98 protein-coding genes and 1 pseudogene (1 of these 99 running past the window's edge) are annotated in these 114,362 nt (G+C 72.7%); 50 read left to right on the top strand and 49 right to left on the bottom strand.

Features of this window, described 5'->3' with window-relative positions:
* From JK359_RS34235 to JK359_RS34220, 4 genes are all read left to right on the top strand, one after another.
* Positions 1-620, top strand: the end of a protein-coding gene (locus JK359_RS34235; protein WP_201843515.1) for an alpha/beta hydrolase. 1,039 nt of this gene lie to the left of the window's left edge; the window shows 620 of its 1,659 coding nt (coding positions 1,040-1,659); the start codon falls outside the window, past its left edge; the stop codon is at positions 618-620.
* A 156-nt stretch (positions 621-776) separates the two neighbouring features.
* A complete protein-coding gene (locus JK359_RS34230) occupies positions 777-1,355 on the top strand; it encodes a TetR/AcrR family transcriptional regulator (RefSeq protein ID WP_307788411.1) in 579 nt (192 codons plus the stop codon).
* Positions 1,356-1,617: 262 nt separating this feature from the next.
* Entirely contained in the window at positions 1,618-2,499 is an 882-nt protein-coding gene (locus tag JK359_RS34225; RefSeq protein WP_201843513.1) for an SDR family NAD(P)-dependent oxidoreductase, read from the top strand.
* 200 nt (positions 2,500-2,699) lie between these two features.
* Entirely contained in the window at positions 2,700-3,596 is an 897-nt protein-coding gene (locus tag JK359_RS34220; RefSeq protein ID WP_201843512.1) for a DUF6424 family protein, read from the top strand.
* A gap of 25 nt (positions 3,597-3,621) precedes the next feature.
* On the opposite strand, the gene JK359_RS34215 is transcribed toward JK359_RS34220, so the two are convergent.
* A complete protein-coding gene (locus JK359_RS34215) occupies positions 3,622-4,845 on the bottom strand; it encodes an alginate lyase family protein (RefSeq protein WP_201843511.1) in 1,224 nt (407 codons plus the stop codon).
* 222 nt (positions 4,846-5,067) lie between these two features.
* Between JK359_RS34215 and JK359_RS34210 the strand changes: the two genes are divergently transcribed.
* Positions 5,068-7,014 carry a cellulase family glycosylhydrolase gene (locus tag JK359_RS34210; protein WP_201843510.1) on the top strand — a complete coding sequence of 649 codons (1,947 nt, stop codon included), beginning with the start codon at positions 5,068-5,070 and terminating at the stop codon, positions 7,012-7,014.
* Between the two features lie 187 nt (positions 7,015-7,201).
* Here JK359_RS34210 and JK359_RS34205 read toward each other — a convergent pair whose 3' ends face one another.
* From JK359_RS34205 to JK359_RS34165, 8 genes are all read right to left on the bottom strand, one after another.
* Positions 7,202-8,440 (bottom strand): MFS transporter, encoded by a 1,239-nt coding sequence (locus JK359_RS34205; RefSeq protein ID WP_201843509.1) that lies wholly within the window; start codon positions 8,438-8,440, stop codon positions 7,202-7,204.
* A 96-nt stretch (positions 8,441-8,536) separates the two neighbouring features.
* Positions 8,537-9,301, bottom strand: a complete 765-nt coding sequence (locus JK359_RS34200; protein ID WP_201843508.1) for a GntR family transcriptional regulator — start codon at positions 9,299-9,301, stop codon at positions 8,537-8,539.
* A 550-nt stretch (positions 9,302-9,851) separates the two neighbouring features.
* A complete protein-coding gene (locus JK359_RS34195) occupies positions 9,852-10,109 on the bottom strand; it encodes a hypothetical protein (RefSeq protein WP_201843507.1) in 258 nt (85 codons plus the stop codon).
* Positions 10,096-10,356: a DUF6400 family protein gene (locus JK359_RS34190; RefSeq protein ID WP_201843506.1), complete on the bottom strand. Its 261-nt coding sequence runs from the start codon at positions 10,354-10,356 to the stop codon at positions 10,096-10,098. Before JK359_RS34190 ends, JK359_RS34195 begins: the two co-directional genes overlap by 14 nt.
* Before the next feature lie 127 nt (positions 10,357-10,483).
* Positions 10,484-11,977 (bottom strand): MFS transporter, encoded by a 1,494-nt coding sequence (locus JK359_RS34185; RefSeq protein ID WP_201843505.1) that lies wholly within the window; start codon positions 11,975-11,977, stop codon positions 10,484-10,486.
* Positions 11,978-12,098: 121 nt separating this feature from the next.
* The gene (locus JK359_RS34180) at positions 12,099-12,824 is read right to left on the bottom strand and encodes an FAD binding domain-containing protein (protein WP_201843504.1); all 726 of its coding nucleotides are present in this window, start codon (positions 12,822-12,824) and stop codon (positions 12,099-12,101) included.
* Positions 12,825-13,262: 438 nt separating this feature from the next.
* Positions 13,263-15,455, bottom strand: coding sequence for an MMPL family transporter (locus JK359_RS34170; RefSeq protein WP_201843503.1), 2,193 nt, complete (start codon positions 15,453-15,455; stop codon positions 13,263-13,265).
* A 330-nt stretch (positions 15,456-15,785) separates the two neighbouring features.
* Positions 15,786-16,634, bottom strand: a complete 849-nt coding sequence (locus JK359_RS34165) for an RNA polymerase sigma factor SigF (protein WP_201843502.1) — start codon at positions 16,632-16,634, stop codon at positions 15,786-15,788.
* Positions 16,635-16,822: 188 nt separating this feature from the next.
* Here JK359_RS34165 and JK359_RS34160 point away from each other — a divergent pair, with 188 nt between their 5' ends.
* Positions 16,823-17,668 (top strand): DUF1206 domain-containing protein, encoded by an 846-nt coding sequence (locus JK359_RS34160; RefSeq protein ID WP_201843501.1) that lies wholly within the window; start codon positions 16,823-16,825, stop codon positions 17,666-17,668.
* A 56-nt stretch (positions 17,669-17,724) separates the two neighbouring features.
* Here JK359_RS34160 and JK359_RS34155 read toward each other — a convergent pair whose 3' ends face one another.
* Together JK359_RS34155 and JK359_RS34150 are read right to left on the bottom strand one after the other, a co-directional pair.
* Positions 17,725-19,449: an LCP family protein gene (locus JK359_RS34155; RefSeq protein WP_236678874.1), complete on the bottom strand. Its 1,725-nt coding sequence runs from the start codon at positions 19,447-19,449 to the stop codon at positions 17,725-17,727.
* Between the two features lie 325 nt (positions 19,450-19,774).
* Positions 19,775-20,794: an urea transporter gene (locus tag JK359_RS34150; RefSeq protein WP_307788410.1), complete on the bottom strand. Its 1,020-nt coding sequence runs from the start codon at positions 20,792-20,794 to the stop codon at positions 19,775-19,777.
* A 463-nt stretch (positions 20,795-21,257) separates the two neighbouring features.
* On the opposite strand from JK359_RS34150, the gene JK359_RS34145 reads away from it, so the two are divergent.
* Complete coding sequence (locus JK359_RS34145; protein ID WP_201843500.1) at positions 21,258-21,611, top strand: VOC family protein; 354 nt, start codon at positions 21,258-21,260, stop codon at positions 21,609-21,611.
* Positions 21,612-21,648: 37 nt separating this feature from the next.
* Here JK359_RS34145 and JK359_RS34140 read toward each other — a convergent pair whose 3' ends face one another.
* The gene (locus tag JK359_RS34140) at positions 21,649-22,971 is read right to left on the bottom strand and encodes a hypothetical protein (protein ID WP_201843499.1); all 1,323 of its coding nucleotides are present in this window, start codon (positions 22,969-22,971) and stop codon (positions 21,649-21,651) included.
* A gap of 219 nt (positions 22,972-23,190) precedes the next feature.
* Here JK359_RS34140 and JK359_RS34135 point away from each other — a divergent pair, with 219 nt between their 5' ends.
* Positions 23,191-23,562, top strand: a complete 372-nt coding sequence (locus JK359_RS34135) for an STAS domain-containing protein (RefSeq protein WP_307788409.1) — start codon at positions 23,191-23,193, stop codon at positions 23,560-23,562.
* A gap of 93 nt (positions 23,563-23,655) precedes the next feature.
* Here the strand turns inward: JK359_RS34135 and JK359_RS40570 are convergent, their stop codons facing one another.
* Complete coding sequence (locus JK359_RS40570; protein ID WP_467258484.1) at positions 23,656-23,733, bottom strand: 50S ribosomal protein bL37; 78 nt, start codon at positions 23,731-23,733, stop codon at positions 23,656-23,658.
* Positions 23,734-23,938: 205 nt separating this feature from the next.
* Here JK359_RS40570 and JK359_RS34130 point away from each other — a divergent pair, with 205 nt between their 5' ends.
* Complete coding sequence (locus JK359_RS34130; RefSeq protein ID WP_201843498.1) at positions 23,939-24,412, top strand: GreA/GreB family elongation factor; 474 nt, start codon at positions 23,939-23,941, stop codon at positions 24,410-24,412.
* A 108-nt stretch (positions 24,413-24,520) separates the two neighbouring features.
* On the opposite strand, the gene JK359_RS34125 is transcribed toward JK359_RS34130, so the two are convergent.
* The 4 genes from JK359_RS34125 to JK359_RS34110 all read right to left on the bottom strand — a co-directional run bounded on the left by JK359_RS34125 (position 24,521) and on the right by JK359_RS34110 (position 30,773).
* A complete protein-coding gene (locus JK359_RS34125; RefSeq protein WP_201843497.1) occupies positions 24,521-27,058 on the bottom strand; it encodes an ATP-dependent Clp protease ATP-binding subunit in 2,538 nt (845 codons plus the stop codon).
* A 46-nt stretch (positions 27,059-27,104) separates the two neighbouring features.
* Entirely contained in the window at positions 27,105-28,067 is a 963-nt protein-coding gene (locus JK359_RS34120; protein ID WP_201843496.1) for a Dyp-type peroxidase, read from the bottom strand.
* Between the two features lie 193 nt (positions 28,068-28,260).
* Complete coding sequence (locus JK359_RS34115; protein ID WP_201843495.1) at positions 28,261-29,142, bottom strand: YegS/Rv2252/BmrU family lipid kinase; 882 nt, start codon at positions 29,140-29,142, stop codon at positions 28,261-28,263.
* A gap of 38 nt (positions 29,143-29,180) precedes the next feature.
* Complete coding sequence (locus JK359_RS34110) at positions 29,181-30,773, bottom strand: FAD-binding oxidoreductase (RefSeq protein ID WP_201843494.1); 1,593 nt, start codon at positions 30,771-30,773, stop codon at positions 29,181-29,183.
* 107 nt (positions 30,774-30,880) lie between these two features.
* On the opposite strand from JK359_RS34110, the gene JK359_RS34105 reads away from it, so the two are divergent.
* The gene (locus JK359_RS34105) at positions 30,881-31,480 is read left to right on the top strand and encodes a TetR/AcrR family transcriptional regulator (protein ID WP_201843493.1); all 600 of its coding nucleotides are present in this window, start codon (positions 30,881-30,883) and stop codon (positions 31,478-31,480) included.
* Entirely contained in the window at positions 31,477-33,060 is a 1,584-nt protein-coding gene (locus tag JK359_RS34100) for a glycerol-3-phosphate dehydrogenase/oxidase (protein ID WP_201843492.1), read from the top strand. The genes JK359_RS34105 and JK359_RS34100 overlap by 4 nt, the downstream gene beginning before the upstream one ends.
* 272 nt (positions 33,061-33,332) lie before the next feature.
* Here JK359_RS34100 and JK359_RS34095 read toward each other — a convergent pair whose 3' ends face one another.
* Entirely contained in the window at positions 33,333-34,784 is a 1,452-nt protein-coding gene (locus JK359_RS34095) for a WGR domain-containing protein (protein WP_201843491.1), read from the bottom strand.
* A 193-nt stretch (positions 34,785-34,977) separates the two neighbouring features.
* Positions 34,978-35,628, bottom strand: a complete 651-nt coding sequence (locus JK359_RS34090; protein ID WP_307788407.1) for a TetR family transcriptional regulator — start codon at positions 35,626-35,628, stop codon at positions 34,978-34,980.
* Between the two features lie 163 nt (positions 35,629-35,791).
* Between JK359_RS34090 and JK359_RS34085 the strand changes: the two genes are divergently transcribed.
* On the top strand, positions 35,792-36,577 hold the full coding sequence (locus JK359_RS34085) for an SDR family NAD(P)-dependent oxidoreductase (RefSeq protein WP_201843489.1): 786 nt from the start codon (positions 35,792-35,794) through the stop codon (positions 36,575-36,577).
* 158 nt (positions 36,578-36,735) lie between these two features.
* On the opposite strand, the gene JK359_RS34080 is transcribed toward JK359_RS34085, so the two are convergent.
* From JK359_RS34080 to JK359_RS34070, 3 genes are all read right to left on the bottom strand, one after another.
* On the bottom strand, positions 36,736-38,340 hold the full coding sequence (locus tag JK359_RS34080; RefSeq protein WP_201843488.1) for an ABC-F family ATP-binding cassette domain-containing protein: 1,605 nt from the start codon (positions 38,338-38,340) through the stop codon (positions 36,736-36,738).
* 206 nt (positions 38,341-38,546) lie between these two features.
* The gene (locus JK359_RS34075; RefSeq protein WP_201843487.1) at positions 38,547-40,043 is read right to left on the bottom strand and encodes a carboxylesterase/lipase family protein; all 1,497 of its coding nucleotides are present in this window, start codon (positions 40,041-40,043) and stop codon (positions 38,547-38,549) included.
* A gap of 88 nt (positions 40,044-40,131) precedes the next feature.
* Entirely contained in the window at positions 40,132-40,779 is a 648-nt protein-coding gene (locus tag JK359_RS34070) for a TetR/AcrR family transcriptional regulator (RefSeq protein WP_201843486.1), read from the bottom strand.
* Between the two features lie 280 nt (positions 40,780-41,059).
* Between JK359_RS34070 and JK359_RS34065 the strand changes: the two genes are divergently transcribed.
* The gene (locus JK359_RS34065; protein WP_201843485.1) at positions 41,060-42,070 is read left to right on the top strand and encodes an extracellular catalytic domain type 2 short-chain-length polyhydroxyalkanoate depolymerase; all 1,011 of its coding nucleotides are present in this window, start codon (positions 41,060-41,062) and stop codon (positions 42,068-42,070) included.
* 138 nt (positions 42,071-42,208) lie between these two features.
* Here JK359_RS34065 and JK359_RS34060 read toward each other — a convergent pair whose 3' ends face one another.
* Positions 42,209-42,913 (bottom strand): SDR family oxidoreductase, encoded by a 705-nt coding sequence (locus tag JK359_RS34060; protein ID WP_201843484.1) that lies wholly within the window; start codon positions 42,911-42,913, stop codon positions 42,209-42,211.
* Positions 42,914-43,833: 920 nt separating this feature from the next.
* Between JK359_RS34060 and JK359_RS34055 the strand changes: the two genes are divergently transcribed.
* The 4 genes from JK359_RS34055 (at position 43,834) to JK359_RS34040 (ending at position 49,080) form a co-directional block, all read left to right on the top strand.
* Entirely contained in the window at positions 43,834-44,631 is a 798-nt protein-coding gene (locus tag JK359_RS34055) for an SAM-dependent methyltransferase (RefSeq protein ID WP_201843483.1), read from the top strand.
* Between the two features lie 288 nt (positions 44,632-44,919).
* Positions 44,920-46,602, top strand: coding sequence for a uracil-xanthine permease family protein (locus tag JK359_RS34050; RefSeq protein ID WP_307788406.1), 1,683 nt, complete (start codon positions 44,920-44,922; stop codon positions 46,600-46,602).
* 169 nt (positions 46,603-46,771) lie between these two features.
* Positions 46,772-48,373 (top strand): amidohydrolase family protein, encoded by a 1,602-nt coding sequence (locus JK359_RS34045; protein ID WP_201843482.1) that lies wholly within the window; start codon positions 46,772-46,774, stop codon positions 48,371-48,373.
* Positions 48,370-49,080: a sulfite exporter TauE/SafE family protein gene (locus JK359_RS34040; protein WP_201843481.1), complete on the top strand. Its 711-nt coding sequence runs from the start codon at positions 48,370-48,372 to the stop codon at positions 49,078-49,080. The genes JK359_RS34045 and JK359_RS34040 overlap by 4 nt, the downstream gene beginning before the upstream one ends.
* Positions 49,081-49,226: 146 nt before the next feature.
* On the opposite strand, the gene JK359_RS34035 is transcribed toward JK359_RS34040, so the two are convergent.
* Positions 49,227-50,402: a LacI family DNA-binding transcriptional regulator gene (locus JK359_RS34035; RefSeq protein WP_236678873.1), complete on the bottom strand. Its 1,176-nt coding sequence runs from the start codon at positions 50,400-50,402 to the stop codon at positions 49,227-49,229.
* 135 nt (positions 50,403-50,537) lie between these two features.
* On the opposite strand from JK359_RS34035, the gene JK359_RS34030 reads away from it, so the two are divergent.
* Entirely contained in the window at positions 50,538-52,016 is a 1,479-nt protein-coding gene (locus tag JK359_RS34030) for a glutamate-cysteine ligase family protein (protein ID WP_201843480.1), read from the top strand.
* A gap of 6 nt (positions 52,017-52,022) precedes the next feature.
* On the opposite strand, the gene JK359_RS34025 is transcribed toward JK359_RS34030, so the two are convergent.
* Together JK359_RS34025 and JK359_RS34020 are read right to left on the bottom strand one after the other, a co-directional pair.
* A complete protein-coding gene (locus tag JK359_RS34025) occupies positions 52,023-53,396 on the bottom strand; it encodes a S41 family peptidase (RefSeq protein ID WP_201843479.1) in 1,374 nt (457 codons plus the stop codon).
* 133 nt (positions 53,397-53,529) lie between these two features.
* Positions 53,530-53,910, bottom strand: a complete 381-nt coding sequence (locus tag JK359_RS34020) for a winged helix-turn-helix transcriptional regulator (protein WP_201843478.1) — start codon at positions 53,908-53,910, stop codon at positions 53,530-53,532.
* A gap of 125 nt (positions 53,911-54,035) precedes the next feature.
* On the opposite strand from JK359_RS34020, the gene JK359_RS34015 reads away from it, so the two are divergent.
* Together JK359_RS34015 and JK359_RS34010 are read left to right on the top strand one after the other, a co-directional pair.
* Complete coding sequence (locus tag JK359_RS34015; protein ID WP_201843477.1) at positions 54,036-54,686, top strand: FMN-dependent NADH-azoreductase; 651 nt, start codon at positions 54,036-54,038, stop codon at positions 54,684-54,686.
* Between the two features lie 78 nt (positions 54,687-54,764).
* Positions 54,765-55,373 (top strand): flavin reductase family protein, encoded by a 609-nt coding sequence (locus JK359_RS34010; RefSeq protein WP_201843476.1) that lies wholly within the window; start codon positions 54,765-54,767, stop codon positions 55,371-55,373.
* Between the two features lie 61 nt (positions 55,374-55,434).
* Here JK359_RS34010 and JK359_RS34005 read toward each other — a convergent pair whose 3' ends face one another.
* Both JK359_RS34005 and JK359_RS34000 read right to left on the bottom strand, forming a co-directional pair.
* Positions 55,435-56,196, bottom strand: a complete 762-nt coding sequence (locus JK359_RS34005) for a cache domain-containing protein (RefSeq protein ID WP_201843475.1) — start codon at positions 56,194-56,196, stop codon at positions 55,435-55,437.
* Between the two features lie 37 nt (positions 56,197-56,233).
* Positions 56,234-56,974, bottom strand: a complete 741-nt coding sequence (locus JK359_RS34000; RefSeq protein ID WP_201843474.1) for a FadR/GntR family transcriptional regulator — start codon at positions 56,972-56,974, stop codon at positions 56,234-56,236.
* 110 nt (positions 56,975-57,084) lie between these two features.
* On the opposite strand from JK359_RS34000, the gene JK359_RS33995 reads away from it, so the two are divergent.
* From JK359_RS33995 to JK359_RS33955, 9 genes are all read left to right on the top strand, one after another.
* Positions 57,085-58,116 carry an ABC transporter ATP-binding protein gene (locus JK359_RS33995; protein ID WP_201843473.1) on the top strand — a complete coding sequence of 344 codons (1,032 nt, stop codon included), beginning with the start codon at positions 57,085-57,087 and terminating at the stop codon, positions 58,114-58,116.
* A 51-nt stretch (positions 58,117-58,167) separates the two neighbouring features.
* On the top strand, positions 58,168-59,364 hold the full coding sequence (locus JK359_RS33990) for an ABC transporter substrate-binding protein (RefSeq protein WP_201843472.1): 1,197 nt from the start codon (positions 58,168-58,170) through the stop codon (positions 59,362-59,364).
* A gap of 2 nt (positions 59,365-59,366) precedes the next feature.
* Positions 59,367-60,263, top strand: coding sequence for an ABC transporter permease (locus JK359_RS33985; protein WP_201843471.1), 897 nt, complete (start codon positions 59,367-59,369; stop codon positions 60,261-60,263).
* 96 nt (positions 60,264-60,359) lie between these two features.
* A complete protein-coding gene (locus JK359_RS33980; protein ID WP_201843470.1) occupies positions 60,360-61,175 on the top strand; it encodes an ABC transporter permease in 816 nt (271 codons plus the stop codon).
* Positions 61,176-61,391: 216 nt separating this feature from the next.
* Positions 61,392-61,673 (top strand): hypothetical protein, encoded by a 282-nt coding sequence (locus tag JK359_RS33975; RefSeq protein WP_201843469.1) that lies wholly within the window; start codon positions 61,392-61,394, stop codon positions 61,671-61,673.
* Between the two features lie 65 nt (positions 61,674-61,738).
* Positions 61,739-62,521, top strand: a complete 783-nt coding sequence (locus JK359_RS33970; RefSeq protein ID WP_307788403.1) for a YqjF family protein — start codon at positions 61,739-61,741, stop codon at positions 62,519-62,521.
* Positions 62,518-63,060 carry a hypothetical protein gene (locus tag JK359_RS33965; RefSeq protein WP_201843468.1) on the top strand — a complete coding sequence of 181 codons (543 nt, stop codon included), beginning with the start codon at positions 62,518-62,520 and terminating at the stop codon, positions 63,058-63,060. The genes JK359_RS33970 and JK359_RS33965 overlap by 4 nt, the downstream gene beginning before the upstream one ends.
* Before the next feature lie 126 nt (positions 63,061-63,186).
* On the top strand, positions 63,187-64,095 hold the full coding sequence (locus JK359_RS33960; protein WP_201843467.1) for a DMT family transporter: 909 nt from the start codon (positions 63,187-63,189) through the stop codon (positions 64,093-64,095).
* A 364-nt stretch (positions 64,096-64,459) separates the two neighbouring features.
* Entirely contained in the window at positions 64,460-65,440 is a 981-nt protein-coding gene (locus tag JK359_RS33955) for a pirin family protein (protein WP_201843466.1), read from the top strand.
* 158 nt (positions 65,441-65,598) lie between these two features.
* Here JK359_RS33955 and JK359_RS33950 read toward each other — a convergent pair.
* The 3 genes and pseudogenes from JK359_RS33950 to JK359_RS33940 all read right to left on the bottom strand — a co-directional run.
* A pseudogene (locus JK359_RS33950) lies at positions 65,599-65,985 on the bottom strand (alpha/beta fold hydrolase); the annotation flags it as partial.
* A gap of 252 nt (positions 65,986-66,237) precedes the next feature.
* Positions 66,238-67,857 (bottom strand): PP2C family protein-serine/threonine phosphatase, encoded by a 1,620-nt coding sequence (locus JK359_RS33945; RefSeq protein ID WP_201843465.1) that lies wholly within the window; start codon positions 67,855-67,857, stop codon positions 66,238-66,240.
* Between the two features lies 1 nt (position 67,858).
* Positions 67,859-68,422 (bottom strand): methanogen output domain 1-containing protein, encoded by a 564-nt coding sequence (locus JK359_RS33940; protein WP_201843464.1) that lies wholly within the window; start codon positions 68,420-68,422, stop codon positions 67,859-67,861.
* A 380-nt stretch (positions 68,423-68,802) separates the two neighbouring features.
* Between JK359_RS33940 and JK359_RS33935 the strand changes: the two genes are divergently transcribed.
* Entirely contained in the window at positions 68,803-68,958 is a 156-nt protein-coding gene (locus JK359_RS33935; protein WP_201843463.1) for a DUF6131 family protein, read from the top strand.
* A gap of 240 nt (positions 68,959-69,198) precedes the next feature.
* On the opposite strand, the gene JK359_RS33930 is transcribed toward JK359_RS33935, so the two are convergent.
* Positions 69,199-72,036, bottom strand: a complete 2,838-nt coding sequence (locus tag JK359_RS33930; protein ID WP_307788401.1) for a M4 family metallopeptidase — start codon at positions 72,034-72,036, stop codon at positions 69,199-69,201.
* Between the two features lie 291 nt (positions 72,037-72,327).
* On the opposite strand from JK359_RS33930, the gene JK359_RS33925 reads away from it, so the two are divergent.
* Positions 72,328-73,101 (top strand): polysaccharide deacetylase family protein, encoded by a 774-nt coding sequence (locus JK359_RS33925; protein WP_201843462.1) that lies wholly within the window; start codon positions 72,328-72,330, stop codon positions 73,099-73,101.
* Between the two features lie 231 nt (positions 73,102-73,332).
* On the opposite strand, the gene JK359_RS33920 is transcribed toward JK359_RS33925, so the two are convergent.
* Positions 73,333-73,515, bottom strand: a complete 183-nt coding sequence (locus JK359_RS33920; RefSeq protein WP_201843461.1) for a hypothetical protein — start codon at positions 73,513-73,515, stop codon at positions 73,333-73,335.
* Between the two features lie 255 nt (positions 73,516-73,770).
* Between JK359_RS33920 and JK359_RS33915 the strand changes: the two genes are divergently transcribed.
* The gene (locus JK359_RS33915; RefSeq protein ID WP_201843460.1) at positions 73,771-74,499 is read left to right on the top strand and encodes a hypothetical protein; all 729 of its coding nucleotides are present in this window, start codon (positions 73,771-73,773) and stop codon (positions 74,497-74,499) included.
* 137 nt (positions 74,500-74,636) lie between these two features.
* Positions 74,637-75,026, top strand: coding sequence for a VOC family protein (locus JK359_RS33910; RefSeq protein WP_201843459.1), 390 nt, complete (start codon positions 74,637-74,639; stop codon positions 75,024-75,026).
* Positions 75,027-75,121: 95 nt separating this feature from the next.
* On the opposite strand, the gene bla is transcribed toward JK359_RS33910, so the two are convergent.
* The gene (gene bla / locus JK359_RS33905) at positions 75,122-76,051 is read right to left on the bottom strand and encodes a class A beta-lactamase (RefSeq protein WP_201843458.1); all 930 of its coding nucleotides are present in this window, start codon (positions 76,049-76,051) and stop codon (positions 75,122-75,124) included.
* A 129-nt stretch (positions 76,052-76,180) separates the two neighbouring features.
* Here bla and JK359_RS33900 point away from each other — a divergent pair, with 129 nt between their 5' ends.
* Entirely contained in the window at positions 76,181-77,158 is a 978-nt protein-coding gene (locus JK359_RS33900) for a LysR family transcriptional regulator (protein WP_201843457.1), read from the top strand.
* Between the two features lie 11 nt (positions 77,159-77,169).
* Positions 77,170-78,090 (top strand): serine hydrolase, encoded by a 921-nt coding sequence (locus JK359_RS33895; protein WP_307788398.1) that lies wholly within the window; start codon positions 77,170-77,172, stop codon positions 78,088-78,090.
* A 51-nt stretch (positions 78,091-78,141) separates the two neighbouring features.
* Here the strand turns inward: JK359_RS33895 and JK359_RS33890 are convergent, their stop codons facing one another.
* Both JK359_RS33890 and JK359_RS33885 read right to left on the bottom strand, forming a co-directional pair.
* Complete coding sequence (locus JK359_RS33890) at positions 78,142-78,798, bottom strand: response regulator (RefSeq protein WP_201843456.1); 657 nt, start codon at positions 78,796-78,798, stop codon at positions 78,142-78,144.
* A complete protein-coding gene (locus tag JK359_RS33885; RefSeq protein WP_201843455.1) occupies positions 78,795-79,979 on the bottom strand; it encodes a sensor histidine kinase in 1,185 nt (394 codons plus the stop codon). The genes JK359_RS33890 and JK359_RS33885 overlap by 4 nt, the downstream gene beginning before the upstream one ends.
* Positions 79,980-80,178: 199 nt before the next feature.
* Between JK359_RS33885 and JK359_RS33880 the strand changes: the two genes are divergently transcribed.
* Positions 80,179-80,745, top strand: coding sequence for a GlcG/HbpS family heme-binding protein (locus tag JK359_RS33880; RefSeq protein ID WP_201843454.1), 567 nt, complete (start codon positions 80,179-80,181; stop codon positions 80,743-80,745).
* A 92-nt stretch (positions 80,746-80,837) separates the two neighbouring features.
* On the opposite strand, the gene katG is transcribed toward JK359_RS33880, so the two are convergent.
* The 3 genes from katG to JK359_RS33865 form a co-directional block, all read right to left on the bottom strand.
* On the bottom strand, positions 80,838-83,054 hold the full coding sequence (katG, locus tag JK359_RS33875; RefSeq protein WP_201843453.1) for a catalase/peroxidase HPI: 2,217 nt from the start codon (positions 83,052-83,054) through the stop codon (positions 80,838-80,840).
* Between the two features lie 33 nt (positions 83,055-83,087).
* Entirely contained in the window at positions 83,088-83,534 is a 447-nt protein-coding gene (locus tag JK359_RS33870; protein ID WP_201843452.1) for a Fur family transcriptional regulator, read from the bottom strand.
* Positions 83,535-83,827: 293 nt separating this feature from the next.
* The gene (locus tag JK359_RS33865) at positions 83,828-84,961 is read right to left on the bottom strand and encodes a glycoside hydrolase family 113 protein (protein WP_201843451.1); all 1,134 of its coding nucleotides are present in this window, start codon (positions 84,959-84,961) and stop codon (positions 83,828-83,830) included.
* Between the two features lie 322 nt (positions 84,962-85,283).
* On the opposite strand from JK359_RS33865, the gene JK359_RS33860 reads away from it, so the two are divergent.
* The 3 genes from JK359_RS33860 to JK359_RS33850 all read left to right on the top strand — a co-directional run bounded on the left by JK359_RS33860 (position 85,284) and on the right by JK359_RS33850 (position 87,749).
* Positions 85,284-86,429, top strand: a complete 1,146-nt coding sequence (locus JK359_RS33860; protein ID WP_201843450.1) for a hypothetical protein — start codon at positions 85,284-85,286, stop codon at positions 86,427-86,429.
* Positions 86,430-86,610: 181 nt separating this feature from the next.
* Positions 86,611-87,069 (top strand): Crp/Fnr family transcriptional regulator, encoded by a 459-nt coding sequence (locus tag JK359_RS33855; protein WP_201843449.1) that lies wholly within the window; start codon positions 86,611-86,613, stop codon positions 87,067-87,069.
* 59 nt (positions 87,070-87,128) lie between these two features.
* Entirely contained in the window at positions 87,129-87,749 is a 621-nt protein-coding gene (locus JK359_RS33850; RefSeq protein ID WP_201843538.1) for a CBS domain-containing protein, read from the top strand.
* 163 nt (positions 87,750-87,912) lie between these two features.
* On the opposite strand, the gene JK359_RS33845 is transcribed toward JK359_RS33850, so the two are convergent.
* Positions 87,913-89,631 (bottom strand): sensor histidine kinase, encoded by a 1,719-nt coding sequence (locus JK359_RS33845; RefSeq protein WP_201843448.1) that lies wholly within the window; start codon positions 89,629-89,631, stop codon positions 87,913-87,915.
* 304 nt (positions 89,632-89,935) lie between these two features.
* Here JK359_RS33845 and JK359_RS33840 point away from each other — a divergent pair, with 304 nt between their 5' ends.
* Positions 89,936-90,403: a pyridoxamine 5'-phosphate oxidase family protein gene (locus JK359_RS33840; protein ID WP_201843447.1), complete on the top strand. Its 468-nt coding sequence runs from the start codon at positions 89,936-89,938 to the stop codon at positions 90,401-90,403.
* 88 nt (positions 90,404-90,491) lie between these two features.
* Here JK359_RS33840 and JK359_RS33835 read toward each other — a convergent pair whose 3' ends face one another.
* Positions 90,492-91,562 (bottom strand): zinc-dependent alcohol dehydrogenase family protein, encoded by a 1,071-nt coding sequence (locus JK359_RS33835; RefSeq protein ID WP_201843446.1) that lies wholly within the window; start codon positions 91,560-91,562, stop codon positions 90,492-90,494.
* Between the two features lie 269 nt (positions 91,563-91,831).
* Between JK359_RS33835 and JK359_RS33830 the strand changes: the two genes are divergently transcribed.
* Positions 91,832-92,221, top strand: coding sequence for an STAS domain-containing protein (locus tag JK359_RS33830; RefSeq protein WP_201843445.1), 390 nt, complete (start codon positions 91,832-91,834; stop codon positions 92,219-92,221).
* Between the two features lie 125 nt (positions 92,222-92,346).
* Here JK359_RS33830 and JK359_RS33825 read toward each other — a convergent pair whose 3' ends face one another.
* The 3 genes from JK359_RS33825 to JK359_RS33815 all read right to left on the bottom strand — a co-directional run bounded on the left by JK359_RS33825 (position 92,347) and on the right by JK359_RS33815 (position 96,173).
* Positions 92,347-94,728 carry a phosphoketolase family protein gene (locus JK359_RS33825; protein ID WP_201843537.1) on the bottom strand — a complete coding sequence of 794 codons (2,382 nt, stop codon included), beginning with the start codon at positions 94,726-94,728 and terminating at the stop codon, positions 92,347-92,349.
* Between the two features lie 47 nt (positions 94,729-94,775).
* Positions 94,776-95,081, bottom strand: a complete 306-nt coding sequence (locus JK359_RS40470) for a universal stress protein (protein WP_372445513.1) — start codon at positions 95,079-95,081, stop codon at positions 94,776-94,778.
* Between the two features lie 183 nt (positions 95,082-95,264).
* Positions 95,265-96,173 (bottom strand): universal stress protein, encoded by a 909-nt coding sequence (locus tag JK359_RS33815; protein WP_201843443.1) that lies wholly within the window; start codon positions 96,171-96,173, stop codon positions 95,265-95,267.
* A 375-nt stretch (positions 96,174-96,548) separates the two neighbouring features.
* Here JK359_RS33815 and JK359_RS33810 point away from each other — a divergent pair, with 375 nt between their 5' ends.
* The 7 genes from JK359_RS33810 (at position 96,549) to JK359_RS33780 (ending at position 103,692) form a co-directional block, all read left to right on the top strand.
* Positions 96,549-97,226, top strand: coding sequence for a response regulator (locus tag JK359_RS33810; protein WP_201843442.1), 678 nt, complete (start codon positions 96,549-96,551; stop codon positions 97,224-97,226).
* Positions 97,227-97,603: 377 nt separating this feature from the next.
* Positions 97,604-98,800: an acyltransferase family protein gene (locus tag JK359_RS33805; RefSeq protein WP_201843441.1), complete on the top strand. Its 1,197-nt coding sequence runs from the start codon at positions 97,604-97,606 to the stop codon at positions 98,798-98,800.
* A 472-nt stretch (positions 98,801-99,272) separates the two neighbouring features.
* Positions 99,273-100,160 carry an STAS domain-containing protein gene (locus JK359_RS33800; protein WP_201843440.1) on the top strand — a complete coding sequence of 296 codons (888 nt, stop codon included), beginning with the start codon at positions 99,273-99,275 and terminating at the stop codon, positions 100,158-100,160.
* A complete protein-coding gene (locus tag JK359_RS33795; protein WP_201843439.1) occupies positions 100,157-100,537 on the top strand; it encodes an STAS domain-containing protein in 381 nt (126 codons plus the stop codon). The genes JK359_RS33800 and JK359_RS33795 overlap by 4 nt, the downstream gene beginning before the upstream one ends.
* On the top strand, positions 100,537-100,983 hold the full coding sequence (locus tag JK359_RS33790) for an anti-sigma regulatory factor (RefSeq protein ID WP_201843438.1): 447 nt from the start codon (positions 100,537-100,539) through the stop codon (positions 100,981-100,983). The genes JK359_RS33795 and JK359_RS33790 overlap by 1 nt, the downstream gene beginning before the upstream one ends.
* On the top strand, positions 100,980-102,041 hold the full coding sequence (locus JK359_RS33785) for an ATP-binding SpoIIE family protein phosphatase (protein ID WP_201843437.1): 1,062 nt from the start codon (positions 100,980-100,982) through the stop codon (positions 102,039-102,041). The genes JK359_RS33790 and JK359_RS33785 overlap by 4 nt, the downstream gene beginning before the upstream one ends.
* Positions 102,025-103,692, top strand: coding sequence for a PP2C family protein-serine/threonine phosphatase (locus JK359_RS33780; RefSeq protein ID WP_201843436.1), 1,668 nt, complete (start codon positions 102,025-102,027; stop codon positions 103,690-103,692). Before JK359_RS33785 ends, JK359_RS33780 begins: the two co-directional genes overlap by 17 nt.
* 328 nt (positions 103,693-104,020) lie before the next feature.
* Here JK359_RS33780 and JK359_RS33775 read toward each other — a convergent pair whose 3' ends face one another.
* Both JK359_RS33775 and JK359_RS33770 read right to left on the bottom strand, forming a co-directional pair.
* A complete protein-coding gene (locus tag JK359_RS33775; RefSeq protein ID WP_201843435.1) occupies positions 104,021-106,300 on the bottom strand; it encodes a catalase in 2,280 nt (759 codons plus the stop codon).
* Between the two features lie 446 nt (positions 106,301-106,746).
* Complete coding sequence (locus tag JK359_RS33770) at positions 106,747-108,210, bottom strand: aminotransferase class I/II-fold pyridoxal phosphate-dependent enzyme (protein ID WP_201843434.1); 1,464 nt, start codon at positions 108,208-108,210, stop codon at positions 106,747-106,749.
* Between the two features lie 129 nt (positions 108,211-108,339).
* Between JK359_RS33770 and JK359_RS33765 the strand changes: the two genes are divergently transcribed.
* The gene (locus JK359_RS33765; RefSeq protein ID WP_372445514.1) at positions 108,340-109,521 is read left to right on the top strand and encodes an amidohydrolase; all 1,182 of its coding nucleotides are present in this window, start codon (positions 108,340-108,342) and stop codon (positions 109,519-109,521) included.
* A 69-nt stretch (positions 109,522-109,590) separates the two neighbouring features.
* Here the strand turns inward: JK359_RS33765 and JK359_RS33760 are convergent, their stop codons facing one another.
* Positions 109,591-109,941, bottom strand: coding sequence for an ANTAR domain-containing protein (locus JK359_RS33760; RefSeq protein WP_201843433.1), 351 nt, complete (start codon positions 109,939-109,941; stop codon positions 109,591-109,593).
* Positions 109,942-110,072: 131 nt separating this feature from the next.
* On the opposite strand from JK359_RS33760, the gene JK359_RS33755 reads away from it, so the two are divergent.
* On the top strand, positions 110,073-111,026 hold the full coding sequence (locus tag JK359_RS33755) for a helix-turn-helix transcriptional regulator (RefSeq protein WP_201843432.1): 954 nt from the start codon (positions 110,073-110,075) through the stop codon (positions 111,024-111,026).
* Positions 111,027-111,076: 50 nt separating this feature from the next.
* On the opposite strand, the gene JK359_RS33750 is transcribed toward JK359_RS33755, so the two are convergent.
* Positions 111,077-113,305 carry a discoidin domain-containing protein gene (locus JK359_RS33750; RefSeq protein ID WP_201843431.1) on the bottom strand — a complete coding sequence of 743 codons (2,229 nt, stop codon included), beginning with the start codon at positions 113,303-113,305 and terminating at the stop codon, positions 111,077-111,079.
* Positions 113,306-113,548: 243 nt separating this feature from the next.
* Positions 113,549-114,362 (bottom strand): RICIN domain-containing protein (locus JK359_RS33745; RefSeq protein ID WP_201843430.1); only part of this gene is annotated, 814 nt, incomplete at its 5' end.

Raw genomic sequence — 114,362 nt, 5'->3', positions numbered from 1 at the left:
GTGAACATCCGCTGCCCACCTCCGACGGCCGCCAGATCACGCGCGATCTGGCGGAGACGGGCATCATGGCGGCGATGTACTCCGAGGAGTACTGGCCCTACCTGACGCGTGCCCTCCAGGAGGTTCAGCAGAACAACACGGCGGACACGCTGCTGCGGATCGCCGACTCGTACGTCGGCCGCGACCCCAACGGCCACTACACCAACACCGGCGACGCCTTCAGGGCCATCCACTGCGCCGACAGCTCCGAGCGCTACACGGAGGCCGACGTGGAGGCGATGCTGCCCGAGTTCCGTGCCGCCTCCCCCGTCTTCGGTGAGGACATGGCCGTGGGCCTGATGTCCTGTACCGACTGGCCGGTCGACGGCGAGTCCAGGACTCCGGACGTCTCCGCCGAGGGAGCAGGTCCGATCCTCCTCGTGGGCAACACCGGAGACCCCGCCACCCCGTACGCCGGGACCGAGCGGATGGCCGAGGAACTGGGCGAAGGCGTGGCCGTCGAGCTCACCAACAAGGGTGAGGGCCACGGAGCGTACGGCACCGACGACTGTGTGACGAAGACCGTGAACGCCTATCTGCTCGAGGGTGAGGTGCCGGAGGACGGCACCGTCTGCGAGTAGCGTCACGAGCCGGGGCAGTGCGGGCGGCGCCGCTCGCCGGGCCCCGGCGGACACCTCGGCCGCATGGTGCCCCGGCATCTCGCGCATGGTTGCCCCGGCGTCGGTGCCCGGCTCCTCGGCACGTTGCCGCGGCCTGCGGACCCTTATGCTGGGCCCGTGACACCGAGGAACGGGCAAGGAGCGGCACTGCGGGCGGACGCCGCGCGCAACCGCGCCCGGGTGTTGCAGGTCGCCCGCGAACAACTGGCCGCCGGTGACGACTCGCTCCAGCTGAACACCATCGCCCGGCTGGCCGGCGTGGGCGTGGGCACCGTGTACCGGCACTTTCCCAGCCGGCACGCGCTGCGGGAGGCGCTCTCCGCCGAGCGGTTCCAGGAGCTGGTCGACGAGGCACAGGCCGCCGCCGGCGAAGAGGACGCACTCGCGGGGCTGCACCGCCTGCTGCGCTTCACACTCACCCATGCGCTGGACGACACCGGGTTCGCGGCCGTGCTCGAGTCGCCGAGCGACACCGACGCACGGACTGCGGAGCTGAAGGCCGAGCTGGACGGGAACGTGGCGCACCTGCTCGATCGCGCCCGGCGGACCGGCGTGATCCGGCACGATGTCGAGGCCGACGATCTGCGCCGCCTGGTCTGCGGCATCGAGCACGCCGTCCGTTCCGGCGGCGACGACCCGACGCGCACCGAGATCTACCTCGGCATCCTCCTCGAGGGCCTGCGACCCGCGCACTGACGCCGGCCAACCCTCCGAGCCCCCACCCTCCGAGCCCCCACCCTCTGAGCCGGTTCACCCAACAGGCCCTGCCGCCTCGCCGGCTCACCTCCGAGTCCCTTCCTCCCTCACGGGTCCCGCAGCCGCCCCTCGGCCCCTCCGCCTCACCCCTCCGCACACCGAACCGGACAACTAACCGGATGCCTATCCGCTTGTGTTAGCGTATCCACATCGAAGCGGATATCTATCCGCTTATTCGCTGGCTGGCGGAGGGACAGAGGGCATGGAACAGCGGGCAGTGGTGACAGCGGGGACCGGGGGAATCGGGCTGGAGACGGCACTGGGACTGGCGGCGCGCGGGTTCGCCGTCACCGTCGTCGGCCGCGACGCCGACCGCGGCGCCCGCGCGGTCGAGCGGATCACCGAGGTCTCGACCGGAGGCGCACCGCGGTTCCTGGCCGCCGACCTCGCATCGCTCGGCGAGGTGCGCACGCTCGCCGCCCGGCTGGCGGCCGAGGGACCACTGAACGTCCTGGTCAACAACGTCGGCGCCATGTTCCCCGACCGGCGCCGGACCGTCGACGGGATCGAGGCGAGCTTCGCCGTCAACCACCTCTCGCCGTACCTGCTCACCGAGCTGCTCATCGACCAGCTCCAGGACGGTGGTGCGAGCCGGATCGTCAACGTCACCTCCGGTGCGATCCAGACCGCCAAGCGCACCTTCGACGCCGTCGAACCTCCGGGCGGTTACTACGGCTTCCACTGGTACGGCAGGGCCAAGCTAGCCAACCTCGCCTACACCCTGGACCTGGCCGAGCGCCTCCGGGGCCGTGGAATCTCCGTCTTCGCGGCCGACCCCGGGGGCGCCGCGACCGACATGACCAACGGCACCATGCGCTCGCCGAAGATCGTCTCCCCGGCCCTGCGGCTGCTGTGGCCACTGGTGCGGCGGACCTTCGAGCGCTCCACCGCAGGGCCCGCGTCCGTCGCCGCCCGGTCGTCCGTCGTGGCCGCCACAGACGCCTCGCTGGACGGGCGGACCGGCCTCCTCATCGGCCCGGAGGCCCGGCCCGTGCCCGCCTACCGCGGAAGCACCGACGCCCGGACCGTCGCCGACGTGCTCCGCCTCAGCCGCGAGCTGGCACCCCTCGGCGACGGACGCTGATCGTCTCTCCTCGTGGAGCAGCACTGGGCAAAGGCGGAAGTCCGGTGCCGGCGGGGCAGGTTGCGTACGGCGAGGAAGTGGTACGGCGGCGCAGCCGGGCACCGGTAGCACCACCTGTCCCGCAGGTGCACGATAAACACAGGGGACACTCTCGGCACCGCGAGTCCCGCTCGGGCCGCGGGCGGCACGAGGAGGTCATCATGGCTCGCGCCGGAACCGTCGCCGCAACCCGGATGCCCGACACGGTCAGGCCGGGCGGCACCGAATCGGAGACCCATCCCTGGAAGATCCGCCTGGTCGAGCATCCGAAGCGCTTCGACTCGCCGTCCTTCAAGGCCGCGAAACGGACGGCACACAAGATCCTCGACGCGCTGGACGACGGGGACCTGCCGTACGGGCCCCGGCCCGGTGGCTCCGAGCACTGGGAGATGCACCACGGCGGCAGCCTCTGGGTCATGACCGAGCGGGGCTGGCGGATGTACCGGGCGCGTGTCGGCATCGAGTGGAGCATGCAGTTCTGCGCCGCGCCGCCGCGGATCGACCGGCTGCGACAGGACGCGGCCACTCTCGTGGCGGCCTTCCCGCTGACGCTGCCCGCCCTGGCGGAACTCGGTTACGAGGAGGCCGAGGAACTGCTGCGCACGCCGATCAGGGACGCCGACGGCGTCGAGGCCTGGACCGACTCGCTGTTCAACGCGTGCGTGCCGATGAGCCGCGGCCACCACCAGGGGATCCTGCCGAAGGTGCCGGGTGAGCACCACTACCCCTGGCCCGTGAAGGGCGCGGACTTCTTCCGGTTCGACGACTTCGAGCTGTGGGTGACGCTGCCCGACGGCACACACGGTGCCGTGACGCCGGTGGACCGGCGGGGGTCCGGGGACGGGCACGTACGTCTGGTGCACGCCGCGGAGGGCAGCCGGGCCGCGGACGCGCTGGCGGAGGCGCAGGATCGCGGGCTGATGGCGGTCATGCCGCCGAACAGCTCGGCCGCGCTGCAGGCGTTCGCCGGGCAGATCGAGCCCGGCCGGCGCACCGCGGCCGGGGCCCTGGTCACCCGCGGTGCACGGGCGAACGGCGCTCGGCCCCGGGCCCGTTGAGGGCGCCCGCGGAGCCGGTGCGCCGTCAGTTCGGGTTGTTTCCGTGGGTGAGGGTCTCCCAGGCGACGAAGAGGTTGTTGCTGCCCGCCGGACGGTTCCGTTCGGTCAGCGCCTGGGTGTTGGTCATGGCGATGCCAAGGCGGTTGTGCAGGGCGTTGTAGCCGACCTCGGTGGTCGGGCCGAGACCCCGCTTGACCGTCCCTCCGCACAGCCAGCTCGGGACCGCGGCACCCAGTTCGTACTTCGACTGGAAGCCGAGGGCCTGCCGCAGTCGCTCGCCGACGTCGGTGCCGTACAGGTCCTGCCCCTGGATCCGGCTGGTCTCGGCCACGTGCGAGATGGCGGAGATGCCGTACCCGGTGTGGGTGAAGTCGCGGCAGGTCTCCTGGGTGAGTCCGGTGACGAAGGTGGACTGGCCCTGCCAGTACGAGACGATCTTGTCGCGGGTGTCCAGGTGCTGGCTCGGTACGGTCTTCGGCAGGTCGCCGTCCGAGGCCAGGTAGACGTAGGCGGCCGTGCGGGTGCGGAACTTCGCCATCGCCTTGTCGTACGACGCCTTGTCCTCGAGGAAGACCGAGATGCCGACGGCCGCCTCCGTCATCGACAGCTCCCAATTGCCGTTGGAGTTGGAGCCGTTGATGATCTCGGGCAGGTAGACGTTGCGGAGCATGGTCGCGAAGCGGCCGGAGCCGGCCCAGGTGCCGGTGTACGTGTACTTGATGATCTCGGCGGCCTTCGGCCAGGAGGAGCCGGCCCAGCCCGTCTGTAGCGGCGCGTTGCTGTTGGTGTGGTCCCGGAGCACGGCGGACCAGGCGTCCATCAGCTCGATCGCCTTCTTGGCGTAGCGCTCGTCCCGGGTGATGTACCAGGCGAGCGCGTCGGTGTAGGCCGCGATCGCGTCCTCACGTTCGTCCGTGCAGCCGTAGTCGGGGTTGGAGTAGGAACCGCACTCCACGACGGCACGGGGCTTGGGGGTACGGCCGAGACTCGCGTACCTGCTCGCCATCATCTGGTCGTAGGCGCCCTTCCAGGGCTGGGCGCCGGCGAGGACCTTGTCGCGGGTGAAGTCGAGTTGGGCGCGTGAGACGCTCACGCCGGGGTGGGCGAAGGCGTCCGGAGCGGCCTGCGCCCGCTGGGTGCCGGGCCAGGCGAGCAGCCCGGTGGTCAGCAGGGCGGCCGCCGCCGTGAGGGCGAGAGCGGAACACGGAGTCTTACGGCGGCGCCGGGCGGGTACGTCCTTGTCCTGCATCTAGTCCGTCCTCATATGTGAACACTATGCGGCTTCCTGAACGTTCGAGTTGACGGAGACCATAGGTACGGACCACATGGCCGTCAAGTACTCGGGTTCCGGCGCCTGTTCCCTCCTTCCGCTCTTCCCCCTGGGTGCCCGGTGGTGGAGACTCCGCCCTGCCGGGCAGTGCCGTCGACCGGCCGCCCCGCTCCCCCGCCTCCGACCCTCAAGGGCTGCCCCATGCCGATGCCACCAGCCGCGCTGCGGCTTGCCGCCACCGCCGCGGGACTCCTGCTCACGGCCACCATGCCGGCCACGGCCTCCGCGGCGTCCGCGGTCTCCGCCGCCGCACCGCCGCGTTCCGCTGCCGCCGCCCCCGCCACACTCGCCGCCGGCACGACGGACCCGGCCGGCTGGTCCGCGCCGCTGTCGACGCAGGGCCGCTACATCGTGGACGCGCAGGGCGACAGGTTCCGCCTCAAGGGCGCCAACTGGGACGGCGCGCAGGGCTCGTGGACCGGCAGCGGCAGCGCCGCGGACCCCGCCAACCACCACGCGGGGCAGGATTCCCACGGCATCCCCCTCGGCCTGGACCGCGCACCGCTCGATCAACTCCTCTCCGACTTCCGTCAGCTGGGGGTCAACACCATCCGGCTGCCGTTCTCCAACGAGATGATCCACAGCACCACCCCGGTGCCGGACGGCGCCGTAGCGGCCAACCCACAGCTCCGCGGCAAGACGCCCCTGCAGATCTACGACGCCGTGGTCGACGCGCTCAGCCGGAGCGGTTTCGCCGTCATCCTCAACAACCACACCAACACGTCCCGGTGGTGCTGCGGTGTCGACGGCAACGAACGGTGGAACAGCGGTCAGTCCACCGCCCGGTGGGCGGACGACTGGGTGTTCATGGCCCGGCGCTACGCCTCCGTCCCGCGCGTGGTCGGCGCAGACCTGTACAACGAGGTTCGGCGTGACGTCATGGACGACCCCAACTGGGGCCTGGGAGACGGTCACGACTGGTACGGAGCGGCCCAGCTGGCCGCGGACCGCATCCTCTCCGAAGGCAACCCGGGGCTCCTGATCGTGATCGAGGGCATCAACTGGACCGGAATACCGGTGGACGGACTCCCCCACGGACGGCCGGTGCTCACACCCGCCCGCACCCTCTCGCACACCCTCGTGGACGCCCACAAGCTGGTCTACTCCGCCCACTTCTACGGCTACACCGGCCCCCGCCACAGTGGTGCCACGGGCATCGGTGAAACCCACGACGCCCGCTACCAGGACCTGTCCCGCACGGAGTTGGCGGCGGCCCTCGACGACGAGGCGTTCTTCGTGGAGGAGAGCGGCCGGCACTACACCGCGCCCGTCTGGGTCAGCGAGTTCGGCATCGGGTCGAGCGAGACGAACGCGGCGGCCCGCACCTGGTTCGGCAACGCCACCGACTACTTCGCCGACCATGACGCCGACTTCGCGTTCTGGCCGCTGGTCGGTTTCGAGGGCCACGACGACTGGGCACTGCTGCGCTACGACGGCGCGGGGCACCGCTCCGGCATCCTCGACGCCGGTGACTGGCGCGGCACGGCCTGGCAGCATCTGATGACGGCGCCGGGCAAGACCGGCCCCGTGGCCTCCGTGCCCGTCTGGCGCATGCTCAGCACCGACCACGGGGACGCGGTGGCGTCACTGCGGGTGCGGGCCGCGGGAGACTGGGACTCGGGGGCGTACAAGGCCGCCTGTCCCGACGGTTCGAGACTGGCCGGGCTGAGCCACACCGGCGGGCGCGGTCTGTGCACCGACACCGGTGCCGGGGATCTGCGCGCCGCCGGCACCCGTCAGACGGTCGTCACCGACGAGCGCCATGTGCCGGCCGGTGGCGACTGGGCGTCCGGCTACACCAAGTACCAGTGTCCCGCAGGGGAGTTCCTCATCGGCTACAGCCTGCGCGGCGCGCGCGTGTCGGCCGCGCTCTGCGTCCCCGCGCGTGGCGCGCTGGCCGGCGGCGGGCGCACGGTGTGGTTCGACCGGTCCGACAACCGGCCCGCCGGCGCGGCGGGCGGGGACTTCGCGTACGGCAACTACAAGGGCCAGTGCGCGGCGACCGAGTACGCAGCCGGGATCGCCTTCACCACCCGTGTGGGCAGCCGCCCGGGCCCCGCCGCCCTGCTGTGCCGCACCCTGCCCTGACGAACCCCGCACGGAACACGGCACCCTGCCCTGACGAACCCCGCACGGAACACGGCTTTCCCGGCCGGTCACGCACAGGCGGCGTGACGCCTCGCCGCTGTCGTCCGCTGCACAGCGGCGACGGTGTGCCGGGAGTGAAGGTGTCGGTGAACTCGGCGCCAGAGGTGGCCGGGGAGGTGACCGGCCGTCATCTGCTGTCGCGTGAGTGCCCTGTCCGAAGAGGTGACAGGACGTTGGGCAGGGCACTCAGGGTCATGCCGGCCGCACCGATCCACAGGGTGCCGGCCGCTCCGCACGCAGAGCCCGCCGCTCCGCCCAGGAACCCGCCGACGGGGATGCCGCCCCAGGACACGAATCGGGCCGTCGCGCTCATGCGGCCCAGGAGCCGGTCGGGTGTCAGGGCCTGCTGGAGGCTCGACTGGGCCACCACGCGGACGACACCGCCCAGCGAAAGGGATGCGAGGCCGACGGCGGCCGCGTACAGACTCCAACCGGGTCGGGCCAAGGGCATCAAGACGGTCCAGGGACAGGTGACCAGTGAGGCGAGCCAGATGACCCGGCCCTGCCCGACGCGCTTCGCGAACGTGGTGGCCAGCAACGCGCCCAGCAAGGCACCACAGCCCATTCCCGACAGGACGAGGCCGACACCGACGGGCCCGATTCCCAGTTCACGCTGGAGAAACACCAGCAACATCGTCTGATACATGACCAGGAACAGATTGAATATCGCGTCCCCCGCCGTGATCGCACGCAGGGCGGGGTGCGTGAGGACGAACTTCAGACCCTCCTTGATCTCGCGGCCCAGTTGGGGGTGTGCGCTCGGCTCCGGTTCTTCCTCGCGTTTCCCGATGGTGCTCGCGAGCAGCCCCGACACGGCCATCCCGGCCGAACTCACCAGGAGCGTCGCGGGTGCTCCCACGAGGCCGATCAGCGGCCCTGCGAGCGTCGGCCCGCTGATGCTGGTGACCGAGCGTATCGCCGACAGTTTCGAGTTGCCTTCCACCAGATTGCCGCGGCCCACCACATGCGGGAGATAGCTGACGTACGCGACATCGAAGAAGACCGTCAGCACTCCGTGGACCAAGGCGACCGTGTACAGCCACCCGATGGTGAGAAGGTGCGCCCACCAGGCGGCCGGTATCGTCAACAGGGTCAGCGCTCGGAGGAGATCCGCACCGATCATCACCGACCGTTTGCGCATCCGGTCGACCCAGGCGCCTGCCGGCAGCCCGACCAGCAGTGAGCCTGCCGTAGTCATCGAGGCCAGCAGGCCGACCTGGAACTCGTCGGCGTGCAGAGCCGCTATCGCCACCAGGGGCAGGGCGAGAAAGATGATGCGGTCGCCCAGCTGACCGAGTGCCGTCGCGGCGAACAGCCGCCCGAAGTCGGGATCGCGTAACAGGCCGAGCGGAGGGGATATGGACATGGGAGTTTCCTACTGTCAGCAGCGAGATTCCGTGCAGAAAGTCGCACGGAAGGTATGCGGAATGCCGTACGGAATTCCGTGTGCGGTGTTCGACGGCTACGGGCGGTCGATCCCGAACTCGTAGACGATTTCCCGGCGCGCGTCCGGAATGACCATGTCGGCCGTTTCCACCGGGCGTCCGTCCGTGTCGTAGATGGTCCGCTCGATCTGCAGCACGAGGTCCCCCACGGCGATCCCGAGGAGGTTCGCCTGCGCCTGGGTGGCACGGGCCGGGCGCGGCACCTCGGCCACGGTCGAGACGATCACGCCGATGGAGCGCATGCGCGCGACCACGCCCTTTCCGGCCAGGGGACCCTTCTCGGGCAGCACGACGGGCGTTCCGCCGGTGATCGCCATCGGCTCCCAGGACCGGGAGAGCTGGACGGGCTGTCCGTCGGCGAGGAATTCGTAGTGCGTGGTGACGCAGAGGTCTCCGGGGCGGATGGCGAGCCGCTCGGCGATCGCCTCGGGGGCGGGGACGCGCACCTGGCTGTGTGCGTCCCAGGCGCTGGCCCTGCCCTTCTCGGGCACACCGGCCACATCGGCGCCGGAGGCAGACCCCTGGCGGGCGCGGTGCCGGGAGCGGATGAGCCGGAGGCGCTCGCGCGGGGGCCGGACGTAGGTGCCGGACCCGGCGCGTCCTTCGAGGAGTCCATCGATGATCAAACGGTCCATCGCCCGTTGCACGACGTTGCGGCCGACCCCGTACTCCTCGGCGAGCCGGGCCCGCGACGGCAGACGCTGCCCGATGCCCCACTCGCCCGTGCGTATCCGTGCGCGCAGCACGTCGGCCACTGCGAGGTACCGCGCCTCTCGGGGCATGCGGGGTCCTCCGTTTGCTGTCGTTCCGACGACTGTTTTCCAGGCGGCGTCCGTTTCTCGGGCGGCGTGGGAAAACTACTGCATCCGGAAAAAGCTGCTGGAGTAGAAATACGCTCGGCGCGCGTGCCCCGAGGCGGCGGTTCAGGGGCCGCCCGTTCCTCCACCGGTCTGCGCACCCGTTCCTCCACCGGTCCGCGGCATTCGGTGGGCGGACGCTTCCGCGCGGTCGGCGCGGGCCAGTCGAAGAAGACGCCGGCTGCGAGCCCGGCGCCGAGACCCCGGCTCACCGGCCCGCGCTGCCACATCCAGCCGGGAAGCTGCCACATCCAGCCGGGAAGGAGAATCACCCGATCACGGTGGCCAGTGGCCGGCACGGGCGCAATCACCCCGTCGGCAGGTCGAGCCGAGCGCACGCCTACGGCCCACCCCGGCCCGCTGACGCGGTGGAGGGCGGCGCGTACGGCCCCGTCACCCGGCGTGGACGTCCCGCGTCCGCCGCATCAGCGGGGGCAGGCCTCTGCACCGGTCGGCAGGGCGGGCAGGGGGGCGGTCAGCGGTCTTCCGGGCCGCTGACCGGGCGGCTCCACCGGGTTCGGGTGGCGCCGAAGCCGGTCTCGTGGTCCCAGATGTGGGTGCAGGAGGGGCACTGCAGGTGGAGGAGGCTGCCGGTGTTGGAGAGCAGGTAGCGCCAGTGGTCGCGGCATCTGCGGCCCTGGCCGCAGGTGACACAGTCCAGGTGGTCCGCACAGTTCGGGCAGGTCACCCATGCCCGGCGCCCGATGTCCGCCTGGGGATCAAGCGGAAGCACTGTCGCCGCCGCGCTGCGGGAGGACACCGGCCGAGACGAGCATGTCGTACACCCGCTGCTGCTCCTCGTCGAGGCCGGAGTACAGCATGTCGTACGCCTCCTCCTCGCCACGCATCATCGCGACGGGGTCCCAGTCCGCGCCGAGCGCGTCCATGACGTGGGCCCGCCGGGTCATCTCATGGGCGGTGAGGTCGACGGTGAAGTCGACCGGCTGGGCGGGAACGGCGGCGGCATCATGGGCGGACATATCACCGAACTTAGGTACACCTTTCGGCCACGACAAGAGCACGTGGGGCACATCACAGCAGGTCGGGCGGTATCGGACGGCATCGAAACCGTCCGGCCGCCGGTCCCGCCGCCTGCCGCGCACCGCGTCATCCCGGCCTGTGCGGCCCGCCGGCAGTGGCACCGTCGGAGCCGGCCGAGGTGCCGAGCGCCGCCCGCGCCGTGGTGGGCGCCCCGGAAGTCCGCCGGCCAGACGATGACTTCGGTCGCGAGGCGTGGGCGACGAGCAGGACGACCAGCCCACAGGCGGCCACGAGGAACCAGCCCGGCCTGGAGGCACGGGCGAGTGCGGCCGGGCCGCTCCCGGCGACCAGCCCGCCGGCGACGGCGATGCCGAGGGCGGAGCCGACCTGTCGTGCGGTGGACGTGATCGCGCCCGCCACACCGGCCCGGGCGGGCGGCAGACCGCTGACGGCGGTGTTGGTGATCGGTGCGTTGGCGAAGCCGAAGCCGATGCCGATGAGCAGGTAGGCGGTCAGCAGGAGGTGGATGCCGGTGTGCCGGTCCAGGCCGACCAGGCACAGTCCCCCGGCGGTGAGGAAGGCGCCCGCCACGTAGAGCGGCAGCCGCGGGCCGACACGGCCGACCAGGCGGCCCGACCAGGGCGCGCAGACCGTGGCGCCGAGCGCCATCGGAAGGGTCGCCGTACCTGCGGCCAGCGCTGTGAACCCGCGGGTGTGCTGCAGGTAGAGGGTGTTGAGGAGCAGCGTGGCGTTGAGGGCGACGAACACCGCGACGGCGCCGAGGACCGCTCCGCTGACGGCCGGGCTGCGGAAGAGCCGCGGATCCATCAGTGGCTCCTCCCGGCGGAACTCCACCCGCACGAAGCCGGCTGTGGCCGCGGCGGCGACCCCGTATCCGGCCAGGGCGGCCGGTGACGTCCAGCCGATGCGGGGTCCTTCGATGAGGACGGCGACCCACACGCCGATCGTCAGGGACAGCAGGATCTGACCTGGGACGTCGGGCCGGCGTGCCTTCGGTGCCCGGGACTCGGGCACGAACACGGTACTGAGCAGCAGCGCGGCCACGACGACCGGGGCGTTGATCCAGAACAGCGACCGCCAGCCGAGTCCCGCGACGAGAGCGCCGCCGGTGACCGGCCCCGCCGCCATGCTGAGCCCGAACACCGATGCCCAGATGCCGATCGCCTGGGCCCGTTCCTTCGGGTCGGGCATCGCGTTCACGACGATCGCGAGGGCCACGGGGCTGAGCATGGAGGCGCCGATGCCCTGCACCGCGCGGGCCGCGACCAGGGCGCCGACGGACGGGGCCAGCGCGCAGGCCAGCGAGGCCACGCCGAAGACCGTCAGCCCCCACTGGAAGACACGCCGGCGCCCGAACCGGTCGGCGAGCGCGCCGGAGGAGATCAGCAGGCCGGCCAGGACGACGGTGTAGGCGTCGACGGTCCACTCGAGGCTGCGTGTGCCCACGTCCAGGCCGTGTCCGATGGCGGGCAGGCCCACGTTGACGATGGTGGTGTCCAGGCCGACGAGGAACATGCTCAGACAGCAGACGGCCAGCACCGTCCAGCGTCTGCGCCTGCTGAGCACAGGGGGTTGCGCAGGGGTGATCGTCGCGGTCATGGTCCGCCTTCCGGGTACAGGGAGTCGTACCCGGTCAGGCTCGGTCAGGACGACGCCGACCGCCCAACACCTTTGCGGAGACGGCAAAAACGGTGTGCGCCCGGGGTCGATGGCTGCCCGCTCAGTGGTTGCCGTGGCCCGTCAGTAGGCCGGTGACCTGCGGGCCGACGACGTCCCACGCGGCGGCCGGGAGATCGCGGAGGGCCGTGGCGCGCAGTGCGCCGAGGGTCTCCTCGGCGTCGGTTCCGCAGGCGGTGTCGGCTCCGAGGACGTCGTAACCGTCGCGTACGGCGATGCGCAGGCGGGCGGGCTCGTCCGGTTCGCCTGCGTGCAGCGCCGAGGCCACGACGAGGGGCGGTGGCCCGCCGGCCTCGCCGGGCAGCTTGCGGTAGGCGGAGGCTATCGGCTCGCGCCAGCGCAGGCTGAGCAGGAGGGGCCGCTTGGCGACCAGTTCGGTCAGGTCCGTCTCCTGGAGGCCGTCGGGCTCCAGGACGGTCGCACGGGCGTCCAGGACGAGGGCCGCGGGCAGCAGACAGCGCAGTGTGCTGCCGACGATGTTGCCTCCGACCGTCGCGGTCCGGCGTACGGCGCCGGTGCCTATCGTGGCCGCGGCCAGCCGGAGGACGTCCGGCACCCGCTCGTCGATGCGGTGCAGCACCACGGCAGCACCGACGGTCTGGCGCCCCAGGACGTTGGCCTCCGGCAACTGCCGCAGTGAAACCGCTAGTTCGGGGAATCCGTCCCGTTGCCATGCAGCCCAGACGAGGGTGGCCCCGCCGACGGGCACGGCCCCCTCGGCCAAGCACTCCTGGGCTTCCGTCACGGACGTGGGCAGACGCAACAGCACCGGCCGACCTGCCTTCCTGGGGCTCGGAGGAGGGGCGGTCGGCATTCGGCCAACTGCCCGCCGACAGCGCAGTCTCGCCCCTCGGGCGGGGGCGCGTGCAGGGCTCACACGAGCATGCGGTGCACGCTCCCTGCCACGACGCCGACAGCCCGTAGGAACGGGACGACCTCCGCGCCCGGCCTCGATCAGAGCCGCCCGCACCGACCGGACGACCCGCGCGCCCGGCCTCGATCAGAGCCGCCCGCACCGACCGGACCATCTCCCTCGAGTGCCGTGACGCGTGAGCTGCTGGGACGGGAGCCGGACCAGCCCGGTCTCCTCGCGGACCTGGAAGAGGGGCACTACTTCCACGGCTTGGCCGCCACCGGCTGACCAGCGCCCGACGCGGAAGAGTCCTGCCGGGCCGTGCGGCCCGGCAGGACTCCATGGAACCCGGTGCTAGTTGCGGCGCCCGGCGGGGTCGTGTGCGCTGCTGTCCCGGTCCCCGGCGGCGGCCGGCCCGGAGCCGCCGGTGCCCACGGCGGCCCCGGCGCGCGGCGGCTCCACCCGGTCGCCGTGGCCCGGCCACCAGGCCGCATGGCCGATGAGAGCCGTGAGGCTCGGGGTGAAGAACATCGCCATGACGAACGCGGCCACCGCGATGCCGAAGGAGACCGCGAATCCCATCTCCATGAGCAGGGAGTTGCCCGCCAGCATCATCGTGGCGAAGGTCGCCGCCAGGATGAAGCCGGCCGCGGCCACGGTCGGTCCGGCGTGCCGCAGCGCCATGCCGGCCGCTTCGCGGGGGTCGCGGCCCTCGCGGGCCTCTTCGCGCAGCCGGGCGATCATCAGGATGTTGTAGTCGGTGCCGATGGCGACCACGAAGAGATACATGATCACCGGGAGCATGAACATCAGGCCCGAGTGTCCCTGCCCGTTCTGGAAGATCCAGACCGTGGCACCGAGGGTGGCGCCGAAGCCGAGTCCCACGGAGGCCATCAGGTACAAGGGCGCGACCACACTGCGCAGCAGCAGGCCGAGGATGACCATGATCAGAACGGCGGCGACGGGGAACACCGTCCGGTAGTCGTGCATGACCGCCGCGTCGATGTCCTTGTAGATCGACGACATGCCGCCGACGACCGCCTCGGTGCCGCCGGGCGCCGCGGAGTGCGCGACGTCGCGGACCCGGCCCACGGCGTCGATCGCCTTGTCCGTCGACGCCTCGTACTTGAGCGTGACGGTGAAGTCAGCGGTGGTGCCCTCCTTGTTCACCTGGGACATACGAGCGCCGGCGACCCCCTCCACGGCGCCGAGCTTGCGCACGTACGCGTCGAAGGCCGACTTGTCCAACGGCCTGCCGTCGGTGGAGGAGAGGTAGACGTCGGTCGGTGCCGCGGCGCCCGCCGAGTACGCCTTCTGCATCTCGTCCTGGACGACCATCGACTCCTTGGTCTTGGGCATGGAGCCCGAGGCCAGGTCGAAGGTGGCGTTGAAGCCGAACGTGCCCAGTGACAGCGCGAGCAGGATGAGTCCCGACACCGCGGTGGTGAGCGCCGGGCGGCGTTGCACACCGCGTCCGAGTGCGGCGAAGCGGGCGTTCTCCGGCTCCTTCTGCCAGGACTTGGAGGGCCAGAACACCTTCGGCCCGATGAGCGAGACCACGGCCGGGATCAGGGTCAGACCCGCCACCAGGGTGGCCCCGACGGCGATGGCGAGCGCCGGGCCCATCTGCTTGAGGAAGCCCAGGGTGGAGAGCACGAGGGCGAGGAAGGCGATGATGACCGCGCCTGCCGCCGAGGCGATGGCCTCGCCGACCCGGCCGACCGCGTTCACCATCGCCTCCTTCGGCTCGTCGCCGGCGCGCAGGCTCTCGCGGTACCTGAAGATCAGGAACAGGAAGTAGTCCGTGCCGACGCCGAAGAGCACGACGATCAGGATGGACGAGATCGAGCTGTTGGCCTGGAGGTCGAACAGCTTGGTGGCGTAGGCGATCAGTCCGTTGGCGACGGCGGACACCAGGCCGATCAGCACCAGGGGCAGCACGGCGAGGATCGGTGCCCGGAAGATGATCAGCAGGGTAACCAGGATGATCACGAAGGTGCCGATACCGATCAATGCCTGACCGCGTTTGGACGAATCCTGTTGGTCGAGCGCCTGCGCGGCGGAACCGCCGAGCTTGGCGTCGAGGTGCGTGCCCTTGGCCAGTTTCTTGACCTCGTCACGCAGCACTTCGGCCGCGTCGGCCTGTTTCGGCTGACCGGCGTTCTTGCTGTCCATCTGCACCAGGGTCAGGGCGTACCTGCCGTCCTTCGACGGCTGGCCAGGGACGACCTTCTGCACCTGGTCGATGTGCTTCTTGCCCAGCTCCGAGGTGATCCGGGCGACGTCTTTCTGGTCGGCGGCGGTCAGCTTGCCGCCGTCGGTGCGCTGGTACAGCGCGATGGCGGACGGGGTGAAGGCGCTGGGGAACGCCCTCTCCTGAAGGTCCGCCGCTTTGATCGACTCGTAACTCTTGGGCAGGAAACTGCTCTCGTCGCTGTTGGAGGGCAGACTCGGCGCGGTGGCGACAATCGCCACCGCGGCGATCAGCCACGCCACGATCGTCCACACGGGATGACGGACGACGGCGTTGCCTATTCGTCGGAACATGCGGAGGGTCCTCCTGGGAAGGAAGATCACCGCAGCCCGGGGAGCGGTCCCTGGCATCGGCGACCCCGACCGGCCCGTGTCCGACGGGCCGGTCGCATGGTTGTCTTGGGGTCACATCCTAGTGACCGGGCACACGTTTCTTCACGCAGAAAACGCCCGGCCCGGCCGACGGCCGGGCCGGGTCCGCGATGTCTGAGCAGCCGTCAACTCTGCGTGCCACGACCCCTCTTGCCCTGCTGTGCGGTGTCCCCGGGAGTCGTCCCGGGGACACCGCGGGCTTCGCCCGGCCGCGTCGGCGGTCGGTCAGGGGCCTTCGCCGAGCCCGGCGCGTCAGCGGTTGGTCAGCATGCCTTCCCTGAGCCGCTTCAGCGTTCGGGAGAGCAGGCGTGAGACGTGCATCTGGGAGACGCCGAGGCGGTCGCCGATCTGCGACTGGGTCAGTTCCTCCACGAACCGCAGGTGCAGGATCAGCCGGTCCCGCTCGTCCAGTTCGGCGATCATCGGCGCCAGCGCGTGGAAGTCCTCGACCAGTTCCAGCGCGGCGTCCTGCTTGCCGATGAAGTCCTGCAGCGCTGTCTCGCCGTCCTCGCCGTTGCCGATCGCGGCGTCCAGGGAGGCCGAGTTGTAGCCGTTGGCCGCCAGCCGGGCCTCGATGACCTCCTCCTCGGAGAGGCACATCAGCTCCGACAGCTCCTTGACGGTGGGGGTGCGGCCCAGCCGGCTGCGCAATTCCTCGGTGGCCCGTGCCAGCTGGACGCGGGCCTCCTGCAGCCGTCGCGGCACGTGCACGGCCCAGGAGGTGTCGCGGAAGAACCGCTTGATCTCGCCGACGATGTAGGGCACCGCGAACGAGGTGAACTCCACCTCGCGCGACAGCTCGAACCGGTCGATCGCCTTGATCAGCCCGATCATGCCGACCTGGACGATGTCCTCCATCTCCTCCGGGCCCCGGCTGCGGAACCGGGCCGCCGCGAAGCGGACCAGGGACATGTTCATCTCGATCAGCGTGTTCCGGGCGTACTGGAACTCCGGCGTGCCCTCCTCCAGGACCGCCAGCTGGTCGAAGAACACCTTGGACAGCTCACGGGCGTCCTTGGGTGCCACGTCCCGCGGGGCTGCGACTGAGGGCAGTCCGGTTGTCGTCGGCGTGTCCTGGGCGACCGCGGTCGGCGCTGTCATGGTGTTCCCCTCCCGATTGGGTCCGTGGGTGCGGCATCGGTTGATGGAGGGCCGGTTACCCGGACTTCCGCCCGGCATGCCTGCCTGTTCTGCCTGCGTCCGGCATGCCTGCCCGTTCGGCCTGCGCCGGGCAGGTGACGCAGCGGCGCACAGGTGTCGCATCGGTGGTCCGGGGGCACCGGCCCTGTATGGATGCACGCTCATGGACGCTGCGGGGCCGGGGCCGGGCGCGCCGGGTGGCCGACAGCACGGCGATGGCCGCGGCGGCCCGGGCCGGATTCGCGGCCCGTGGGGTGATCTACGTACTCGTGGGTGTCATCGCGCTGCAGATCGCCTTCGGCGGCGACGGCGGCGGGCACCAGGCCGACCGCGGCGGCGCCCTGGACGAGCTGGCCGGCCGGCCCTTCGGATCGGCGCTGCTGTGGGCCGTGGGGCTCGCGCTCGCCGGAATGGCACTGTGGCAGCTGTCGGAGGCGGTGTTCGGCGGATCGGGCCCGGGCGGCTCGAAACTGCACGAGCGGGCGGCGGCCTCCTTCCGTTGCGTCTTCTACGGCTTCGTGTCGTACTCGGTGCTCTCCTACGCGGCCGGCGACAAGGGCAGCGGCAGCGGCGCCTCCGACCGGCAGACCGACGACGTCACCGCCCGGGTGCTCGAATGGCCCGCCGGCCAGTTGCTCGTCGGGGCCGCGGGTCTCGCCGTGGTGATCGCCGGACTGTGGATCTGTGTACGAGCGGTGCGGCGGAAGTTCCGCCAGGACCTGCGCACCGGGGCGATGTCCTCGGGAACGCGCAAGGCCGTCGAGTTCCTCGGGGTGGCCGGCGGCGTGGCCCGGGGCGTGGTCTTCGCGGTCGCCGGGGTGTTCGCGCTGGCCGCGGCGGTGCGGCACCAGCCGGGGAAGGCACGTGGCATGGACGACACCCTGCGTGCCTTCCGGGACCTGCCGGCCGGGCCGTGGCTGCTGGCCGCCGTCGCGGCCGGTCTGGCGGCGTTCGGGCTCTTCTCCTGGTGCGACGCCCGCTGGCGCAAAGTCTGAGCCGGCGGCTCACGGAAGCGGGCCGGCCCCCGGCCGGGCCGTGGGCGCCGCCGGGCTCAGGCGTCGGAGTCGGGCTTGCCGCGGGCCGCCGCGTACGCCTGGGACGGGGTCATGGGGACGCCGCCCAGACTCACCGTCTTGAAGGTGCTGACCTTGGCGCAGGTCCTGGCCTGGCCGGCGGTGGAGGCGTGCGCGTTGGAGACGGCGGCCTTGGTGTCGGCGGGCGCGGGAGCGGAGGAACCGCCGTGATACTTGCTGCCACTGGGCCAGTCGCTGCCGACCACCAGGGTCAGCCCGGTGCCGGTGCCCTGCTTCAGCCGGGCGGCGGGCAGCCCGAGCGCCTTGGCGGCCGTGCGGGCCGCGGCCTTCTGCCCGGCGCCGTAGGTGAGGGTGGTGGTGGCCGCGGGGCTCGGGGCGTTCGCCGTGGTCGTGGCGGAGCTGAAGCCCTTGTCGACGAGGGCGGTCGCCACGGCGGAGGCGCGGCCGGTGATGCCGGTGCCGTTCTCCACGGTCACGGCGATCTCCGACGCGGGTACGGCCGGGGCGGTGGCCGTGGCCTTCGCGGTCGCCGAGGCCGCCGTGGACTTCTTTCCGGATCCGGTGGTCAGGGACTGGTCGTCGGCGATGGTGGAGAACAGGGCCTTGGCGCCCGGGCCCACGACCACGCGGTCGTCGTCGGCGGGATCGGGGGCCGTCTGCATCGTCGTGAAGGTGATCCGCTCGGCGGGCACCTTGTTCACGTCGTCCGCGAGCCCGATCAGCTTCTTCACGGTGCCCAGGCCGTCGTCCACGGTCAGTGCCTTGGTGGCGGCGTCCGCGAGGCCGTAGACCTTGGTGGGGTCGGTGAGCGTGCCCGCGCTCTTGAACTGGCGGATCATCGCGCTGAGGAAGATGTGCTGCGAGATCGTGCGGCCGAGGTCGCTGCCGTCGCCGAAGCCGTGCCGGGAGCGGACGAACTCCAGGGCCGCGACGCCCTTGAGGGTGTGGGTGCCCTTGGACAGCTTCAGGTGCGAGTAGGTGTCGTAGACGTCGTCGCTGACGCACACGGAGACACCGCCGACCGCGTCGGACATCTTGACCACACCGGAGAAGTCGAGCTTGACGAAGTGGTCGATGGGTATGCCGGTGAGCTTGTGCACGGTGGCCACCTGGCAGGCCGGCCCGTACTGGAGCGCGCTGTTGATCTGGCCGTAGTAGCCGGACGTGGACTGGCCGGTGGCGCTGTCCTTGCAGGCCGGGACCTTGGTCATGGTGTCGCGGGGGATGCTCATGACGGTGGCGTTGGAGCGGTCGGCGGATATGTGCAGCACCATCTGCACGTCCGCGTTGCTGCCGGTCTGCACCCCGGTGGCGGAGCAGCCGCCGCCGAGTTTGCAGTCCGACTTGCTGGTACGGCCGTCGGAGCCCATGACCAGGATGTTGATCGGGGTGCGGCCGAAGGCGTCGGCCTTCTCGGTGCCGCCCTTGCCGTCCAGCGACACACTGTGGATGTTGCCGTTCAGGTGCTGGTAGAACCACCAGCCCGCGCCTGCGGTGACCATGACGAGGAGGGACAGGCAGATCCCGGCGATCTTCAGCACGCGTCTGCCGCGTCCCGCCGGGCGGGACCGCTTGCCGCTTCGCATACGGGCGGCCACTCGGGCGGCGGCCCGGCCGCCCGGCGGACGCCCCTCGTCCGGCTCGGCCGCGCGCTGTCCGGGGACCCGGTCGCCGTGGCCGGGGACCTGGTCGCCGAGGCTGCGTGTGGCCTGGCCGACCGGCCCGTCCCACGGGTCGCTCATCTCCCACTCCCATGAACGGTCGGGCCTGCCAGGCCGGGCCGTAGGACTCCCGGCCGGGCGTGCGCGGCGGCATACGGGCAGGCGAGACCCTGCGCCGCATCGGTTGCGTAGTTGCGCAATCTAACAAACCCCTGCCCCGAACAGCACAGATCCGTACGCAATTCACAGTGAGGCATGTCATGACGGCGCGGACGCCGGTTGCAGCCGCCGGTCCCGGGCAGGCGTGGGCCGGCGCCGGCCGAGGCGAGCCGCGGACGGCTGCCCTGCGGCCCACGTGGTGGGTGGCTGCCTGCGGCCTACGCGGGGCGGGCGGCCACCCTGCGGCCTACGCGGCGGGCGCCGGGGCGCCGGCCGGCTGCCGGGACGTGCCGTCCGCGCCGGGAGCCCGGCCGGTCAGCCGGGGGAATGACCGGGCGGCGGTCAGGAAGGCGAGGGTCGTCAGCACGAACGGCCAGGTGAACGCGTGACCGCCGGAGGGGGCGAGCAGATGCGCGACGGCCGGGGTCACAGCGGTGGCGGTCGCCGCGCCGAGCAGGGCGTACAGCAGTGTGGCCGGGGCCGCCGTCAGGAAGACCCCGCACAAGGCGAGGGCGACGAGCACCGCGTTGTAGCCGAGGGTGCCGTCGGCGATGCGGGCCGCCGGAGCCCCGAGTGCCCAGGCGGTCAGGATGCCCGTCGCGCTGCCGGCGCAGGCCACCAGTGCGGCGGTACGGCTCGCCAGGAGGAGGCCGGCGAGCAGCAGCAAGCCCACGTACCACTCGTCGAGGAAGAAGATCTGGGACAGGTTGCGGAAGAACGCCCGCCCCAGCTCGCCCGGGGGCAGCGCGGTGGCGCCGGAGGCGGCGCCCGGCAGCGCGGCGAGGCTGCCGCCGTGCGGCCAGATCCGGCCGAAGGCGGGCGCCGCGATCGTGACCGCGCTCGCCAGCAGGCAGTACGGCAGGGTCAGCGACGGCAGGTTCCACACCCGCAGCAGCCGGACCACGGCCGCCGTGACGACGGTGACGACGGCGCAGCCCGCGGTGGCGAGCAGGACCGTGGAGGGCCGGCCCGCGTCCAGGAAGACCGCGAAACACAGAGCCAGGAGGCAGGAGTTGAAGCCCTCCAGCCCTGTTTCCACCCGGGCGCGGGCGACGTGCAGCAGCCGTGCCGTGCTGCTGCCCAGTACGGCACCGCCCAGGGCGTAGGCGCCGTAACGCCAGTCGGCGGCGCCGAGGGCGAGACAGAAGGCGGCGCCCGCCCGTGCGTCGGCCAGGAACATCACCTGGGCCGGGCCGCGCAGCAGCCGCAGCGCGTAGCCCGCGCCGCGTCCCCGGCGCCGCCACCGGCCATGAACCGACCGTCGCACGTCCCGCCCCCTCACCCGGCACCCCGTTGCCGTTTTCCGTACTCCGGCATTTATTTTCCGGCATACGATACTGCCTGTCGAGTACGCCTGCGCGCCTCGAGTGGATGGAGCCGCTGCCGCCGGGGGAAGGGCGAACCGCTGCCGCCGCCGGGGCCGAGTCGCCGCTGTCGGGACGGAGCCGTAAAGACCGGCACGGCGGGAGGGTGATGACGAGCGCCCTTCGCGATGCCCGGTGACAGACGATTGCTCAGTGACAGACGATCAGTGACAGACAGGGCGGGCCGAGCGGCCGGGGACTGCTGGGCCCGCCGGGCGTGGCGGGGTGCGCCGGGCCCGCCGGGCGTGGCAGGGTGCGTCGGGCCCGGCGAGGCGTGGCGGGGTGCGCCGGGCCCGGCGAGGCGGCCGGGCGGGGGCGACTGCGCGGCTGGGGTTCGTGCGGTCGCCCCGCTGGCAAGATGGCGGCATGGAACATGTGCTTGGAATCGGCGGATACTTCATGCGCGCCGCCGACCCCGCCGCCCTGAACGCCTGGTACCGCGACTGCCTCGGCCTGGACACCGACGAGCACGGCCTGTGGCGTCAGGCGGCCGGACCGACGGTGTTCGCCCCGTTCGAGTCGGAGACCGACTACTTCGGCTCCCGCTCCCAGCAGACCATGCTCAACTTCCGGGTCCGTGACCTCGACGCGATGCTCGCGCAGTTGCGCGCCAGGGGAGCGGACGTCGCCGAAGAGACCCAGGACATGGAGGGTGTCGGCCGATTCGGCTGGGTGACCGATCCCGAGGGCAATCGGATCGAGCTGTGGCAGCCCGCCTGACCGCACCCGCCCCGCGGTCGCTGCCCGCCGGGCCCGGTCACTTCACGGTGCCCCGGCGGCGCACGGCCACCAGTACCAGGCCGCCGAGCACCGTCGCACCCACGGCGGCGGCGGTCAGGACCGGCGTGCCGTCGCTGCCGGTGCCGGCCAGGGTGCCGCCGGTCGCGGAGCCCGAGGCGGTGGCCGTGGTCGCCGAGCCCGAGGTGCCGGAAGCGGCCGTCCCGGACGCGCCCGTCGTGCCGGACGTGCCCGTGTCACCGGACGTGCCCGTGTCACCGGACGTGCCGGTGGCGCCGGAGCCGCCCGTGGACTGGTCGTGCGGGTCGTTGCCCCGGCCGTCCGTGGTGGAGCCGCCGCTGCCGGTGTCACCGCCGGCCGAGGCACCGCCGGAGGAGGTCGAAGTGCCGCCGGCCGTGGTGCCGCCGGAGGTGCTCGTGCCCGGGTCGTCGCCGCTCACGTCGACGGTGAGGTAGGCGGTGTCGTTCGCCCGGTTCTCGTCGAACTCCGGGTGGATGCCGTACACGGAGCCGGCCGTCACCTTGCCCTTGGTGCTGCGGGCCGTCTTGCCGATCTCGAGGACGAAGGTGTAGTCGAGCGACTGGTCGAGGTCGATGGCGTGGCCGGCGGGCCAGCACACGTACCGCGGACGGCCCGGCTGCGACGGTCCGGTCGGCCCGTCCGTCCCGAACGGCCGGCAGTCCTCGGGCACCTCCCTGGCGACGGTCCCCGGCGGGATCTGCACGATCAGGGCCGGCTGGTCGTCGCTCTCCTGGTTCTGGATCCAGCCGGGACCGTCGTTGCGCAGGGTGGCGGTGACGGAGACCCTGCTGCCGGGAGCACCCTCCGTCAGGTCTCCCTCGGCGCGCAGGTCGGCTGTGCTGTCCGCGGTCAGGGTCAGCCGCCGGTAGCTGTCGTCGAACCCTTCCCCGGGGGCCTCGCCGGTGCTGCTCGTGCCGTACTCGACGGCTTCCATCAGCGCCTGGGGCAGGGCCTTGAACCGTACGGGCGTGGTGACGGAGGCATGCGGCTGGACGACCGTGTCCAGCTCGCACAGGGCCTGCCGGACGTGGTCGGCGACGGTCGAGTAGGTGCAGCCCTCGACCGGCTGGGGGAAGTCGAGCCCGCGGGTCAGCCGGATCCGGAAGGTGACGCCGTCCGCGGGTGCCGTGCCCTCGTTGGTGAGGGTGACCGACCGGTCGTAGACCTCACCGGGCTTGGGCGAGGCGGTCGGCAGGGTCGAGATCACGAGGTCGGGAGCGAGGTCCTCGGCGTGTGCCACGGGGACGGCGAGGGCGGGAACGCCGATGCCGATCGCTGCGGCGACCACGGCTGCCGCCGTGGGACGGAGGGCTGTACGCAACGGGAATCTCCTCGTCAGGGCGCGGAAAGGGCGGTGCCCGGGCCTCGAGGAGCCGGGCGTCATGTACTGGACACACGAGGGGCTCCAGAGGTTGTGGTGAAGACTCCATACGCATGACGGAGTGTCTGCGGTTCGCACGGCATCCTCCGCGCGATCCTGGGCAGCTTCACGAGAAGGCAAGCTCTGGGCAAGGATCGGCGAGCGGTGGACGAGGCGCGCGTGACAGGAACGGCAGACACGAACAAGCAGGCGGAACCGGACCGGTTGTCCGTCACCCGGGCGAGCGTCGACGGCGTCACCGTCGTCACGGTGAGCGGCGAGGCCGACCACCACACGTCCACACTGCTGCGCCAGGCCCTCATCCCCGGGGACCCGGCCGCCGGCGAACGGACCGTCGCGGACTTCAGCGGCGTGGCGTTCATGGACTCCAGCGGCATCAACGTGCTCATCGCCGCACATCAGGCCCATGGCCCGGCGGGCTGGCTGCGCCTCGCGGGCGTGCGCAGGCCCGTCCTGCGCACCCTGGAGATCGTCGGCCTGACCACTCTCATCGACTGCTATCCCAGCGTCCACGAGGCCATGGAGGGCTGAGCAGGACGACCGCCGTCGGCATGTGCCGAGACCGGCGGTCGTGGTCGAAGTCCGCGCAACCGTGGCGGACTTGGTGTGCCGTCCGGGAAGGCGTCAGGACTGGGGCCGACGCCCGTGGTTGGCCGCGTGCTTGCGCCGGGACTTCTTCTTCCGGCGTCGCTTCGAGGACATGGCACCTCCAGGCAGCCACGGGGAGTGGCGCACATGCCACTCCGGGGATAGGGACATAAGCACGATATCCCTGCAATCTCCCTCGCTCCACCGGAGGCAAGGAGAGGCATGGATCCGCTTATCATGCGAAATACCGGACTGCGCAGTGCTGTCCGGCTGCGTACCCAGTCCGGCTGCACGTGCCCAGCTGAGCGGAGGAGCAGTGATGACCGGTGAACCGGAGCCGATCAGCGCCCAGGCCCGTCGGGCACTGGAGCAGGAGCTGGCGGATCTGCGGGAGGAGCGCCGGCTGGTCGCCGGAACCCTCCGGGACACCACTTCCGTCGGCGACCAGGCGGACCAGGCCGACGAGTTGCAGCGCGCCGACCAGCTGCAACGCCTGGACCGTCGTATCGAGGACATCGGCGAGCGGCTCGACCGGGCGGACCTGGCCGGTCCGGCCCCCACCGACGTGGTCGGCGTGGGCAGCACGGTCGGCGTCCGCTTCCCCGACGGCTCCACGGAGTCCCTGCAGATCGGCGAGGTCGCCGAGGCGCTGGACCAGCCGCTGGTCACCGCCGACAGCCCGCTCGGCCGCGCCCTGCTCGGACGCCGGCCCGGGGACACCGTTCACTACGACACCCCGGACGGCCCGGCGACGGCGGTCGTGGTGTCGATCGGGACGGACGGGCCGTCATGACCGGCTGACGGCAGCGGAACGCGGCTGACGGCAGCGGAGCGCGGCGGCGGCGCCGGAAAGACGGCCGCGGCTGCGCGGCCCGGTCCGCTGCCGCACCGACCGCAACCGCTACCGCTGCCCCGTCGGCTGCGCGTCGCCGGAGCCTGCGAGTGTTCCCGGGTCGCTCTTGCGCACCGAGAAGTGCAGGGAGTCCTTCACCACGTCGACCACGATGGTGTCCCCGGGCCCCGCCTCGCCGCCGAGCAGCAGGTCGGCGACGCGGTTGTCGAGTTCGGCCTGGATCGTCCGGCGCAGCGGCCGGGCACCGAACTCCGGCTGGTGGCCGTGGGCGATGAGCAGCTTCTTGGCGGCGTCCGTGACCTCCAGACCCATGCCCTGCGCGTGCACCCGGTGCCTGCTGCGGTCCAGCAGGTGGTCCACGATCTCCCCCAGGTCGTCCTCGGTGAGGCCGTGGAAGATGATGATGTCGTCGATGCGGTTGAGGAACTCCGGCAGGAACCGGCCCCGCAGGTCCTCCATCAGCTCGTCCTTGAGTTCCGAGACGTCGCCCTTGTGGTCCAGGATGCGGTGCGCGCCGATGTTCGACGTCATGATGACGACGCAGTGCCGGAAGTCGACCGTACGGCCCTGGGCATCGGTCAGCCGGCCGTCGTCCAGGATCTGCAGCAGCGTGTTGAAGACGTCGGGGTGGGCCTTCTCCACCTCGTCGAACAGCACCACGCTGTAGGGCCGGCGGCGGACCTTCTCGGTGAGCTGGCCCGCTTCCTCGTAGCCGACGTAGCCGGGAGGGGCGCCGACCAGCCGGGCGACGGTGTGCTTCTCCTGGAACTCGCTCATGTCGAAGCGGATCATGCGGTCCTCTTCGCCGAACAGCAGAGCGGCGAGCGTCTTGGCGAGTTCGGTCTTTCCGACGCCGGTGGGGCCGAGGAAGAGGAAGGATCCCACGGGACGGTTGGGGTCGCCCATGCCGGCGCGGTTGCGGCGTACGGCCCGGGAGACCGCGGTGACCGCCTCGTCCTGGCCGACGATCCGGGCGTGCATGTCCTCCTCGAGCCGCAGCAGCTTCTCCTTCTCGCTGGCGGTGAGCTGCGAGACCGGGATGCCGGTACGCCGGGAGACGACATCGGCGATGTCGGACGCCGTGACCGAGACGATGCCCTCACGGCGCTCCTCGATGCCGGCGAGTTCGCCCTCTGCCTCGGCGACCTCCCGCTTCAGCTCCGAGGCCTTCTCGAAGTCCTCGGCGGAGACGGCCTGTTCGAGTTCCCGGCGCAGCTTGGCGATGCGGTCCTCGCGGCTGACGACCTCGGTGGAGCGGCCCGCGCTGCGCAGCCGTACCCGGGCACCGGCGTGGTCCATCACGTCGATCGCCTTGTCGGGCAGGTACCGGTCGGTGATGTAGCGGTCGGAGAGTTCGGCGGCGGCGGCCAGCGCCTCGTCGTCGAAGCGGACCTGGTGGTGGGCCTCGTAGGAGTCGCGCAGCCCTTCGAGGATCTGCACCGTCTCCTCGACAGTGGGTTCCGGGACCATCACGGGCTGGAACCGGCGCTCCAGGGCGGCGTCCTTCTCCACGTACTTGCGGTACTCGTCGATGGTCGTGGCGCCCACGACGTGGAGTTCGCCGCGTGCGAGCGCGGGCTTGAGCATGTTGCCCGCGTCCATGGAGCCCTCGCCGGTCGCGCCGGCGCCGACGACCGTGTGCAGCTCGTCGATGAACAGGATGATGTCGCCGCCGGCTGCCTGGACGTCCTCGATGACCTTCTTCAGCCGCTCCTCGAACTGTCCCCGGTACTGCGCGCCCGCCACCATGCCGGACAGGTCCAGCGCGACGACCCGCTTGTCCTTCAGGGTGTCGGGGACCTCGCCGGCCACGATGCGCTGGGCGAGGCCCTCCACGATGGCGGTCTTGCCGACGCCTGGTTCACCGATCAGCACGGGGTTGTTCTTGGAACGCCGCGAGAGGATCTCGACGGTCTGCTCGATCTCCTCGGCCCGCCCCACCACCGGGTCGAGCTTTCCGGCCTTCGCCTCCTCGGTCAGGTCGCGGCCGAATTCGTCGAGGGTCGTGGCGGGCTGCTTGCTGCGCTCGGCGGGGGCGCCGTCGGGGCGTGGAGCCGCCTGTTCGGTGAGGCCCGTGACGCGCTGGGTGTCCAGCCCCTCGGCCCGCAGCACCCGTGCGGCACCCGAGTCGGTGTCGCCGATCAAGGCGGTCAGGATGTGCTCGGGGCCGATGTAGGACACACCGGCCGCCTGCGACCGGGCGTAGGCGGCGCGGAGTGTGCGCTTGGCCGCCGGCGTGAGACCCGGTTGGGCGGAGGGCTCGCCGGACTCGCGGGGCAGGATCTTGGCCAGCTCGGCCGCGAGCATGTCGGGGTTCATGCCGACCTGCGCGAGGAGCCGGCGGGAGGGGTCTACCTGCGTGGCCGCCCAGAGCAGGTGCTCGGTGTCGAGGTCGGAGGTGCCGTCCTCGGCGGCCCGCTGCGCGGCCAGGTTCAGCAGCTGCCGCGACGATTCCGTCAGCAGCCGTCCGATGGGAACACGCTGCACCGCGGGTGGTGACGACGCCGGCGACATTCCGAAGAAATGATTGAGCAGCTCACTGAACGGATCCGACGAACCGAACGGTGCACCGAACGACATCGACATGACAGCTCCTGGCGCGCGAGGGATCAGCAGTCGGCGGGGCCAGTAATCACTGAACCTCCGCCCGCACGGCACCGCAAGCGGACGGAGCGGGCGGGAGATCCTCGAGAAAGGACAGGGTGGGCACGTGGAAAAGGCAGCCCGTGACCGGGACCGAGAAGTCGAGAATCCGGTCGTGCTGTCCGGGGCGCCGACCGAGGAACATGTTCCTGAGCATTTCCTCGGTCACGTCGGGAGTGCGGGCGTAACCGATGAAGTACGTACCGAATTCGCCTGCGCCGACCCTCCCGAACGGCATGTTCTCCCGTACTATCTTGCGCTCGTCGCCGTTCTCGTCCGTGATGACGTTGAGCGCGACATGGGAATCCTCGGGCTTGGCGTCGTCGGGCAGCTCGACATTGCTCAGCTTGGAGCGCCCGATGACCTTTTCCTGCTCCTGGGGTGTCAGTGCGTTCCAGGCGGTCATGTCGTGCAGGTACTTCTGCACGATCACGTAGCTTCCCCCGGCGAATTGGGGGTCCTCGTCCCCTATGAACACCGCGTCGGCCGCCAACTGTCCTTCCGGGTTTTCGCTGCCGTCCACGAAGCCGAGCAGATCGCGTTCGTCGAAGAATTTGAAACCATGTACTTCGTCGACGACGGTGGCCGCTCCGGCGAGCCGTTCTCCCAGCAATCGGGCCAGTTCGAAGCAGAGATCCATGCGATGGGCGCGGATGTGGAAGAGGAGGTCGCCGGGGGTGCCCGGGGCCCGGTGGCGGGGACCGGCAAGTTCCACGAAGGGGTGCAGGTCGCGTGGTCTGGGCCCGCTGAACAGCCGGTCCCAGGCCGCCGATCCGATGCCGACGACGCAGCTCAGCTCCTCTGCGGGGTCCCGGAAGCCGACCGAGCGGCGCAGTCCGGAGACGTCCTCCAGCAGGTCCCGCACCGTGTCCTCGCCGCCGGGTGCGAGCGTGGCGACCAGGAAGACGGCGGCCCTGGCCGGCGGGACGACGACGGGCTGCGGCTCGGACACGGCGTCTGCCTCCTGGGGGTCTCTCGCACCAGCATGGCGCGCACCGGCCGATTCGGCAGGTCGTACGACCGGTGCGGCCGGTCACCCGACCGGTGTGCCCGCGAGCCGGACCGCGCCGACCGCGCCTGCGCCGTGTCTCGCCGTGTCTGGCCGTGTCTGGCCGAGCATTCGGCCCCCGGGGCAGTGCCGGCGGTCAGTACAGCACCGGCAGGTCCCCCGGGCGTACCCGCAGGGTGACCGGCAGGGTGGCCTCCACCTCGCCGTCGGCGCCGTAGGGCACGGGCCGGTCGGCCTCGATGCGGAGTTCCTTGCCGCGCAGGACGCGCACTTCGGGCCGCCGGACGTGGGCGCCGGTCCTGAGTTCGTTCATGAGGGCGAAGAAGAGGTGACGCGGGGCCTCGCGGATCATCACGACGTCCAGCAGTCCGTCGTCGACCTGCGCGCCGGGCGCGATGAGGCGACCGGAGCCGTAGTACGGGGAGTTGGCGGCGACGACCGTGTACCCGCGGTGGGCGTGCTCCTCACCGTCGACGGTGACGCGGTAGTCGGCCGCCCGCCACGTGGTGACCGCGCGCAGGCCGCCGGCGTAGTAGGAGGCGGCGCCGCGCAGCAACCGGGCGTTGTTGGCGTGCTTGTTGGCCACGGCGTCGACCCCGGCGTACACGCTGCCCAGCACCACGGTCCGCGGGTGGACGGCCGACTCCACCTCGATGGTGTCCACCGGCCGGGGCTCGGCGTGCAGCAGGATGTCCGCGAGGGCCTCCGGGTCGGCGGGCAGGTGCAGCGCGCGGGCGAAGTCGTTGCCGCGTCCGGCGGGTACGAGGCCGAGGACGGTTCCGGTGCCGCTGAGCGCGCCGCCGATCCCGCCGGCGATGCCGTCGCCGCCCACGGCCAGGACGATCCGGCCGCGCTCGCCGGCGCTGCGGGCGATGTCCTGGGCGTGGACGAGGCTGTGGCTGTACTCGGTCTCCAGCTCGGCGCCGGCTGCGCGCAGCAGCCGGGCCAGGTGGAGCAGGGTCGCCGCCCCGGTGGAGCCGCCCGCGGTGGGGTTGACGACGGCGGTGAACTGGCGCATCGGTGTGCCTCCGAGGCAGGCGGTCGGTTCGGTCGGGGTCAGTCGGTGGGCAGCAGGACGCCGGGGTTGAGGAGCCCCTGCGGGTCCAGGCGGCGCTTGACGGCGCGCAGGGCGGAGATGCCGAGCGGGCCGGCTTCGCGGACGTACCAGTCGCGGTGGTCGGTGCCGACCCCGTGGTGGTGGGAGATGGTGCCGCCGGCGGCCAGCACGGCTTCGTTGGCGGCGTGCTTGGCCGGCGTCCAGTGGGCCACCGGGTCGTCGCCCTGGGCGCTGACGACGGTGAAGTACAGCGAGGCGCCGTTCTCGTACACGTGGGAGATGTGGCACATCACCAGGGGCGGGGTGCCGGCCTCGGTGAGGGTGTCGGTGAGGGCGGTGCGCACGGCCGTGTAGAGGTCGGGGATGCGGGACCAGAAGGCCGCGGTCTCCAGCGTCTCGGCGAAGGCGCCCACGTCGAGCAGGGCGTCGCGCAGGTACGGCGCGGAGTAGCGGCCGTGGGCCCAGCGTTCACCGGGTTCGGCGCCGACGAGGGTGCCGCCGCAGGCCGTGAGGACGCTCGCCGCCTGCTCGCGGCGGTGCGCGGTGTCCTCGGGCGTCCCCTCGTAGCCGGTGATCGCCAGGCATCCCGCGCCGCCCTGGGCCGGGTCGGCGCCGATCGCGTCGGGCTGGGCGAGGCCGATGAGCGTCTCGGTCTCGTCGGACAGGCGCAGTACGGTCGGCCTGGGGCCGTCCTGGGCGAGCCGGCGCAGGGCGGCGGCACCCTGTTCGAAGGAGTCGAACCGCCAGCCCTCGTACACCCGGACCTCGGGCAGGGGGCGGATCCGTACGGTGACGGAGGTGATGACGCCGAAGGCGCCCTCGGAGCCGAGGACGAGCTGGCGCAGGTCGGGTCCGGCGGCGGAGCGCGGGGCGCGGCCGGTCTCGAGGGTGCCCTCGGGGGTGGCGACGGTCAGCCCGAGCACCATCTCGTCGAAGCGGCCGTAGCCGGCGGAGGCCTGGCCGCTGGAGCGGGCGGCGGCGAAGCCGCCGATGGTGGCCCACTCGAAGGACTGCGGGAAGTGCCCGAGTGTGAAGCCCCGGTCGGCGAGGAGGGCTTCGGCCTCGGGGGCCCGCAGGCCGGGCTGGAGGACCGCGGTGCGGGAGACGGGGTCCAGCTCCAGCAGGCCGTTCATGCGGCGCAGGTCAAGGGCTATGAAGGCGGTGCGCTGCGGGGCGAGCCCGCCGACCACCGAGGTGCCGCCGCCGAAGGGCACGACGGCCAGGCTGTGCACGGCGCAGGCACGCAGGACGGCGAGGACCTCGTCGTGGCCGGCGGGCAGGACGACGGCCTGTGGGACGTCGGCGAAGTCGCCGGTGCGGATGCGCAGCAGGTCGGGCGTGGACTTGCCGCGGGTGTGGCGGATGCGGCTCTCGGCGTCCGTACGGACGTGCTCGTCGCCGCCGACGGCCTCGGCGAGGGCCTTCAGGGCGGCGGAGCCGGCCGTGGGGGCGGGCAGGCGGACGTCCTCGAGGGCGAGCGCAGGCGTGGTGCGCGGCTTGACGCCGAGCAGGTCGCGCAGCAGGCCGGTCACCGTGTCGGGCAGCGGTGCCGCCTTGGCCGGGTCGCCCCAGCCGTTCCACAGCATGTCCATTGAACGGTCGTCCTCACAGGTCGGTGTGCTCGGTTCACGCGGCTCGGCTGCCGTCTTCCGGGACCAGGATCCTTCCGTCCGGGCCTCGGGGCGTTACACTGTGACACATGACGCCTATTCGTCACAACGGTTCGGACAACGATCACGTGCTCGACGCGGTGCGCGACTGCGTACTGGCCGTCGGCGTGCGCCGCACCACCCTGGCCGACGTGGCCCGCCGCGCCGGCGTCTCCCGGATGACGCTGTACCGGCGCTGGCCGGACCTGCGCACCCTGGTGGGCGACCTGATGACCCGGGAGTGGATCGCCCTGGCCACCCGGGCCATACCGGAGCCCACCGCCGGCATCAGCACACGTACCCGGATCGTGGACGGAATGGTGGCCGGCGTCGAGGCCTTCCGGGCCCACCCCCTCTTTCACAAGATCGTCGACGTCGATCCGGAACTGCTCCTCCCGTACGTGCTCGACCGGCGCGGCGCGAGCCAGGAGGCACTGCTGGCGCTGCTGGCCGGTGCCCTGCGCGAGGGCCACGCGGACGGCTCCGTACGCCCCGGCCACACCGAACGGCAGGCCCGCGCCCTGCTGTTGACCGTGCAGTCCTTCACGCTGTCCCTGCGCACCATGACCGACGAGGACGATCCGGAGCTGGACTCCGCCGCGTTCCTCGGTGAACTGCGCACCCTTCTGGAGAGGACCCTGACGCCATGAGCCACACCGAGGCCGCCCCCGGCTCGTCCCTCAGCGCACACCGGCGGAGCCGGGAACTGGCCGAGGCCGCGGACGGCCGGGTGGCCGACGTCCTGGTCGTCGGGCTCGGCGCCACGGGTGCCGGGGCCGCACTGGACGCGGCGGCCCGCGGACTGGACGTCGTCGCGGTCGACGCCCACGACCTGGCCTTCGGCACCTCCCGCTGGAGTTCGAAGCTCATCCACGGAGGCTTGCGCTACCTGGCGTCCGCGCAGTTCGACGTCGCCCACGAGAGCGCGGTCGAACGCGGCGTCCTGATGACCCGTACGGCCCCGCACCTGGTCGCGGCCCAGCCGTTCGTGCTGCCGCTGACCCCGCTGGTGTCCAGGGCCCAGGCCTCGCTGGCGTGGGCGGGCTTCCGGGCCGGGGACGTGTTGCGGCTGGCCGCCCGGACACCGCGGCAGGTGCTGCCGGCCCCGCGCCGGCTGTCCGGGACCGAGGCCCGGCACCTGGCGCCCGCGGTCCGCACGGCCGGACTGCGCGGCGGGCTGCTGTCCTGGGACGGCAAGGTGACCGACGACGCCCGCCTGGTGACCGCCCTGGCCCGGACGGCCGCCGGGCACGGCGCCCGGGTACTGACCCGGGTGCGGGTGCTGGAACTCACCGGCACGGGCGCCCGGATCCGGGACGAACTCACCGGCGAGGAGGGGGAGATCAGGGCCCGTGCCGTGATCAACGCCACCGGTGTGTGGGCGGGCACCCTCGCCGACGGCATCCGGATCCGTCCGTCCCGCGGCACCCACCTGGTGCTGCGCTCGGAGCGGCTCGGCACCCTGCCGGCCGGACTGCACATCCCCATCCCCGGCGAGACCAACCGGTTCGTGCTGGTCCTGCCCCAGGGCGACGGCCGGGTCTACGTCGGTCTCACCGACGAGCCGGTCGACGGCGGGATCCCGGACGTGCCGGAGGTCCCCGAGACCGACATCGGCTTCCTCCTGGACGTGCTCGGTTCGGTCCTGGACACGCCCGTGGCCCGGGACGAAGTCGTCGGCGCCTTCGCGGGGCTGCGCCCCCTGCTGGACACGTCCGGGCACGACGGCACCGACGGCGAACCGGCCCGCACCTCCGACATCTCACGCCGGCACGCGGTGCTGACCTCGCCCGACGGTGTCACCACCGTGGTCGGCGGCAAGCTCACCACCTACCGGCGGATGGCCCAGGACGCCGTGGACGCGGCGGCAGCCGCCCGGGGCCTGCGCGTGGGCCCCTCCCCCACCGCCGCGCTGCCGCTGGTGGGCGCCGCCGCCCCCGAACGCCTCCGCGCGCTGCCCGCGCCCCGCCGCCTGGTCCGCCGCTACGGCACCGAGGCCGCGGCTGTCCACGCCCTCGCCGCCCAGGACCCGGCCCTGGCGCAGCCGGTGCTGCCCGGCCACCCGGTCACCCGGGCCGAACTCCTCTGGGCGGTCCGGCACGAGGGCGCCCTGGACGAGTCGGACCTCCTGGACCGTCGCACCCGCATCGGCCTGGTGCCGAAGGACCGCGCCGAGGTCCTCCCCACCGCCCGCGAAATCCTCCCGCACCCGACAACCACGACTTCCTGACGCCGCGGAGGGGCGGGGCGCCGTGCAGGACGTGGTGTACGCCGGTGGCGGCAGCACCTCGCATCTGACGGCCGTGCGGCGTGTGCACGGCGTCGGGTCGTGCGGGAGGCGTACCACCGCGGGATGCTGCGGTGCGCAATCGGCGCAGGTTGCACATCGCTGGGCGGACGCCTCGCAAGCCCGGCTGTACCGGGTGGAGCCGGACCGGCAGGGGGGTGTCGGGGAGTGGGCGGTTGGTTGTCGTGTGGTCGGTTTCTGCGGGTGAGGTGGTGTCAGAGCAGGCGGCGGATGTCGCCCCGGACCCGGTAGAAGCCGCCCGCCGCCGGGTGCAGGGCGTCCACGACGTACCGGGCGCCCGCCTCCCGTATCGCGCGGGGGAACTGGACGTTCCAGGAGGCGTCGTAGCCCTCGGAGAGCACGTGCACCCGTAGCCGGCCGGCCTCCTGGACGCACTCGACCACCACCGCGCCGGTCGGCGCCCTGTCGACCGTGGCCACCGCGGCGACGGCTGTCGCGGGGGCGTAGGTCGGCAGGGCGGCGGCAAGCTTCACGTCCCGCACCACGGGCACCGTGCCCTGCTGGGCCGCGGAGATGGCCGCTTCGCTCGCGTCCACGCACACCAGTGAGCCGTCGGTGGTGACCAGGTACAGCCGCTCGTCGCGGTACTGCATCGACAGCGCCGAACCGCTGCCGGTGCCGAGCTTCCACAGGCGCGTGCCGTTCTGGTCGAAACAGTAGACGGACGAGGCCGCGTCGCCGGCGAACACGAACCGGCCGCCGGGAGAGGTGGCGCACGAGTACACGCTGCTGTCGCACGCGTACGTCGCCTCTATCGCGCCGGTGGCCTTCGACAGCCGCTGCACCACGCGGTGCGCGGTGCCCGCGTAGACGGCGTGCTGCTCCTGCCAGCCGAACAGCACGCCGCCCCGGGTGCGGGTGTGCCACAGCTCGCCTCCCCCGTCGGGTGCGTAGGCGGTGACACCCTGGTGATGGCCGTGGTAGACGGCCCGGTCGTCGGCCCGGACCATCCACGCGTGCTCGCCCTGGCTGCGCCGGGACCACTGGTGTTCGTCCTCGTGGTCGATGACGGTGAGCCGGCCGTCACGGTCCGAGACGTCCAGGATGCCCTCGTGGATGTCCAGCCAGAAGATGTCGACGTCGGCCGCGATGTCGTAGGCGGCGAAAGGCAGTTTCGAGGAGAGGTCGTACACCTTCCCGTCGTCGCAGCCGGCGTAGATCCAGAAGTCGTCGGCGACCAGGCACTTCACCCCGTCCGGGAGGCTGAACCGGGCCAGCACACCGCCCTCGTGGTCCAGGGTGTAGACGTCGCCCGCCTGGTTGCCCACCCAGCAGCGCTCGTCGTCGACATGGATGCCGAACGCCGCCGAGCCGGTGCGAAACCGCCACAGCACGGGTGCGACGGCCCGCGCCGTGGAGGGGGCCGAGCTGACCTGACGCCGGGTCACCGCACGGGGGGCACGCTGCCCGGGGACGGCGGGGGCGTATCCCTTGCGGACCTTCTCCCCCACCTTCTTCGCGGCGGCGGCCCGTGCCTTCTCCACGGTCGGGAACGCCGAGGTCTGAGTCTGCCCGACGGCACCGATCCGGCCGTAGCGCACCGTCACCACCACGCCGTCGACGGTCACTTCGTAGAACTTGTGGGCGCCGTCGCCCTCCTGCGACAGCTCCAGATACGTCGTCGACACCGCGGACGCCGTGGACATGGCACACCCCTCCCCAGGACGGACCCGCAGTCGTTCCCGCCGGTCCTCAACTGCTCCTCACCGTAAGGGGACCCACTGACAATCGGCCGCGGGCAGGCCGGACGCCGGCGCCGGACAGGCGGTCCAGGTGACGGCCGCCGCCGGCGCCCTCGCCCTTGTCACCGGCGCTCATGCCCACGGCCGCCGCCGGAGGCTAGGACTCGCCGTCTCCCGCCGGCCTCGACGCAAGCACCCCGCCCAGCAGTTGGCGCAGGCACCGGAGCGCGAGTGCGGCCGGGGAGGACTCCCCCGTGACGCCGGCCTCGGTGCCGGCCCACGTCTCCAGCGCAATGCGGATCGCGTCGGTGGCCGCCGCCGCGACCAGGCGCACCTGCAGGGCCCCGAGTCTCCCGTCGGCGAGCCGGGCGACGACCGGGACGAGCCGCTCCTCGGACTCCTGGTTCACGCGGTACCAGACCGCACGCAGCGCGGGGTCTCCGGCCGCCGCCCGCAGCAGCCCGCGCGTGCGCAGCAGGGCCCGGGCGGCTTCCTCGTCCGGTGCCGCCAGGGACCGCTCCACCGCCGACTCCAGTGCCGGAAGCAGTCCGGCGCCCGGCTGCGCGGCCTCCAGGAGCGCCCGCCAGCGGTCGGCGCCGGCTGCCAGCAGCGGACTGACCGCGTCCTGCTTCGAGCGGAAGTAGCGGTAGAAGGTCCGCAGTGCCACGCCCGCGTGCCGGGCGATCTCCTCGGCCGTCGTGGCGTCCGGCCCCTGCGCGGCGAACAGATCGGCCGCCGCGTGGGCGATCTCGAGCTGGGTGGCGGCCTTGCGGCGCTCGGTCAAGGAGGAGGGCAGCTTGGTGCTCACCCAAGAAAGGGTACGGCTCGAGGACCGGCCATGACATGGAATGCCGTAATGGCAAAACGTGCCATCACGGCGTACCGTGATGGCCATCGGGACGCCGGCCGGCAAGAGGACCGGCGTCGCACAGGCCCCGCCGACTCGCCGGCCGGGCCGGGCAGGAGAACACATGAACCGCTACGAAGGCCGCCGCGTGCTGATCACCGGGGGCGGCTCCGGCATCGGCCAGGCCACCGTGCTGCGCATCCTCGCCGAGGGCGGCAGCGTCGTGGCCGCGGACGTGAGCGACCGGGGTCTGCAGGACACCGTGCGGAAGGCGGGCGCGTACGAGGGCCGCCTGACCACGGTCGTCATGGACGTCGCCGACGAGTCCTCGGTACGTGCCGGGGTGACCACGGCGACCGCCTCGCTCGGCGGCCTGGACGTGCTGGTCAACGCGGCCGGGATCCTGCGCTCCTCGCACACCCATCTGACGAGCCTCGACGAGTTCACGCGCATCCTGCAGGTCAACCTCGTCGGCACCTTCCTGGTGATCCGCGAGGCGATACCGGCCCTGCTGGCAGGCCGTGACGCGGCGGTCGTCAACTTCAGCTCGACGTCCGCCGCGTTCGCGCACCCCTACATGGCGGCGTACGCGGCGAGCAAGGGCGGCATCCAGTCGATGACCCACGCCCTCGCCTCCGAGTACGCCAAGCGGGGCATCCGGTTCACCGCCGTCCAGCCCGGCTCCATATCCAGCGGCATGACCGAGGGCAGCGGCGCCAGCCGGCAGAGCACCGGGCCGGGGCTGCCCGACGATGCCGACATGACACTGTTCGCGAAGCTCTCCCCGGCGGTCGGCCAGGGTTTCGCCGGGCCCGAGACCGTGGCGTCCGTGGTCGCGATGCTCGGTTCCGAGGACGGCAAGTTCGTCACCGGCACCGAGATCCGCGTCGACGGCGGCACCCACTTCTGACCACGGCCACGACACCGGGCGCCCCGGCCCAGCACGCCCCGGCCGGGACCCCCCGGCCGGGGGCAGGCCGGTCAGGGGCAGGCCGATCGGGGGCAGGCCGGTCAGGGGCAGGCCGGTCGGGGGCAGGCGAGAGCGACCACGTCCCGGGCAGGCCCGCGTCAGGCGAGGGTCACCAGGTCGCGGTAGTCCTCGTTCCACAGGTCCTCGGCGGCGTCCGGCAGGAGCAGGGCCCGGTCGGGGCGCAGGGCGTCGATGGCGCCCTGGTCGTGCGTGACCATCACGATCGCTCCGGGATAGGAGCCGACCGCGGCCAGCACCTCGTCCCGGCTGGCCGGGTCGAGGTTGTTGGTCGGTTCGTCGAGCAGCAGTACGTTCGCCCCGGAGTGGACCAGTCCGGCCAGCGCCAGCCGGGTCTTCTCCCCGCCGGACAGCACGGCGGCCGGCTTGTCGGCGTCGTCACCGGTGAACAGGAACGCGCCGAGGACGTGCCGCGCCTCGCCCGGGCTCAGGTGCGGTGCGGCCAGGCCGAGGTTCTGCAGCACCGTACGCCCGGTGTCGAGCGTGTCGTGCTCCTGCGCGAAGTAGCCCAGACGCAGCCCGTGCCCGCGCACCACCCGTCCGCCGTCCGGCTGTTCGGCGCCGGCGAGGACGCGCAGCAGGGTGGTCTTGCCGGAGCCGTTGAGGCCGAGCACGACCGTCCTGCTGCCCCGGTCGACGGCCAGGTCCACGCCGTCGAGGACACGGTGACCGCCGTAGGCCTTGGCGAGACCGACGGCGCCGAGTGGCGTCCGCCCGCACGGGGCGGGCTCGGGCAGCCGGATGCGCGCCGTCTTCTCGGTGCGCCGGTGCGGCTCCAGGCCGGCCAGCATCCGGTCGGCACGCCGAGCCATGCTCCTGGCCATGGTGGCGGTGGCGGAACGGGCCTTCATCCGGTCCGCCTGCGCGTGCAGGGCCGCCGCCTTGCGTTCGGCGCTCGCCCGCTCACGGGTGCGGCGCCGCTGCTCCTCGTCGCGCCGGCCCAGGTAGGTCGTCCAGCCGGTGTTGTGGATGTCGATCGCCGCCCGGGTGGCGTCCAGGTGGAAGACACGGTTGACGAGGTCGGCGAGCAGGCCGGTGTCGTGGCTGATCACCACCAGTCCGCCGCGGTGGGCCTGGAGGAAGGTGCGCAGCCAGGTCAGGGAGTCGGCGTCGAGGTGGTTGGTCGGTTCGTCCAGCAGCAGGGTCCGGTCTGTTCCGGCGAACAGGATGCGGGCGAGTTCGACCCGGCGCTTCTGTCCGCCGGAGAGAGCGCCGACGGGTTCGCCCATCACCCGTTCGGGCAGGCCGAGTCCGGCCGCGACGCGGGCCGCCTCGGCTTCGGCGGCGTATCCGCCGCCGGCCTGGAAGGCGGCTTCCGCGCGGGCGTAGGCCTGCATCGCCCGCTCCAGCGCCGACGTGCCGGCGGCGTCGGTCAGGGCGGCCTCGGCCTTGCGCAGAGCGCGCAGTGCGCGGTCGAGTCCGCGGGCGGAGAGGATGCGGTCGGTGACGGTCACGGCGGGGTCGGCGGCGCGGGAGTCCTGCGCCAGGAAGCCGACCGGCCCGGTGCGGGTGATGGCGCCGGCGGCCGGGCGGGACTGTCCGGCGAGGGCTGTCATCAGGGTGGTCTTGCCGGCGCCGTTGCGGCCGACGAGGCCGATCCGGTCCCCCGGCGAGACGGTGAAGGAGATGCCGGACAGCAGGAGACGGGCGCCGGCGCGCAGCTCGGCATCACGAACGGTGATCATTGGATAACGCTCCGAAAAAGCAAGAGGACACACTTCTGGCGTGGAAGCGGGTCATCAGCTAGGAAATCCGGGGCGTGGACATGCCGTCACGGTAACTCGGGCGCCCGGAGCACCGCACGCCGTTTTTCCGGGCCACCCTGTTCGCGGGCCACCCTGTTCCCGGGCCACCCTGCGCTCCGGCACCACCGCATGCTCCCCGCCGGGCGTCAGCGCAGACCGTCCCACAGGGTCCGCAGGCCGGTGCGCGGGTCGGGAGCGGTGATCGGAACGTCGGCGAAGTACCGGACGGCCCGCCCCGGGGCACGGTACGCGGGCCAGCCGGGGTCGCCGGTGGTGGCGAACGACACCCAGGCGGCGTGCATCGTCTCCGCGAGCGCCGGGGGCGGGGCGTCACCCAGGAGGGGCGCGAAGGCCGGGTCGGCCAGGTTGCCGAAGACGAAGGGCACGTCGAGCGCGTGACATGCGCCCAGCGCACCGTCGAAGGCGGGCGAAGGCCAGGCGAACTCGTAGACGAAGGTGCGGGCACCATGGGCCGCCTGCGCTTCTGCCAGGCGGAGCGCGGGGACGCGGTAGAACCAGTCGGTGGCGAGTTGCGCGAACAGTTCGCCCCGGCTCGCTCCCGGGAACGCGGCGCGGTAGGCGGCCACGCCCCGGCCCGGGGGGAGGCCGTAGCCGGTGGCGGTACGTTCCAGGAGGTCGCCGGTCACCAGGCCGTCGAGTCCTGACGGCGCCGTGAACAGCCGGAACTCGTCGCTGGTCCAGCCGGCCAGGACGTCCACACCCGCCGCGCCGCCCTCGGCGATGGCGTCCATCGGCGCGCGCGGGAGGGTGTCGTGGTCGACGACGGGTTCGAAGGGCATGAGGTTGAAGGCGGCCTCACCCCACAGGGCCGGGTCGGGGCGGGCGGCGATCTCGCCGCGCAGCCGGGACTGGGCGGCCAGCAGGCGCTCGACGGGTACGGCGGCGAGGTCCGGCCGGGTGGGCGGCACCCCGAGGATGGCGGCGAGGCGGGCGGCGACCAGGACGGCACTCGCGGCCGACAGCGTGTGGTGGGCCGCGCCGCTCTGCAGGGCGGCGCGGCGAAAGAGGCCCTTGGCCGCGGGCATGGCCAGTAGGGCACCGATGCTCATGGCCCCGGCCGACTGACCGGCCACGGTGACGCGATCGGGGTCGCCGCCGAAGGAGGTGATGTTGTCGCGGACCCACTCGAGCGCGGCGATCTGGTCCAGCAGGCCGAGGTTGGCCCGTACGGTGTCGCCGGGCCCGAGGTGCAGGAAGCCCTCAGCGCCCAGCCGGTAGTTGAGGGTCACCAGGACGACGCCGTCGCGGGCGAACGCGGTGCCGTCGTAGCCGGTGAGGGATCCACTGCCGTTGGTGAAGGCGCCGCCGTGGAGCCAGACCAGCACGGGAAGACGGCCGGCCGGGTCCGGGGTCCAGACGTTGAGGTTGAGGAAGTCCTCGCCCGGGATGAGCGTTTCGGGGAGCAGGCGGTCCATGGGCGGGGCGTACGGCGCCTGGGGGGCGGTGGGCCCGTAGGCGCCGGCGTCACGGATGCCGTCCCACGGGACCGGCGGGTGCGGGGGCGCGAAGCGCAGGGGCCCGGTGGGAGCGGCGGCGTAGGGAATGTTCTTGAAACTGGCGGTCCCGGACGGGTCGGCGGTACCACGGACCAGGCCGTGGGCGGTCGCGAGGACCGGTCGCATGGTCACTCCTTCGCACAGAGCGGGGGCATTGCGCGCGGGCAGGTACGGGCGAGGGCCCGTGGCCGGGACGGGCCCGGGATCGGGGGGCTCAGTGGCCCGCGTTCACGATGCGCAGCGCGAACCGCGCGTACTGGTCGGCGACCTGCTCGCGGGTCCGTCCGAGGGCGGGGCCGAACCACTGCGCGACCTGCACACCGAGGCCCCCGATCGCGGTGACCGCGAGCAGCGGGTCGTCCACCTCGAACTCGCCGCTCTTGATGCCGCGTTCGAGTACGTCGGCGAGCAGGCGGCGGCACTCGTCGCGCAACTGACGTGAGGGTGCGGCCAGTTCGGGTGAGAGGGCGTGCAGTTCACTGTTGGTGACCACGGCGAGCAGCGGATAGTCGGTGTGGAGCAGGACGTGGGCGCGGACCAGGGCGGCCAGTTGCCGGACGGCGCCCTCGTCGGCGGTGCCGGCGGCGGCCTCGGTCAGTCTGGTCCGCATCTCCTCGTGGCCGATGCGCACCAGCTCGGCCAGGACGTGCCCCTTCGACGGGTAATGCGCGTACAGCGTCGCGGAGTTGATGCCGACCATGCCCGCGATCTGCCGGATGGAGGCGCCGGCGAAGCCGGACTCGGCGAACAGTTCCAGGCCCGCCTCGAGGATCTTGCCCCGGGTGCCGGGCGGGGTGACGCCCTCGGGGAGGACCGCGGCCATCGCGACGACCCGGCGGGGCTCCCAGGCGGGAAGTTCCACGGCTGCTCCTGCGGACTCGGCGAGACTTCGGGTCGACCGACTTCCAACCGATCGATTGGTTGACACCGTAACGCAGAAGCCGGATGGTGTCTCGCAACAGCCTCGAAACAACCAATCGATCGGTTGGAAACGCAAGCCCGGTAACCGCCCGGCAGCCGGCCGCGGCTCGCACCACGGGCACCCGGATCCCGTGGTTCCCGCCGCTGTGTACGCCGCCGTCCGCTCGGGCGGCACTCGTCTCCCCACCCCTCGGAACCCCACAGGTATCGGAGTGTGCCCCATGAGATACCGCTCCAGAGCGGTCCAGGCCCTGGCCGCCCTCGGCGCCGCCTTCACCCTCGCGGCCGGCGGGCCGGCCACGCCCGCGCAGGCCGCCGCCCCTGCCCTGCCGGACCTGAACATCACCGGCACCTACGTCACCGGTGTCTCCTCCGGCGGCTTCATGGCCACCCAGCTCCAGGTCGCCTACTCCGGCACCTTCGACGGTGCCGGTATCGTCGCCGCCGGACCGTACGACTGCGGCCAGGGGCACGTCATCAAGTTCGTGACCTGCGATCTCGGCCTGGGTGTCGACGACTTGGAGCAGCAGGCCGAGGACTGGGCGTCCGAGGGCCGCATCGACCCCGTCTCGAACCTGCGGGACAAACCGGTTTACACGTACCACGGTTACCTCGACCCGGTGGTCAACCCGCTGGTCTCCCGGGCCGGCGTCGACTTCTACGAGCACTTCGGCGCCGACGTCACCTACCACGACTGGGACCCGGCAGGGCATTCCTGGCCCACCCCCGACGGCGTCGTCCCGTGCGCGCTGACGCTGCCGCCGTTCCTCAACAACTGCCACGACGACCCGCAGCGCGAGATGCTCACCGCCTGGCTGGGAGGCGTCAACCCGCGAAACACCGGCGCGCCGAAGGGCACTCTCACGCACTTCGACCAGAACGCCTACGCCCCCGGCGGCTCGGCCCGCGAGTTGTCCATGGACACCACCGGGCAGCTCTACGTCCCGCCGGTCTGCGCGGACGGCGCCCCCTGCAAGCTGGTGGTGGCGCTCCACGGCTGCCTGTCCGCCCAGCAGCTCCTCGGTACGGCCTTCGCCGAGAAGGGCAATCTGGACACCTACGCCGACACCAACAACCTGGTCGTCCTCTACCCGCAGGCCGTCTCCAGCGTCTGGCCGGTCAACCCGCAGGGCTGCTGGGACTGGTTCGGCTACACCGGCTCCGACTACGCCGTGCGGAGCGCACCGCAGATGACCGCCATCGTCAACATGGTCCACGCACTGGGCGCCTGACCCGCACCCACCGTCCCCCCGCGGCGATCGCCGGCCGCCGCGGGGACGTCGCCGTACGGCGCCGGGAGGGCGCGGGCGGCTCTGTGCCGAGCAGCCCGCAGAGCCGGAAGCAGGCCCACGCCCTTGCCCCTCGTTCCGCTATTCCGCCAACTGCGGGTACAAGGCCGCCAGGTCGCCCGAGAGTGCCGCCTTGACCCGGCGGCTGACGTCGTCCGCCAGGACCTCGTGGGTGCCGGTCTCGACGCCGTCGATCGCGAGGGCGGCGACGTCGTGCGGGTCGGACTTCGGCGAGTCGACGTTCGAGGCCATCTCGGTGTCGATGTAGCCGACGTGGAGTCCGGTCACCCCGATGCCCCGCGGCTTCAGTTCCAGGCGCAGGGTGTTGGTCTGGGACCACAGGGCCGCCTTGGTGGCGCTGTACGAGCCGGCGACGCCCACCCAGGAGAGCACGGAGTGGACGTTGAGGATGTGTCCACCGCCGTTGCGCTCGATGACCGGCACAAAGGCGCGGGTCATCAGCAGCGGGCCGTAGAAGTTGGTCTCGAACTCCCGGCGCACGTCCTCGACCGGGGAGTCGAGGAACGAGGTCGCACCGAGCAGGACGCCGGCGTTGTTGACGAGCACGGTGACGTCCTGCGCCAGTGCCGCCGCGGCCGAGACGGACGCGGGGTCGGTGACCTCCAGAGCCACGGGTACGGCATCGGGATGCGTGACCGTGCGCGGGTCGCGGGCGGTGGCGTACACCTTGGCGGCACCGCGTGCGTACAGCTCCTCCACCAGCGCCTTGCCCAGACCCCGGCTGCCGCCGGTGACCAGTGCGACTGAGCCCTTGATCGAAGTCATGTCCGCCTCCAAAGAAGAAACCGATCGGTTTCCACCACCGTAAACCGATCGGTTTCCAGCGGCAAGAGGGTGGGCGAGAGCACGACGACGGGCAGGGCGGAGGGGGGAGGACGTGCGAGGTGGGGGCGGAGGGAGGGAGGGCGCGGTTGAGGCGAAGGACGGAAGGAGGAGGGGTGCGGCGCAGGCCAAGGAAGAGGGGGTGAGGCTGAGGAGGATGGGAGGCGCGGGCCCGCATCTAAGACCGGCGGGGCGGAAGCGGGGCGGTACCGGCCGCACCTGTGCCCGGCGGGACGGAGGCGGGGCGGTGTCGGCCGCGGGTATGGCCGGCGGGGCGGAAGCGGGGCGGTACCGGCCGCACCTGTGAGCGGCGGGACGAAGGCGGGGGCGGTGCCGGCACGCGGGTATGGCCGGCGGGGCGGGGAACGGTCCGAGCGCATGGATAAAACCGTTCCCCACCCCTGCCGGTCGGCCCGCCGCCGGTGGGGACCACGGCGGCGAACCGGTCCGCGGGCACGGCCTCGAGGGACGTGCCGGACACAACCGATCCCGTTCAGACCCTCCGACGCCGGGCGTGCGCAAGCCATCCGGAGCGGTCCGGCCGGGTGAGGCGGCGCCGGCGACGGACACCGGCCCAGGGGACGAATCGGCGCCGCACCGGCACCGGCCCAGGACACGAATCGGCGCCGTGCCAGCCCTGGCCCCGGCCCAGGACACCGATCGGCGTCATGCCGGCACCCGCCCGAGGGGGCGGATCGGCGTCGCGCGGGCACCGGACGCCCCTCCCCCGGTCGGCCTCCGGCCGCGGCGGCTTCCGGGGCAGGCGGCCCGTGGCAACTCCCCGGCCGTGCGGAAAAGTTGTTGTGGGAGGCTGTGCCCGGCCGTCCGGGACAAGGCCGCGACGGTCGCGAGAGGAGCACAGCGTGACACAGGACGGCTTCAAGGCCGCGGACATCGACACCAGCAGACCGCATCCCGCGCGGATCTACGACTACCTCCTGGGCGGCAAGGACCACTACCCGGTGGACCGACGGGCGGGCGACGAACTCACCGCCGCCGCGCCCGAGGCCCGGATCGGCGTACGGGCCAACAGGGCCTTCCTGCAGCGGGCCGTCCGGTACGTCGTCGGGTCCGGGGTACGGCAGATCCTGGACATCGGCACCGGGCTGCCCACCTCGCCGAACGTGCACGAGGTCGCCCAGTCCGCGGCCCCGGACGTCCGCGTGGCCTACGTCGACAACGATCCGATCGTCGCCGCGCACGGCAACGCCCTGCTCAGCCGTTCCGGTACGACCCGCATCGTCCTCGGCGACCTGCGGGACCCGCGGTCCGTCCTGGACCACCCCGACGTCCGGCACCTCATCGACTTCGACGAACCGGTCGCCCTGCTCCTCGTCGCGATCCTGCACTTCCTCGCCGACACGGACCGGCCGGCCGAAGTCGTGGCCACCCTGCGCGAGGCGCTCCCGGCCGGCAGCTACCTGGTCCTGTCGCACGCCACCGGCGACTTCGCCGACCGCACAGCGGCCCAGGCCGTCTACTCCCGGGCGACCGCCTCCCTGAACCTGCGCTCCCGCGCCGAGGTCGAGCGGTTCTTCGACGGCTTCGAACTGGTCGAGCCCGGCCTGGCCCAGGTGCCGTTCTGGCGTCCGGACGCCCCACCGCCGGCCCGCTCCGACGAGATCGGCTTCTACGGCGGCGTCGCCCGCAAGGCCGCCTGACCGGACCGTCCCGCCGGGCCGTTCAGGCCGCCCGTCCGGCTCGTCCCGCCGGGCCGTTCAGGCCGCCCGTCCGGCTCGTCCCGCCGGGCCGTTCAGGCCGCCCGTCCGGCTCGTCCCGCCGGGCCGTTCCGCCGCACCGGCCCCACCGGTGCGGCGTCCGACCCCTTGACCCACCCCCCTACGGCACCTCCATACTGTCGCCCGAATCGATTGGCCAAATCGATTTGGCCGCCCGTCCACGGCCGGATCGTCGAGGCCTGAGCCGAGCGAGCCGAACGGAGCCCGCGCGTGTCCAGTCCCGTACATCCCGACGTCCCCGGTCCCACCGACCCCGGTCCCACCGACGCCGGTCACTGCACTTCCGATCCCGGTCCTGTCCGTCCCGGTTCCAGCGACCGCAGTCACCTGCGGCCCGGCCCCACCGGCCCCGGTCCCGTCCGCCCTGGTCCCACCGACCCTGGTCCCACCGACCCTGGTCCCGTCCGCCCTGGTCCCACCGACCACGACCCGGCCCGCACCCATCCCCTCCCTCGGGACGCCGCCCCGACCGGGACCGTTGCCACCGGCCCCGGCCGCTCCGGCCCGGTCCAGCCGGAGCCGGTCCACCCCGTCGACGAGTCCCGGCCCCTCGGCCGGATCCTGCTCTTCGGCGTTCAGCACGTGCTCGTCATGGCGGCGACCCCGATCTCCGCGATCTTCCTGATGAGCGCCACCCTCCGGCTCAGCCCGAACCTCACCGTCGACCTGCTCTCGGCAGCCCTGCTGCTGTCCGGCATCGGTTCGCTGATCCAGTCGCTCGGCCCGTGGAAGTTCGGCCCCCGGCTGCCGTTCGTGATGCTGCCGGGCGGCGCTCCGCTGATCCTCTTCCTCTCGATCGCGCAGCAGCACGGACTGCCGACGGCAACCGGTGCCGTCCTCCTCACGGCCGTGTTCACCTTCCTCGTCCTGCCCCTGTTCGCACGGCTGCTGAAGTTCTTCCCGCCGCTGGTCATCGGCACGATGATCGTGATCGTCGGGGTCAACCTGGTGAAGGTCGGCGCGCTGCTGGTCACCGGCCGGCCCGGCGCCCCCGGCTTCGCGGACCCGGCCCAACTGGGCCTGGCGTTCGCCACGATCGGTCTGATCGTGCTGTTCACCCGGCTGCTGCGCGGGGTGCTGCGCCAGCTGGCCGTGCTGCTGGGGCTGGCCGGAGGTACGGCCCTGGCTTTCGCCGCCGGCCAGGTGCACGCCGGCGCCCTCTTCTCGGGGCACGTCCTGGGCCTGCCGCGGCCGTTGCCGTTCGGCGCTCCCGCCTTCGACCTGCTCGCCGCGCTGCCCCTGATGCTGTACAGCCTGGCGTCGATGGCGGAGGCGACCGGCCAGACCGTCATCAACGCCGAGGCGGTCGGCAAGGACATCGACATCCGGTCGGACGTGCCCCGCACGGTGCGCGGGGATGCCCTGACCTCGCTGCTCGGCGGCTTCTTCGGACTGCCGTTGATGGTCACCAGCGGCGAGAACATCGGCATCGTCCGGGTCACGGGGGTGCGCAGCCGCTACGTCACGGCTGCGGCGGGCGTCGTCCTCGTCCTGCTCGGCTTCCTGGCCCCCGTCGCACGGGCGATCAGTGTGATGCCGTCGGCGGTGGTCGGCGGCGCCGCGATGGTCGTCTTCGCGGTGATCACCGTACTGGGCGTGCAGATGCTGGGCCGTGCCCGGCTCGAGGACCACACGTCCACGGTCACGTGCGCGGTCGCCCTGGCGCTCGGGCTGCTGCCCATCCTGGTGCCGGGGGTGTACGCCGGGTTCCCCTCCGGCGTGCGGATCCTGCTGGAGAGCGGGGTCGCTGTGGGCGCCCTGACCGCTGCCGTGCTCAACGTCGTCTTCCACCATCTGGGGCGCCGGGCCCCGGCCACCGCGTCCACCGCGTCCACCGCGTCCACCGCAGCCGGGGTGCCGGCCGAGGCCACCGGTCCGGCCGCACGCCCGTGAACCCTGCCGTATGCCCGTGAGCCCTGCCGTACGCGGGTGAGCCGCGGCGTACGCGCCTGCCCCCTGCTGTACGCGCGTGAGCAGTGCCGCGCCCGACCCTGTCGTACGGACGTACGCGGGTGAGCCGTGCCGTGCGCGTGTACCCGATCCTTCCGAACCACGGAGAACCATGACCGACCTGACCCCTGACCTGCTCCGCCGCGACACGCTGCTGCTGGTCCCCGATGTGACGCTGACTCCCGACGGTCCACTGGACCTGCATGCGGTGGTGGTGCGGGACGGCGTGTTCCGCGACGTCGGCCCGGTCGAGCGGATCGTCCGTACGTATCCGTCCCTCACGCCCGTGCGGCTCGCGGGGCAGGTGCTGATGCCCGGCTTCGTCGACGCCCACCACCATCTGACGCAGAGCCTCGGCGGCGCTCTCGCCTTCGGGGAGCCGTCGGAGATCTTCCGCCGGGTGTGGGTGCCGCTGGAGCGCGCGCTGGACGAGGAGTCGGCGTACGTCGCCGCGAAACTGGCCGCGCTGGAGTCGCTGCGCGGCGGTTTCACGACGGTCGCCGAGTCCGGCACCCGCGCCGAATTGGACGTGGACGTGATCGCCTCGGCGACCCGGGACGCGGGGATCCGCTGTGTACTGGGCCTGGTCTGCAACGACGCCTCGGACGGTACCGGCGAGGACGCCGACCCGCGTGCCGTGCTCACCGCCGCCGAGACCCATCTGGCCCGGTACGGCAGCGACGACCTGGTACATCCCTCGCTCGCGGTGTCCGTCCCGGAGGCCGCGACGGCGCCGACGCTGGCGGCCACCGCACGGCTCGCCGCGGGCGCGGGGACCGTCGTGCAGATCCATGTGAACGAGCACCTCGTCGCCGTCGAGCGCTCCCTCGTGCGGCACGGGCTGCGGCCCCTGGAGTACCTGCACCACGCGGGCGCGCTCGGCCCGCAGCTGCTCGCCGCGCATGCCACGCTGCTCACCCCGGCCGAGATCTCGCTGCTCGCGGACAGCGGTGCGGCGGTGAGCTACAACCCGGTCGCCAGCGCCTGGAAGGGCAACGCGGTCGCCCCCGCCTCGACCTTCGCCGAGCGCGGCATCAGGTTCGGCCTGGGCACCGACGGCACTCGCGGCGACGGCTTCCGGCTCGCCGACGCCGCCGAGTCCGCGCAGCGGCTCACGTACGGCCTGGCGAGCGGCGACTCCTCCTGCGGGGCCGGCTGGACCTGGCTGGAGCGGGCCACCTCCGGCGGCGCCGACGCGGTGGGGCTCGGCCGGCTCACGGGACGGGTCGCGGTGGGCTGTGCCGCGGACTTCCTGCTCATCGACGTCAGCGGGCCGGAGATGCAGCCGTCCTGGGACCTGCCGTGGGAGCTGGTCCGGCGCGGCAACCGCGACCAGCTCACCGCCGTGTTCGTCGGGGGCCGGATGCGGCTGTGGCAGGGCTGGCCACCGGACTGGGACGGTCCGGCCCTGGTCCGGCGGGCCGCGGAGCTGGGCCCCCGGGTGGTACGGCGGGCCGGAGTGACCCGGGCCCACCCGACGTCCGTGGAGGCGTGGCGGGGCGCGGCGGCGACAGCGGGCCAAACGACGCCGACCGCGACGCCGGCACCGACATCAGCCGGGTCCGCCGCGCCCCCCGCGGCCTCAGCACCGGCGCCGGCCCCGGCACCGGTCTCAGCCCTGACCGTGAGCCCGGCACCGGCCCCGGTGCCGGGCCCGCTCCCGTCCACCTCGGCGGGTTCCGCGTCGGCCGCGTCTGCGGGCGGGCCGGCGTGACCGGGGCCACTCTCGGTGTGCTCGCGCTCACCGTGGCCGTGGCCGCGTTCGTGCAGGGGGTGAGCGGACTGGGGTTCGCGCTGATCGTGGCTCCCGTGGCAGGGCTGATCGACCCCGGGCTGGTGCCCGTGTTCGTGCTTGGCGCGATGATCCCGCTGAACCTGTACGTCGCCTGGCGGGAGCGGCAGAGCCTGGACCTGCGCGGCGCCGGCTGGATCACGGCGGCTCGGCTGACGGCGACGCCCGCCGGGCTCGCCCTGCTCTGGCTGGTACCGGAGGGCGACCTCGGAGCGGTCGTCGGCGGCGCGACCGTGCTGGCGGCGGTGGTGAGCCTCGTGGTGCCGTCGTTCGTGCCGGGCCGCGGCGCCTATGTGGGCGCGGGTGTGGTGACCGGGCTGACCGAGACGGCGACCGGTGTGGGCGGGCCGCCACTGGCCCTCGTCTATCAGCACCGGCCGCCCGCCGAGCTGCGCGCCACCGTCGCCGCCTGCTTCCTGGTGGGCGAAGTCGCGTCGCTGGCCCTGCTGTTCGGCACCGGCCGGGGTAGCGCGGACGACCTCGGCTGGGCGTTGCTGCTGCTGCCCGCACTCGCGCTGGGGGCATGCATGAGCCGCTTGGTGCACCGGCGGGTGGACGCCGGGAAGATGCGGGCCTTCGTGCTGGTGTTCGCCCTGGTGTCGGGAGTGGTGCTGATCGCCGGGGGCTGAGCCGGGGGCCCGGTGCCACGGGCGGCGCCGGAATGAAGCGCGCACCACCAGCCACGCTCCCACCGGTAACGCAAGGAGTACGCGCGCACCACCAGCCACGCTCCCACCGGCAACGCACGGAGTACGCGCACACCACCAGCCGGGTGCTACCGGTGGCGCAGGGAGGACGCCCGTGCGACGAGCCGGGGTTCCGGAGCGGGCAGTCCGCGCCCTGTGCCCGACGCGTCGGTACCGGCACCGCCGGCCCCCAGACCGGCACCGGCCCCGCCCACACCGGCACCTCCCGCCCCCGTACCGGCACCTCCCGTTCCGGTGCCGGTACGGCCCGCTCCCGTACCCGCATCGCCGGCCGCTCCCGTACCGGACGCGGCGGACAGCCGGCCGAGCAGGAGTTCCACCGCGTCCGCCGCAGCCCGGTCCAGACGCAGGTCGACGGCGGTGAGCGGTGGTTCGCAGGTGCGGGCGCGCAGTCCGTCGTACCGGGTGACGACCATGACGTCCTCGGGTATGCGGCGGCCCGCCTCCCGCAGCGCCCGTACCGCGCCGACGGCGAAGGCGTCGACGAGGACGCACAGGGCGTCGATGTCCGGGTGCTCCGCGAGGAGCGCGGCGCACCGGTCGTGTCCCGCCTGTTCGCCGCCGTCCTCCGGGACGGTGGCGACGAGCGGCGTCCAGCCGTGGGCGGCCGCCGCGCGTTCGTAGGCTGCGCGGGCGTCGACCGAGGAGTGGCGGGTACCCGCGCCGACGACGAGTGCGGGGCGCCGTGCGCCCTGGGCGCGCAGGTGGTCCAGGAGCAGTTCCACGACGCGGCCGCCGTGCAGGTCGACATAGGGGGCGTCGTCGCCGGGTGCGGTGGGGCGGCCCAGGGCCACGTACGGCAGCCCGCGCTCGCGCAGTTGGGCCACGGCCGCGTCGTCCGCCTCGGGTTCGACCACGATCGCGCCGTCGATGTCCACGGTGTAGAGCGCGGATCCGGACTGCACGGGCGGGATGAGCACCAGCGCGTACTCGTGGACGAGGGCGCGTTCGGCCGCCGCGGCGGCCACCTCCATGTAGAAGCCGAGCCGGGACGGTCCGCCGGCCACCGCGAAGGGCATCGAGGAGGCCAGCGCGATCGCCCTGGCCTCGCCGCGGCGCAGCCGCTGGGCGCGCAGGTTGGGCCGGTAGCCCAGTTCGGCGGCGATCTTCTTGATGCGCTCGCGGGTGCGCGGATCCACCTTGCCGATGCCGTTGAGGGCGTGGGACACCGTGGTCCGGGAGACCGACGCGGCCTCCGCGACATCGGCGATCGTGGGCCGGCGGGCGCCGCGGGACATGGTCATGGGGCCCATCTTCCCCCATGCGTCCGCGCTCGGTGCCGGAGTGGGGAGGGCCTTCGTCCCGTAGCCGTGGTGCGGGTCGTGCGGTGGTGCGACGCTGGGGGGAGAGGTGTCCGACGAGGGGACCCTGGAGGGCCGATGGGGCGTGACGTCCCGGCGCTCGTCTTCACCCGCGAGGACCGACGCCGGTACCGGATCAAGATGCACGAGTGTCTCGACGCGTTGGCGCAGATGCTGCGCGAGTCACGGTTCGAGTCGGAGCGGCCGCAGGTCGGGCTGGAGATAGAACTGAACCTGGTGGACGCGGACGCCGAGCCGGCGATGCGCAACGCCGATGTGCTGGAGGCGATCTCCGATCCCGCCTGGTCGACCGAGCTGGGCCGGTTCAACCTGGAGATCAACGTGCCGCCCCGGCGGCTGACGGCGGGCGGTCCCGACGCCTGGGAGTCGGAGATCCGGGACGCGCTGAACCACGCCGACGAGCGTGCCGGGTCGGTCGGTACCCGTCTGGTCGTCGTGGGGATCCTGCCCACGCTGCGGCAGGAGGACATCGGCGAGGACTCCCTGTCGGAGAACCCCCGCTACCGGCTGCTCAACGACCAGGTCTTCGCGGCCCGCGGCGAGGACCTGCGCATCGAGATCGACGGGGTCGACCGGCTGCGTACCTACGCGGACACGATCACCCCGGAGGCCGCCTGCACGAGTACGCAGTTCCATCTGCAGGTCTCCCCCGAGGAGTTCGCGCCCTACTGGAACGCCGCGCAGGCGATCTCCGGGGTGCAGGTGGCGCTGGCGGCGAACTCCCCGTTCCTGTTCGGCAAGGAGCTGTGGCACGAGACCCGGATTCCGCTGTTCGAGCAGGCCACCGACACCCGCCCGGAAGAGATCAAGGTGCAGGGGGTGCGGCCCCGGGTGTGGTTCGGGGAGCGGTGGATCAACAGCGTCTTCGACCTGTTCGAGGAGAACCTTCGGTACTTCCCGGCCCTGCTGCCGTTGTGCGACGAACAGGATCCGACGGAGACGCTGGATCGCGGCGACACCCCGGAGCTGTCCGAACTCACCCTGCACAACGGCACGATCTACCGCTGGAACCGCCCCGTCTACGCCGTCGCCGGCGACCTACCGCACATCCGGGTGGAGAACCGGGTGCTGCCGGCCGGGCCGACCGTCGCCGACACCCTGGCCAACGGCGCCTTCTACTACGGGCTCACCCGGGCGCTGGTGGAGGAGGACCGGCCGGTGTGGTCACGGATGTCGTTGTCCGCCGCCGAGGACAACCTGCACGCCGCCGCCCGTAACGGGATCGAGGCGTTGCTGTACTGGCCCGGGATGGGTGAGGTGCCGGTGCCGGAGCTGGTGCTGCGGCGGCTGCTGCCGCTGGCGCACCGCGGTCTGGAGCGCTCCGGCATGGACGCGGCGTGGCGGGAGCCGCTGCTGGGCATCATCGAGCAGCGGTGTGTGACGGCCCGCAACGGTGCCGTGTGGCAGAAGGAGATGTTCCACCACGTCGTCTCCACCACCCGCGCGAGCCGTCACGAGGCGCTGCGCCGGATGACCCGGCTGTACATGGACTACATGCACCTCAATGCACCGGTGCACACCTGGCCGGTGGACTGACCGGGGTCAGGCGGGTGTGCGCAGGAGGGTGACCGCGCGGTCGAACGCCGAGTCCCGGTGGTGCGCGAACTCCTCCTCGGTGAAGACGGGTACGGTGACGTGCGGCGGGATGCCCGTGCCGTCGAAGGTGCGTCCGGTGCGGGTCAGGTACTCCTCGTTGGGCAGGGTGAAGGACAGGCCGCCGGGCAGGGTCCGCGTCAGCGGGTCCGAGAAGACGCCCTGGGTGGGCTGTCCGATGCGTACGGTGCGGCCGGGACGGTCGAACAGGGCCTGGGTGAAGGTCTCGCCGGCGCTGACCGTCGATCCGCCGGTGAGGACCGCGATCGGGCCGGTGAAGCGGGGCGCGTCGGCCGGGACGACGCGTACGGGTTCGGGCCGGGTGTGCCGGTCGGGGTGGTCCGGGTCGTTGCGGGCGCGTTTGGCGTAGGCGGTGTAGGGGGAGTCGGTGAGCCGTTCGGCGAGCCTGATGCCGAGGGCGTCGGAGCCGCCGTCGTTCACGCGCAGGTCGATGATCAGGCCTTTCAGGCGCCCGGCACGGTCCGCGGTGAGGACGGTGTCGAGCGTCCGGTCGAGTTCCCTGCGGTCCGCGGCGTAGGGCGCGTCGTCGCCCGCGTAGAAGTCGAAGGCGGAGATGCGCAGGTAGCCGAGGTCGCCGGGCAGGTCGGCGTAGGTGATCAGCCCTTCGGCGAAGTCCTGCCGGCCGGTCGCGTGCCGCAGGTCGCGGGTTTCGACGAACTCCTTCACCCTGGTTTCCAGTTCATCGCTCGGCAGCTCGGTTCCGGGCCGCAGCTCGAAGAAGTCGCGGTCGTCGTCCTCGAGCGTGACGTGGACGTCGTACAGGGGTCGCAGCATGCGGCTGAAGATGCCGAAGAGTTCGGGTCCGGTGGTGTTCGGCCGTACCTGCGGCCGGTACCGGTCGCGGACGGCGTCCCAGTCGACGCCCTTGCGCGCGAAGAAGGGGTAGTTCTCCTCGAAGGTCTGCCAGAGCGCGTCGAACCGGGCCCGCGGAGCCTCCGGGGGCGGCCGGGTGCAGTAGGCGGGCAGGGCACGGACCCGGACGAGCCGCCGGTGTCCGACGGAGCCGGCGGTGGCGAGCCGGGCGTGGTCGCGGTCGCGGCCGGTCCGCACGGTGAGGACCGTGCCGTCGGAGGTGGTGTAGGAGCCGGGGCCGGTCTGCCGTGCGGACTCGCCTCTGAGGCAGCTGACGGAGGTGACCTGGTACTCGCGCAGGGTGCCCCGGGCGACGACGAGGAGGGTGCCGTAGCCGTCCGTCCGCCACACTCCGTCGGTGGCCGGCGAGCGCGGTGGTGCGAGGGTTGCGGCCGGTACGGCCAGGACGGAGAGGGCCAGGGCTGCGACGGTGGCGGTGACGAGGCGCACGATCGGGTCCTCCGGGTACGGGGCCGTACCCCACCACCGTGTCCGACGCAGGTGCGGTCCGCCATCCGGCGGAGCGGCACACCGGGGGCCGGGGCGGGCCCCCCGAGGTGCCCGCGTGTCGCCGAGCCGGTGCCTAGGGCTGGCGCACCTGCGTCGTCTCGGGGCACGCGGCCCCCTCCGGCAGGTGGGCCTTGGCCCACTCGCCCAGTTCCCGCAGCGCGGGCTCGAGCGCCGCGCCGGCCTCGGTCAGCCGGTAGGAGACACGCAGCGGCGGCCCCTCGTCCACCTCGCGCAGGACGAGGCCGGCCGCGCCGAGTTCGGCGAGCCGGTCGGAGAGCATGCGTTCGCTGATGCCGGGGACGGCCCGCCGGAGATCGGCGAAGTAGGCGGGCTGTTCCACCAGGACGGCCACGATCGGGCCGCTCCAGCGCTTCCCGAGCAGCTGGAAGACGCGGGTGATGCCGTCGTCCACCCGCTTGCACGCCGCGCTGTCGTGATTCTGCTCCGCCGCCATGGCCTCAGGGTACCGGCCGTAGGGGAGTGAAAAAAAGTAAGTACCTATGTTAGAAGTAGTACAGTACGAAACCTCAGCCGCCCGTCCTGGCGTGCGGCTTTCTTTCCCCTTCCTGGAGACACCCCATGACCACACTGCTGCACATCGACTCCTCCGTGTTCCCGACCGAGGCCTCGTCCTCCCGTGCCGTGACGGAGGCGTTCCGCAAGCACTGGGAGGAGCTGCACCCGCAGGGCACGGTCGTCTACCGCGACCTGGCGGCGCAGCCCGTCCCGCACATCACCGCCGACGCGCACCTCGCGGGCTTCTCCGACCCGGCCTCCCACACGCCCGCCCAGGCGGCGGCCTTCGCGGAGCGCGTGCGGCTGATCGAGGAGCTGGAGCGCGCCGACGCGGTGCTGATCGGCGCCCCGATGTACAACTACGCGATCCCGTCGACCCTCAAGGCCTGGCTGGACAACGTGATCCTGCTCGGCCGGACCGCGGGCGCGGGCCAGTCCGTAAAGGGCACCCCGGTGACCGTCGTCGCCAGCCGGGGCGGCTCCTACGCGCCGGGCACCCCGCGGGAGTCCTACGAGTACGTGCAGAACTACCTCACGGCCGTGCTCGGCGACGCCCTCGGCCTGGAGCTGGACTTCATCGTCCCGGAGCTGACCATGGCACCGCAGAACCCGGCGATGGCCGAGCTGGTCCCGCTGTACCAGGCCTCTCGTGACCGTGCCTTCGCGGACGCCGCCGAGCAGGCGCAGCGGCTCGCCGAGCGCCTGGCGGCCTGAGCCGCGCCCGGGCGGAGCCCGCGTCGTAAAGGGGGGTGGGGTGCACGCAGCGTGCACCCCACCGCTTAGCGTGCTGTCATGCGTGTCGACTACTCACCGGAAGCCATGGGGCCCGGATCGTTCTACCGGCTGCTCACGGCCGTCGTCGTACCCCGGCCGATCGCCTGGGTCTCCACCCTCACGCCGGACGGCGCGACGGCGAACCTGGCTCCGCACTCGTTCTTCACCGTGGCCTGCACCGAGCCGCCCATCGTGCAGTTCACCTCGGTGGGCCGCAAGGACTCCCTGCGCAATGTGGAGGCGACGGGCGAGTTCGTCGTCAACTTCGCGCCCGAGCCGCTCTTCGCGGAGGTCAACGCGACGGCGACCGACTTCCCCCGGGACGAGGGCGAGTTCGACGCCGTGGGCATCGAGCGGGAGCCCTCGCTGCGGGTGCGGCCGCCCCGCGTGGCCGCATCGCCGGTCGCCCTGGAGTGCACGCTGCACTCGACACTGCTGCTGGGCAACTCGACGGTGGTGTTCGGCCGGGTCGTGCACGCCGCGGTCCATGAGGACGCGCTGGTGTCCGGCCGGCCCGACATCGGTCTGCTGCGCCCCCTGTCCCGCCTGGGCGGCAACGAGTGGGGCACGGTCGGCGAGGTCCACGAGCTGGCCCGGGTGCCCTACCAGGAGCCGGCCCGCGGCTGACCGGCCCCGCCCCGCGTCCACGGGCCGGACCGGCCGGTCCGGCCCGTGGACGCGGCCGGCGTCAGGCCAGGACGAGCACCAGCGGTACGCCCCGGCACGGCACCAGGCGCAGGCCGTCGTACGTGCCGGGGCGCCCCTCGGTGAGGAGTTCCCCGAAGTCCGGGCCCCTGGTGAGGGAACCGGCGAGGTGCGCGGGGTCGGCGGAGGCGGCGACCCGGCCCCGGGCGTTGACCAGCCGGGCGGGCCCGGGCAGCCGCAGCAGCAGCGGAAGGACGGCCGCCTCGAAGTGCCGCAGGTACACGTCGGCGGCGGCCACCCCGGCGAACCGTCCCCGGAACAGGACCGGTTCGGACAGCGTGAGGCTGTACTCGTCGGAGCAGAGGTAGTCGACGTACGGCCCGGCCACGGCCCGTCGCCCGGTGTCGCGGGGCAGCGTGAACCAGTCCCAGTGGGTGTAGTCGGAGTATGCCGAGTGCCCGGGGTCGAGATCGAGGAGCAGCGGGCGTACGTCGCCGTCGGCACCCGACTGCCACCACTCCAGCCAGGCCGGTACGTCGGCGAGCAGACCGGGGGCCGCGACGAAGCCGGCACCGGAGACGAGTTCCTCACGGGCCAGCCGCAGGTGCAGCCCCGGGCGCAGGGCGGCGAGGTCGGCACTGGCGGGCCGGCGTCCGGCTGCGGCCACCCGGTTCAGCAGGGCCGCCGTCTCGGCGCGGGTGGCGGCGACCGCCTCGAACACCGCCTCCAGCGCGCCGCCCACCTGTGCGGCCACCCATGCCTCCGGGTCCGTGGCGAGGGTGGCGAGCCCGGGCCTGACGCCCATGGTGTCCTCCAGCGGACGGGAACCGGACGCGGTGCCGTCAGAGGGTGAGGCGTATGGCGACGAGCCGCGCCGTCGACTCCCGGACGCACCGCTCGGCCAGCGTTCCGGCCGTTTCGTGGGCCCCATCCTGCACGGCGGAGATCACGGAGCGGTGACGGTCCGCCACTTCTTCACGATATTCGTCGCTCGCGAGGACGAGGCACAGCAGGGCGCCGATCTCGCCCTGCAGGGCGATCTGTTCGCGGGTGAGCCGGGCGGACTGGGCGGCGGCGGCGAGTTCGACGTGGAAGCGGCCGTACAGCCGGCTGCGCGCCGCCGCGTCCCCGGCGCGTGCCAGCTCCTGGGCCGTACGACGCAGGGGGCGCAGGTCATCTGGTTCGGTGCGCTGGGCGGCGAGCCGGGCGGCGGCACCGGACAGGGCGGCCCAGTGGTCTCCGAGGTCGCGCAGTTCCTCGGTGCTCCAGCCGCGCAGCCGCGCCTTTAGCCGGTCGTCGGCGGGGACCTCGGGCAAGGAGACGAAGCTGCCGCCGCCACGGCCACGGCGGGTGGTGACCAGGCCCTGCTGCCGCAGGGCCATGAGGGCCTCGCGCAGGGTCACGGTGGAGACGCCGAGCTGGCCGGCCAGTTCGCTCTCGCCGGGGAGCTGCTCACCGTCGGCGAGGAGTCCCAGTTCGATGGCGTCACCGATGCGGCGGACGACCGCGTCCACGCGGGCCCGGTTGTCCACCGGGCTGAAGAGGGCCTTGCGGGCGCCTCCGTCGATCTCGTGCTGCCTCACGGTCACCACCTCGTGCGTTGACTCAAGCTTTACCCTAAGGGGACCTTGAGCTTTGAACTATGACTTCATATGTTTGCGGTCAACGTACAATGCGCCAGAAAGGTTCCCGTATGGAGGGAATTGCGGTCCGCCTGGTGGACCTGCGGAAGTCGTTCGGCGAGACGACCGCGGTGGCCGGGGTCGACCTGGAGATCAGGGACGGCGAGTTCTTCTCGATGCTCGGACCGTCCGGCTCCGGGAAGACGACCGTCCTCCGGCTCGTCGCCGGGTTCGAGAGCCCCGACCGGGGCCGGATCGAACTCGCAGGCCGGGACGTCACCCGCCTCGCCCCGTTCGAGCGGGACGTGCACACCGTGTTCCAGGACTACGCCCTGTTCCCGCACATGACCGTCGAGCAGAACGTGGCCTACGGCCTGAAGGTCCGCAAGGTGCCGAAGGCCGAACGCCTGGTCCGGGCCCGCAAGGCGCTGGCCGAGGTCCGCCTCGAGGGCCACGGCCAGCGGCGGCCCGCCCAGCTCTCCGGCGGACAGCGCCAGCGCGTCGCCCTCGCCCGCGCGCTCGTGGGCCGCCCCCGCGTGCTGCTGCTGGACGAACCGCTGGGCGCCCTCGACCTGAAGCTGCGCGAGCAGATGCAGGTCGAGCTGAAGGCCATCCAGCGCGAGGTCGGCATCACCTTCGTGCTCGTCACCCACGACCAGGAGGAGGCCCTGACGATGAGCGACCGCATCGCCGTCTTCGACCAGGGCCGCACCGCCCAGGTCGGCACGCCCGCGGAGATCTACGAACGCCCGGCGACGGCCTTCGTCGCCTCCTTCGTCGGCACCTCGAACCTGCTCGGCGGCGAGACCGCGCACCGGATCACCGGCGCCCCGGGCACGTACAACATCCGCCCGGAGAAGATCCACGTCCTGAAGGAGACCGCCGGGGCGGACGAACCGGACCACGCCACCGCCACCGGCACCGTCGCCGAGGTCGTCTACCTCGGCGACGCCACCCGCTTCCTCGTCGACCTGGACGGCGGCGGCCGGCTCACCGCCCTCCAGCAGAACCTTCAGACCTCCTCCGAGGACGTCGCCGCCTACCGCGGCACCCGGGTCCGCCTCCGCTGGCACCGCCGGCACGCCGTCCGGCTGCCCTCCTGAAGCCCCCCTCCCCCGCTCCCGTCCCCCGCTCCCGCCCCCCTGGAGAACGCCGTGCGTCTCAACCGCATCCCCCGGGCCGCCGCCGCGGCCGCCGCACTGCTGCTCGCCGCCGCCTGCAGCTCCTCCGGCTCCGGCGGCTCCTCCTCCACCGGCCTCAACCCGCCCGGCCTCAAGGCCCCCACGAAGCTCGGCAAGGCCGAGGGCCAGGTCAATCTGATCGCCTGGGCCGGCTACGTCGAGGACGGCTCGAACGACCCCGACGTGGACTGGGTCCACGGCTTCGAGAAGCGGACGGGCTGCCAGGTCCACTCCAAGGTGGCCGCCAGCTCGGACGAGATGGTCAAGCTGATGAAGACCGGCGAGTACGACGCCGTCTCCGCCTCCGGCGACGCCTCCCTGCGCCTGATCGCCTCCGGTGACGCGGCCCCCGTCAACACCGCGCTCGTCCCCAACTACAAGGACGTCTTCGGCGGACTGAAGAACGGCGCCTGGAACTCCGTACAGGGGCGGATGTACGGCATCCCGCACGGCCGGGGCGCCAACCTTCTGATGTACAACACCGAGAAGGTGAAACCCGCCCCCACCTCCTGGTCCGCTGTCTTCGAGGACGCCGCACGGCACAAGGGCCACGTCACCGCGTACGACTCGCCGATCTACATCGCCGACGCGGCCCTGTACCTCAAGGCCACCAGGCCCGAGTTGAAGATCAAGGACCCGTACGCCCTCGACCAGAAGCAGTTCGACGCGGCCGTGGCGCTGCTGAAGCAGCAGAACGCCGACGTGGGCGAGTACTGGAGCGACTACCTGAAGGAGGTCTCCGCCTTCAAGAGCGGTGACTCGGTGATCGGCACGACCTGGCAGGTGATCGCCAGCCTCACCGCCTCCGAGGGCGCGAAGGTCAAGGCGCTCGTCCCCGAGGAGGGCTCCACCGGCTGGTCCGACACCTGGATGGTCTCGGCGAAGGCCGAGCACCCCAACTGCGCCTACAAGTGGCTGGACTGGATCGTCTCGCCCAGGGTCAACGCACAGGTGGCCGAGTACTTCGGCGAGGCCCCGGCCAACGCCAAGTCCTGCGCCGAGACGAGCGACAAGAACTTCTGCACGGTCTACCACGCCGCCGACGAGAGCTACTGGAAGCGGATCGCCTTCTGGAACACGCCCATCGAGCAGTGCCTGGACGGCCGCAAGGACGTGAAGTGCGTGCCGTACGTCAAGTGGGTGCAGGCCTGGACCGAGATCAAGGGCTAGCCGTGACGACGACCGACGTGACCACCGCCGCCGGCCGGGGGACCGTCCGGCGGCTCGCCGGAACACTGCACCGCAGGCCCCGGCTGCGGCTGACCCTCCTGCTCACCGCCCCGCTGCTGTGGCTGGCCGTGCTCTACCTCGGCTCACTGGCGGTCCTGTTCGTCTCCGCCTTCTGGACGACGGACTCCTTCACCTCCGAGGTGGTGAAGGTCTGGTCGACGGACAACTTCCACGAGCTGGTCACGACACCGGTGTTCCGGCAGGTCGTCCTGCGCAGCGTCGGGGTGGCCCTCGCGGTCACCGCGCTGTGCACGCTGATCGCGTTCCCCGTCGCCTTCTGGACGGCGCGCGTCGCCCGGCCGAAGCTGCGTCCGCTGCTCGTGGTCGCCATCCTCACCCCGCTGTGGGCGAGCTACCTGGTCAAGGTGTACGCCTGGCGGCTGATCCTGTCCCAGGGCGGACTGGCCGACTGGATGCTCGCGCCGTTCGGCCTCAGCGGCCCCGGCTTCGGCCTGCCGGCCACGGTCCTCACCCTGACCTACCTCTGGCTGCCGTACATGATCCTGCCGGTCCACACGGCGCTCGAACAGCTCCCCGCGAACCTGCTCGACGCCTCGGCGGATCTCGGGGCACGCGCCGGGCGGACCTTCCGCTCGGTGGTGCTGCCGATGGTGCTGCCCTCGGTCGCCGCCGGCTCGGTCTTCACCTTCTCGCTCAGCCTGGGCGACTACATCACCGTGCAGATCGTCGGCGGCAAGACCCAGCTGATCGGCAACCTCGTGTACTCCAACATCGAACTCAACCTGCCCATGGCCGCCGCGCTCGGCACCGTGCCCGTGGCCGTGATCGTCCTGTACCTGCTGGCCATCCGCCGCACCGGCGCCCTGAACAGTCTGTAGCCCGCCCCGGACGCCCCGGCAGGGCCCCGCACGAGCCCGGCAAAGGCCCGGACAAGCCCGGGCAGGCCCCGAACAAGTCTGGAGAAGAAGAGCGCCATGCATCTCAGCCGCACCGCGCGCATCGCCCTGCGCACCGGCGCCGGACTCGGTTTCGCGGTGATCTACGTCCCGCTCCTGCTCGTCCTCGTCAACTCCCTGAACCCCGACCGCAGCGCGGGCTGGCCACCACCGGGACTGACCCTGCACTGGTGGTCGGCGGCCGTGCACAACTCCGGCGCCCGGGACGCGGTGTGGGTCTCGGTGAAAGGGGGCCTGGGGGCGACCGCGATCGCGCTGGTCCTCGGCACGCTCATCGCGTTCGCCGTGGCCCGGCACCGCTTCTTCGGGCGGGACGCGGTCTCGTTCATCGTGGTCCTGCCGATCGCCCTGCCCGGCATCGTCACGGGCATCGCCCTCAACTCGGCCTTCGGCACCGTGCTCGAGCCGCTCGGGGTGGGGCTCGGGCTGTTCACGGTGATCGTCGGGCACGCCACCTTCTGCATCGTGGTGGTCTTCAACAACGTGGTGGCGCGGCTGCGCCGTACGGCCGGCTCGTACGAGGAGGCCGCCATGGACCTCGGTGCCACCGCTTTCCGCGCCTTCACGGACGTCACCTTCCCGCTCATCCGCTCCGCGCTGCTGGCCGGCGGTCTGCTCGCCTTCGCCCTGTCCTTCGACGAGATCGTGGTCACCACGTTCACCGCGGGGCCCGGCATCCAGACCCTGCCGCTCTGGATCTTCGACAACATGACCCGGCCGCAGCAGGCGCCGGTGGTGAACGTCGTGGCCGCCGTCCTCGTCCTGCTGTCCGTGCTGCCGATCTACGCCGCCCAGCGGCTCTCGGCGGACACCGCGACGTCGAGCCGGGTGTGACCGGCGACCGCGACCGCCGCGCGACCCGGCCCGCCCGGCACGGCGCCCCCTCACCCTCACCACGCACCTGCCACCACAGCCACAGCCACAGCCACAGCCACAGCCACAGCCGCAGCCGCAGCCGCAGCCGCAGCCGCACGGCCAACGTGGGGACACGCGGGAACGACACCTGCGCGCTGCGGGGCCGGGTGCCCGGGTTGATGGAAACCTGCGCCCATGAAGACACCTCCCAGCGTCACCAGTTACGTCGACCGGGTCACCGCGGGTCCCGGCGGCGCGATGACCGACGAGGCCGGCATCATCACCGGCGACCTCACCGTCGCGACGATCCTGCGGTCCGACGGGCACAGCGTGCGCGTGGCCGTCCAGCACTCCGGCAGCGACACCTGGTACACGCTCACCGGAAGCCCCGCCCCGGTGCCCGCCAGGCAACTCGCGGCCTACCACCGGGACCTGCTCGGACGCATCCGGCGCGGCGGCGGCACCCGCGCCAGCTGAGCCGCCCGGGCCGGGACGGCCGGCCTCCCGGGTTTCGGCGCGGACCTCCGGGGGAGTCGGTGCCCGTGGTCTCCTACGGACCGGAGCAGCGCGTGTACGTGCCCGCGCTGCACGCCGACTGGCTCACCCAGGCCTTCGTGCACTGGGCCTACCCACCCGACCAGGTCCAGCGCCTGCTGCCGGACGAACTGGTCGTGGACACCTTCGACGGAGCGGCGTGGGTGACCCTCACCCCGTTCGTGATGGCCGACGCGCACCCTCCGGGATCCCCCGCCGCCCTGCCCGCCTTCCGGGAGACCAACCTGCGGACCTACGTCCGTGACCGGGACGGCCGGGCCGGGCTCTGGTTCCTGTCCGCCGAGGTGTCCAGCCCGGTGATGCTGGCGGCCCGCGCGGTGGGGATGCCGTACCACCTCGGCCGCCTGGAGCTGACCCGGGACGGGGAGGTCCTGGCCTACACCGGCGCCCGGCGGGGCTCCGGGCCGCGCTACCACGTGACCGTCCGGACCGGCGGGCCCCTGCGTCCCGATCGCCGGGACGTGTGGCTGACCTCGCGGTGGCGGGCCTTCACCCGGCAGCTCGGCATGATCTGGGAGACACCGGTCGAGCACGCGCCGTGGCCGCTGCGCGAGGCACACCTGGAGCGTGCCGAGGAGACCCTGACCCGGGCGGCAGGGCTGCCGCCACCCGGGACGGAGCCGCTCGCGCACTTCTCGGACGGGCTGCCGAAGGTCCGTCTGGGCATCTCGCACCCGGTCCGGCCGGTCCACGGCCGGCCGCCCGGCGCCGGTCCGCCGGGATCACGGCACTCACGACGTCACAGCACGCGCCAAGGAGGCCCGCCATGAACCGTCCCCGTACGCCCCGGCCCGACGGCACGGGCGGTGCCGACATGAAGCTGCTCGGCATCTACCTCAACGATCACCTCGCCGGCGCCACCGCGGGCACCCAGCGGGCCGGCCACCTGGTGCGCTCGACCCGCGGAACGGCACTCGGCAGGGCCCTCGCACCGGTGGCCGCGGAGATCGGCGAGGACCGCTCGGCGCTGCTCGGCATCATGCGCGACCTGGACGTGCCGGTGCGCCGGGCCAAGGTCTGCGCGGGATGGACGCTGGAGAAGGTGGGACGGCTGAAGGCCAACGGCCGTCTGGTACGGCGTTCTCCGCTCAGCACGGTGCTGGAACTGGAGGCACTGCGGCTGGGGGTGGAGGGCAAGGCGGCCGGCTGGCTCCTCCTGCGCCGGCTCGCCACGGCCGACGGCCGCCTCGATCCCGGCCGGCTCGACACCCTCCTGGAACGGGCCCGGCAGCAGCAGGTCACCGTGGAGGAGTGGCGCATCCACGCGGCGGACGCGGCCCTGCGCGCCGGGGCCTCCGCGCCGGCGTGATCCGCGCGGCCGGCGGGCGGAGCTGCCGGACCCGCTGCCTGAACCGCGGGGCCGTGCGGCCTTCCGTAGGCTGAGGAGTGCCCCGAGGCTCCTCCGGGAGATGTCCCCGCAGGCAGGAGAACGGTCGTGATCGAACTGGCCGCGGCGTTCGCCGTGGCGGGAGCGGCGAGCAACGCCGTGGGCACCGCCTTCCAGCGCAAGGCGGCGTCCGTCTCCCGGCGCGGCGGCATCCGGCTGGTCGCGGAACTGGCGCGGCAACCGTTCTGGCTGATCGGCATGGCCGGGGTGGTGTGCGCGGCGCTGTTCCAGAGCCTGGCCCTGGTCAACGGCCCGCTCGCGCTGGTCCAGCCGCTCTTCATCCTGGAACTGCCGTTCGCCCTGCTCGTCGCCGCCCCGCTGATGCACCGGCGGATGCCTCCCTGGGGCTGGTGGGGGGTCGGCGGCTGCGTGGCGGGGCTCGCCGTACTGCTGATCGCCGCGGCCCCGCACGGCGCGAAGGACCAGGCACCCCTCGTCCGCTGGATCCCGGCCCTGTGCCTCTGCCTCGGCGCGATGGCCGTCGCCGTGCTCATGGCCCGCGCAGGGGGTTCGGCGGCCCGGCGCGCCGCGCTGCTGGCCGCTGCCTCCGCGACGGGCAACGCGCTGACCGCCGCCCTGCTGAAGTCGGCCACCGGCACCTTCGCCGACCACGGCTTCGGCGCCTTCCTGCGGTCCTGGCAGACGTACGGCTTCGCACTCGCCGGGACGGCCGCCGTGATTCTGCTCGAGAACGCGCTGCAGGCCGGTCCGCTGGCCGCCGCACAGCCCGCGCTGACCATCGGTGACGCGATGGTCAGCCTGGCGCTGGGCATCACCCTCTTCGACGAGCGGATCCGCACGGGATGGTGGCTCGTGCCGGAGGTGGCCGGTGCCGTGCTGATCGTGGTGGGGGTGGTGGTCCTCAGCCGGGCGGCGCAGCGCATCACCGTGCTGCCGGCCTCGGCGGAACGGGCCGGACGCACGAGGGAGGCCGGGCAGCGGCGCCGGTCCCCGTGAGGAGCGGCCTGTGCGAAGAGGCGGGCTCGCCGGTGGTGGCTCAGCACGCGGTGGAGTGGCAGACGGGGCGCGCCCTGGTGGAGGCGGGCCTGGGCGTCTCGTGGCGCCCGCGAGCATCCGCCGGATCCGCCTCGAGGGCGTGGCGATCCACGGGCTCGTACCCGGCACCGCCCGCACCCGGGTGGCCGTCACGTGCCGCCGCGACGACCCCGGTCCGCTCGGCGCGCGGTTGCTGGAGACGGTCGACCCGGACTCCTCCGGGTGCCCTGGCCGGGTCCTCGCGGACGGTGCGTGCGCGTTCCCGGCGTCGGAGCTATGCTCACTTTGTTGAACTTAAAACTATCATGGATGGGAGGTGGGCCCGGTGAGCAACACCGAGGTGAAGCCCGCCGAGACACGCTGCGGCGCCCCCGCCGAGACGGTCCATGCGGACGCCGCGGCGCCGGCGGAGGTGCTCACGCCCCGCGACGTGCCTCTCGGCGGCCCCCGCGCGATGACGGTACGGCGCACCCTGCCCCAGCGGGCCCGCAGCCTGATCGGCGCCTGGTGCTTCGCCGACCACTACGGCCCCGACGACGTCTCCCGCACCGGCGGCATGGACGTCGCCCCGCACCCGCACACCGGGCTCCAGACCGTGAGCTGGCTGTTCAGCGGCGAGATCGAGCACCGTGACAGCCTCGGCAGCCACGCCTACGTACGGCCCGGCGAGCTGAACCTGATGACCGGCGGGCAGGGCATCAGCCACTCCGAGGTCTCCACTCCCGGCACCACCGTGCTGCACGGCGTCCAGCTGTGGGTCGCGCTCCCCCGGGAACACCGGCACACCGCGCGGGACTTCCAGCACCACGTACCCGAGCCGGTGCACCTAGACGGCGCCGTACTGCGCGTCTTCCTCGGCTCCCTCGCCGGAGCGGTCTCCCCGGTGCGCACCTTCACCCCCCTGCTCGGCGCCGAGCTGACCCTGGAGCCGCACGCCACGCTCACCCTGCCCGTCGACCCCGGCTTCGAGCACGGCGTACTCGTCGACCAGGGCGAGATCAGCGCCGCCGGAACCCCGCTCCGGCCGGCCGAGCTGGGCTACCTCTCCGCCGGCCGCGACACCGTCACCCTCACCAGCACGTCCGCCGGTCCCGCCCGCCTCGTCCTGCTCGGGGGACCTCCGTTCGGCGAGGAGATCATCATGTGGTGGAACTTCGTCTGCCGGACGCACGAGGAGGTCGTACAGGCCCGCGAGGACTGGATGAAGGGCACCCGGTTCGGCGAGGTACAGGGCTACGACGGGGACCCCCTGCCCGCACCGGAACTGCCGCACGTCCCGCTGAAGCCGCGCGGGCGCGCCCGCTGACCCGCGAGGGGCCGGGCCCGCGGACCCTGCCCCCGAAGCCCGGCCCGGCACGCGGGCTGCCGGTCGCGCAGCCGGGCCCACGGGCAGCCGTGGACGTCACGCGGCCGGCCGCCGGCAGGTGACGTCGGCGGAGGGCAGGCGGCCCGTCGCCAGGTACGCGTTGCCCAGTCGGCCAGGGCGTGCCGGTTGGCCGCCTCCGAGCCCCGCAGCAGCCGCGGGCTGTAGCGGGCGGGGTCCGCCACACCGTCCAGGACGACCCGGCCGGTGCGCTGCGGGAACATCGACGTGTATACCTGGCCGAGGTAACTGCCGTACGAATAGCCGAGGTAGGAGATCCTGCGCTCACCCAGGGCGGCGCGGATCATGTCCATGTCGCGTGCGGTGTTCCGGGTGGTGGCGTACGGCAGCAGCTCACCGGCGTGCGTGCGGCAGCGGCGGGCGAGGTCCGCGGAGAAGGCGACCATGCGGTCGAAGGCGGCGCGGCCGGTGCCGGCGCCGCGGACCATGCTGCCGGTGGGCCACCGGCAGTCCAGCGGGGTGCTCCGGAGATCGCCATGCGACAGCACGCTAGACACCGCGGGCGAACCGATCACTCCGGCAGGCAGGCGGTTCGGTACGGGGGACAACCCCAGCACGGGACGGCGGACATCCCCCGGCCCTCCTCGGTCTCCCCGGCCCTCCTCGGTCCCCCCGGCCCTCCTCGCTCCCCCCGGCCCTCCTCGCTCCCCCCGGTCCTCCTCGGTCTCCCCGGCTCTTCCGGCCCAGGCCGGCGTCGGCGCGGCACCGGGATCCGGGCGTCAGTCGTCGGCGGGGAAGCGGACCGTCAGCAGGGCACGGTCGTCGGGGAGTTCGGTGTCCGGCTGCTGGAGGAGCAGCGCGCAGGCGTCCCGGACGTCGAGGCCGGCGGTGGAGCGTGCGGAGCGCAGGAGGCGCTCCAGACCGACGTCCAGGCTCTCCCCACGGCGTTCGATCAGGCCGTCGGTGTAGCAGACGAGCGTGGCGTCGACCGGCACCACGATCTCGTGCTGGGGATAGTCCGCCCAGGACACCGGCCCGAGCGGCGGGGCGAGGGCCCCTTCCAGGTAGCGGGCGGTGCCGTCGGCCTCGATCAGCAGGGGCGGCGGGTGACCGGCGCGGGCGTACCGCAGCACCCGGGTGCGGCGGTCGTAGGCGGCGTAGCAGGCGGTGGCCATCAGGCCCTGGTTGTAGGTGCCGAGGAAGCCGTTCAGCTCGGCCAGGACCGCGCCCGGGCGGGTGCCGCTGCGGCGGGCGATGGTGCGCAGCACCGTGGTGATCTGGGCCATGGCGGTGGCCTCGGCGATGCCGTGCCCGGCGACGTCCCCGATGGTGAGGCCGACCGTGTGCTCGTCCAGGAGGTGCACGTCGTACCAGTCGCCGCCGACGTCGACCAACTGCGTTCCGGGGGCGTAGCCGCTGGCGATGTCCAGGTACCCGACGCGGGGCAGCGTGGGCAGGAGGCTGCGCTGCAGCCGTTCGGCGAGCCGGTGCTCGTGCTCGAACAGGCCGGCCCGGCGGACGGCCTGGGCGATCTGCTGCCCGATGGCGACGATGTGCTCCTCGTCGGGGGCCGTATCCGGCGCGTACCGGATCACCAGGTTGCCCAGCGTCACACCCTCGGCCAGCAAGGCGACCCGGCGCACGGCGTCGGCGGGTACGGCGGGCACGGCGAGTGCGTCCTCTGCGGCGGGCTCGGCGAAGGCGGCAGGGGCGCCGGGTGTGGCCTTTGCGGGAGCCCGGTCGAGGTCCACCCAGGTCGCCGAGGGGGCCAGGGGGCTGTCCGTCGGGCCGAGCGAGGGGACGAGGCGCAGGACGTGCAGTTCCAGGAGGACGCTCTGCGCGTCCAGGACCTGCGGGGCGCACTTGTGGACGGCCTCGCAGACGTCCGTCAGGTCGGCGCTGGCGGCGAGGGCGGCCGTGAGCCGGTAGAGCCGCTGCATCCGGTCGCGGGCTTCGGTCTCCCGGCGCAGCAGCTCGGCGCGCTGTTCGGCGATGGCCCGGCGGTAGGCGGTCTGCTGGTGCATCAGCTCCACGCGCTGGCTCAGGGCGACGAACCGGTCACCCGCGTCGAGCCGGGACAGCTGCAGCTGGACGGCCGGCTCGGGACCCTCCCACCAGCGGGCCCGCGCGCCGTGGCAGCGCAGGCGCACGGGCTTTCCGTCGCTGCCGCAGACCGTGATCACGCCGGGCAGCGGGGAGCCGCTGCCCATCCACCGGCCGAGCTGCCGGCGCAGCCCGTCCGGGTCCTGGACCAGCTCGGCCAGCTCGGCACCGGTGGTGAGGCTGTCGACGGCCCTCCGGGTGGCGCTGTTGGCGGCCAGGATGCGTCCCGACGCGCTGCAGACGACGACCGGGTGGGGCAGCAGTCCGGTGACGGCCCGGAAGAGAGCCAGGCTCACGTCACTTGTCCGCGGGGGTCGAGCCGGACGCCGGGCCGCCGGGCAGCTGCACGTCGCCGTAGTACTCGCGGCCCAGCTCGTCGTTCATCTCGGCGCCGGGGTCGAGGTGGACGACGACGCGGCAGCCGGAGCTGCCGCGTGCGATCGTCTCCTGCAGCTCCACGCGGGCGTAGCCGAGGTTCTGGGCGGCGATGGTGCCGAAGATGTTCGAGGTCATCATGCACATCGACTCGCGGCCCAGTACCTTCTCCGCGAACGGGCAGCTACGGCTGCCCAGGACGATCTGCTCGTCGTCCTGCGAGATGAGGTAGAAGTCGCCCCTGATGCGCTGCTTGAGGTCCACCAGCACGTCGGCGACCTGGTCCCGGTTGAGCCGGGGCAGCCCGAGTGCCTGCGCGTAGGCCTCGTTGATCTGCGAGCCCACCGACTGACCTACCAGGCTGATGTACCCCGAGGCCTCCTCCAGCCCGATGACGGTCTCCAGCGACGTGGCCAGTTCTCGGATGAGGCCTCGCATGAAGACGTCCCGGTCCAGGTCCACGTCTGTTTCCGCCGCGCGGCCCACGGAGTCCCCTTTCCTCGGTTTCCTGGGGAGCTGCCCCGCAGGAGCGGCTCCCCGGCCTCCGCGCCGACCGGCCGAGGGCGGTACGTCCGTCGGTCAGTCGGCCGGCCGGCTCGTGCGGCGGCGCGGGTGCCTGCTCACGGGCCGCGTGTACCCAGGACCCTGACGTCCATGCCAGGGCGCTCGCGACCCGGCAGACCCATGCCCGGGGGCACCGATGATCTCGGCTCCCTCCCCCACCCCACGGGCGTCCGGATTCGTTCCGGTTCGTTCCGGGGCTCCGGCGGACACGGAAGGGAAAGGTTTTCCCTCCGCCGGTGCAAGGACGCCGGGATCGGGGGCACTCGTAGAGCAGAAGCACAGCTAGCAGCTGGAGGCACACCATGATCGCCCTCGGCGTCATTCTGCTCATCATCGGCTTCGTCACAGGCATATCGATCCTGTGGACGATCGGGGTCATCCTTCTGGTGGTCGGAGCCATCCTGTGGATCCTGGGTTCCATGGGTCACGCGGTCGCCGGCCGACGCCACTACTGGTGAACGACTCGTCGAAGCCACCCGGTTCGCGGACGTCCAGCGGCCGCGCCGGGTCCCGCCGCCCGGCCCGGCCCGCCGCCTCCGCGTGAGGGTGCGGGCGAGACCCTGGCGCAACGGGCCCTGTAGCCGCGCCCACGGACACGGGGCCGGCGGTGCTCTGCGGAGCGTCTCCGCCGGGGCGGTGTCCCCGGTTCTCGGTGCGGCCCGCCGGATGGGAGTCCGGCGGGCCGCTGGTGTGCCGCGTCAGGCGCACTTGCCGGTGGGCCGGGCGCGGGTCACCACGTCGCTGACGCCGGTGGTGCCGTCCAGCCAGACGACCCGGGTGCCGCCCGCCGCGGCGGCGGAGAGCTGCTCGCCCCGGTTGCAGGACACCCGGCTGCGCTGCATGCCGTCGCCCTTACGGTCCGGGGTGAACTGCCAGAGCTTGGCGAGCGTCGCGTTGGTCAGCTCGGGCGAGGGTGTCCGGGCGACCATCGTCACCGCGTCCGCCGAGGCCGTGACGTCGGAGACGGCGAGGGCGCCGGGGCCGGTCTCCGGGCTGAGATCGATGATGCCGGAACCGTCGAGCGCGGCGCGGCGCAGGGCTGTGGTGCCGTTCTGGCCGACCGTGTCGAGCAGCCAGTAGACGTGGTCCCCGGTGATGGCCGTCGGGCCGAGGCTGGTGCCCGGGGCCGCCTCCTGCACGACCTTCTCCTCGCCGGTGGCCACGTCGATCAGCCGCGTGGTCGACTCGTACACGGCGCTGACACGCCGCCGGTCCTGGTAGACGATCTTTCCGTTGCTCACGGACGGGAAGGTCGACCGGTGGTAGGTGCCGCCGCCGATGGTCACGACGTTCGACGGGTCCTTCAGGCTGAGATAGGCCACGCCGGCCCGGCCGCCGTAGTTGTTGTAGGCGAAGGCCACGACGTCACCGTCGACGCCGAGGGCCGTGCCGACGCTGCGGCCGTGCCAGAGGGTGCGCACCGGTCCGCCGGCGAGGGGCCGGGCCAGGATGTCCACGCCGGAGGGCCCGTGCGCCTGCCACACCACCGTCTTGCCGTCGGTGGCCGGGTTGACGTGGTAGCGGCCGTCGTTCGGGCTCATGAGTCTGAGCTGCCCCTTGCCGTCGGTGCGGCCGGCCCAGACCGAGTACGGCTCGGAGCCGGACTCGTCGGAGTTCGAGGCGACCCACCAGCCGCCGCCCGCGCCGAGGTGGGTGTCGTAGGTGTTGACGCGGGAGAGCAGGACGTCGGAGTCGATACCGAGGGCCTGCTCCCACTGGGGGACGATGCCGTGCGCGGTGAAGGCCTTCCGTACGGCGGCGACCTTCTTCGCGCCGGCCCCCAGCTGCTTGGCCGCGGCGACGACCGCGTCGCGACCCTGGGTGAAGCCGTCGAGCGGGGTGAGGTACTCGGTCAGCGCCTTGTAGACGACCGCGTCGGCGAGGTCGGGGCCGAGTTCCTCACGGATGTCCCAGAGCGCGCCGGCGAAGATGGTGGAGTTGAGGTGCACACCGCCGCTGTCGGTGCCGAATCCGACACCGAGGAAGGAACCGGCGGTGGTACGGCCGTCGTTCAGATCACGGATCGCGCAGTCACGCGCGTCCTTGGTACGGCACAGTGTCTCACCGAGGAGCCCGGCGTCCGGGTCGTCCATGGAGAGGTGGCGGGCGTCCGACTCGATCGCGTTGCCGAAGTAGTCGGCGAGGGCCTCGTTCATGGCGCCGGACTGGCCCGCGTACACCAGGCCTGCGGAGTGCTCGATGACACCGTGGGTCATCTCGTGGCCGACCACGTCCAGCGCGGCCGACAGGGGCCGGTACTCGGCGTCGCCGGACCCGTAGACCATCTTCTGGCCGTCCCAGAAGGCGTTGACGTACGGCAGGCCGTAATTCGTCGCGCCCACCAGCGAGTTCACGGTCATGCCGTGTCCGTCCAGGCTGTCCCGGCCGAACTTGGTGCGGTAGTAGTCGTAGACCTGCCCGGCGGCCCAGTGGGCGTCGACGGCGCCCGACTCGGTGGCCTCGGTGCCGAACTGCGGGCCGGGCGAACCGAATTCCTGGAGGCCGTCGGGCCACGTGCCGGACAGGTCGCTCACCCACCGGCCGCGCGCGTCCCAGGTGGCCAGCACGTTGTCCGGGGCGCTCTGGATGCGGGTGCGGTCGCGCAGGACGTAGACGTCGCGGCTGTCGTCGTGGGTGACGCCCAGCGGGACGGTGGTGCCGTCCAGCCGGACGCCGGAGCCGGTGACGCCGGGCGCGGGTTCACCGGCCAGGGCACGCGCCGCACGGCCCTGGGCGGCGGCGGTGCCGGGGGCGCTCGGGCCGGGCGCCGCGGGGCTGCGGGTGGCCGTGGTGCCGGGGGCTCCGAAGGTGCGGACCCCACTGTACTGGAGGACCGGGTAGCCGGCCCGGGCGTCGATGTACACCTCGCGCAGCACCGGTTCGCCGTGCGCCGGGTCGGTGCCGCGGACGGTGACGTGCCGGGTGAGGACACCGGTTCCGTTGGGTACGACGACCAGGCCGTGGGAGGTGCCGGTGAGCGGCGTGTCCTTGTCCTCCTCGTCCGGGCCGGCACCGAACGCCCGGGCGTCGAGGTCCTGTCGGACGGCGCCGACCGCGCGCTCGACGGCCAGCGCGTCGTCGACCTCGGCGGTCACGGCGGTGCGCAGCCCGGTGAAGTAGTGGCCGGAGGTGCCGGTGACGGTCCGCCGGCCGTCCTTCCGCTCCATGCGGACGATGTACTGGCCGCCCAGGACCGGGACGCCGTGGTGTGTCTGCTGCAGCCGCACGGTCTCCCGGCCACCGGAGGTGAGTGTGCCGGCGGGTCTGAGGTCCCGGCCCGGGTCGGCTATCCGGTAGCGGTCCTTACGTGCGGCGAGGTATCCGCGTGCGGCTCCCGCGGCGGTGCGGGCCGCCGGTGCCCGTTCCCGGATGCCGTCCACCAGGACGGGGGTCTTCGTGTCCTCCCCGGCCGCGTGGCTCCCGGGTGCCGCGGGTGCGGCGCCGGCAGGAGCCGCCGAGACGACGAGTGCGGCGGCGCCCAGGAGCGCCGCCGCACCGGATAAGGCGTTCCGCCGTCTTCTCGTTGTTTCCCTCACCTGCTCGAAGCGCTCTCCTGCACGACGCACTGTGTCCCCAACCCCCCACGCGTGTACGGGCGTTACCGGCGACGGGGCCGCCGCCGGGCAGGCCTATTGGAAGCGGTGGTACGCCGGTGCAGCAACAGGCCGGGCGGGGCGACGGGCGATTTCCAGCCCGTACGGGGAGCAACTGTTGCAGGGATGCCCCGGAATTGTCCGTGATCGGTAACAGAGGGATCCTCGGCTCGTCTCCGCCCGTCCTGCCAGGTGCACGGGGATCTGATCGACATACCAGGGGGCGGGACGGACATGGCGCGGCATGGCGGGCGGGGATGGCACGGCCGGGTGATCGCGGCGGCACTCGGAGTCACGGCGGTGGCAGCCGCCACCTCGGTGTGGACCGCACAGGCCGGTCAGTCCGGCGAGGCCTCCGCCGCCCCGGGGGTGTCGGCCCGGCCGGCCGCGCCGAAGGCGAAGCCGGTGTCCGCGGCCATCGTCCACGCCTCCGACAAGGGCGCGCACGCGGTCAACATCACCATCGACGACGGCCCGGACCCGGTCTGGACCCCGCAGGTGCTCCAGGTACTGCGGGACAACGGCGTGAAGGCGACCTTCTGCATGGTCGGCACGCAGGCCCAGGCGCACCCCGACCTGGTCCGGCAGGTGGTGGCCGCCGGGCACCGGCTGTGCGACCACTCGGTGGCGCACGACACCACGATGGACAAGAAGTCCCAGGCCTACCAGTCACAGCAGATCGTGGAGGCCGAGCGGCAGATCACCAAGGCGTCCGGCGGCGTACGGCCGATGTACTACCGGGCCCCGGGCGGCGCCTTCACCCCCTACAGCCGGAAGCTTGCGGCCTCGCACGGGATGCGGCCGCTGGGCTGGAACGTCGACTCGAAGGACTTCGAGAAGCCGGGCACGCAGGCCATCGTCTCCACCGTCGAGGGCGAGGTGGCGAACGGTCCGACGATCCTGTTCCACGACGCCGGCGGCGACCGCTCCCAGACGGTGGCCGCGCTGCGCACCCTGCTGCCGTGGCTGAAGCAGCAGGGTTACGCGTTCGGTTTCCCGGTGCGCTGAGGCGGACCGCCGTTACGCCGAGGCAGACCGCCGGTGCGCTGAGGCGGACCGCCGTTACGCCGAGGCAGACCGCCGGTGCGCCGAGACAGACCGCCGGTGCGCCGAGACAGATCTGCTCGACGGGCCGCCGCCGGCGGGGACATGGCGTGGCGGCGGCGCGGCGGTGTGTCCGCCGGTCGCGTCGAGACCTCCGCCGTGACGAAGCTCGCCCCGGGGGACTCCTCGCCGTGGTCAGGCGGTCGGGGCGTTCCGTCCCGCGGAGCGCAGGTGGTCCCTGCGGGCGAGGTTGTAGATCCGCAGGAGGTGCTTGGCCACGGCACACGGCGCGGCATCGGCATGGCACTGGCGGCACGTGTGCATGTGCTGCTCGTAGGTGAAGCGCGCGTCTTCCAGCGCATCGTTGACAGTAGACATGGACTTCTCCGGGCAGGGCGCGTCCACGGACGCGTCGAGTTGACTGACTGGTACACCCGGAGCAAGGTGATCATGTTACTGGCGGTACTGGGAAACTCGTACTGACGCCCGGGGCCGAGCGGAGCCGCACACCTCCTCCGGCTGCTTCGGCTGACGCATCGACGCTCGGCTCCCGCGCACCCCACGCGCTTGAAAGCCCCTGGAACGGTGGGGGCCGGGGGCGCTCGGTGGGTGGGTGCAGGGCAGACTGGGCGGATGCATGACCAGCCCTTGGTCCACCTGGAAACCGCCCCGGAGTGGTACGGGCGCCTGCACGTCCAGGACGGCGACCTCTCCCCCGCCCGCTGGCTCGCCGTGGGCGGGCCCGGATGCGGCGCGTTCGGCACGGTGGCGGGTGTGGCCGCGGCGGGCTTCGCCGCGTACGCGCGAATCCTGCACCCGGCGTCCCTGGACGAGAGGCCCGTGCGCTGGTCGACGGTGGCCGCGGCGCACGGCACCCGGGTGACGCCGGGCATCCGGTGGCACCAGGTCGTCGGCCTGGACCTCGACTACTACCAGGCCTCCGAGTACGGCCTCCCCGGCGTGTGGGACGAACACCCCGGGGAGGGCCCGACGCCGCCCGAGGTCGCCGAGGCGCTCCTGCCCGTGCTGGCCCGGCACACCCGCACCCCGGAGCGCTGCTGGTTCGGGCTGTGGAGCGGGTACGGGCGCTGGGACTTCGGCGCCTTCCCGGCGTTCGGGACGCCGGGCCGGGACGAGGTGCTGCTCGCCGGAGCGCTGGCCGACGCCGTATCGCCGGTGCGGCTCGACCCGTTCGCCGAGCTGCCCGACCTGTGGTGGCCCGAGGACCGCGCCTGGTGCGTGGGCGGCGACGTGGACCTGGTCAGCACCTACGTCGGCGGGTCGCCGGAACTGATCGCCGACCTGCTCGCCGCACCGGGTCTGGAGGCGCACCCCGTGACACCGCACGACCCGGTCAGCTGAGGCCTCCGGCCGCCCGGCGCCGCCGGAACCCCGTGGACGCCGTCGCGCGCCCGTGGCTAGCATCGGCAACAGCATCGCGTGCCGGTCACCGACCGGGTGAGGCATGGAGGTGCCAGGACATGCCCAGGAGGCATTCCTTGTCAGTCGAGTTGAACCACACGATCGTCCATTCCCGCGACAACCGTGAATCCGCCCGGTTCTTCGCGGAACTGCTGGACCTCGAGATCACCACGGAGTGGGGCCCGTTCGTCGCCGTCGGCCTCAGCAACGGCGTCACCCTGGACTTCGCGACGATCCCCGCGCAGAAGATCACCCCGCAGCACTACGCCTTCCTGATCTCCGAGGAGGAGTTCGACGCGGCGTACACCCGGATCGTCCGGCGCGGCATCGAGCACTACGCCGACCCGCACATGCGGCACCCGGGCACGATCAACCACAACGACGGTGGCCGCGGCGTGTACTTCCTGGACCCGTCGGGCCATGCCATGGAACTCATCACCGTCCCGTACGGCGGCCGGCCGGCGTAACCGCGCGTGACAGGAGGGCCGCGTCCGCGTGGGTGCGGCCCTTTGCCGTACCCGCCCGTGTGCTGTTCCGGACAGCCGGACCCGCGTGCGAAGGGCTACTCGCCGGGGGCCACGGTGCGGGCGGCGATGCGCGCCGCCTCCTCGATCAGCTTCTCGTCCACCGGCGCGTCCTGCGTCGGCCCGGTGGACAGGACGGCCAGCACGACGGGGGTGCCACGGGTCGTCCAGGCCACACCGATGTCGTTGGCGGTCGCGTACGCGCCCGTGCCGGTCTTGTCGGCCAGCACCCAGTCCCGCGGCAGGCCGGCGCGGAACCGCGCCGTGCTGGTGGTGTTGCCCTTGAGCCAGGTGACGAACTGCTCGCGGTCGGCGCCCGACAGGGGCCGGCCCAGGGTCAGCCGCGCCAGGCTCGCGGCGGCGGCCTCGGGGGTCGTGGTGTCGCGCGGATCCCCGGGGATCGCGGTGTTCAGCTCGGGTTCCCACCGGTCCAGCCGGCTCACGTCGTCGCCGAGCGAACGGTAGAAGCGGGTGAGGCCGGCCGGCCCGCCGATCTCACGGAGCAGCAGGTTTCCGGCCGCGTTGTCGCTGTACTGGATCGCCGCCGCACACAGGTCGGCCACGGTCATGCCGGTGGCCTGGTTCTCCTCCGTGCGCGGCGAGTTGGGCAGGAGGTCGTGCGGCGGGTAGTGGACCACCCGGTCGAGCGGTGCGCGGCCGGCGTGGTCGCGCAGGACCGCCGCCGCGGCGAACGCCTTGAACGTCGAACACATCGGGAACCGCTCCCCCGACTGGTGGAGTACGGTCCGCCCGGTGCGGACGTTGCGGGCGTACACACCGAGCCGGGCACCGTACCGCTGCTCCAGGTCGGCCAGCCGGGTCCGGTCCGCACCCGATCGGGCGCCGGGGGACGCGGATGCGGGGGACGCGGAGAGCGCCGTGGCGGTCAGGGCGGCGCCCGTCACCGCGAGGCCGGTCCTGATCAGGTGGCGGCGCGGCAGCGGGGTGGGGCGGTCGGGGCTGGTCATGGGTGGCTTCCTCCCGGGCGATCCGTCATCGGCTCGTGGATCTTCGACGGGAACAGCGAAACAGGAGGAGACCTCTCATGTCCAAGAGTGAACTTTGAAGGTCCCATGCCTTATTGATATGAGTGCTGGGTGGATCTCCTGGCACACCTAGAGGCGTACGCGGCAACCGCCGACGAGGCGAGCTTCTCCAGGGCGGCCGACCGGCTCGGCATCGCCCAGCCGCTGCTCAGCCGTCGTATCAAGACGCTGGAGGAGCACTTCGGAGGGCTGCTGTTCGACCGTTCCCGGCGGCAGATCGCGACCACCGAGCTGGGAGTGCAGCTCCTGCCCTACGCGCGGGACGTCCTGGACCGCGCCCAGCGGCTGCGGCAGGTCGCCCGTTCGGCGCGCCGGTCACGGGCGCACGCCGTCGGCGTGCCCGCGGACTGCGCCCCGGCGGCACTCGCCCGCGCCCTCCGCGCCGGCACGGAACACGGAGTCACCCTGGGAATGCACGAACTGCCGCCCGCGGAACGGGTTTCGGGCCTGACCGACGGCTCGCTCGCCTGCGCGCTGGTACGAGCGGCACCGGAACAGGCCTCGCTCCGGCTGCCGTTGGGTCTGGCGTCCGCGCCGGGTCCGGGAGACGCGGACGGCGGATCCTCCCGGCGTGCGGTCCACCTCGAAGAGCTGCGGCCGCGTCGCGGTCGTGCCGCCGGCCCCGCCGGCCCCCCACCCCTGCTGCTCCTCACGGAGGACCGGGTGCCCTGCTTCGAGGACCGATTGGCGCGGGCCGCCGCTCGTGCCGGGCTGCCCGGATCGCGGATCCGGCCGGCCGGTCCGGCGGCCACCGCGCTCGCCGAGACGCTGGCCGGGCGGGCGCTACTGGTCTGCCCCGAACCGTTCGCCCGGCAGCACGGAGCACACTGGGCGCCCCTGGCCGACCGGTCGCTGCACCGGGGGTACGACGTGCGCGCGGCCCCGGGCCGGAACGGCACGGGAGACCCGCCGGCCTGGCTGGCCGCGCAGCTCGCCTCGGCCGTGGGCGCCGTACCCGCCCGTGGCGGCGGCCCGGAGCCGGGTCCCGGCGGCGAGGACCTCCCCGCACGGCTGGCGGCATGCGGATGAGCGCCCCGGCGGTGCACCACCCCGTGTACACCGGCGACGACGGCACCCTCCTGGACGTCGCCGAGGCGATCGCGACCGAGTGGGCGGCACTCGGCGTCCGCGGCTCCTTCCTCGCCCGCAACATCGACACCGGTGCACGGCTCGGCTTCGACGCGGACGAGCCGACGCCGCTGGCCTCGGTGGTGAAGGTCCCGCTCGCCCTGGTCGTGCTGGACCGGATCGCGTCCGGGGAGCTGGACCCGGCGCACCCGGTGACCGTCGACCCGGCCGGCAGCAGCGTGGGTCCCACCGGGCTGGCCGCCTTCCGGTACCCGGCCACCGTGGCCGTCGGCGACCTGCTCCTGCAGATGCTCTCGGTGAGCGACAACGCCGCCGCGGACGCGCTGCTCGACCTGGTTCCGGTACCGGAGGTCGACGCGCGGCTGCGCGCATGGGGATGCGACGGGGTCCGGGTGCGGCACCGGATGAACCACCTCTACGAGTGCGCGGCCGGTGCCGCCGGCAACGACTTCTCCCTCGCGCTGGAACTGGCCGTCCGGGACGAGCGGACGGGCCGGCACACCATCGAGACCCTGGACCCGGCCCGCGCCAACGCGGGCTCGGCCGCCGCGCTCGTGCGCCTGCTGGAGCGGGTGTGGCGAGACGAGATCGCCGTTCCCGCGGCCACGGCGGAGCTGCGCCGGCTGATGGGGCACCAGGTCTTCACCCAGCGGCTGGCGAGCGAGCTGCGCGCGGACACGCTGCGCTGGAGCGGCAAGACGGGCACGTTCCTGCACCTCCGGCACGAGATCGGGGTGGTCGAGGCGGACTCCGGGCACCGGGTGGCGATGGCCGCGCTGACCCGTGCCGACCGGCGCGCGGGGCTGGCACCGGACATCGACCTCGCGATCGGGGTCGCTGGGCGGGAGGCGTTCGAGGTGTTGCGGAGGTGAAGCGCCCCGGCCGGGCGCGGGCCGTCCCCGCCCGGTGCCTGTGACGCGCCGTCAGGGCAGCAGGCGTTGTTCCTTCGCCACCGCCACCGCGCCCGCCCGGGTGTCGACGCCGAGTTTGTCGTAGATGCGGCGCAGGTGGGTCTTGACCGTGGCCTCGCTGATGTAGAGGGCGCGGGCGATGGCGTGGTTGGACAGGCCACGCGACAGGTGGGCGAGGATGTCCTGTTCGCGCGGGGTGAGGGCGGGGCGCGGGTTGCGCAGGCGGGACATCACGCGGTCGGCGACCGGCGGCGAGAGCGCGGGACGGCCCTGGGCGGCGGCGTGGATGGCCGTGAAGAGGTCCTCGGCGCGCTCGGCCTTCAGCAGGTAGCCCGTGGCGCCGGCCTCGACGGCGCGGGTGACGTCGGCGTCCGTGTCGTACGTGGTGAGGACCAGGACGTGCGGGGCCGGCGGTGTGGCGCGCAGCCGGCGGGTGGTCTCCACGCCGTCGATGCCCTCCCCCAGTTGCAGATCCATGAGGACGACGTCCGGGGCGGTCCTGCGGGCGAGGGCCAGTGCCTCCTCACCGCTGCCGGCCTCGCCGACGACCTCGATGTCCGGGGCGCTGTGCAGGAGCGCGAGCAGTCCGGCGCGTACGACGGCATGGTCGTCGCAGACGAGGATGCGGACCGGGGTCTGGGCGGCGTTCGGCTCGGGGCTGTGGGTCATCTCGGCTCCAGGGGGATCGCCGCCGACAGGGCCGTGCCCTCGCCCGGTGCCGACTCGACGGTGAGGGTGCCGCCGAGCTGGCGCAGGCGGGCGCGGATGGCGGGCAGCCCGTGGCCACGCGGTTCGCCGGCGGCCTCGGGGGCGGTGCGGGTGCGCGGGTCGAAGCCGCGGCCGTCGTCCGTGACGTCCAGGACGATCTGGTCGTCCAGGCAGGTCAGCGTGAGCGTGGCGGTCGTGGCGGCCGCGTGTTCCCGGACGTTGGCGAGGGCGCCCTGCGCGATGCGCAGCAGGGCGGACTCCACGGGGGCGGACAGCGGACCGGGCGGGGTGCCCTCCGTGTGCACGCGGACGGTGAGCGCGGGGGTCGTCTCACGCTCGGCGACGGCGTGCAGGGCCCGGAGCAGGCCGCCGCCTTCGGCGAGGTCGGCCGGGGTCAGGTCGTGGACGAAGCGGCGGGCCTCGGCGAGGCTGCGCTCGGCGATCGCCGCCGCCGTACGGACGTGGTCCCGGGCGGTGTCCGGTGCGGTGTCCCACAGCCGGTCCGCGGCCTGGAGCAGCATGCGCTGGCTGGACAGGCCCTGGGCGAGGGCGTCGTGGATCTCCCGGGCGAGCCGTTCGCGTTCGGCGAGGGTGCCCTCGCGGCGTTCGGTGGCGGCGAGATCGCGGCGGGTGCGGACCAGGTCGTCGATCAGGGCGTCCCGGCGGGCCGCCTGGCGTTGCATGACGACGAAGACGGTGGTGGCCACGGCGGCCACCGCGGGCGGTGCGAGCAGCAGGTTCGGGTCCGGCCAGCCGGCCAGGCTGAGCTGGGCGGCCACCGCCAGCACCGTCAGCACGGCCACCAGCGGGATCGCGGCGCGCGGCGGCAGGGTGCGCAGGCCGGTGTAGAACAGCGGGACCGCGCACCAGGCGAAGCTCGGCGCGAGGACGACGAGCAGCGCCCAGGCGGCCACGACCAGGCCGAGCCAGGTCAGCCTGCGGGGGCTGGGGCGGGTGCCGAGGACCGGCCCGAGGACGTAGAGCGCGGCCAGCAGCGCGGACAGGGCGATGACCCAGGGGGTGTGCGGTCCGTCGGCGTGCCGGGCCAGGTACCGGGCGACGGACGCGGCCAGCAGCACGAAGAACGCCGTGTGCATGACGACGGTGAGGGCGCGGGTGTCGTCGCGCTCGGGTTCGGGCATCGTCGGCGCCTCCCTCCGTTCTGCGCTGAGCTGGGCAAACACCCTCCATTCTTCCCTGGCCCGGCGGGGGCGGGGTCATCCGATCGGATGACCCCCGGGACGACCGGTCCGGCGACGGAAGTCGGCCCGGACCGGACCGAGGATCGGTTCCGGGAGCGACTCCGCCCCCAGCCCCGGCTCTACTGGAAGGTCCTTCAGCATGCCCAGCCGCAAGAAGCCGTCTGCCCGTGCCCGCGTCCTCGTGGGCGGCGCCGCCCTGGCGCTCGTCGGTGCCGGTGCCGTCGGCACGGTCGCCGCCAACGCCGCCGACTCCGCCGGGGCCGCGCCCGCCGCCGCCCCGGTGGCGGCCCGGGGCGGCGAGCTGACCCAGAGCACGCACCTCACCCTGGACGCCGCGACGAAGGCCGCGCAGGCCGCGGTGGACGCCGCCGAGAAGGACGGCCGGCACGTGTCCGTGGCCGTCGTCGACCGCAACGGCAACACCCTGGTCCTGCTGCGCGGCGACGGGGCGGGCCCGCAGTCGTACGAGTCCGCGGAGCGCAAGGCGTTCACCGCGGTGTCCTGGAACGCGCCGACCTCCGAGCTGGTGAAGCGGCTGGCGCAGGCGCCGAACCTGAAGGACATCCCGGGCACGCTGTTCCTCGCGGGCGGTACGCCGGTGACCGCCAAGGGTGCCCCGGTCGCGGGCATCGGCGTGGCCGGCGCCCCCTCGGGCGACCTGGACGAGCAGTACGCGCAGGCGGGTGCGGCGGTGCTCGGCCGCTGACGCGGTCGGCGCCGGGGGGACGCCCGGTGCCGGAAACGCAGCACGTCCGGGTCCGCCCCGCGGGCCGGACCCGGACGTGCTGGGCGAGTGGATCAGACGAGGTCGAACCGGTCGAGGTTCATGACCTTGTCGAACGCGGCGACGAAGTCCTTGACGAACTTCTCCTTCGCGTCGTCACCGGCATAGACCTCGGCGAGCGCGCGCAGTTCGGAGTTGGAGCCGAAGACGAGGTCGGCCCGGGTGCCGGTCCACTTGACCTGGCCGGTGGCGTCGTCGCGGCCCTCGAAGGTGGTCTGGTCCTCCGAGGTCGACTTCCAGGTCGTGCCGAGGTCGAGCAGGTTGACGAAGAAGTCGTTCGTCAGCTTGCCGGGGGTCTCGGTGAAGACGCCGTGCGCGGTCTGCTGGTAGTTGGCGCCGAGGACGCGCAGGCCGCCGACCAGGACGGTCATCTCGGGCGCGCTCAGGCCCAGCAGGTTGGCCCGGTCGAGCAGCAGGTACTCGGCCGGCAGCCGGTTGCCCTTGCCGAGGTAGTTGCGGAAGCCGTCGGCGGTGGGCTCCAGCGCGGCGAAGGACTCCGCGTCGGTGTGCTCGTCCGTGGCGTCCACCCGGCCCGGTGTGAAGGGCACCTCGACGTCGTGGCCGGCGTCCTTGGCGGCCTTCTCCACGGCGGCGACGCCACCGAGGACGATCAGGTCGGCCAGGGAGACCTTCTTGGCGCCGGAGTTGAACTCGGCCTGGACGCCCTCCAGGACGCGCAGCACCTGCCGCAGCTGGTCGGGCTCGTTGACCTCCCAGTCCGCCTGCGGCTGCAGGCGGATGCGGGCGCCGTTGGCACCGCCGCGCTTGTCGCTGGTGCGGAAGGTGGAGGCCGACGCCCAGGCGGTGGACACCAGCTGGGACACCGACAGGCCGGAGCCGAGCAGCTTGGCCTTGAGGGCCGTGACGTCGGCGGCGTCGATGGTCTCGCCCTCGGCCTCCGGCAGCGGGTCCTGCCACAGCAGGGTCTCCTCCGGCACCTCGGAGCCGAGGTAGAGGGACTTCGGGCCCATGTCACGGTGGGTCAGCTTGTACCAGGCGCGGGCGAAGGCGTCCGCGAACTGGTCCGGGTTCTCGTAGAAGCGGCGCGAGATCTGCTCGTAGACCGGGTCGAAGCGCAGCGACAGGTCGGTCGTGAGCATGGTCGGCAGGTGCTTCCTCGACGCGTCGTGCGCGTCCGGGATGACCGCCTCGGCGTTCTTCGCCACCCACTGGTGGGCGCCGGCCGGGCTCTGCGTCAGCTCGTACTCGTACTCGAACAGGTTCTTGAAGAACTCGTTGCTCCACCGGGTGGGCGTGCTGGTCCAGGTGACCTCGAGGCCACTGGTGATCGCGTCGCCGCCCTTGCCGGTGCCGTGGGTGCTCTTCCAGCCGAGGCCCTGCTGCTCGATCGGGGCGGCCTCGGGGTCCGGGCCGACGTTGTCGGCGGGGCCGGCGCCGTGGGTCTTGCCGAAGGTGTGGCCACCGGCGATGAGGGCGACGGTCTCCTCGTCGTTCATCGCCATGCGGCGGAAGGTCTCACGGATGTCGCGGGCCGCGGCGACCGGGTCCGGGTTGCCGTTGGGACCCTCCGGGTTGACGTAGATCAGCCCCATCTGCACGGCGCCGAGCGGGTTCTCCAGCTCGCGGTCGCCGGTGTAGCGCCGGTCGTCGAGCCAGACCTTCTCGGGACCCCAGTAGACGTCCTCCTCCGACTCCCACACGTCCTCGCGGCCACCGCCGAAGCCGAAGGTCTCGAAGCCCATCGACTCCAGGGCGACGTTGCCGGCGAGGATCATGAGGTCGGCCCAGGACAGGCTCTTGCCGTACTTCTTCTTGACCGGCCACAGCAGCCGGCGGGCCTTGTCGAGGTTGCCGTTGTCCGGCCAGCTGTTCAGCGGGGCGAAGCGCTGCTGGCCGGCGCCGGCGCCGCCGCGGCCGTCGCTGATGCGGTAGGTGCCCGCGCTGTGCCAGGCCATACGGACCATGAGGGGGCCGTAGTTGCCGAAGTCGGCCGGCCACCAGTCCTTGGAGTCCGTCAGCACCTCGGCGATGTCCCGCTTCACGGCCGGGAGATCCAGGGCCTTGAACGCCTCGGCGTAGTCGAAGTCCTCGCCGAGCGGGTTCGCCACGGCCGGGTTCTTGGCAAGGATCTTCAGGTTGAGCCGCTCCGGCCACCACTGGCGGTTGCCGCCGCCCTGGGTCGGGTGGAGGGCACGGTCATGGGCGACGGGACATCCGCCGACACCCTCCGCCTTCGCGTCTGTGACGATCGCGTCGTGGTTCTCAGTCATGGCAATCCTTCCGAACTGTGCGGAACTCGGTGCTCAGGAACTGCGGCCGGTGGAGCCGGTGGAACAGTCGGGGCACAGGCCCCAGTACACGACCTCGGCCTCGTCGATGGCGAAGCCGCGGTCGTCGGAGGCGGTCAGACAGGGGGCTTCGCCGACGGCGCAGTCGACGTCGGCGACGGCACCGCACGACCGGCACACGATGTGGTGGTGGTTGTCGCCCACGCGCCCCTCGAACCGGGCCGGGTGGCCGGCCGGTTCGATCCGGCGCACGAGACCGGCCGCCGTCAGCGCGTGCAGGGCCTCGTAGACGGCTTGCAGGGAGATGTGGCCCACGCGATCGCGGACTCCGGCGGCGATCGCCTCGACGCCGAGGTGGTCGCCGTCCCGGACGGTCTCCAGCAGCGCGACGCGGGCTGCCGTCACGCGCAGGCCGGCACCGCGGAGTTCCTCGGCGGTGCCCGGAGTCGGGGAGGCGGTCATGGCCCCCGAACCTACCCTCATAAACACGAACGGTTCAAGAAAACGAACGATGCAATTTTGATGGCGCGCCGGAGCCCGGCTGGTGCCCCGGCGCCGGGCCGCGGCATCGCGCCGGCACGCGGCCGCCCGAGGGTGCGGCCGGAGCCGGGCCGCCGGACGGGGCATGCACGCATGATGTGTCCGCCTCCCGGCGCCGGCCGCGCGGCGAGCCGGGAGATCCTCCGAACGGGTGAACGGGTGAGGGCCGCCGACGACGCGTGACGGCTGCTCACCTCCTGTCCGGGACGGCTTCCTCACCCCCTGCCGGCGTGCCGTCGCTCGCGCGCGTAACGGCGGGCCAGGGCGTGGAAGGCTTCCTTCGGCTCCCAGTGCCAGTCGGAGGCGGGGTCGAACGGGCGGTCCTGGACGGTCTTGGTGATCGAGTAGCTCGCCATGTCGAGGTCGTGCAGCGGGTCGCCGGGACGGTGCGGGGCGTCAGGGGTCACGAACTCGTAGGCCATCGCCGCGTACAGACCCAACGAGGAGAACGCGTCGACGAGTTGCAGAAGGTACGTGGCTTGTGTGCGCTCGCTGCGGACCAGGTAGCCCTTGATCTCCTCCGGGTGCTTGCCGCGGTCGACGACGTCCCAGCCCATGCCGGCGGTCTCGGGCGCCCCGACGTAGGCGCAGGTACCGAACTCGGTGACGGCCAGCGGCTTGCCCCAGCGCAGGTAGCGGCTCAAGTCGCGTACGTAGGCGGTCTCGTCGGTGAAGTACGAGTAGTAGTCGATGCCCACGATGTCGAAGAGGCGCCAGTCGACCTGGTCCTCCTGGGCCGCGGCGTAGCTGAGCCGGCCGTGGAAGACGGAACGGCCGACCGCGGCGGCCCTCGCCGTGAAGCGGTCCAGGCGCCGCTGCATCGCGACGGGGTCCACATGGCCGTCCTGCAGGTTCCGGATCCGTTCGAAGACGTTGTCGCCGGGCACGATGCCCGGCACGTACAGCCAGAACTCGCAGCCCACGCTCAGGTCCACGGCGGCGCCCTGCCGGCGCAGCCGCTCCGCGAACCGGCCGGTCTCCGCGAGGTGTTCGAGGATGTCCCGCTCGGGCACGTCGCCCAGGGTCGGCTGCAGCCAGACGCGCAGCCCCCGCTCCGCGGCCTCGGCCGCCGTGGCCGTCAGGCGTTCCACTCCGTCGCCGGTGACGTCCACGGTGTCGGCGTGCAATCCGTCACGGATCACCCGGATGTCCCGCCGCATCCGGGCCGTGCTGAAGGCCGTGCCGGGGGTCTCGCCCGCCCCGACGGTGTAGACGACACCGCGGTGCCGCAGTCCGGGGCGCCCTTCGGCCGCCCGGGCCGTGCCCGAGGGGATCAGCGTCGCCGCCAGCCCCGCGGACGCCGTACCGGCCAGGAACCGGGCACGAGTGATCCCTGCGGGCTTCTGCATACGATCATCAGGCTTCTGCATACGGCCACCCTGCCGGGGCCGCACCGGCCGGCGCCGTCCGCCGACGGTCCACGGCACGGGGTCCAAAGGTGACGATCGCCCATCGAAAGTCGCGCGCGCCGCGATCGCGTCCGAGTGGCGACACCGCACGCGGGGGCGCGCGAGAAGCCTTGCCGCACGTGCACGGGACGGCACCTTCGTGCACGGGCGCGAGGCGGCATGAGGACCCCTGCGCCCTACCGCGCACACAGGACGAACAGCACGCAGGGCGCCCGAGTGAGAGACTCGGAGTCCGTCACCGACGCCGGTGAGAGGGGCACTGGTGGACCTGGACACCGTCGCCGAGGAGCTGTACGCGCTGCGCCCGGAGGAGTTCGTCGCGGCCCGTGACCGGCGTGCTCTGGACGCCCGTGCGTCAGGCGACCCGGCCCTGGCCCGGCGGATCGGCGCGCTGCGACGGCCGAGCCTTTCGGCCTGGGTCAGCAACCTCCTGGTGCGCGGACAGCCACAGCAGGTCGAGCCGCTGCTCGGGCTGGGCGAGGAGCTGCGCCGCGCGCACCGCGAACTGGACGGGCCGGAGCTGCGCCGGCTGGCCCGGCGGCAGAACGAGGTGATCGGCGCGCTGGGCCGGCAGGCCCGTCAGCTGGCCGCGGAGGCCGGGCATCCGGTGGGTGAGAGCGTCCAGCGCGAGGTCGAGGAAACCCTGCACGCGGCACTGGCCGACCCGCAGGCCGCACGTGAGTGGGCCGGCGGGCGGCTGGTGAAGCCGCTCAGCTCGGCCGTCGGCTTCCCCGCGGCTGACGAGACGGCACTCGAACGCCGGCCGGCGGCGCGGAGGGCCGGCCCCGGGGACGGCCCTCCGGCCGAGCGGGAACGGCAGGACCCGGCGGACGGGCGGCGCCCGAAGGGGAACCGTGCCTCCGCGGCCACGCACCGGGGCCGAGCCGGCGCCTCCGCTGGTGCTCGCGGGCCGGCCCGGGCACGCGTCGCGGCGGACGAGCGCGGTGCGGGCGAGAAGGCCGCCGCGGACGAGCGCGGTGCGGGCGAGAAGGCCGCCGCGGACAAGCGCGGTCCGGGCGAGAAGGCCGCCGCGGACGAGCGGCGCCGCGCCGCCGAGCACCGCCGCCGTCTCGACCGGGTCCGCGGCGAAGCCCGGTCGGCCGAACGGGAGTTGCGGGCGCGCGAAGCGGAGGCCGAGACCGCGGACCGCGAGGCGGAGGAGGCCGCCGGCCGGCTGCGCGAGGCAACGGAGCGCCTCCGTGAACTGCTTGCGGAGCTGAAGCGCGCCGAGGACGGGCACCGGCAGGCCCGCACCGACGAACAGACGGCACGGGACCGCGCCCGGCAGGCCGGCCGTGCCGTACGGGACGCGCGGGAGGAGACCCGGCGGGCCGCCCGCGTCGTACGGGAGGCGGAACGCCGGGCAGGGGCGGCCGGCGGCCAGCCCGCGCGAACGCCCGCACAGTGAGGCGTCGGGGCCCGAGGCGCCCCGGGGCCGACCCCGTACCCCGGCCCTTCCAGCCCTGCCCGGTGCCGTGACCCCGCCCTTCAGGGGCCGATGGGCCCCCGGCTCGGTCCGAGTGGCCCTTGGCGGCCTCGGTGGCGGCGGGGCCACGCTGGATGCACGAGTCATGAAGGGAGTCGGCGCAATGACCTCCGCCACGACCATGGCCACGGCACTCGAGCCCGAGCACCGCGAACGGCTGATGAGACTCGCCCGCGGGGTCGCCTTCGAGGCCGGGACGCGCTTGTTCGACGAGGGCCGGCGTGCCGACCGCTTCTGGGTCATACGTACTGGCACCGTCGCCCTCGATCTGCACGTGCCCGGCCGTCGGCCCGCCGTCGTCGAGACCCTCGGGCACGGTGAACTGATCGGCTGGTCCTGGCACTTCCCGCCGTACATCTGGCACCTGGGCGCCGAGACGACGAGCCCGGTCCGGGCCTGGGAGTGCGATGCCGAGGCGGTGCGGTCCATGTGCGCGCAGGACGCCGAGTTCGGCAGGGCGGTCGCCGTCTGGGTCGGGCGTGTGGTCGCCCAGCGGCTGCACTCCTCCCGGATCCGGCTGCTCGACCTCTACGCCCCGTACGGCAGTGGCGGTCTCCCGTGACCGCCCGGGCGTGGCAGGCGGACGACGTGGGCAGCGGCCCGCGCCGGGTGGGTGACGTGATGACGCGAGCCGTCGTCGCCGTGGGCCGCGGGGCTCTGTTCAAGGACATCGCCGAGCGCATGGTGCAGTGGCAGGTCAGCGCCCTTCCGGTGCTGGAGGGCGACGGCAGGGTGGTCGGTGTGGTGTCCGAGGCGGATCTGCTGCCCGAGGAGGAGTTCCGGGGCAGTGATCCGGACCGGCTCACCCAGATGCGCCGGCTGGCCGACCTCGCCAAGGCCGGGGCGGTGAGAGCCGACGAGCTGATGAGCACTCCGGCCGTCACCGTGCACACGGACGCCACGCTCGCCGAGGCCGCGCGCATCATGGCGCTGCGGCGCGTGAAGCGACTGCCTGTCGTGAACGCCGAGGGGGTGCTCGAAGGCGTCGTCAGTCGCGGCGACCTGCTCAAGGTCTTCCTGCGTCCGGACGACGACCTCGCCGACGAGATCCGGCGCGACATCGTCGACCCGCTCTTCCCCGCGCCGGTCGAGCCCGTGCACATCATGGTCACCGGGGGCGTCGCCACCCTGACGGGGCGGGCACAGGACGCCGCCCGTATCCCCCTGGCCGCACGCCTGGTACGGGGTGTCGAGGGTGTGGTCGGAGTGGACTGCCGGCTCGTCGCAGCCGGCACGGAGTGAAGCCGCGGAGCCGAAGCCGGGAACACGGAGTGAAGCCACGGAGCCGAAGCCGCCGGCACGGAGTGAAGCCGGGGAGCCGAAGCCGGGGAGCACGGGCACCGGAGTGAAGCCGGGTAGCGAGCGCCCGCTCCCCCAGCGGCTCAGTCGCCTACCGTGGTGCGGCTCAGCCAGGCGGCAGGGGGACGTGCCAGTCGAGCGTGGCGCCGCCGTCCTCGGGGCGGGTCAGTTCGAGCCGGCCGCCGAGCCTTTCCGCCCGCTCGGCCATGTTGCGCAGACCGCTGCGCCGGCCGCCGGGCGCGATGCCCACTCCGTCGTCCGTGACCTGCAGGCGCACTTCACGGCCGTCGGTCGTCAGGGTCACCTGTGCCCGGCCGGCGTGGGCGTGCCGGGCGATGTTGGTGAGGGCCTCGGTCAGCACGGCGACGACGGCATCGGCGATGTCGGCCGGCACATCGGTGTCCACCAGGCCTTCCATGCGCACGCTGGCCGTGAAGCCCAGCACCGGGGCGGCGTCACCGACCGTACGGACCACCCGTGCCCGCAAACCGCTGCCGGCGGTCCCCTTGTGCGCCCGCAGCCCGAAGATCGTCGACCTGATGATCTTGATGGTCTCGTCCAGGTCGTCGACGGCCCGCAGCACCCGCTCCGAGGCCTCGGGATGCTCGATGAAACGCCCCGCGCTCTGCAGGGTCATCCCCGTGGCGAACAGCCGCTGGATGGCCAGGTCGTGCAGGTCCCGGGCGATGCGGTCACGGTCCTCCAGCAGCGCGATCTGCTGCGCGTCCTGCCTGCGCTCGGCCAGCTCCATCGCGATGGCGGCCTGGGCGGCGAAGCCCTGCAGCATCTCGGTCTCCCTCTGGAGGAAGACCGGCCGGCCTTCCTCCCGGGCCACCAGTACGACGCCACGCGCTCCGCCCTCGCCCGTGCCGATGGGCACGGCGACGGCGGGGCCGAGCCCCCCGAAACGAGGCGGCTCGGGGTTGATCCGGGGGTCGTGCACGACGTCGTCGCTGGTGACCGGGGCGGCAGCGGCGTACGCCAGTCCCATCAGGCTTTCGTCCATGGACAGCACCAGGCCACGGTGTGCCTCCGCGTCCACTCCGACGGCGATCTCCACGGCGAGCGACTTGGTGTCCTCCATGGGCAGGGCGACCGCCGCCAGGGCCGAAGCCGAGATCTCCCGGGCGCGCTCGGCGATCAGGCCCAGGGAGTCGGCGCGGTCGCTGCCGGACATCAGGCTGTGGCCTATCTCTGCGTTCGCGCCGAGCCAGCGTTCGCGCAGCCGGGAGTCCTCGTAGAGGCGGGCGTTGTCGATGGCGACGCCGGCGGCCACGGCCAGCGTGGACAGCACCGACTCGTCCTCCTCGTCGAACTCGGCGCCGCCCCTCTTCTCCGTCAGATACAGATTGCCGAAGACCTGGTCCCGTACCCGGATCGGGACACCCAGGAAACGGTTCATGGGCGGATGGCCGGGCGGGAAGCCGTACGAGGCCGGGTGCCCGGAGATCTTCCCGAGGCGGAGCGGCTCCGGGTGCCGGATCAGCTCGCCCAGGATGCCGTGGCCCTCCGGATAGGGGCCGATGGCGGCGATCTGTTCCTCGCTGACGCCCACGGTGTGGAAGGCGGACAGTCGTGTGCCGTCCGGTCCGATGACACCGAGGGCGGCGTACTCGGCGTCCACGAGCGCGGCGGCCGCTTCCACGATGGCGTGCAGAGCCTGTTCCAGGTCCAGTTCCCGGCCGACGGAGAGGACCGCCTCCAGCAGGCTGTGCACGCGGCCCTGGGTGCCCCGGGCCGCACTGATCCGGGCCTGCAGCTCCTCCAGCAGTTCGTCGAGCTTGAGCTGCGGCAGCCGTACGCGGGGCTCCTCGGAGCCTGCCACCAAGTCCCTCCAGGTCCGGCCGGCACACGGACCTCACCGGCGGGTCGACTCCACGATATCGGCTTCCGTCCGGGGCGGTGCGCCGGACCGGCCCACCCCGTGAAACCGGGCCGAACGGCCCCCCACCGAGGACCGAACGGCACTGGGACGCACGAGGGCCGGGAGCAACCGTGGAATCAGGAGCGGCACCGGTTCCCCCGCGGTGTCGCTCCGCCCGCTCGGTGTCGCAGGAGACGAGACCGGGCGGCCGTTCCGACGAGACGAGAGCCGGGGTCGCGCGAGGAAGCCAGCGAAGAAGCCAGCCATGATCAGTGATCACAGTCCGAGACGGCGCCGCGTCGACCTCGGCCCGGCCGAGGCCCTGAGCCTGCTGGGCAGTGTCTCCCTCGGAAGGCTGGTCTTCACCTGGCAGGCGCTGCCCACGGTCCGTCCCGTCAACCACATCGTGGACGGCGGGGACATCGTGATCCGCACGCAGGAGGGCGGGGCACTGACCTCTTCCGCCCAGCGGGCCGACGGTACGGGAGTGGTGGTGGCCTACGAGGCCGACGTGATCGACCCGGAGACGCATGCCGGGTGGAGCGTGGTGATCACCGGATTCGCCCGCCTGATCACCGACCCCGACGAACTGCGGCGCGTCCTCGGGATGTTGGGTCCCTGGGGCCCGCAGCAGGAGACGGACCACGCGGTCCGCATCCATCCGGAGATGGTCACGGGCGTGCTGGTCACCGATACGCACGACACGCACGACGAAGGACGGCGGCGCCCCTGAGCGGAGACCGACTCCCGGTCAAGCCGCCGGAACGGAGACCGCCTCCCGGTCAAGCCGCCGAAGCGGAGACCGCCTTCTCGCTTCTCGGTCAAGCCGCTGGAACGGCGACCTCCGCGTGCTGCTCCCCGCCGAGCACCACCTTCAGCGCGCCCGTGTCCGCGGCCTTGGTGAAGACGTCGTACGCCTCTTCCATGTGATCCAGCGCGAAGGCATGCGTGACCAGTTGCGCGGTGGGCAACCGGCCGGCGGCGGCCATCCGCAGCAACATGGGGGTGGAGCGGGTGTCCACCAGGCCCGTCGTGATGGTCACGTTCTTGTCCCACAGGTCGTCGAGGTGCAGGGTGGCGGGCTTGCCGTGCACACCGATGTTGGCCACGTGCCCGCCGGGGCGGACCAGACGGGTGCACAGCTCGAAGCTCTCGGGTGCGCCGACCGCCTCCATGACCACATCCGCGCCGAGCCCGTCGGTCAGGTCGGCGACCAGTTCGTCCGGGGCCTCCCGGACGTCCGCGACAGCGTCGGCACCGAGCCGGCGGGCGGCCTCCAGCCGGGCGGGAGCCAGGTCGGCCGAGACGATCCTCTCCGGGGCGAACAGGCGTGCCGTGGCGATCGCCGCCAGTCCGATCGGGCCCGCGCCGACGATGACGACGGTGTCCCCGGGGCGTACGCGTCCGTTGAGGACTCCGACCTCGTAGGAGGTCGGGAAGATGTCCGCGAGCAGGACGGCTTCCTCGCTGCGCACGGCGGCGGGCAGCGGGTGGACGGACAGGTCGGCGTGCGGGACGCGGACGTACTCGGCCTGGGTGCCGTCGACGAGGTGGCCGAGGATCCAGCCCCCGCCTCCCCGGCACTGGCCGTACGAGCCGTCCCGGCAGAACCGGCACCGGCCGCAGGAGGTGATGCAGGAGATCAGCACCCGGTCGCCCGGCCGTACGGTGTGCACGTCGCTGCCGGTCTCGACGATCTCACCGACCGCCTCGTGACCGAGTACCGTGCCGGGGCGGACCTCGGGGACGTCGCCCTTGAGGATGTGCAGGTCCGTCCCGCAGATGGTCACGGCGCCGACCTTCACGATGGCATCGGTGGGTGCCTTGACGGCAGGATCCGGGACGTCTCGCCAGGACGCCTGTCCGGGACCGTGGAAGACGAAGCCTTTCATGGCGCTCCTCACCCTCTGCGTTCGCTCCATCGCGGGATCCGCGTTCCGGCCCGGTGCCGGATCCGTCCCGCCTGTCCAGCTTCACCAGTGGGTGGGGGCCGCGGCTTGGGCCGTCCGGCCCTTCCCTGTGCCCGGACGGCGCCGGCCGGGGAGCCGGGTGCCCGCCGAGCGCCCACCGGGAGCGCCGGAAGCCGCTGTGCCCGGCCGGGCCGGTGATCAGAGCCGAACGGCCCTAGTACCGCGTCCGGTTTTTCCGGTTCGCTCATCGCATGTCCGAGAACGACACCGTCCACGCGGCCGAACACGACACAGGGCAGAACCTGGTCATAGCCCACCGCGTGGTCGGCGACGCGAACGTCGTCACCCTGCGGGGCGAGGTCGACCTGCTGAGCGTCCCCGCGCTGTCCGAACGGCTCGACGCGCTCACCGCGCGCCCGCAGCCCGACCTGGTGGTGGACCTGCGGTCGGTCCACTTCATCGACTGTGCCGGGCTCGGGGTACTGTGCCGGGCCCGTAACCGGGCGCTGGCCCGCAAGGGCCGGATACGGCTGATAGCGGAGGATGCGAACTTCCGGCGCACCCTGCGGGCCACCGGACTCGGGGGCGTCTTCGAAGTGCACGCACGGGTCCCTCATCCGCTGCCGGAAGCCACACCCTGAGGAGAAGGCAGGAAGCCGCACCCTGAGGAGAAGACAGGAGGCCGCCCCCTGAGGAGAAAGCCGGCAGCCGCCCCTGGGAAGAAGGCCGCCCGGATCTCACGGCCCTCCCCCCGGGGCGGTCACGCTCAGGCGTTCCAGCTCCACTCGGCGACCTCGGGCAGGTCCGTGCCGTGCTCGCGGATCCATGCGTGGTGGCGGGCGCGGGCGTCGGCCATGACCTGGCGAACGGGGGCCGCTCGGACGGCGAGACCCGGGACGTGGTCGATGACGTCCATGACGAGCCGGTACCGGTCGAGGTCGTTGCGGACGACCATGTCGAACGGGGTGGTCGTGGTCCCCGACTCCTTGTAGCCGCGTACGTGGAGGTGGGGGTGTCCGGCCCGGCGGTAGGCGAGGCGGTGGACCAGCCACGGGTAACCGTGGTAGGCGAAGATCACCGGTTTGTCCGGCGTGAACAGCCCGTCGTACTCGAAGTCGGTCATCCCGTGCGGGTGCTCCTCGTGCGGCATGAGCCGCGTCATGTCGACCACGTTGACCACGCGCACCGCCAGCCCGGGCAGGTGCCGCCGCACCAGCTGTGCCGCCGCCAGCACCTCCTGCGTGGGGACGTCACCGGCGCAGGCCAGGACGACGTCGGGTTCCCCGCCGTTCTCGGTGCCGGCCCAGTCCCAGATTCCGGCCCCGCGCGCGCAGTGCACCCGGGCCTCGTCCATGGTCAGCCAGTCGAAGCAGGGCTGTTTGCCCGCCACGACGACGTTGACGTAGTCGCGGCTGCGCAGGACGTGGTCGGTCACGGACACGAGCGTGTTGGCGTCCGGCGGCAGGTAGACCCGGACGACGGCCGGGCTCTTGTTCAGGACGTGGTCGACGAACCCGGGATCCTGGTGCGAGAAGCCGTTGTGGTCCTGGCGCCACACATGTGAGGTGAGGAGGTAGTTGAGGGACGGGACAGGGGCCCGCCAGGGCAGTTCCCGTGCGGTCTTCAGCCACTTGATGTGCTGGTTGACCATCGAGTCCACGATGTGCACGAAGGCTTCGTAGCAGGAGAACAGACCGTGCCGGCCGGTCAGCAGATATCCCTCCAGCCAGCCCTGGCAGAGGTGTTCGGAGAGGATCTCCATCACCCGGCCGTGCCGGTCCAGGTGTTCGTCCACCGGGAGCACCCCGGCCTGCCAGGCCTTGCCGCCGCTGTCGATGACGGCCTGCAGCCGGTTGGAAGCGGTCTCGTCCGGTCCGACGAGGCGGAAGTCCCGGCGTACCCGGGTGTCGTCCATGACCCGTGCGAGGAAGTCACCCAGGACCCGGGTCGGCTCGTGGAGGGTGGTGCCGGGCTTGTCGACGGGTACCGCGAAGTCGTCGAGGGAGGGCAGCGGCAGCGCGCGGGTGAGAAGTCCGCCGTTCGCGTGCGGGCTCGCTCCGAGTCGCCTGCTGCCCTCGGGGACGCAGGCCAGGACCTCGGCGACGGGGCGGCCGTCCGCGTCGAACAGCTCGTCGGGCCGGTACGAGCGCAGCCACTGCTCCAGTTGCCGCAGGTGGTCCGGATTCTCGCGCACGGTGGCGAGCGGGACCTGATGGGCGCGCCAGGTGCCCTCGACGGGAACGCCGTCGACTTCGGCCGGACCGGTCCAGCCCTTCGGGGTGCGCAGCACGATCAACGGCCGGCGCACCCGCTCGGGGGCGCCGTCCTCGCGGGCGGAACGCTGCACCAGGGCGATGGTGTCCAGTGCCTCGTCGAACGCCGCGGCCAGGGCCCGGTGCACCGTGTCCGGGTCGTCGCCGGTGACGTAGAGGGGATCGTGGCCGTATCCCCGTAGCAGCGCGTCGAGTTCGGGTTCGGGGAGCCGGGACAGCACGGCCGGGTTGGCGATCTTGTAACCGTTGAGGTGCAGGATCGGCAGGACGGCGCCGTCGTGGACCGGGTCGAGGAACTTGTTGGAGTGCCAGGAGGCGGCGAGCGGCCCGGTCTCCGCCTCGCCGTCGCCGATCACGCAGGTCACCAGCAGGGCAGGGTTGTCGAACGCGGCGCCGTAGGCGTGCGCGAGCGAGTAGCCGAGTTCGCCGCCCTCGTGGATCGAGCCGGGGGTCTCCGGGGCCACGTGGCTGGGGACCCCGCCGGGGAAGGAGAACTGGCGGAACAGCCTGGCCATGCCCGCCGCGTCCCGGGTCACGTCGGGGTAGGTCGCGCTGTAGCTGCCCTCCAGCCAGGAGCCGGCGAGCACCGCCGGGCCTCCGTGTCCCGGGCCCCAGACGCACAGGGCGTCCAGTCCCCGCGCCTTGATCACTCGGTTGAGGTGCGTGTACACCAGGTTCAGGCCGGGCGAGGTGCCCCAGTGACCGAGCAGCCGCGGCTTGATGTGCTCGGGCCTGAGCGCCTCGGTCAGCAACGGGTTGGCCATGAGGTAGATCTGACCCGCCGCCAGGTAGTTGGCGGCGCGCCAGTGGGCGTCCAGGCTGCGCAGTTCCTCGTCGGTGAGTGCGGTGGCGTCCGGGTGGGCGGCCGTGGGCATGGGACCTCCGGATTCGTCGTTCATCGGCGGCAAGTGTGCCGGGAATGTCAGGAGAGTTCTGGTACGACGGCCACCGGGCATGCCGCGTGGTGCAGCACGCCGTGGGCCACCCGGCCCAGCCGGAGCCCGTAGTGGCCCGGCCGGCGCCGGGCGCCGACGACGAGCAGGCCAGCCTCGCGGGAGGCGGCGACCAGCGCGTCACGGGGGTTCCCTTCGACGGCGTGGCGATGCACCGACGGCTCCGCCGGCACGTCCCGCAGGACCTCCTCCAGCAGTTCGGCGGCCTGCTGCTGTTCGGCGTGCGCCGGTTCGCGCAGGGAGTGCCGCCAGGCCCGTACGGCGTCCAGGGGCACCCCGCGCAGGGCCGCCTCCTGAACGGCGAACCGTACGGCAGCCGACCTCCTCGGCCTCCCCCGACCCCGAGGACGATCCGGCCCGGGGCCCCTGGGCGGACCGCGTCGTCGTGGCTGCCGCGCACCACGACATTCGGAGCCGTCGACGCCGACGACGACCGGAAGATCCATCGTCCGCCCCGTTCAGTCGTGCGGGACCACGGCGACCGGGGCCATGGCATGGTGCAGGACGGCATGCGCGACAGGGCCGATGTGCGTACCGAGGGGGCTGGTGCGGATGCGCCGGCCGACGACGACCAGGGAAGCCTGGCGTGAGGCGTCGAGGAGGACCTGTGCTGCGCTGCCGCACCGGCTCGCCTGAATCACCTCGACGTCCGGGAACTTGTGCTGCCAGGGGGACAGCACCTCCGCAAGGGCCCTCGCCCGGCTGCGGGCGAGCGAGTCGTGGGGCTCGGGATCACCGTAGGAGCGGTGGTAGGAGGAGACGGGCGGTTCGGTCCAGCCGTGCACGGCCCGCAGGGGGGCGGCACGGCGCACGGCGGCGTCGAAGGCGAACTCCAGCAGGGTGTCGTCCGGGGCGCTCAGGTCGAGGCCGAGCACGACGGGCCGGAAGGGGGTCGCGGCGGACGGTACGCCCGCGGGGTCCGCCCTGTGCTCGTCGGCGGCCTGCTCCCCGGCCCGGACCAGCACGACGGGACGTTCGGCACGGGCGATGACGGCCAGGCTGACCGAGCCGACCACGAACCCGCCGATCGTGCCGAAGCCGCGCGAGCCCAGCACCATCAGCTCCGCGGAGTCCGCCGCCTCGATCAGGGCCTCGGCCGGGTCGGCGGTGAGCCGGTCGGTGATCACCTCCACACCGGGATGCCTCAGCCGCAGCCCCTCCGCGGCCTCACGGGGCACACGCTCGGTCCAGTCCTGCCGTGTCTCACCGCCGAGCAGCGGGGCCTGCGCCGCGTAGGAGGGCAGCGGCTCCCGGACGTGGACGACTTTCAGGGGCAGACCTCGCAGTCCGGCTTCGCGTGCCGCCCATTCGGCGGCGGCGCGGCTCTCGGGCGAGTCGTCGAGACCTACCGTGACGGTCCGGGCCATCGTCTCCACCTCCGGGGAAGAGGGAACCCCGGGCGAAGAGGGATCCGTCTCCAGCGTGACGATGCCGGGCGCGCGGGGTCAGGGGCCGCACGTCCCCGCAGGGGGCCGAACGGCCCATGGGCAGGCCTGCCGGCCCCTGGCCGGTGCCCCGGCGGCGGCACATGCTGGGGACGGAGCAGTGCCGCGGCGCCGCCGCGCCGGCGCGGCGGGCCCTGAGCCGCCGGGCAGTTCTCGGAGTTCACCATGTACGGCACCCCTCAGCGACGATCATGGAGTGACCGGGGCCGGTCGGCCCTAGTCCGCCCGGCCCGGACGGGTGCATGATCAGCGCGGGGCAGCCCGCAGCCGGCCCATTCAGCGGAACGAGAGGTCGCCATGACCGGAACACGCACCTTCACGGAACAGGACCCGATCCGCGTGTTTCTGCTGGACGACCACGAGGTCGTACGACGCGGCCTGACCGACCTGCTCGACGCCGAACCGGACATCTCCGTGGTCGGCGACGCGGACACCGCCGAGCATGCGCTCAGCCGCGGTCCCGCGCTGCGCCCGCACGTGGCCGTGCTCGACGTGCGGCTGCCGGACGGGGACGGCATCACGGTCTGCCGTGAGCTGCGCAGCCGCATGCCGGACCTGGCGTGCCTCATGCTGACGTCGTTCGACGACGAGGACGCCCTGCTGGACGCCATCATGGCCGGGGCGTCCGGCTATGTCCTGAAGCAGATCAAGGGCTCCGACCTCGTCTCCGCGGTCCGCACCGTCGCCTCGGGACAGTCGATGCTCGACCCGGCGACCACGGCCAGGCTCATGCGGTCCCTGCGCACCGAGCCGGCACAGACCCCTTCGCTGCCGCCCGAGCTGGCGAACCTCTCACCGCGCGAGCGGGACATCCTCGCACTCATCGGGGACGGTCTGACCAACCGCGAGATCGGCAAGAGGCTGTACCTCTCGGAAAAGACCGTCAAGAACCACATCTCCCGGATGCTGGCGAAGCTGGGAGTCCAGCGCCGGGTCCAGGCGGCGGTCCTCGCGTCGCACCTGGACCCGCAGTAGCCCGCGGCCCGGGCTCCGTCGGTCTCGGCCAGGTGGAGCCGGTCTGCTCCGACGGCACCTGACGGGGCCGCGTGTCCGGCCGTCGGAGCGGCGTTCCGGCGCACGGCCCCCGGCCCGGCCGGCGTCAGGCGGGACGGGCGGCCGTAGCCGCGGCCGAAGGGGGACAGAGCGCGCGCCCGTGCGGGGGCGGGGGCCGCCCGTCATCCCGCTGGGCCCCCTCACTCGTCCGGGCGTACCCCGGCCCGCCGTCCGTGGCATACACGGCGGTCCGTCGTTCGGCAGCAGTGTGATGTTTGCCATGCGACGTGATGGACGGGGGGTGGACGGGCAACGTACCCCTTCATGCCCCACGCCACCCCCCTGCGGCAGGTGATTCGATGACCACGGCGACGCCCCGGGCGCTCCGGACGCCGCCCACGAGGACCGGTGCACAGCCCTCCCGGCCCTCCCCACCGGATGCCCTGCCCGCCCTGCCGTCGCTGACCGGGCTGCGCTGGATGGCGGCGCTGCTGGTGTTCGGACTGCACGTGCAGAACTTCGGCTACTTCGGCGGCACCGGTGGCCGGCTGGTGACGTGGGGGTTCGGCGCGGGCGCCACCGGAGTGTCGTTCTTCTTCGTGCTGTCCGGATTCGTGCTGACCTGGTCGGCGCGGCCTCGCGACCGCGCCCTCGCCTTCTGGCGGCGGCGCATCGCGCGGATCTACCCGGTGCACCTGGTCACCCTCGCCGTCGCGTTCGTACTGGCGTGCATGCTGACGCACCAGACCCGGCCGACCCCGAAGCAGGCCCTGGCGAACGCGCTCCTGCTGCACTCCTGGTGGCGGCCGTGGTGGCAGACGCTGAACCCGGTCAGCTGGTCCCTGGCCTGCGAGGCGTTCTTCTACGCCGCCTTCCCGCTGCTCGTCCTGCTGCTCCGCCGGCTCGGCGCACGCGCGACGGCCGCACTGGGCGTGCTGTCACTGACGGCCGTCGCGGCGCTGTCCTGGACCGACGCCCACCACTGGTGGACCGAATCGATCTACTCCTTCCCCGCCGCGCGGCTGCCCGAGTTCGTGCTCGGCGCGGTCACCGCACGGCTGGTGCTGCTCGGCCGCTGGCGCGGGCCCGGACTGGAGGCGTCGCTCGCCCTGGCGATCCTCGGCTACTTCCTCGTCCCGCAGGTCACGCCGGGCTACTCCGCGACCGTGTGCACGATCGCCGGGTTCGCCCTGCTCATCCCCGCGGCCGCGGTCGCCGACCTGCAGGGACTGCCGTCCCTGTGGCGGCGTCGGCGGATGGTGCGGCTCGGGGAGCTGTCCTTCGCCTTCTACATGGTCCACCTGCTGGTGCTGCGCGCGGCCACGAACCTGCTGGGAACGAAGCCGCACTACGGCGTCCTGGAGGGCCTCGGCGCGACCACGGCGGTGTTCGCCGTCTCGCTGGCGCTGTCCTGGGTGCTGTACGAGGGGGTGGAGTGCCCCGCCCGCCAGCTCCTGCTGCGTCGCCGTCGCCGGCCGACGCCCCAGTCCCAGCCGCAGCCGCAGCCGCAGCCGGTACCGGCCTGCCGGGAGGCCCCGGCACCGGCGCGGGACTGACCCGGGCGCCCGGTTCGTCCGGCGGTGAACACCCCCCGGCGGGTACGCGCCGGTCGCACGCGCGAGTGACGTCGGCAACAGCGAGGAGAGTACGGCGGGTTTCGGGGTAGACGGCCCCCCGACACCGGCCCGGCGGCACACACCGGCGGGCCGGAACCGCTCGGACACATCGAAGGAGCCGTGGCGACGTGCGCGGGAAACCGACCGGGACGACCCGGCGGCCGGAAACCGGCCCGCCCCTCGCGCCTGCCTGCCCGAACGGGCCCGAGGTGGCCCGAATACGCGTCTCCGGGACCACCCGGAGCCGGAGTTCACGGCGGCCGGCCGAGCGCCGTTGACGAGGCAGAAGCGGGCGTGGCCGCAGGTTTGGCCGGGCCGCCCACCGCAGCTACGGTGGACGGCCGGCAATGATCGGCTCCGGGAGCCGGCCGACCAGCGGCGGCACCTGGTTGTGCGAGAGGAGAGGATGTAAGTGCCGGAGCAGGACGCAGCCGAGTCGGCGCCGCAGGTGGTGAGTTCGTTCCTGGAGCGGCGCAGGGAGCAGGTCGCCCAGCGCTGGGCCGACGCTCTCTTGTTCCGCTCGGTCTTCACGCTCTCCCGCGACGAGGCGGTCGAGGCGTGCAAGGCCGTGGTGGACGCACTGTCCGAAGTGGCCGTCAGCGGACGGCTGGAGGACATCGACGCACCCGGCTTCGGTACCGTGCGCGAGCAGCTGGGACGCATGGCCGCGACCCGTGCCCGTGCCGGGTCGACCCCCTCCCAGATCGCCGACGAGGTGGCCGGACTCCGCGTCCCCGCCATGGACCTGCTGCGCGACGAGTTCACCGACCCCACCTCCGCACAGGCACAGGAGTCCGTGCTGGCACTCACCGTGCTGCTCGGCACCCTGCGCCTGGTGGTGATGGAGACGGCGCTGGACGCGAACTCCGAGCTGATCGAGCGGCAGCGCCAGCAGCTGCTCGAAGTGGCCACCCCGGTCATCAAGCTGTGGGAGAGCACGGTCGCCGTCCCGCTGATCGGGACGCTGGACAGCGCCCGCAGCCAGGTCGTGATGGAGTCGCTGCTGGAAGCCATCGTCGACCAGCGCGCACGGTACGCCATCCTGGACATCACCGGCGTCCCGACGGTCGACTCGCTCGTCGCCCAGCACCTGATGAAGACGGTGGCCGCAGCGCGGCTGATGGGTGCCGAGTGCATCGTCTCCGGGATCCGGCCCGCCATCGCACAGACGATCGTGCAGCTCGGCATCGACCTGGGTTCGGTGGTGACCCGGGCCTCGCTGGCCGACGCGCTGGCCTACGCGCTGGGCCGGCAGGGCATCGAGATGACCCGCTCGGACACGGGTGCGAGCGCCCGGTGAACCATCCCGTACCGGGTCAGCCCGTCCAGGTGCCGGTGCTCGCTCTCGGCGACGTCCTGCTCGTCTCACTTCAGGGCGAACTGCACGACGGCATGGCCGAGCAGCTGCAGCAGGACATCACCAGCCGCATCTCCACCAGCCGGGTGACCGGCGTGGTGATCGACATCTCAGGGGTGGACATCGTCGACTCGTTCCTCGGCCGGGTGCTCGCGGAGATCGCCTCCACGGCCCGGCTGCTGGCCGCCCGAACGGTCCTGGCCGGCATGCGCCCCGCCGTGGCGATCACCCTGGTCGAGCTGGGGCTCACCCTGCCCGGCCTGATCACCGCGCTGGACGTGGACCGTGCCATGGAAGTGCTGTCCCAGGGAGGGAGCTGATGCACATTTCCGGCCAGGCGTCCGCGACGAGCCTGCCCATCGGCTCGGACGCGGATCTGGCCTGGGTCCGGCAGCACGTGCGGCAGTGCGCGGCACAGCTCGGCTTCGGCCTGGTGCAGCAGACCAAGCTGGTGACGGCGGCGAGCGAGCTGGCCCGCAACACGCTGGTGCACGGCGGTGGCGGGCACGCCGAGATCACGCCACTGGACAACGGCCTTACCCGGGGCCTGCGGATGCGCTTCGCGGACCAGGGCCCCGGCATCCGCGACCTGGAGCTGGCCATGACCGACGGCTACACCAGCGGCGGCGGCCTCGGGCTCGGGCTCAGCGGGGCGAAGCGGCTGGTGCACGAGTTCCGGGTCGACACCGAGCCGGGCCGGGGCACCACCGTCACCGCCGTCGCCTGGGTGGCCCAGGTGCCCGCGTCCCGTAAGGGGCTGCAATGAGCCGGGTCTGGGAGGTCCCGGTGCATGACTCCACCCGGGTCCGGGACGCACGGATCGCAGCCCGGGAGGCGTGCGGGCAGGCGGGCCTCGACGCGCGGCGCACGGCGGCCGCCGAGCTGGTCGCCACCGAGCTGGCCACCAACCTGCTCAAACACGCGGGCGGCGGCCACATGGTGGTGAACCTGGTGGCGCCGCCGGCCGGCGGTCCCGGCACGTCCGTCCAGGTGTTCTCGCTGGACCACGGGCCGGGCATCGCCGATGTCGCCACCGCGCTGCGGGACGGCAGCTCCACCGCCGCCGGCTCGCTGGGCGCGGGGCTGGGAAGCTGTCTGCGGAGCGCGAGCGCCTTCCGTCTGCACAGCGTGCCGGGCCGCGGGACGGTGGCGGCAGCCCGGATAGACCCGGCGTCCGCCCAGCACGCCGACCCCACGGCCGGACCGGGCGCCGGCGGCATCACGGTGTCACTCGGGCAGGCCGAGCACTGCGGGGACGCCTGGGGCTGGGCGCGCTCGGGCGGGCTGCTGACACTGCTGCTCGCCGACGGCCTCGGGCACGGGCCGAAGGCCGCGCACGCGTCCACGGCGGCGGTGACCGAGCTGCGCCGCGCGGCACACCTGCCGCCGGCGGAGATACTGCGCCGGCTGCACACGGCGCTGCGGCCCACCCGGGGTGCCGCGATCACGGTGGCCCAGGTGGACACGGAGCGGGCGGAACTCCGCTTCGCCGGCGTCGGCAATGTCGGCGCCCGGCTGCGCACCGGGAACACCTGGACGTCCCTCGTCTCCCACCCCGGGATCGTCGGGGCGTACTTCCCGGCCCACGTGCCCGAGCGGCGGCTGCCGTGGCGGCCGGACAGTCTGCTCGTCGTGCACAGCGACGGTCTCCCGAGCCGCTGGACCCCGCCGGCGGACGCCGGGCTGCTCGCCCACGACCCGTCGGTGGTGGCCGCGGCGATCCTGCGGGACGCGAGCAGCCCCGCCCGCCCCCTCCGCGACGACACCAGCGTGGCCGTACTGGCCCCCGACCGCCGGACCACCTCCGATGACCGCCACCTCTGACACCTGGACCATCGCCTCCGCCGCCGACGCGGCCCGTGCCCGCGCCGTGCTGGCACGGCTCACGGCGGACGCCGGTGTGCCCGCGCCCCACCGCACCCGCTTCCTGGCCGCGCTCGGCGCACGACTGCGCCGCGGCCTCGGTGCGGGCACGGCGGAACTGACCCTGACCACCGTCGCGGACGGGGAACTGCGGGTCGTCCTGCGCGGCCCCCAGCCCTGGCGGCAGACGCTCGCCTGCCCCTCCCCCCTGACCGGGCCGCTGCCCGGCCCGGACGACGCCCGGCTCGCCGAGGCGCTGCTGGACGCCGACGCGAACGCCGATGCCCTGCGCGCGAGCCTGGACGAGATGGAGGAGCTGGTCCGGTTCCACCGCGAGGAACTGCACCAGACCAACCAGGGCGTGCTGGCCCTGCACGCCGAGCTGGAGGCCGCCGCGCTGGCTCAGCGCGAACTCCTCGACGCCGAGCGGACGGCACGCACGGAGGCGGAGAAGGCCCGCCGGCTGCTGACCTTCCTGGCGAATGCGAGCGCCGTCCTCAACGCCTCCCTCGACCACGAGGGCATCCTGCGCCGGCTGCCCGAGCTGCTGGTCCCGGAGTACGCACGGCACGTCGACCTCTGGCTCGTGGACGACGAGCGGACCCCGCCGGGCGGGCGTGCGGCGGCCACGGTGGCGGCGGCCCGCACCGGCCGCCCCCAGCACGCGGGCCCGTACCCCGGCGAACTCCCGGGCGTGGACGACCTGCCGGCGTCCGCGCTGTTCCCGGACCGGGCGCTGCTGTGCCTGCCGCTCGGCGCCCGGACCGTGCAGGGGGTGCTGACGCTGGCCGCGCCCGGAGACCGCTTCGACCCGGACACCACCGTGATGCTGCTGGAACTGGCCCGGCGGGCGGGCATCGCCCTGGACAACGCCCGCCAGTACGAGCAGCACCGGGACGTCGCCCGGGCCCTGCAGCAGGCCCAGCTCACCGACCTGCCGGCCATCCCGGGCCTCTCCCTGGCCGCGCGTTACCTGCCGGCGACCCACGGTCTGAACATCGGCGGCGACTGGTACGACGCCTTCCCGCAGCCCGACGGCAGTGTGCTCGCGGTGATAGGGGACGTCACGGGGCACGGGCTGCGCGCGGCGGTCATCATGGGGCAGCTGCGCACCGCGCTGCGCGCGTACGCCGTCGAGGGCAACGGCCCGGCACGGATCCTGACCCTGCTGCACCGCATGCTCCACCATCAGCAGCCCGAGCTGTACGCGACCTGTGCGATCGCCCGGTTCACGCCGGGCGAGGCCGGGGTGGTGTGGGCCGCCGCCGGGCATCCGCCCGCCGTCGCGCGCGGTCCGCTGGGCGAGGTACGGGTGCTGGAGGCGAAGCCGGGCATCATGCTGGGGGTTCCGGTGCCGTACGAGTACGAGGAGCACACCCTCGAGCTGCCGCCGGGATCCACCCTGGCCCTCTACACGGACGGCCTGGTGGAGCGGCGTTCCGCCGGTATCGACGCCGGCATCGACCGACTGGCCCGCGCCATGGGGTCGTTGGGGACGGCGGAGGTGGAGGACCTCGACACGGCGGCCGACTCGCTGCTCAAGCCGATGCTGCACGACTCCGAACACGATGACGACATCTGCCTGCTGCTGTGCCGGGCGGACGGACACTGAAGAACCGGTCCACCAGCGTCGGCCTGAACCCTCGGCGCTGAGCAGCCGGTCGGGAACCGTGGGCCCTGAACAGCCGCTCCAGAACCCTCGGCGCTGAGCAGCCGGTCCGGAACCGTCGGCGCTGAACAGCCGCTCCAGAACCCTCGGCGCTGAGCAGCCGGTCCGGAACCGTCGGCGCTGAACAGCCGCTCCAGAACCCTCGGTCCTGAACAGCCGGTAGGAACCGTCTGCCCTGAGCAGCCGGTGCACGCCGGCCGGTCCGGGCCGGCCGGACCGGGACCGCCGTGCGTCGGCCCCCCTGTCGCGGGGGCCGACGGTGGTGGTGGGGTCAGGCGGCGGCGGGGAAGCGTTCCCAGACACGATGCGAACCGAGCAGCTGAGCGAGTTGCTGGAGCACGGCGGTGGCGGCGTCCGCGGCGACCACGCCGGGCGCGTCGAGCGGGATGCCGGCCGCCTCCAGCGCGGCCTCCCCGCCCTTGGCGGCACCGATGGCCTTGCCGTGCCGGTACGCCTCCGACAGCAGCAGCCCCACCCGGGGGTCCGGAGTGGCCTGCTGGATGGTGGGGTGGCCCGCCTTGGCGTCACGGGCGCCGTAGGCGTCGGCGCCCACGCCGGGCGTGCCGGCCACCAGCAGCGCGTCGAACTCCACGGAGCGGGCGGTGGCGTAGGTCCGCTGGACGGTCAGGGCGTCCGGGCCTGCGCCGAGGGTGCCGCCGGCCGGGGCCACGATCAACGGCACCATGCCGCCGTCGAGCACCTCCTGCCGTACGGCCCGGACGCCGTCTAGGTCGCCGTCGGGGCCGGTGACGATGCCGATGATCCGGCCGTCGGTGGGCCAGGTACGGCCGACCTGGGAGAGGGCGGGGCTGGGCTCGACGTCGGCCAGCGGCACCGTGGGTTCCGGGGCGGGCAGACCGAGACCGGCGGCGACGCCCGCGCACAGTTCCGGGTCGATGTTCGCCAGGACCTGCAAGGCGCGTTCCCTGATGGCCTGTTCGTAGCACTTGGCGAGTTCGAAGGAGTAGGCGCCGATGATGTGCTCGCGCTCCACCGGGCTCATGCTGAGCCAGAACCGGCGCGGCTGGCTGAAGTGGTCCTCGAACGTCTCCGGTGCCTCCCGGACCTTCGTCGCCTCCGGCACGCGCACGGGCGCCTCGATGTACGCCCCCGTGTCCGCGCCGGCGGTGAAGGGGCAGCCGCCGTCGAGGGAGTTGGGGCGGTAGGGGGCCACGCCCCGGTGCACGGCCGTCTGGTGGAAGCCGTCGCGCGTCATGTCGTTGACGGGGGCGTGCGGCCGGTTGATCGGGATCTGCGCGAAGTTGGGGCCGGCCAGCCGGGTGATCTGGGTGTCCAGGTAGGAGAAGAGGCGGCCGGCGAGCAGCGGGTCGTCGGTGATGTCGATGCCGGGGACGAGGTGGCCGGGGTGGAAGGCGACCTGCTCGGTCTCGGCGAAGAAGTTGGAGGGGTTGCGGTCGAGGGTGAGCAGCCCGATCGGCTGCACCGGGGCGAGTTCCTCGGGGACGATGTTCGTCGGGTCCAGCAGGTCGATGCCCTCGAAGGTCTGGTCGGGGGTGTCGGGGAAGGTCTGGATGCCGAACTCCCACTCGGGGTAGGCCCCGGCCTCGATCGCGTCGGCCAGGTCCCGGCGGTGGAAGTCCGGGTCCATTCCGTTGATGAGCTGGGCCTCCTCCCACACCAGCGAGTGCACACCCAGCTTGGGCTTCCAGTGGAACTTCACCAGGGTCGTCCCGCCGGCCGCGTCGACCATGCGGAAGGTGTGGACGCCGAAGCCCTCCATCGTGCGGAACGAGCGCGGGATGCCCCGGTCGGACATGTTCCACAGGGTGTGGTGGGTGGCCTCGGTGTGCAGGGTGACGAAGTCCCAGAAGGTGTCGTGGGCACTCTGCGCCTGGGGGATCTCCCGGTCGGGGTGCGGTTTGCCGGCGTGGATGACGTCCGGGAACTTGATCGCGTCCTGGATGAAGAAGACCGGGATGTTGTTGCCGACCAGATCGAAGACGCCCTCGCTGGTGTAGAACTTCGTCGCGAAGCCGCGCGTGTCGCGGACGGTGTCGGCGGAGCCCCGGGAGCCGAGCACGGTGGAGAAGCGCACGAACACGGGTGTCTCGACGTCCTCGGCGAGAAAGGCCGCCTTCGTCACGTCGGCGGCCGTGCCGTAGCTGCGGAAGACGCCGTGCGCTCCGGCGCCGCGGGCGTGGACCACACGCTCGGGGATCCGCTCGTGGTCGAAGTGCGTGATCTTCTCACGCAGGTGGTGGTCCTGCAGGAGCACCGGGCCGCGGGGACCGGCCTTGAGCGAGTGGTCGGTGTCGTACAGCCGGGTGCCCTGGGCGCTGGTCAGGTAGCTGCCGCTCTGCGCCATCCGCGCCTGGTCGGCGCCGGTGGGCTGGCCGGTGGGCGAGACGGTGTCCGGGCCGCTCTGGTCCGGCTTGGGCGGATACGGCTCATGGGGCCGGGTCGGCTCGGCGACCGGCGGCGACTCGGGTCCAGGCTTGCCGGGGATACCGCCCTCGGGGCCCGCGGGCTCACCGTGCAGGGCGTCCGCCACCTTGTCCGCCGCTCGCTTCAGGGGGTTCGTCTCGCTCATCAGTACCTGTTCCTTACGCTGGTCACGGGGGCGGGCCCGGCAAGGGCTGAGGGTGTCCGATGCGCGGCGGCCACGCCGGGGCATGCGGCCGGCGCCATGCGTGTCGCCGGTGGAGAACCGGAGGGAAGGGGGCGTCGGCAGCCCTCGTACCGAGGTCCCCGGGCCGGGGCGTCCGAAACCGGGAGTCACGGGGATTTCCCGGTCGGGGTGAAGTCGGGCCGTCTCCTATCGAGTTGCCGGGAGGGCAGGCCCGCCGGACGCGCCGGTCCGGACCCGGGGACCGCGGCAGGGCCAAGTGGCCGCCGCCGAGGGTGTGTTCGTCGGCAGGGCCGGCTTCTTGACCCAGGGCAGGCAGACACCCGGCCGCCCGCACACGCCACAGTAGGCGCTGACACCGGCCGGCGCAGTTCGGCACGTCCGGTCGTGGTCCGGCGGGGCCTGGCCGGTCAGGGGCGTGCCATGACGCGCAGGGTCTGAAGCGAGGAGTCCGCCGCGTCCGGGACGAGGAAGCCGTGGGCGACACCGCTGCGCAGGTAGTCGACGATCTCCGTGGTGATCACCTCGCCGGGGGCCACGACCGGTACGCCCGGCGGGTACGGGCTGATCATCTCGGCCGCGACCCGGCCTACGGCCCGCTCTGCCGACACCTGTTCGGCGGGGCCGAAGAAGGCGTCGCGGGGCAGCACGGCCTGTTCCGGTTCGAGGGCGCGGGGCTCGGGGAAGTCCACGGCGGGCTGCCGCTCGATGCTGTCCGCCCGTTCCACGAGCGTGCGTACGGACTCCACGAGGAGTTTCTCGGTCTCCTCGTCGTCCGAGTGGGTGATGGAGCCGCTGATCCGGCAGCTGTCCGAGCCGCCCATGTCGATGTGGCAGTGGGTGCGCAGCCACTCGGTCGCCTGCATTCCGCTGATGCCGAGGTCGCGTACGTCGACGACGATCTTCAGGGGGTCGTACTCGGCGGCCAGGCCCTCCTCGATGACCTCCCCGCCCATCACCCGCAGGCCCGGCAGCTCCCGCAGCCGGGCGCGGATGCGCTCGGCGCGGTGCAGGGCCGTGTCCAGGAGACCGTGGCCCTGTTCGGCCATCTGCCGCCGCCAGCCGTCGAGGGCCGCGTAGACCAGGCAGGAGGCGCTGGTGGTGCCGAGCAGGTCCTCACGCTGTTTGAGCACGTCCACCGAGACCCGGTCGTGCTGAAGGTGGAACACCGAACTCTGCTCGATGGCGCCGCCCATCTTGTGGACGCTGGTGACGACCAGGTCGGCGTCCGCGTCCATGCCCCACGCGGGCAGGCCGGGGTGGAAGGGGAGATGCGCCCCCCAGGCCTCGTCCACGATGAGCGGTACGTCGACGGCGTGGCAGACGTCGGCGACGGCCCTGATGTCGGCGCACGTGCCCCAGTCGGTGGGGGTGATCAGCAGCATGCCCTTGGCGTCCGGGTGTTCGCGCAGCCGGTCGCGTACGTCGTCGGCCTCCGGCGGGTGGGCCATGTGCCGTTCGGCGTCGAACTTCGGGTGGACCCAGACCGGCTCGACGCCGTTGATGATGACGGCCGCGACGACCGACTTGTGCGCGTTGCGGGAGATCAGCAGCTTCTCGCCCGGCCCGGCGACCGAGCACATCGCGGTCTTGACCGACAGGGAGGAGCCGCAGGTCGAGAAGAAGGCGTGTTCGGCGCCGACCGCGTCCGCCATCAGCTCCTGAGCCTGCTCCACCACGCCCTGGGACTGCCGGCGGTCGTCCAGGCCGTTGAGGGTGAGCACGTCCGAGCGGAAGACGTCCAGGCCGACCACCTCGGCCACGCGGGGATCGGTGCCGCGCCCCTGTTTGTGCCCGGGCGGACCGTAGACCACGTCCCCGCGTCGCCGGAACTCCTGCAGTGCCTCTAGGACGGGTGCGCGTGAGTGATCCATGGCTGTCCTCCTGAGAGTGGTCGGCGTCGCACCCACCGTGTAGCACCCGCCGGGCGCCCCAAACCCGCGCGGCCGGTGTCAGGAGCCGTCCGGGTGGAACCCGGACCCGGCACGGAACACGCCCGACGCATCCCAGGAGGCCTCGTGCTGCCGTACCGCCGGGTCCAGGAGGAGGTCGCGCGGCGCGCCGACGCGTTGTGGGCCGTGGCGTCGGAACTGCACGCGCACCCCGAGACCGCGTTCGCCGAGCACAGGGCGGCGGCGCTGCTCACGGGCGAGCTGGAGTGCGCGGGTTTCGAGGTACGGCGGGAGGTCGCCGGCCTGCCGACCGCGTTCACGGCCCGCTCCGGACGGGACGGGCCGGTGGTGGCGTTTCCGCTGGAGTACGACGCCCTGCCCGGGCTGGGTCACGCCTGCGGGCACAATCTGATCGCGGCGGCCGGCCTCGGGGCGGCCCTGGTCGTGGACGCCGTGCGGGGCGGGGCCGGCGGCACGGTCCTCGCCGTGGGCACGCCGGCCGAGGAGGGCGGTGGCGGCAAGGCGCTGGAAGTGGCGGCCGGGGTCTTCGACGGCGTGGACGCCGCCCTGATGTTCCATCCGGGGGTGTACGACTGGGCGCGGGCGCCCCTGACCGCGCAGGAGCAGTACCGGGTCGCCTTCCGGGGCCGGGCCGCGCATCCGACGGGCGACCCGACCGAGGGCATCGACGCGCTCGCGGCGCTGATCGAGCTGTTCAACGTCCTGTCGGTGCTCGGCCGGAGGCTGCCGGAGGGCTCGCACGTGCAGGGGATCATCACCCAGGGCGGTACGGCCACGAACATCGTGCCCGAGTACGCCGAGGGCCGTTTCGGACTGCGTGCGCTGACGACGGCCGCCCTGGACGGCCTGGCGGGACGGCTGCGCACCGCGGCGGAGGGCGTGGCGCTGGCGACCGGCACCTCCGTCACCGTGGAGCGGGCGAGCGTGCGTTACGAGCACTTCCGCGACAGCGCGGCGCTGTCCGAGCGGTTCGCCGGTCATCTGGACCGGGCCGGCATCCCGTTGACCCCACCGGTCCCGGGGGTGTACCTGGGCTCTTCCGACATCGGCAACGTCAGTGGCCGGGTGCCTGCCATCCACCCCTTCGTCGCGATCATGGGCGCCGACGGCTCCGACCACACACCGGAGTTCGCCGTGGCCGCGGCATCGGAGCGCGCCCGGCGGGTCCTCCTGGCGGTGGTGGAGGCGCTGGCCTGCACGGCACTGGACGTGCTGGGGGACACGGACCTGCGTGACCGGGCGTGGCAAGGTCTGCGCGCGACGGCGGCGTGAGCAGCACGGGCAGCGTGAGCGTGCGGCGCCGGCGTGAGCGCGGGCGGCGGCGTGAGCGCAGGCGGACGCTCAGGCGGGCCGGTCGCAGTGCACCTCCACCGGGTCGTACCCGTGGTCGCCGTCGGTGCCGGCGCGGGCGTGCTCCATGGCGGCGGGCAGAGCGCGGCGGATCACCTCGGGCAGCCGGCCGCTCGACGGCCATTCCACCAGACAGCGCGCCACTTCCCGCAGTTTGACGTTGGTGTGCTGCGAGACGTGTTTCAGGACGCCCCAGCCCTGCTCCGGGTGCAGCCGGCCCACGGCGGTGACCACACCGATGGCCTGGTCGACCAGGACGTGCGAGACCAGGGCCTGGCGCAGCTGGTCCACCTCCTTCCGGAGCGTTTCCAACTGGTCCTCCTGCTCGTCACGTCCGATCATGGATTCACCTTGCGAGGGCCGTCCGCGCTCGGACAGCCGCTGCGCGAACAACCTGCCGCGACACCATCCAGAAAGCGAAAAGCTGCTGGTCAGAGGCGCATGTACGGGAGTTGCGGGGGCAGCCGGGGAACATGGAATCGCTCACTTTCGACAGCGACGACCTGGACGTCACGGCGGATTTCCTCAGCCGGGCGTACGCCCGCATGAACATCTCCAGCGGTACGCCCGGCTCCAACCACGCCCGGGTCCACCGCGCCGGTGTGGCCTCCATGAGCGTCGACGAACTCGCGCTGGACTTCGAGATGAGCTACTCGGTGACACCGCTCGGCCGGATCTGCCTGTGCCTCATGCACGAGGGAACCGTGCGGGACCACCGCTTCCCGGGCGTCGAGGACGCCTTCGGTCCCGGTGACCTGGTGCAGTTCGCGCCGCCGGACGTGCCGTTCTCGGGGCGGATCAGCGGTGCGCGCTACAACATCACCATGCTGGATCCCGCGCTGCTCGCCCAGGTGGCCACGGGTCCGGACGCATCCCGGCCGGTACGGCTGACCGGCCACCGGCCGCACTCGGCGGCGGCCGCCCGTCACCTCGGCCGTACGATCGCCCATCTGCGGGACACGGTGCTGTCGGATCCCGAGATCGCGGACCAGCCGCTGATCGCTTCGACGGCCGCCCAGCACCTGGCGGCGAGCGTGCTGGCCACCTTCCCGCACACGGCCCGGACCGAGCCCACGGCGACGGACCGCAACGACGCGCACCCGGCGGTGCTGCGCCGCGCGCTGGCCTACATCGACGATCACGCGGACGAGCCCGTCACCGTCGCCGAGATCGCCGGCGCGGCCCATGTGACGACCCGCGCACTGCAGTACGCCTTCCGGCGGCACTTGAGCACGACTCCGCTCGCGCACCTGCGCCGGGTCCGGCTCGCACACGCCCATCTCGACCTGGTTGCGGCCGGCCCCGGTGACGGGAACAGCGTCACGGCGATCGCCGCCCGCTGGGGTTTCCACCACCCGGGCCGTTTCGCCTCCCTGTACCGGGAGGCCTATGGGCGGACGCCGTACGACACCCTGTCCGCCGGCTGACGGGCGTCCTCCGGACGGAGCGGGCTCCCGTCCGGAGGACGCGGGCGGGCTCAGGGGAAGGACGTCACCTTGGACGGGACGGTGCCGGTCCCGGAGGTGGGGGTGCCGGTGCCGTTGACGACGTGGGCGTACTGGCCCTTGCCGCCCAGCGAGATCACCAGCAGGTCGTGCATCCTGATCCCGGATGTCACGGGCACCTGGAAGCCGTGGGCCTGCACGATCGACGGATCGGCCGTGTAGTTGCAGTAGCTGCCCAGTCCCCAGGCCTCGTGCGAGGTGACGGAGTCCGCCACCTTGTAGGCCGCGTAACCGACGATGCCGTCGTGGGTGACGGCGGCGGCGTTCGGGGCGTCGTACGCCTTCTCGTTCTGGAAGAAGATCGTCCGACCGCGCTGGCCGTTCCAGTAGACGTCGTACTTGTTGAAGTGCTCGACGAACAGGCCGGTGGCCAGGACGTCGTCGCCGTTCACGCGGAGGCCTTGGTCGGCGCGGTTGGTCTCCCAGCCGACACCGCCGCCGTGGTCGGCGCGCCAGATCCAGGTGTGGTCGATGATGACGTCGTCGCTGTTCACGACCACGGAGTTGGTGGCGAGTCCGGGTCCGGCGCCGCCGATGCGGACGAACACGTCCTGCATGGTGGTGGGATCGGCGGAGTGGTCGGCCCCGGCGCCGGGGGTGCCGATGCGCAGGAGCGTGTCGGAGTTGACGGGGCCGGCGTCGATCAGGAACCCGGCGAGCCTCACTCCGTCGACGTCGGCGACGTGCATCGCGTCGACGCCGTTGTCCGGGACCAGGGTCGCCAGGCCGAGGCCGAGGACGACGGTGTCGGCGCGGGTGATGTCGATGGTCCGGTCGAGGTGGTAGACGCCCGGTGTGAAGAGGAGGTTGAGGCCCTGGGCGAGGGCGGCGTTGATGGTGGCGGCCGTGGCGCCCGGCTTGACGACGTAGAACCGGTCCAGCGGGAGGGAGTTGCCCGGGCCAGCGGGCCAGGACACGCCCCGGGCGTTGGTGCGCTTCGCCGGGACGAACACCTTGTAGCCGCTGCCGTCCAGGTAGAGGAACGGCTTCTCCCGGGAGACCGGCGTGGTGTCCAGGGTGGTGTACGGGCCGCTGTCGAAGTCGGTCGCCGGGGCGCCCTGGACGCCGGAGAAGGTCATGTTCCACACGCCGTTGGACCAGCCGCCGACGGAGCTGTCGCGGGTGTACCACTGCTGCTGGGAGTACGGGCCGACGGTGCCGTCGATCCTGGAGTCGGCGATATAGCCGCCGGATGCCCAGCCGTATCCGTTCGGGGCGAGGTTGAGGCCGCCCTGGACGTGGATGCGGCGGAAGGGCGCGGCCTGGGCGACCGCCCAGCGGTCGGTGCCGTTCGACGGCTTGATGGCGAGGTTCTCCGCCGAACGCCAGAAGTTCTGGGTGGCGTTGCCATTGAACCAGCCCGCGTCGACCGTGATGTCCCCGTCGATCTGCGTGTCGTCGGGGTTCAGGCCGAGTCCGGAGACCGAGGTGTAGAAGCCGAGTTGTGCGTTGATGCCGTGGTAGGTGCCGGGCTTGAGCAGGAACTGGTAGCGACCGGTGCCGAACTGCGCGGACTCCTGCCGGGCGAAGACGTCGTCGAACTTCCGCTGCAGGTTCGGGGTGGAGGGGTCGACGACGATGACGTTCGGTCCGAGGTCGCCGCCGCCCTGGACGGGCGGCACACCGGTGGAGCCGGTGTGCACGGCGACCTCCCACAGGGAGTACCCGTATCCGGTGCCGCGTGCGGTGCCGCGGATCCGGACGTACCGGCCGGAGCCGCTGACGTCGTACGACGCCGTTCCGCCGGTCGCGCCCGTGACGTTCTCGAGGGTGGTCCAGTTCTGCCCGTCGGCGGAGGCCTGGATCTGGAAGTCCTTGCCGTAGGCGGTCTCCCAGTCGAGGTCCACCTTGCAGACGTCCTGGACGGAGCCAAGGTCGACCCGTACCCACTGCGGGTCGGCGGCCTGGCTGGACCAGCGGGTGCCAGGGTCGCCGTCGAAGGCGGCGGAGGCGGGGGTGCCGGCGTTCTCGGTGGAGGACGCGGTGGCGGGCCTGCCCCGGGCGGCGTCGGCCGTGCCGCAGCCGGGTCCGCTGTCGACGGCCGGGGCGGCGGCGGGGCCGGGATTCTCCTCGGACGACGCGGTGACCGTCTTCCCCTGGGGCAGGGGGATTTCGGCGGCACCGGCCGACGGGTGGGCGGTGGGCAGGGCGGCCAGCGCGGCGGTGGCGGCCAGCGCGACGCCCAGGGATCTCAGTCTCATGCGGCGGCTCCAAGGGGCGGGGAAGGGTCAAGCAGCTGACCCCGAGGCTTAGTTCATGTTTTGATTTAAGTGATGAACCAAGCCGGCCACAAGTCCTTGGACGTCAGGTCCTTCAACTGCGGGACGGGAGCGGAGGCCATGGGGCGGCCGGGGCGGCCCGGCCACGCGGCGGCGGAAGCCGGACGGCCGGGGCCGGCCCGGGCGCGCGGCGGCGGGAGTGCCGGTGCGGGCCCGGGCCGCCGGTCAGGCCCTGGCGGGGACGAGGGACAGGGTTTGCTCGGCCGCGGTGCGCCCGCCGCCCACGGAACCGCCGCCGGTGTGCGTCCAGGTGCGCAACGGGGTGGTCTCGGCGAGCCGGCCCGCGGTCGAGGAGAGGCCGAGTACGAGACCGCTGTAGCGGTTGACCAGGCGGTAGCCGCCGGTGGCGGTGGAGCCGGGGATCACGAACCACTGCTGCCCGACGGACGGTCCGCCGGGCCGGGCCGGGGTGACCGTGGGCCGGGCGCCCCAGGCTCGGGCGGCCGTCTTCGTGGAGTCGACGCCGAGCAGCCGGCCGGTCGCCGCGTTGGTGACGGTGAAGGCGCCGTCACCCGTCGGCCGGAAGTACCAGGACTCCCGCGCGGCGCCGGTGGGCCGCGCCCGCGACGTGGTGCCGGAACCGGCGGCGGCCTGCGCGAGGATCCGGCCGGTACCGGCGGCGATGCGGTAGCGGCGGCCGGTGTCCATGGGCGGGGCGGCGGGCGCGTCGGAGTCGACGGTCAGGTCGACGTACTCGCCGGAGGCGTCACGGGAGCAGCCGAAGGAGCAGTAGGCCCGGAAGGACTTGCCGAGGACGGCGGAGCCGGTACGGCCGGCACTGTCCAGGAACCAGCGGTACCAGGAGGCGGTGGTGTAGTCGCCGGTGTCGCCGATGAGTTCCCACTTCTGCGTGGCCAGGTCGTCGGTGGCGTACAGGTACTGCGGTGCGCCGCCGCTCTGGTCGACGGCCTGCGGTGTGCCGATGTAGCGGCCGAGATAGGCGTCGTAGGCGATGTTCATGACGAACAGGGGTGAGGTC

The organism is Streptomyces actinomycinicus (genome assembly GCF_016741775.1).
Taxonomy (GTDB): domain Bacteria; phylum Actinomycetota; class Actinomycetes; order Streptomycetales; family Streptomycetaceae; genus Streptomyces; species Streptomyces actinomycinicus.
Note: the sequence above shows the minus strand (reverse complement) of the source record. Positions and strands in the feature narration are given on the sequence as shown.

Excerpts from the sequence above, each read along its gene's own strand:
- JK359_RS34225 (WP_201843513.1), top strand. The coding sequence starts at position 1,618 with ATGGAACAGCGGGCAGTGGTGACAGCGGGGACCGGGGGAATCGGGCTG.
- JK359_RS34220 (WP_201843512.1), top strand. The coding sequence starts at position 2,700 with ATGGCTCGCGCCGGAACCGTCGCCGCAACCCGGATGCCCGACACGGTC.
- JK359_RS34215 (WP_201843511.1), bottom strand. The coding sequence starts at position 4,845 with ATGCAGGACAAGGACGTACCCGCCCGGCGCCGCCGTAAGACTCCGTGT.
- JK359_RS34210 (WP_201843510.1), top strand. The coding sequence starts at position 5,068 with ATGCCGATGCCACCAGCCGCGCTGCGGCTTGCCGCCACCGCCGCGGGA.
- JK359_RS34205 (WP_201843509.1), bottom strand. The coding sequence starts at position 8,440 with ATGTCCATATCCCCTCCGCTCGGCCTGTTACGCGATCCCGACTTCGGG.
- JK359_RS34200 (WP_201843508.1), bottom strand. The coding sequence starts at position 9,301 with ATGCCCCGAGAGGCGCGGTACCTCGCAGTGGCCGACGTGCTGCGCGCA.
- JK359_RS34190 (WP_201843506.1), bottom strand. The coding sequence starts at position 10,356 with ATGTCCGCCCATGATGCCGCCGCCGTTCCCGCCCAGCCGGTCGACTTC.
- JK359_RS34185 (WP_201843505.1), bottom strand. The coding sequence starts at position 11,977 with ATGACCGCGACGATCACCCCTGCGCAACCCCCTGTGCTCAGCAGGCGC.
- JK359_RS34170 (WP_201843503.1), bottom strand. The coding sequence starts at position 15,455 with ATGTTCCGACGAATAGGCAACGCCGTCGTCCGTCATCCCGTGTGGACG.
- JK359_RS34165 (WP_201843502.1), bottom strand. The coding sequence starts at position 16,634 with ATGACAGCGCCGACCGCGGTCGCCCAGGACACGCCGACGACAACCGGA.
- JK359_RS34160 (WP_201843501.1), top strand. The coding sequence starts at position 16,823 with ATGGATGCACGCTCATGGACGCTGCGGGGCCGGGGCCGGGCGCGCCGG.
- JK359_RS34155 (WP_236678874.1), bottom strand. The coding sequence starts at position 19,449 with ATGAGCGACCCGTGGGACGGGCCGGTCGGCCAGGCCACACGCAGCCTC.
- JK359_RS34145 (WP_201843500.1), top strand. The coding sequence starts at position 21,258 with ATGGAACATGTGCTTGGAATCGGCGGATACTTCATGCGCGCCGCCGAC.
- JK359_RS40570 (WP_467258484.1), bottom strand. The coding sequence starts at position 23,733 with ATGTCCTCGAAGCGACGCCGGAAGAAGAAGTCCCGGCGCAAGCACGCG.
- JK359_RS34130 (WP_201843498.1), top strand. The coding sequence starts at position 23,939 with ATGACCGGTGAACCGGAGCCGATCAGCGCCCAGGCCCGTCGGGCACTG.
- JK359_RS34125 (WP_201843497.1), bottom strand. The coding sequence starts at position 27,058 with ATGTCGATGTCGTTCGGTGCACCGTTCGGTTCGTCGGATCCGTTCAGT.
- JK359_RS34115 (WP_201843495.1), bottom strand. The coding sequence starts at position 29,142 with ATGCGCCAGTTCACCGCCGTCGTCAACCCCACCGCGGGCGGCTCCACC.
- JK359_RS34110 (WP_201843494.1), bottom strand. The coding sequence starts at position 30,773 with ATGGACATGCTGTGGAACGGCTGGGGCGACCCGGCCAAGGCGGCACCG.
- JK359_RS34105 (WP_201843493.1), top strand. The coding sequence starts at position 30,881 with ATGACGCCTATTCGTCACAACGGTTCGGACAACGATCACGTGCTCGAC.
- JK359_RS34100 (WP_201843492.1), top strand. The coding sequence starts at position 31,477 with ATGAGCCACACCGAGGCCGCCCCCGGCTCGTCCCTCAGCGCACACCGG.
- JK359_RS34095 (WP_201843491.1), bottom strand. The coding sequence starts at position 34,784 with ATGTCCACGGCGTCCGCGGTGTCGACGACGTATCTGGAGCTGTCGCAG.
- JK359_RS34085 (WP_201843489.1), top strand. The coding sequence starts at position 35,792 with ATGAACCGCTACGAAGGCCGCCGCGTGCTGATCACCGGGGGCGGCTCC.
- JK359_RS34080 (WP_201843488.1), bottom strand. The coding sequence starts at position 38,340 with ATGATCACCGTTCGTGATGCCGAGCTGCGCGCCGGCGCCCGTCTCCTG.
- JK359_RS34075 (WP_201843487.1), bottom strand. The coding sequence starts at position 40,043 with ATGCGACCGGTCCTCGCGACCGCCCACGGCCTGGTCCGTGGTACCGCC.
- JK359_RS34065 (WP_201843485.1), top strand. The coding sequence starts at position 41,060 with ATGAGATACCGCTCCAGAGCGGTCCAGGCCCTGGCCGCCCTCGGCGCC.
- JK359_RS34060 (WP_201843484.1), bottom strand. The coding sequence starts at position 42,913 with ATGACTTCGATCAAGGGCTCAGTCGCACTGGTCACCGGCGGCAGCCGG.
- JK359_RS34045 (WP_201843482.1), top strand. The coding sequence starts at position 46,772 with ATGACCGACCTGACCCCTGACCTGCTCCGCCGCGACACGCTGCTGCTG.
- JK359_RS34035 (WP_236678873.1), bottom strand. The coding sequence starts at position 50,402 with ATGACCATGTCCCGCGGCGCCCGCCGGCCCACGATCGCCGATGTCGCG.
- JK359_RS34030 (WP_201843480.1), top strand. The coding sequence starts at position 50,538 with ATGGGGCGTGACGTCCCGGCGCTCGTCTTCACCCGCGAGGACCGACGC.
- JK359_RS34020 (WP_201843478.1), bottom strand. The coding sequence starts at position 53,910 with ATGGCGGCGGAGCAGAATCACGACAGCGCGGCGTGCAAGCGGGTGGAC.
- JK359_RS34015 (WP_201843477.1), top strand. The coding sequence starts at position 54,036 with ATGACCACACTGCTGCACATCGACTCCTCCGTGTTCCCGACCGAGGCC.
- JK359_RS34010 (WP_201843476.1), top strand. The coding sequence starts at position 54,765 with ATGCGTGTCGACTACTCACCGGAAGCCATGGGGCCCGGATCGTTCTAC.
- JK359_RS34005 (WP_201843475.1), bottom strand. The coding sequence starts at position 56,196 with ATGGGCGTCAGGCCCGGGCTCGCCACCCTCGCCACGGACCCGGAGGCA.
- JK359_RS33995 (WP_201843473.1), top strand. The coding sequence starts at position 57,085 with ATGGAGGGAATTGCGGTCCGCCTGGTGGACCTGCGGAAGTCGTTCGGC.
- JK359_RS33980 (WP_201843470.1), top strand. The coding sequence starts at position 60,360 with ATGCATCTCAGCCGCACCGCGCGCATCGCCCTGCGCACCGGCGCCGGA.
- JK359_RS33975 (WP_201843469.1), top strand. The coding sequence starts at position 61,392 with ATGAAGACACCTCCCAGCGTCACCAGTTACGTCGACCGGGTCACCGCG.
- JK359_RS33965 (WP_201843468.1), top strand. The coding sequence starts at position 62,518 with ATGAACCGTCCCCGTACGCCCCGGCCCGACGGCACGGGCGGTGCCGAC.
- JK359_RS33935 (WP_201843463.1), top strand. The coding sequence starts at position 68,803 with ATGATCGCCCTCGGCGTCATTCTGCTCATCATCGGCTTCGTCACAGGC.
- JK359_RS33925 (WP_201843462.1), top strand. The coding sequence starts at position 72,328 with ATGGCGCGGCATGGCGGGCGGGGATGGCACGGCCGGGTGATCGCGGCG.
- JK359_RS33920 (WP_201843461.1), bottom strand. The coding sequence starts at position 73,515 with ATGTCTACTGTCAACGATGCGCTGGAAGACGCGCGCTTCACCTACGAG.
- JK359_RS33915 (WP_201843460.1), top strand. The coding sequence starts at position 73,771 with ATGCATGACCAGCCCTTGGTCCACCTGGAAACCGCCCCGGAGTGGTAC.
- bla (WP_201843458.1), bottom strand. The coding sequence starts at position 76,051 with ATGACCAGCCCCGACCGCCCCACCCCGCTGCCGCGCCGCCACCTGATC.
- JK359_RS33890 (WP_201843456.1), bottom strand. The coding sequence starts at position 78,798 with ATGACCCACAGCCCCGAGCCGAACGCCGCCCAGACCCCGGTCCGCATC.
- JK359_RS33885 (WP_201843455.1), bottom strand. The coding sequence starts at position 79,979 with ATGCCCGAACCCGAGCGCGACGACACCCGCGCCCTCACCGTCGTCATG.
- JK359_RS33880 (WP_201843454.1), top strand. The coding sequence starts at position 80,179 with ATGCCCAGCCGCAAGAAGCCGTCTGCCCGTGCCCGCGTCCTCGTGGGC.
- katG (WP_201843453.1), bottom strand. The coding sequence starts at position 83,054 with ATGACTGAGAACCACGACGCGATCGTCACAGACGCGAAGGCGGAGGGT.
- JK359_RS33870 (WP_201843452.1), bottom strand. The coding sequence starts at position 83,534 with ATGACCGCCTCCCCGACTCCGGGCACCGCCGAGGAACTCCGCGGTGCC.
- JK359_RS33865 (WP_201843451.1), bottom strand. The coding sequence starts at position 84,961 with ATGCAGAAGCCCGCAGGGATCACTCGTGCCCGGTTCCTGGCCGGTACG.
- JK359_RS33855 (WP_201843449.1), top strand. The coding sequence starts at position 86,611 with ATGACCTCCGCCACGACCATGGCCACGGCACTCGAGCCCGAGCACCGC.
- JK359_RS33850 (WP_201843538.1), top strand. The coding sequence starts at position 87,129 with ATGACGCGAGCCGTCGTCGCCGTGGGCCGCGGGGCTCTGTTCAAGGAC.
- JK359_RS33840 (WP_201843447.1), top strand. The coding sequence starts at position 89,936 with ATGATCAGTGATCACAGTCCGAGACGGCGCCGCGTCGACCTCGGCCCG.
- JK359_RS33835 (WP_201843446.1), bottom strand. The coding sequence starts at position 91,562 with ATGAAAGGCTTCGTCTTCCACGGTCCCGGACAGGCGTCCTGGCGAGAC.
- JK359_RS33830 (WP_201843445.1), top strand. The coding sequence starts at position 91,832 with ATGTCCGAGAACGACACCGTCCACGCGGCCGAACACGACACAGGGCAG.
- JK359_RS33825 (WP_201843537.1), bottom strand. The coding sequence starts at position 94,728 with ATGCCCACGGCCGCCCACCCGGACGCCACCGCACTCACCGACGAGGAA.
- JK359_RS33815 (WP_201843443.1), bottom strand. The coding sequence starts at position 96,173 with ATGGCCCGGACCGTCACGGTAGGTCTCGACGACTCGCCCGAGAGCCGC.
- JK359_RS33810 (WP_201843442.1), top strand. The coding sequence starts at position 96,549 with ATGACCGGAACACGCACCTTCACGGAACAGGACCCGATCCGCGTGTTT.
- JK359_RS33805 (WP_201843441.1), top strand. The coding sequence starts at position 97,604 with ATGACCACGGCGACGCCCCGGGCGCTCCGGACGCCGCCCACGAGGACC.
- JK359_RS33790 (WP_201843438.1), top strand. The coding sequence starts at position 100,537 with ATGCACATTTCCGGCCAGGCGTCCGCGACGAGCCTGCCCATCGGCTCG.
- JK359_RS33785 (WP_201843437.1), top strand. The coding sequence starts at position 100,980 with ATGAGCCGGGTCTGGGAGGTCCCGGTGCATGACTCCACCCGGGTCCGG.
- JK359_RS33780 (WP_201843436.1), top strand. The coding sequence starts at position 102,025 with ATGACCGCCACCTCTGACACCTGGACCATCGCCTCCGCCGCCGACGCG.
- JK359_RS33775 (WP_201843435.1), bottom strand. The coding sequence starts at position 106,300 with ATGAGCGAGACGAACCCCCTGAAGCGAGCGGCGGACAAGGTGGCGGAC.
- JK359_RS33770 (WP_201843434.1), bottom strand. The coding sequence starts at position 108,210 with ATGGATCACTCACGCGCACCCGTCCTAGAGGCACTGCAGGAGTTCCGG.
- JK359_RS33760 (WP_201843433.1), bottom strand. The coding sequence starts at position 109,941 with ATGATCGGACGTGACGAGCAGGAGGACCAGTTGGAAACGCTCCGGAAG.
- JK359_RS33755 (WP_201843432.1), top strand. The coding sequence starts at position 110,073 with ATGGAATCGCTCACTTTCGACAGCGACGACCTGGACGTCACGGCGGAT.
- JK359_RS33750 (WP_201843431.1), bottom strand. The coding sequence starts at position 113,305 with ATGAGACTGAGATCCCTGGGCGTCGCGCTGGCCGCCACCGCCGCGCTG.